This is a genomic window from Cupriavidus sp. GW823-FHT06D04 (assembly GCF_058795055.1).
The window spans coordinates 1-89,984 of sequence record NZ_JBXAHL010000035.1; the positions used below are offsets into that span (position 1 = coordinate 1).

Below are 89,984 nucleotides of genomic sequence, written 5' to 3' on the forward strand. Positions count from 1 at the left end.
CATTCACTCTGACTCTACCGCCCCCAGACTGGGTCAATCGAAATCAGGTGACACGACAACAATTCTGACGCCGGGGGACCACAGCACGCACCAATGCTAAAGGCCAATGAGGAAACCTACCTCGCACCGCTGGCTCAAGCCATTGAAAAGCAAAACATCAACCAATTTAATCACCGTTTCTCGGCGGCGGTGAACGGTTGTAACGCGTGTCATACCGCATTGGGCTATGGCTTCATTCTGTTTAAGGTACCAAAGCTGCCGAAGCAGGAGTTTCTTGACTTTTCCCTCAAGACCGACCCCAAGCGCTGACGTTCGCTCAGCGTCAGGGCGGTTTTCACCATGGAAAACCGCATAGCGCCCTCACGGGCTTCGCCGTACCGCCGGCCACGAATGGTGAACTGGTGCAGATGTTCGTCCGTCCAGCCCATGACCGCCTGGATGACAGGCGTGTGGTAGACGATAGTGCCCATCAAATTGTATTTTGGCCGCTCTCCCCGGTGAAAGACGCCTACCTGTTCTTCCAGAAGGTCGAGTAGCAGAGCGAAATTGATGTGCTCGGCATCCTATGCAGCAAGTTGGTTGGCTATGGCGCGATCCACGGAAGCGGGTTAAGTTTAGTTTGCGTTTGAACGCCATATCGAACTCAAGCGCCCTTAGCAATAGTCTTCAGTCCATAGACAGGGCTGATATAGATCAATGGATTGAATCACGGAACGCTCCTTCAATGTCTTGGCCGTGCGCGGTGGCGGCGCTGGCCGGCGGCCAGTCGCTGCATGAATGGGCCCGTCACGCTGGCCAAGGCACGCTCGCCAGTGATGATGCCAGGGTGCCAGCATGTCTTGGTACTGTTCCCTGACGTTCGTACCGAGCGTCCGGCCCAGGCGCCTTGGCGAATACGAAGCGCGGGCAACTCACAGCGGTTAATCGATTTTTCGTTCTACGGCTCTCTTCTACCGGATCGCGAGCTTTTTTCCGCCGCGGCATCGAGGAGAACGTTGATCGCCCACGTCGCGGGCGCCGTCACGGAGTGCAGCCATTTCCGTCAGCGGATGTCCCGGCAGGCTCGTGGACGCGGCGAAAATCCTCCTTAGCCTGCCTCCCCCACGTCCTCTTCGGAGGTCCTATCAAGTCGCCGGCGCGCGTGGGGGCCCGCGTGCGACCGGTCATTCCTGCGGGATGAGGAAACGCTCGGGACGTTTGCCCAACCACGCAGGCGCCCGCCCTCGTCCGGACCAGGTTTTCCCGGTCTTGGGATCCATATACTTCGGCGGCAGCGGCTCCTTTTCCGCGGGAGCGGAGGCGGTACCGGCGGGCGTGCCCCGACGGCGCCGCGGCGCGACATCTTCCGGCGACAGACCATACTGGGACATCAAGCCGCGAATCTGTTCGATGACGCTCGCGACCTCGGTGGCGCGTGCCTCTTCGATCTGTGCTTCCAAAGCTTATTTTTGCACAATCAGTTCTTTATACGTCGCCATCTCTTCGTCTCCAATTTTCAAGTCACGATTGACTTATACGCATTCTAAAGTCGGTCCACAAGGTGTTCTCTAGATACTGATATGACTTCCCGTGTCAATCGGGATTGGTCTTTGGTTTCTGGTTTGTGCGTTTGATCTGAATTTCCTGAGGGCGACGTAGCAGTAAGTCTCGACGGTGGCTCACACTGGATATTCGCGGGTTGGCTACCGCATTACAGAGGTCTACCTGGACGTCCCCCGTTTGCGAAGGTTTTCGTGCGCGCTGACTGACAGGATAGGTTGCAGCTCTACATTCGGCCTTATTGCAGCCTGACGCGCTGCGGGCCCCTATGAAATCCGCTGACTCGCACCTCATTCCGCCCACGAGCTAAAAGCTCTCTCTGTAATTCAGGTTTGGCGAGCCCCGGTCCGACCTGTGTTGTCATCGCATACGATTGCCACCGCAACCTTTCAACGTGTCGTCCTGTAAAGGGTTATTGCTAGCAATCGCCTTGCATGCCTGGTCGTCTTTCAGCCATGTCTGCAAGCGCCGTTCAATGTCGGCGATCTGCCGGTCGAGCTTATCGAGGTCATTCCACTGCTCGCGCAGTGACTCGATGAGCATGCCGGGTAGTCGCCCGGCGAGTTTCTCCAGAACACCGGGGATTGCCTTGTCGAGCGCCGCTCGGCTCTTGCCCATCACTTCACCATGGCCTGCAAGCCCAGTACGGCCGGGGAGAAGCGCCAGTTGACCACTGCCTCGCGCAGGGCCGCTTCGAGACGGCTGCATTGCGCGATCCGGTCCTCGATAGCACGTCGATTTTCGTCAAAGGCAAGTTGCTGCCACGCGCTATCGAACACAAAGGCGCTGATCCAGCGCCGGTGAGCTGTTCCCCAGTCGGCTCTGCCGCTGTAGCGGACCCCATGTGAAAGCAGAAAGGCCCTCAGCCGTTGGCGGGCGCGCTTCATATCGTCTTTGGCGTTGACCCAGGCGTGACAGATCCCGGAATGCTTCGTCCTCGACGCTGGGCACGTACACCGCCGACAGCTCCCCTGCACGCAACGAGCGCACCAGCTTGACCGCAGCGCGCCGATCGGTCTTGACGCGCTCTCCGGGCTTCTTCGGGATTAGCGACGGCGCGCACACCATGCATTCGAATCCCTTCCCTGCAAGCTGCCGGTAAAGGCCATATCCGCATGGGCCCGCATCGTCTACGAGGCGGGCCAGTTGGTCGCGCTCGAGCTTGCTTACCCGCTCTGCCAGATGGCACAAGTGCGGCTGTTCGTGCGCCGGACGACCACTATCGGTGGCGGCCAACCGGCTGCTGACGGAAATCGAGAAAAACTTCTCGGTGTTCCGGAATCGGCCGGCCAACGCCTCTAGCCCTTTGGATTCGCATGACCATCATCTATGATGTGATTCATGTAATCATCGTATTGCCATCTTGAGGCTCCCATGGAGCAAAAGACCGCTCGGCTTACGCTGCTCATCGATCCCAACAAGAAGGCTGCCTTCGAGCGCCTTTGCGCACAGCAGGATCTGACCGCCTCGCAGGTGATACGGCGTCTTATCCGCGACTACCTGGCCCGGCATGGCGTCCAGTACGTCCCCAGCGGCGTGGACACGGACAAAGCGGAAGCCATGGGCAAAGAGAGGCCACCGGTCGGCGCGCCGTCGCGGCGCGACGCGAAACTTCCCGCCAAGCGCCGTGCGATCCGTCGCGGAGCCTGATCCATGAGCAGCGTGCCCCCTCTTACCCAATGGCTCCATCTCGACTGGATGCTTGTTGTGGTTGGGGCCTGGCTGCTTGTCGGCGTGGCAGGGGTCCTGGTGCTGCATCGGTTTGCCCTGGTATCCCACGTGCTATTCCCCATCGGGGGACTGCTAGGGCTGGCGCTGTTCGGTCTGGCGCTCCACGCCGTATTCCGCGCGCCTGAGGCTGCCGTGCTGCCCATTGGCCTGCCCGCACTGCCGTTCCACCTCCGGCTCGACAGCCTGTCGGCCTACTTCCTGATGGTAATGGGAGGGGTGGCGACCGGCATCTCGACGTTTGCGGCTGGCTACTTCCGCAAGGGCGAAGGCACGCCACCAGGCCTCCTTTGTCTTGAGTACCACCTGTTCCTCGCCAGCATGACCGGGGTGATCCTGGCAGACGATGCCTACTCTTTCATGGTGATGTGGGAAACCATGGCGTTGTCTTCATTTTTCCTGATGACCGCCAACCACCGCATCGCCGAAGTCCGCGCCGCCGGCTATCTCTACATCACGATGGCACGCATCGGAGCGATCGCCATCCTGCTGTGCTTTGGCGTGCTCCAGGCCAACACCGGCGACTATACGTTTGCCAGCATGCGAGGCCAGGCGCTGACGCCGCTCTGGGCCTCGGTCGGTTTCCTGCTGGCGCTGTTCGGATTCGGCGCCAAGGCCGGCGTCCTACCTTTGCACGTCTGGCTGCCGGAGGCGCATCCGGCTGCGCCGTCACCGGTGTCGGCAATGATGAGCGGCGTCATGCTCAACACTGCCATCTACGGCCTGCTGCGTGTGTCCTTCGACCTGCTGCACGTGCGTCTGTGGTGGTGGGGCGGATTGCTGCTGGCCATTGGATTGGCCACCGCGCTGTTCGGCGTGGTCTTTGCCGCGGTACAAACCGACATGAAGCGGCTTCTGGCTTATTCGTCGATCGAGAATATGGGCCTACTCTTCGTTGCCATGGGCCTGACACTGCTGTTTTCAGCCTACGGCATGGCGCCAATGGCCGCCCTGGCCCTGACAGCCGCGCTCTACCATGTCGCCAGCCATGCCTTCTTCAAGAGCCTGCTCTTTCTGGGAACCGGTAGCGTGCTGCATGCCACCGAGGAGCGAAGCCTCGGCAAGCTAGGCGGATTGATTCGCTATATGCCATGGGTGGGCTGGCTGACGCTGCTGGGCGTGTTGGCTAGCGCCGGGCTGCCCCCGCTCGGCGGTTTCGTCTCAGAGTGGCTGCTGCTGCAGAGCTTCCTGTTCACGCCGGGTCTCCCGGAACCGATATTGACCATGCTGATCCCGGTGGTAGCCGCGCTGATCGCGCTGGTGGCGGCACTGGCCGGCTACACCATGGTCAAGTTCTTCGGGGTGATCTTCCTCGGCCAGCCCCGTGAGCCCAAGCTGGCCCACGCGCACGACGCCGGCCGCTGGGAGCGCGCGGGCATGCTGTGGCTGGGGCTGGGTTGTATCGCGCTTGGCCTGCTGCCGACCCAGTTCGTCCAGCTGATCGATCCGGTGACGCAGCAGCTGGTGGCGAGCGGACTCGGCGCCCGGACCGCGGCCAGCGGCTGGCTGCTGGCGCCGACCGGCCTGGCTCAGGCCAGCTATGGGCCGGTCATTTTCCTGCTAGGCATCCTCGCCAGTTTTGCGCTCGCCTACCTGCTGGTGCGCCGCTTTTACCACGGTCGGCTTCGCCGCAGCCCGCCCTGGGCTTGCGGCTTCCCATGGAGCACCGCGCGCATGCAGGACACTGCCGAGGGTTTCGGACAGCCGATCCGCCAGATCTTTGAACCGTTTTTCCTGATGCGCCGCGATCTGCCGACGCCATTCGATGAACAGCCGCACTACCGGGTCACAGTGGCGGATCATTTTTGGCGCTGGATGTATGTCCCCGTGATCGATCTGGCGTCGTATCTGGCCCGGCTGATCGGCCTGTTGCAACAGGGACGCATCTCGGCATACCTGCTGTACAGCTTCCTGACCCTGGCCGCCACGCTATTGGCTGTGATGCGATAAAGGTTACATGAACCTGACCGGAATCCTGTCACAGCTACTCGAGATTGTGATCTCGATCGCGCTGGCGCCACTACTGATCGGCTGGGTCAATCAGTGGCGGGCATGGCTGCAGAACAAGTCGGCACCCAGCCTCTGGCAACCGTATCGAATGCTGCACAAACTATTCAACAAGGAATCGGTGGTCGCAGATAATGCGTCGCCGCTGTTCCGCGCCACGCCCTATGTGGTGTTCGGCTGCATGGCGCTCGCTTGCTCGATCATCCCTACCGTTTCCACGGACCTGCCACTGGCACCGGCCGCCGACGCGATCGCCCTGGTCGGCCTGTTCGCGCTGGCGCGGGTCTTCATCTCGCTGGCGGCGATGGATGTCGGCACCGCGTTCGGAACGCTGGGCGCGCGGCGCGAGATGCTGATCGGCTTCCTGGCGGAACCGGCGCTGCTGATGGTGCTGTTCTCCGCCTCGCTGATCTCCAAGTCCACCTCGCTCACCACCATTGTCGAGACGATCGCTCACCGGGACCTGGCCATCTACCCGGGCCTGGCGTTTGCCGGCGTTGCGTTCACCATGGTATCTCTGGCCGAGAACGCCCGTATACCGGTCGACAATCCCGCCACTCACCTCGAGCTGACGATGATCCACGAGGCGCTAATCCTCGAATACTCGGGCCGACATCTGGGACTCCTTGAATGGGCGGCCAGCCTCAAGCTGTTCGCCTATTCCTGCATCGGCCTGGCACTGTTCTTTCCCTGGGGCATTGCCGAAGCGCATGCTCCCCTGGCCATACTGCTGGCGCTGCCCGCGCTGCTGCTCAAGCTCATCGTGGGTGGGGTCCTGCTGGCGGCGCTGGAGACGGCGAGCGCCAAGATGCGCATCTTCCGTGTGCCGGAGTTCCTGGCCACTGCCTTTCTGCTGGCTGTGATCGGCATGCTGGTCCACTTGCTGCTGGCTCACTGAGAACACGGCAATGACTGCGCTCCTCACCCAGTTCGTCAACCTCCTTGGCGCGGTGCTATTGATCCTCGCCTTCGCCATGATCTCGCAACGACGAATCCTGTCGCTGATTAACCTGTTCACGCTGCAGGGGGCGACCTTGGCGTTGGCCACCGCCGTCGTCGGCTACGTGACGGGCCAGCCGCACCTTTATCTGTCGGCCGGGCTGACCCTGATACTCAAGGTGTTGCTCATCCCCTATCTGCTGCACCGCGTTATCGATCGTCTCCAGATACGCTGGGACGTCGAGACGCTGATCAACATTCCCACTACCATGCTGATCGGCATCATAGTGGTTATCTTCGCCTTCAACCTCACCATGCCGATCTCGCGGCTGTCGCTGAAGCTCGCCAGCGGCACGCTGGGCATCGCGCTGGCCTGCGTGCTGTTGTCCTTCCTGATGATGATCACGCGCTCCAAGGCGGTGCCACAGGTCATCGGTTTCCTGGCGATAGAGAACGGTCTCTTCTTCGCCGCCACCGCCGCAACCTACGGCATGCCGATGGTGGTCGAGCTGGGCATCGCACTGGATGTGCTGATCGGCGTGCTGATCCTGGGTGTGTTCATGTTCCAGATCCGCGAGCAGTTCGACAGCTTGGACATCCGTAACCTTGAGAAGCTGAAGGAGGACTGAGTTGATTTCCTTGGCCATGCTGCTCGCAACCCCGTTCGCCGGAGGGCTGGTGCTGGCGCTGGTGGGACATCGCGAGCGTGCACGCGACATCAATGTCGCGTTCAGCCTGGGCACATTCCTCGCCGCCTGCATGCTTACGGCGCAAATCGTCGCCAATGGCCCGATGCTGGCGTGGGGCCGTGAGTTCTACATCGACCCGCTGAACGTTTTTCTGGTTGCGCTCACCGCGTTCGTGGGCCTGACCACCTCGATCTTCTCGCGGCCGTACATGCGGGTGGAGCACGATCACGGTAAGATGACGCCGCCGCGGCTGCGCCTGTACCACAGCATGTACCAGCTCTTCACCTTCACCATGCTGCTGGCGCTGACGACCAACAATATGGGCATCGTGTGGGTTGCGATGGAGGCCGCCACACTGACCACGGTGCTGCTGGTCAGCGTCTACCGCACCGCCGCTAGCCTGGAGGCGGCATGGAAGTACTTCATCCTGTGCGGGGTGGGGATTGCCCAGGCACTGTTCGGCACGGTGCTGCTGTACATGGCCGCCGAGCAGGTCATCGGCCCGGAGGGTGGCGCGCTGCTGTGGACCAACCTGGACGCGGTCAAGCGCCAGCTCGATCCCAACATCATCACGCTGGCGTTCGCCTTCCTGTTTATCGGCTATGGCACCAAGGTCGGCCTGGTCCCACTGCACAACTGGCTGCCCGATGCCCACGCCGAGGGGCCAACCCCGGTGTCCGCGGTGCTCTCCGGCCTGCTGCTCAATGTGGCGCTCTATGCCGTGCTGCGCTGCAAGGTGCTGACCGATGCGGCGCTGGGCAACCATCTGACCGGCCGCCTGATGATGGGGTTCGGCCTGCTATCGGTGGTCGCGGCCGTCTTCTTCCTGATCCGGCAGCGCGACATCAAGCGCATGTTCGCGTATTCGTCGATCGAGCACATGGGCTTGATGACCTTCGCCTTCGGCATGGGCGGGCCGGTCGCCAGCTACGCCGGCCTGCTGCACATGACGGTGCATTCGCTGGTCAAGTCCGCGATCTTCTTCGCTGTTGGCCACGCCGCGCAGAAAGCTGGCACGCAAATCATGGACGACATCCGCGGACTGATCCGTGTCAGTCCCACGGTCGGCTGGGGTCTGATGGTAGGGGTGCTCGCCATCCTGGGTATGCCGCCGTTCGGGGTCTTTGCTAGCGAGTTCCTGATCGTCACGACCGCCATGCGCGAGCAGCCTTGGGCCACGCCCTTCCTGCTGCTCGCACTCGGGTTGGCGTTCGCCGCGGTGTTCAGTCGGGTGCAACCGATGGTGTTCGGCGACACCACGCTAAAGCCGCTGGCGCATCCGCCAGCGCTGGTCCCGGTGTTCACGCACCTCGCCCTGGGGCTAATGTTGGGTCTTTATATCCCGCCCTATCTCAACACCTGGTACCGGCAGGCAGCCGCCATGCTGGGGAGCTGACCCGATGACACCGTCAGATCTCAGGCTCGATCTGCTGCGGCTGCCCGGGCCCCTGCCAGTCTGGCATGGCCAGGTCGGGCACGACGGCTGGTCCGCCACGGCCCGTGCGGTGGCGGACGCGGGCGGGCGCCTCGTCGCGCTGTGGGGCGTCGACCGGAGTGGCAGCGGCGGTGCGTTGACGGCATGCGTGACGTACGCCACGCCGCGGGGACTGATATGGCTCGAACTGCGGCTTGATGGTATCGCGCCCGCGGTGCCGGATCTGGCCGGCGTATTCCCATGCGCGGGCCGGATGCAGCGTGCCATGACCGACCTGGTGGGTATCGCCGTGCCGGGCAACCGCGATGCCCGGGCCTGGCTGGACCACGGCCTGTGGCCGCCGGGGGCGCGGCCGCTGCAAAGCGGCGCGTCTGCGGGAGCGGCCACGGCCGGCAAACTGCCTGCCGACTATCCTTTCGTGCGTGTGGAGGGTGACGGGGTGCACGAGATCGCCGTCGGCCCGGTGCATGCCGGCATCATCGAGCCCGGCCATTTCCGCTTTTCCGTGGTCGGCGAGAAGGTGCTGCGGCTGGAAGAACACCTGGGCTACACCCACAAGGGCATCGAGCGGCGTTTCGCCGATCTGGCGCCGCTTGAGGGTTTCCGGCTGGCCGGCCGGGTCTCGGGCGATTCCACCGTGGCTTATGCCTGGGCCTATTGCATGGCGCTGGAGTCCGCCTGGGGCTGCACGCCTCCACCGCGGGCGGACTGGCTGCGCGCCCTGATGCTCGAGCGTGAGCGGGTGGCCAATCATATGGGTGACCTGGGGGCGCTGGGCAACGACGCGGGGCTTGCCTTCGGCCAGGCGCAATTCTCGCGCTTGCGCGAAGACTGGCAGCGGCTGTCCGGAGAGGCTTTCGGTCACCGGCTGATGATGGACGCCGTGGTGCCGGGCGGCGTTGCGCGCGACCTGACGCCAGCGATGCTTGAGCGCCTGCGTCAGCAGTGCGACCACATTGAGCGGGAAGTACGCGTGCTGCGTGCGGTGTACGATGAGCACGCGGGCCTGCAGGACCGCTTTCTTGAGGCGGGCCGCGTCACGCCACAGCTTGCCGCCCGGCTTGGGCTGACCGGCCTCGCCGGACGCGCCAGTGGCCGCGCCGTGGACCTGCGCTGCGACCTCGCCTGGCTACCTTACGATAGCTTGACAGTGAAAATGGCCACCCACCGCGGTGGCGATGTCGCCGCCCGCGTGGCGGTGCGATTCGATGAGCTGTTGGAGTCGCTGCGCCTGATCCGCGCTATCTGTGCAGGCCTGCCGGACGGAGCCACGCGAATCGTGCTGCAAGCGCCCGCTCGCGCCGCCATCGGGGCAGGATGGGTGGAGGGCTGGCGTGGCGAAGTCTTCGTCGCGCTCGAACTTACCTATGACGGCCGCATCCTCCGTTGCCATTGCCACGACCCATCGTGGCAGAACTGGCCGGTGCTCGAGCACGCCATCATCGGCAACATCGTGCCGGACTTTCCGCTGATCAACAAATCCTTCAACCTCAGCTATTCGGGGCACGATCTCTGATGTGGCAAATCCTCAAGCAGATTGCCCGCACCGGCATTGTCACCGAGCCGGCGCCGCCCACCGCGGCGGGCGAGCCCGCCTCTATCCAGCGCATTCACCGGGAGCTGCTCGACATTCTCGGTCAGGCGCTGACGATCCGGCAGGTCGACGCAGGCTCGTGCAATGGCTGCGAGCTGGAGATCCACGCACTCGGCAATCCTTACTACAACATTGAAGGTCTCGGCATCAAGTTCGTCGCCAGCCCGCGCCATGCCGACATGCTCCTGGTGACCGGACCCGTCTCGCGTCACATGGAAGAGGCCCTGCGCCGCACCTACGCGGCAACCCCGGAGCCGAAACTGGTAGTGGCGGTGGGCGACTGTGGCTGCACCGGCGGTATCTTTGGGGAGAGCTATGCAAGCTGCGGTCGTGTCGCCAATGTCATCCCCGTAGACGTAACCGTGCCAGGCTGTCCACCGCCGCCATTAGAGATCCTGCGCGGGATTCTGAGCGCCATTCGGCAGCGGCAGACCAATCCCGCACGGCGCTAGCGATGTTGCTCGCCAGGGCGCCTTGTATGCGATGCCCTGCAATTTGCCAACTTAGGCCCAGACTCGCAATCGTCGACACCGCTTGGCCCCGAAAGCACCTAACGCGCGTCGCGCCATGTGAAGCAGACCCATGCGAACGCCTGGGCAACTAGCCCTTTCCTACTACGTATCACCCACGTTCCTTCGCCGCCAAACCAGGTGCGCCGATCTTCGGTTTGGTGGCGTAGTCCACCTCGTACTGCTGCAAATAGTCGCGGATCATCTGGCGAACAATCTGAGATGGCGTCTGGTCTTGGGCGGCACAGAGCGCCTCAAAAGCCTTCTTCTTCTCCGGATCGATCAATACGGTCAGGCGAGCGGTCTTGGATTCCATGCGTTCTGGAGTGTCATGTTATGATAATAGCATTATCATTATATACAATTGCAAGGCTCACCACGTATCCCGCCGACATGAACTGTCGTGATGCCGGAGCGTAAGCAAAACTGCATGCCAAGCACGCACTCGCGGCATCAGTAGGGATGAGCGTTTTGGCTCACTTTTTTTCGATGAGGGCACAGTGGTAGAAGTGACCATAGAGGTGGCCGCCAAGGATGGGCTTCAGGCACGGAATTCCGCGCGCTTGGCTTTCACGGCCAATCAGTTTGAGTGCGACATCCTGCTCACCAGCGGCCCCTGGGTCGCAAACGCCAAGAACGTGATGGAGGTCATGCGGCTGTCCGCTCCGGCGGGGACGTACATACGCATCCAGGCGGACGGCGTGGACGAGGCCGCCGCTGTCGTTACCATCGCGGCCTTGCTCAGGGGGGATGCACTCCCCAAGTCTCTCTAATGGAAACGGACAGATGCACGCCGACCGCTCCTCGTTCGAGGCCTATCTGAAATTCCTGGCCGAGGCGACCAGCGACGGTACGCCCCAGGTGTTGGAAACCAAGCACGCGCTGTCGCTGCATTTCGACGCACTGGCCACCCAAAGCTTCATGTCGCGCAAGGATCCCGACAAGCTCGTGCTGGGTTACACCAGGACGATGATGGGGTTCCTGCTGTTGCACCCGACTCCAACCAGAATCTCGATGATCGGCTTGGGTGGCGGTTCACTTGCCAAATACTGCTACCGGCATCTACCCAACACCAAGGTTGTGGCAATTGAGATCAATCCGGCGGTCATCGCCTTGCGCGAGCAGTTCCAGATCCCGCCGGACGACGAACGACTCGAGGTGGTTTGCGCGGATGGCGCCGAATATGTCGCGAACCAGAATGCGCGTCCGGACGTCATCCTGGTGGACGGCTTCCTGGCCGACGGCATGCCGGTACAGCTTGGCACCGCGGATTTTTATGCCGCCTGTCATGCACGCCTGGCCGACACCGGTGTGCTGGTCGCGAATTTTCTCGAAAGCGATCCCGATATCCCGCTCTATCTGGAGGAAGTCAGCGCCGTGTTCGGCAAATCAATGTCGATTTCCCTGTCCGAGGACAGTGCTAACTACACGCTGTTCGCCTGGAAAGGGGCACACAAGCTGCCCGCTCTAGAAGCACTGAAGGCGCGGGCGCGCATCCTGGAAACGGCGCATTCGCTGAACCTGACTGCAGCCGCTCACCGTCTGAAACGCGGCGAGCGCCTTGCATCGGATCGTGCCGCCTGGCCCAAGCTGGCAAGGCGGTCGGTCCGGTATTGACAAGCCTCTTCCTTGCGTGCAGGCCTTCTCACCAACGCAACCATGCCAATCCTGTACTTGCGTAAGCTGACCGGGAAGGAGCGCAGTCCCGACAGCAATCGGCAACTGGCCTGCTACCTGGCCTTTGTTGCCGGAGCAACCAACGCAGGCGGCTTCCTCGCCGTGCAGCAGTATACCTCGCACATGTCGGGGATCGTGTCCGCCATGGCTGACAACCTGGCGCTTGGCAGTTTCTGGCTGATGTTGGACGGCCTGGGGGCGCTGCTGTCGTTTCTGGCGGGCGCCGCCTGCTCAGCGGTGCTGATTAACTGGGGTCGGCGCGAGCACCTGCATAGCGAATACGCATTGCCACTCATGCTGGAAGCCGCGCTGTTGGTGTGTTTTGGCCTGCTTGGAAGCAATCTCGAGCACCACGAATGGCTGTTCGTGCCGGCAACGGTCATGGTGCTCTGTTTCATCATGGGCTTACAAAATGCCATGATCACCAAGCTGTCAAACGCCGAAATCCGCACCACGCACGTGACCGGAATGGTCACGGACATCGGCATAGAACTGGGCAAGCTGTTTTACTGGAACTTGTCCAGAGCCGACTTGAGCAAGCCACCGGTGCTCGCCAATCGGCACAAACTGCGGGTACTCATCACGCTCATCGCATTGTTCTTCGCCGGCGGGATCATTGGTGCCCTGGGGTTCAAGCACGTCGGGTTCAGCGCCACGCTCGTGCTGGCAACCCTGCTGCTCGCCCTCGCGGCAGTCCCTGTGCTCGACGATGTGCGTCTGCACTTGTGGCGCCGGGACCTTCTGCCTCATTTGGCCTCACGCTCCCGGCGTTGGGCTCGCGCAGTCAAGGAAGATGCGCACGCGGTGTGGCTGGCCGCGCAAGATCGCCGCACGCCATGGTATGCGAAAGCGCTAGCCTTGCTGGTCGCCGCCTATGCCTTGTCGCCCATTGACCTGATTCCGGATTTCATTCCAGTGCTCGGCTATCTGGATGACGTGGTGGTGGTGCCTCTCGGCTTGTTGCTAGCAATACGATGGATTCCGGTTGAAGTGATGCGCGAGCATCGCGCAGCGGCCGCTGCAGCCATCAGCCGCCCCGTCATCCACGTCGCGGCGCTGGTGATCGTAACGCTCTGGGCCATTGCTGCGGTGTCGGCATTGATCTGGCTCGTGCAACATCTTCCCGGGCGGGGAGGCAACTGAAAGGACGGCCCGAACTGGCACAGCCATCGGCCAGCCCCTCAGTGAAGTCGCGGTCTGGCTGACGCCGGGGGCAGAAATGATGCGCTTTGCGAACGCCTCAGGCGGAAGCGAGGCGCGTGAGCGCGCAATTAAATGAGCGAGAACCTACGTACAAGCCTGCTTGCGCTAATCGCCCTTGGCAAAGAGCGCGGTTTCCTGACGCGTGGTGAGCTGAGCGATCAGCTTCCGGATTGCGACGAAACATCAGGTGCCATCGACCGGACGCTGGCGATGGTGGCCGATCTCGGCATCGAGGTGGTCGACCGAGCGCCGGCGGAAGCTCCAGCTTGGCTGACTCAGGATGCGGCACCCTCCGCAAATGAGGAGGATGTCGCAGAGGAAGTCGCCGCGGCCATCACGCAGAGCGACGGTCGATTGACTCGCACGACGGATCCCACGCAGATGTACCTGCGAGAGATCGGCGCGATCCCTCTTCTGACGCGCGGGGAGGAGGTGGCCATCACCCGGCGCATCGAAGACGCATTGGCGGAAATGATGGCGGCGATGGTGGCTTGCCCAGTCGTGGTTTCCGAACTCCTGGCTATGGCCGACCGGGTTGCCTGCGATGAGATGGCATTTGATGATCTGGTCGATCACATTGTGGAGCCGCAAGCCGAGGCAGGCGGTAGCCTGCAATCAGAAGCGCAGGTGCAGACCGAAACGGAGCTGGAAGGTGACGATACAGGGCTCGACGATGGCGATCCGGTGCCGATGACGTCTTCTGATAGCGAATCACTGCGATGGCGGGGCATTGCCTTCGAAAGGTTTGCAGCAATCCGATGCCAGGCCAATGCGCTTGCCAGAGTCGCTTGCTGCCCAAAAGCAGAACCCACCCAGTATGTCAGGGTGCTGATCACCCTCCAATCTGAGCTTGCGGCATTCCGCTTTAGCCCGCCCGCCATTGCGGAGCTCACACAGATCCTTGAAGCGTTGATCGGGGAGGTTCGTCAAACGGAGTGCCACATCGCCGAGATTCTGATCGACAAATGTGGCATCGCGCGCGAAGTGTTTCTAGAAGGATTCAGGGATCAAGCCGCAAATCTAGACTGGATGAAAGCGCTCGCCGCCGAGAACCCTGCCATTCGCGCTCACCTGACAAGATGGGCGCCTGAAGTGCGAGCGCTTCAGCAACAGTTGCGTGCCCTGGAGGCCCGCGCCGGGATGCCGCTGGGGGATCTGCGGGAAACCGCCAAACGAGTCGCGAAGGCGAAGACGAAAGCCCTGCAAGCCCGGTCCGAGATGATCGGGGCCAACCTCCGACTGGTGGTCTCCATCGCCAAGAAATACCAGAACCGTGGCTTGCCGTTGCCGGATCTCATCCAAGAGGGAAATATTGGACTCATGCGCGCCGTAGACAAATTCGATTACCGGCGCGGCTACAAGTTCTCAACCTACGCCACCTGGTGGGTTCGGCAGGCGGTCATACGTGCCATCGCCGATAAGGCGCCCTCCATTCGTATACCGATGCATCTTGTGGAGGCCATGGGCAAGATCAACCGGCATTCACGCGAGATCTTCAGGGAAACTGGCGCCATGCCAACGCCGTCCATGTTGGCTGCCCGTTTGGCGATGAGCGAGAAACAGATCAAATCCATCCTGAATCTCGTCAAGCAGCCGATCTCGCTGGAGACGCCTTTGGGGGAAAGCGGGGATGCCCTACTAGGAGACACCTTGGCTGACGAGGACACGGTATCCCCAGTGGACGCGGCGACCCAGGTGGCACTCCATCAGGAAATGGAAACCGTTCTGGCAAGGCTAACCCCGCGCGAGGCAAAAATTTTGCGCATGCGCTTTGGCGTAGGGCTGCAGACAGACTACACGCTGGATGAAATCGGCGCGCAGTTCGGTCTGACCCGCGAGCGCATCCGCCAACTGGAATCCCAGGCATTGCGAAAGTTGCGAAAACCTGAGCTGACGACACGGCTCAATGGCTTCGTAGAGAGAAAGACATGAGCGACGAACAGTATCACCGTGCCGTGGACCTGATCCACTTGCTCTACGCAGCACTGGTCGGCCGGATGACGCCCGGCGGAGGCGAGGAAGCCCGTGAGCTGGCCGAGAGCGCTATGCAAGAGGCGTCGGAATTCCTCGGACTACCGTCGAAGGAACGGTAGTTGAACGAGATCGCGGCGCACAGTTGGGTTGAACGTAGCGCACGACCTTCCGCTACCTCGGCTCGCTACTGACCTACTGCTTGATACCTGCACCAATGAATAGTCAAAAGATCAGATTTCTTCGCTCACGAATTCCCAAGTTCGAGTGCACCCCTGGATGTCATGACTGTTGTGGCCCTGTGACAACCTCAACGGAGGAAATGTCGAGGCTTCCCGTCAAGAGCGATGCTGAGCACGAAACTGCGCTGGCAAACCTAAGTTGCCCTCATCTTGGTACCACGGGATGCAGCGTGTATTCGGAGCGCCCATTGATTTGCCGCTTGTTTGGAACGACCCCAAGGCTTGCCTGCCCGAACGGAAACCGGCCGGACAAAATGATCGATCCGGACATTGAACAACAGATTCAGCGCTTCTTTCTAGAGACACGTCACGTGCTGGTCTGACTGAGGCAAGAGGCCACAGCCGGTAGGCAACAACGGGGCGCAGGCAATTCGCTATCGTAACGCGCGCATTGCGCAACAGAGCCAACGGTGGCTGCCGGCAATGCCGGTGGTATCTGGGGCCTCGGGCCACAGACCAAGTAGGCGCTGAATGAGACCGGGCGACAATCTGGTCTGTCGCGCGGGGCGTTCGCCAATCGAATCCGAGGCGTTGTGCACGTCGCGCGAACCGGGCACTCGACGCCTCTCGATACCTATCGCGAGCGCATCATTTCTGAACGCGCTCCTTCAAAGAACGGCTTTGAGGACGTCCGCTGCCCGGTTCGCCTCTGCTTGCGAGTCAACGGCCACGTACGCGACGAATTGCGTACCGATCACCGCCGCTGAAAAGCCATGGAGGTTGATCCCTGCTTCGGCTAGGTCCTCGGTCATTGCAACGGCAAGCCCCGGCTGATTGCTGCCCTGGACTCGAACACAGTGCTGCTTCCGCGCGATATTGAACCCTGCCACGGCCGCCGCCACCATTTCCCGATCTCCCTGCAGCGGTGTGACAAACACGAGGCATTCGCCAGGCCTGTCTGGACTGCGCCGTGCAATGATGAATTGCAGGTCGGCCCCGACATCGCGCAGGGTCGTCAAGATCGCGGCCAGGCCGCCGGGCTTGTCCGGAATGCTCGCCACCCAGACTTCCACTTGTTCCACGAGCAGTTCCATTGTCGCTTCTCCTAGCCCTTCTCGTTCGGTGCAAGCGGCCGCTTCCCGTATCGGCTGGTCATCCAGCCGTGGCGCACCATCCATTGAATGGGTGCTCAGCGAGTAGCCGTCTTCTTGGAGCAAACGGCGGACGTGTCTCGATGCCATCGCTTTAAGCGGTAGACCAGCACGGGGATCTTGCTATGGGTCAGCACCTTCAGCGACGTCAGTGGCAAGATGCACCACATGATGATGCACCAGAACTGGATGCAGCCGCGCCAACCTTGAGGACTACCGCGGGCGATTACGCTTGCATTTCTGCAAAAGACCGGCCCAGTCGACGACGTCGGTCAGTCTCAAGGCTACTGATTCGAAGTCAGGACCAGCGAACATATGCGTTTGCCTGTCCCCTTCATGCAAATGATAGTGCTCCTCAGATGAAGAGAGTTGATGAAAGACAATACCTGCCTCAACTCGGACTGGTCCACGCCAATCGAGGCGTAGCTCTCATGCGCCACTCATCGGTAAGGTCGGTCACAAACCTGACTCAGAGGACGTTTAGCGGGATCTTTAAATAGCGAACGCCATTCGCATCGGGCGGCGGCAACTCCCCGGCTCGGATATTGACTTGCACCGACGGCAGAAGCAGCGTGGGCATCGCCAGCGTCGCATCGCGCGCCTGGCGCATGGCCACGAACTGTTCCTCGCTCACGCCGTCATGCACGTGGATATTGCCTTCGCGCTGAGCGCGCACCGTCGTTTCCCATGCAGGCCCGCGCCCCTCGGGCGGATAGTCGTGACACATGAAGAGCCGTGTATTACTCGGCAGGTCCAGCAGCTTGCGGATGGAGCGATACAACTCGTGCGCGTCGCCGCCCGGGAAATCGCAGCGAGCCGTGCCGACGTCCGGCATGAACAGCGTATCGCCCACAAAGACCGCATCACCAATCTGGTAAGCCATGTCGGCGGGTGTATGTCCTGGCACATGAATCGCCCTGCCGGTCAGGCCGCCGACGGCAAACGTCGCTCCGTCGTCGAACAGTTGGTCGAACTGCGACCCGTCGAGCCGGAACGTCGGTTCCAGATTGAAGAGTTTCTTGAACACCCCCTGTACACGGCGAATGTTCTGGCCTATTGCTATCTGGCCACCCAGGCGGCGCTTCAGGTATGGCGCGGCAGACATGTGGTCGGCGTGCGCATGCGTCTCGAGAATCCACTCGACACGCAGTTCGTGCGCGCGCACAAATGCAATGACCTTATCAGCACTTGCCGTAGATGTCCGCCCCGCCTTGGGGTCGTAGTCCAGCACTGAGTCGATGATGGCGCACTCGGAGCGCCCCTCCTGAAAGACCACGTACGTCACGGTCCAGGTCGCAGGGTCGAAGAACGGCTGGATAGTCGGGTGCACGCTCGCCTCCTTGGATGCAGTGCATTCTATTCACATACATTCTATTGTTTCATATAATATTAACAAGCAAAATGTAACCGACCTATGGACCAACCCCACTCCGCCATCGACCTCGCCAGCATGCAAGTTGCAGCGGCGCAGGCCTGCGCCCTGCTCAAGGTGCTTGCCAATCCGGATCGCCTGCTGCTGATGTGCCGCCTGTCCCAAGGCGAGCTGTCTGTCGGTGAGCTGGAGGAACAGCTCGGCATCCGGCAGCCGACGTTGTCTCAACAGCTCGGTGTGCTGCGCGAGAACAGCCTGGTGGCGACGCGCCGTGACGGCAAGAGCATCTTCTATTCGGTGGCGAGCCCCCAGGCGCTTGCCGTCATGGCGGTCCTTTATGAACAGTTCTGTGCCAACCAGGAGGCGACATGCTGATTGACCTCGCTAACTTCACGCCCGGCCTGTCACTGGTCGGCGGGCTCATCATCGGTGTGGCAGCCGCCGTGCTGCTGCTGTTCAACGGCCGCATTGCCGGCATCAGTGGCATCTTCGGCGGCCTGCTCAGCCTGCCTCGCAAGGACATGGCCTGGCGCCTGACCTTCCTCGCTGGCCTGGTTGGCGCTCCTGTGATTGCGAGCCTGCTCGGCAAGCCGGCCATTGCGGATATTCAGGCAAGCTGGGGCGAAATCCTGGCCGCCGGCTTCCTGGTCGGCCTTGGCACCCGCTACGCCAGCGGCTGCACCAGCGGCCATGGTGTGTGCGGCATCTCGCGCGGCTCCATCCGCTCGCTGGTCGCCACCCTCACCTTCATGGTGGCGGGATTCCTGACTGTTTTCGTGCAACGGCACCTGATTGGAGGGTGATATGACCGCCATGACTGCACTCCTCGCAGGCTTGCTATTTGGCATTGGCCTGATGGTCTCCGGTATGGCCAACCCGGCCAAGGTGCTGGGCTTTCTTGACCTTGCAGGAACCTGGGATCCGTCCCTCGCTTTTGTGATGGCCGGTGCCATTGCCATTGGCTCGCTCGCCTTCCTCATCGCCAAACACCGCAAGCGCTCCTTCCTGGGGCTGCCTGTGCAACTGCCGGCCAGCACGACCGTAACGCTGCGGCTGGTCCTGGGCAGCGCCGCCTTCGGCGTCGGCTGGGGTCTGGCCGGCTTCTGCCCTGGCCCCGCGCTGGTTGCCCTGGGCGCTGGCTATCCGAAGGCTATTGGCTTTGTGGCAGCAATGGTTGCTGGCATGCTCGTGTTCGAGGTCGCGGAGCGCGCCAAATCAAGCATGCAACGGGCGTAGGCACGCCAGCACTGGCAGCGAAGTGCCGTTGGATAGAGGTGTGGCAGAGGAACAAACAATCCGCCGCAGGGCTGGCGCCGACGGGCGAAGTGGCGCTTTGCACGGTTCCTCCTGACTTGCCGCCCTCATAGTCAAATTCTAGGTATTCCGCCCCGGATGTGTTCCTGGCCAACATGAGGGCATCAGCAAATGCTCTGCGCAGATTGCTCCGGCGCGCAGACCAGCACATCGATGGGACTGAACGCCCGGTACACCCATCGCTTCGTTGATCCCAATCAACTCAAATCCCTGACCGCCGCATACCTTGGACTAGGAACTGTCATGTCTTCTTAGGAGGATCTCCCATGTCCACCAACCATCGCCTCTCCACCCTTATCACTGCGGCCTTCGTGCTCGCTTGGGCGCCAGCAGCTTTCCCGGCGTCACCGGCTACCGGCACGGAGCATGAGCAGCACCATCCTGAAAAACAACAAAATATGCCTCCGGTCGTAGTCCCCGGAGTTTCCAGCGATGCAAGGCTGGACGCCCAGGTTGCCCACCTGCGTGCCATCAGAGAGCGGCTTGCGCGGGCCAAGACGCCGGAAGAGCGCCAGGCCCTCTTGGCTGAACGCCATCAGGTCATGCAAGATGCAATGGCCATCATGCAAAAGGACATGATGAAGATGGGCGGCCCTGCTCGTATGGCTCCTGGCAAAAGAGTCGCCAAGGGAAACGCCCCATCAAATCAAATGCAGATGTGCCAAGACATGGCGGGTAGTCACATGGCGTTCATGCAGGAAATGATGCAGACGATGGCCAACGACCAAGGCATGGGCCCGGGCATGGGCCCGGGCATGGGTCCGGGCATGGGTCCGGGCATGGGTCCGGGCATGGGTCCGGGCATGGGCCCGGGCATGGGTAGAACGATGGCGCCAGGCGGATGATTGGTCTAGCCGTAAGGTTTGGCCCTCGCGCGGACCGATCCCGTTGGACCGGCGACCTGCCAGCCCCTTGCCGTCCGGCCGTGCGCGCTTGCGACAGCAGTCCCGCTGCAGCAGCAGAACGGAGTGAGCGTCTGCGAAGCTTTCAGCGTAGCGTCGCCGGCGCCGAAGCGTGTGGATATGCCCGAAGTGAGGATCACATCATGGACAAGCCGGTCTTTGATTACGCGGCCCGTTGGCAGCGCGCGGCGGCTTTGATGGAGCAGCAGGACGTCGACGCGCTGCTGCTGATGAAACCTGCAAATCTTGCATATTTCACTGGCGACGGTCGACCTTGCGCGCTGGCGCTGCTGACTCGCACGCTGCATTGTGTTGTTGCCGTGCCGGCTTGTGATCTGGCCAGCATTCGTCGCACTTCCGTCGCAACCGAGCTTCGCTCTTTCCAGAGCGAAGTCGAGATGTTCCACGGCTTCCGCGATGTATTAAAGGAACTCGACCTTACACAAGCAACGATTGCCATCGAGAAGAACTTTTTCGACGCCGCCTTATATGAAGTCTTTGTTGCCCACATCCTACCGAAAGCCCATGTTGTATCCGCTACACCAATTGTTTCGCAACTCCGCATGTTGAAGGACGTGGCCGAAATGTCAAGCATAAAGGCTGCCGCTAAAGTAGCAGACTCGGGGATGGATACGGTTTCGCGTGCGCTGCGGCCGGGGATTCGGGAAATCGAGATCGCCGGTGAAGCAGAATTCGCCATGCGAAAGGCTGGCGCCGAGGGATGGGCATCGGTAACGTATGTCGCCTCCGGCTGGAGAGCGGCGATGGCTCACGGTCCTGCATCCCGGAAAACCATCGCACCCGGAGAAGTCGTTCAGGTCCACCTCGCTCCAATTGTGGACGGATACACTGCAGACTTATGCAGGACGTTTCTTGTCGAGCCGATAGCTACTGACGCGGCGAAGGCATTGAGAGCCTACGTTATGGCGCAGGAGCGTGGAATTGCCGCGGCAGTCCCCGGGGCGGATCTGATGGGCATTGACGGTGCGATGGCCGCCTCGCTCGAACACGAAGGTTATGGGGACAAGTTCCTACGCCCTGTGTTCCATGGTATCGGGATCGAACATGAAGAGGCTCCCATCCCGGGCGGTCATGCAGTTGTCCATGGCGAGCAAAAAGTCGATCATGTGATGGCGGGTATGGTACTCGGCGTCGGAAACTGCGGCATCTATCGCGAAGACTACGGTGTACGGGTCGAGGACACGATTTGGGTAAGCGAAGAAGGTCCGGTTCCCCTGACATGCTATCCGAAGCTCATTCACTGAAGGCTACGGAATGCTGCGTTCGATCACGCGCTGGCCGTCCGCCAGGTTGTTCGATGGATAGCGGATCAACTGGAGGCCCTCGGGCAGCGGATCAAGCAATTCGGCCTCCTCCGCATTCCTGTGACCGATTCGCACTTCGCGCCGTGCCGCGCGGCCATTCACGACCGAGAACACGCACCATGACGCCGTGTCGCACCGGAAGATCGAACTGACCGGGATTTTGAGCGCATTCTCTGCCCGCCATAGGCGGATCCTGGCGATCACCCGAAAGCCATCTCCCAGCTGCGCAGGCGGTTCGATCACGTCAATAATCACATTGGTCCGTTTTTCCTCGATGCCGAGGACCGATATCTTGGTGAAGGCATGCGGCTCGACCCGCCGCACGATACCGCGGACCTGCGAGTCGCCGCCCCAGCCGTCAATATGCACGGGCATCCCCGCTTGCACCTTCACCGCTTCGGTGGACAGCAGTTCCGCCACGATCTCCAGGTCGTGCGGATCGCCGAGCGTCAGCAACGGCGTGCCTGCGCTCACGATCCGTTCACTGCGTTCGGGCAGTTCCAGCACCGCCCCTGCGACAGGGGCCGTCACCGCGACCATGGACGAGGACCCGCCCTTGAGCTCGCGCAATGCCAGCATGCCGGCCTCGGCCACCCGGACCTCCTCCAGTGCTGCGCTGGCCCGTGCCTGCGCCGCTGCCAGTTCATTGCCCGCGGTAATGCCAAGATTGGCGGCCTGCTCGCCCGCTTGCGCCGACAGGAAGCGCTCGCGCACCAGGCGGTCGATCCGCTGCCGCTCGCGCTGGGCTTGCGCATAGTCCTCGGCAGCGTGTCGGACCCGTTCCAGCGCCTCCCGATGCATTGCCCGCGCGGCGGCCACCCTGGCCCGCACCTCCTCCTGCTCCCGCGCACTCAGCGGCAATGGCGCCAGTTCGGCGAGGACCTGTCCGGCCTCGACCAGGTCGCCTTCGCGCAGTCCAATGCGCATCAGCCTGCCGCTGACCGGCGCCGTCACGACAAAGCGCTCCTTGCTTCGGGTCTCGCCCTCCTCGCTGGTCGTGACCTCGAGCGGGCCGCGCACGGCCTGCACCGTGTCAACCACCAACGGCGCAGGCATCAGCAGGTAGGCGGATTCGGCGATCAGCCCGATGGCGACGAGGACGATGGCGGCCGTACCGCCCGACAGGCGCATGGCGTGCTACTCCCGCGTCTTCAGCACAGCGACCAAGTCAAGGTGCTGGAGGCGCCGCAAGGCAAGCAGGCCTGCCACGAGCGCGGCGCACGCTGCGGGCACCATGGCGAAGATGAGCGTGGTCCGCTCCAGCACAAGCGGAATCCGGAAGGCATCCCGATCGAACACCGGCACCAGCAGTGCGCAAAGGCCATAGCCTACGGCGATGCCGAACGGTAATGCCGCGGCCGTCAGCAGCGCCTGTTCGCCAATCAGGATGGTTGCGACTTCGCCCAGCGAGAAGCCCAGGACTCGCAGGCTCGCCAGCTCGTTGCCGCGCTCGGAGAGCGCTATGCGGATATTGTTGTAGACCACGCCGGCGACGATGACCGAGGCAAACCCCGCCAGGACCAGGCTCGAAATGACGAAGGTACGATCCAGCGTATTGCCGATGCTTTCCAGCACCGCACTGCGCACGATGACGGAGCTGATCGCCGGCAGGCGCTTCAGCCTCCTGTACAGCGGCTCCGCCATCCGCGTGTCGATGCGCAGATGGACGCCACTGATGGCGGGGCTTTCGCCGAGGTGCCGCGACAAAGCCTGGCGCTCCACATAGGCGCCAAGGCCTAGCAGGTCGTCAACGGTCGCTGTCACCGGCAGGGTGAAAACGTTGCGCCGGCCCTCCAGCAACGCCACCTCGACCCGGTCGCCGACTTGCAGGTGCAAGGCCGCTGCCAGCCTGGCGGAGATGACCACTCCATCCGCGCTGACCTGCTGGCGCCCCATGGTATGGCCGACCACCTCGTGCAGGTCCGAATCGGCGTCAAGGCCCGTGAGTTCCACCCGCTTCGCGCGGTGGCCGTGGCGTAGCCAGACCGGGGCAACCCGAAAGCTTTCAGCTCGCAGGATGCCGGGCAGCTGCACCACGTCGAAGACGGCGGCGGCGGGTTGTGGGTCGGTGAAGATCAGCGTCACGTCGTCGTGCTGTGCCCGGCCGAACTGCAATGCGAGAATCTGGTTCACCCCGTCCAGCCCGAACCTGCCGACCACCATCAACCCGACGGCCAGGGCGATCCCCATCATCGAAAGCGCGGCCTTGCCCGGCCGCCGGGCAAGGTTGCGGAGGATCAGGCGCAACGGGATCGGCATCGCGCGCAGCAGGCCGATGCGATCCAGCAGGCCCGCGCGGAAACCCTCGGGCAGCTCTGGTCGCATGGCTTCGGCGGGCGGCAACCTGGTCGCGCGCCACACCGAGGCGCCGGCCCCAACCGTCGCCGCCGCTGTGCTCGCCAGCACGGCCAGCACCAGCGCGCGCGGGCTGAGCTCGGCCTGCAGTTGCGGAAAGTGGAAGTACTGGCGATACAGAGCCACCATCAGCTGCGCCAAATAGAAGCCTCCCGGTATCCCGGCTGCGATGCCGACCCCGACGGTGACAAGTCCGAACCGCAGGTACTGAAGGGCGACAGTGCGATCTGCATAACCGAACGCCTTGAGCAAGCCGATCTCGGCGCGCTGGACGGTTACGAGTCGGCTCAGCAGCGCGTACAGGAGGAATGAGGACACCGCGAGAAACATCGCCGGCACGTACGTGGCGGTGATGCCGATCTCGGCGAGCTCGTCGGTCAGGAACCGATGGGACAGCTGGTCCTCCCTGCCGTAGGCCCCGAGGCTGCCGTAGCGCGCCAGCAGGCGGTCGAGCGGGCCGATGACCTGGCGCGCATCCGCGCCTACGTCGAGCGTTAGCGCCACATCGTTGAACGCGCCCTCCATGCCGAACGCTGATGCAATCGCATCCCGACCCATCCACAGCACGCCGAAGCGGCGGTTATCCGGGAACACCATGCCCGGGCCGACTTCATAGACATATTCGGGGGATATTCCGATGCCGACCACTTCCAACTGCCGTTCGCGCCCGTTAAGGATGGCTGCGACGCGGGAGCCCACCTCCAGACCGTTCGCGGCAGCAAATGCGGCGCTGGCCACGACCTCGCCCTCCCGGGCGGGGCTCGGATAGTTTCCGTACAACAGGAAGAGCGCGTTTGCCACTGGCACGCCGGTGGCCGGCAAGGAAACCAGCCGCAGGGTGGCGGGCTCGCTGAAGCCTGGCACATCGCCGGTCACGTCGCGCACGATCCGCGTCTCGACGCCCCTGACGCCTGACAGGGCACGAATCTGGTCGGCGACACCCCCCGGCGCACGCTTGACATTGGCGAACACATCAGCAAATCGGTGGCTGGCGTAGTAGCGCTCCTGCGCGATCGCCAGTGACTGCCAGGCGCCTTGCATCCCGACCAGGACGGCGATGCCGCAGGCAACCACCAGCGCGGCGGCGATCACCTGCCCGCGCAGCCGCCATAGGTCGCGCCCCAGCATTTTCGTTCGGACGCTTACCATGACAGCTCCGAGGGGCTGGCGCGCGTGGCATGGCGCTCGATGCCGGTGATGCTCCCGCTGCTGATATGAACAACGCGGTCGGCCATCGCCGAGATCGCTGCATTGTGCGTGATGACCACGGTAATAGCGCCCAGCTCGCGGTTCACCCGTTCCAGCACCTCAAGCACCAGCTTTCCCGTGCTGTAGTCGAGCGCGCCGGTTGGCTCGTCGCACAGCAGGATGTCCGGGCGCTTGGCCACAGCGCGCGCGATGGCCACGCGCTGTTGTTCGCCGCCGGAGAGTTGCGCCGGAAAGTGATCCTTGCGCTGCACCAAACCCACCATGCCGAGCGCACGCAGCGGCTCCAACGGGTGCAGGGCGATCTCTGTGACCAGGGCGACGTTTTCCAGCGCGGTGAGACTGGGGATCAGGTTATAGAACTGGAAGACAAAGCCAATGTGCTCACGCCGGTAGCGAGTCAGGCCCGTGTCATCTGCCTCGGTAAGGTCGTGATCGCGGTACACCACCGTCCCGGTACTGGGCCGGTCCAGGCCGCCGAGGATGTTCAGCAGCGTCGACTTCCCGCTCCCCGAGGCACCCAGCAGCACCACGAATTCGCCACCGAACAGGTCGAGGTCGATGCCAGCCAGCGCGCGGACCTGGATCTCGCCCATGTCGTAGGTCTTACCGACGTTCCGCAGCCGAAACAGCGGCTCGCGGCCGTTCGCGGTGCCGTTGCCACTGCCTGTCGGGATGACGGCGTTCATCCGCGCCTACGCTGGCGTGGCCTTCGGCTTGATCAGCACCACCGGGCACGGCGCATGCGCGATCACGCGGCTCGCAACCGAGCCCATGATGGCGTCCAGGAACGCCCCGCGTCCATGCGTGCCCATGATGATGGCCTCGGCGTCGACCGACTGCGCGTATGCCACGATGCGCTCGGGGGCGAACCCTACCAAGCCGTGCCAGGCCGTTTGCACCCCAGCTCCCTGCAGGATATCAATTACGGATTTCATGACCCTGGCGTTCTCGTCGGCATGCCAGGCCTCGATGTCTTGCTTGTTGATGTAGGACTTGACCTCGCCGGACACATCGGGCACACAGTGCACGACATGCACGCACACGTCCTCCCTGAACAGCTTCCGACTCGCCACGAATTGCGCAGCCGCATCGCTAAAGGCCGTTCCGTCGGTCGCCAGGACAATATTCTGCATCGCACCCTCCGCATTACATGCGAAAACGTCATGGGTATGAATCCCTATTCGGCCTCACGCTTTAACCATTCCGTTCGAGCGCGACCGCCGAGGATTTGCCGGATGCGAGTTTCGCCGGACAACAGGAAACCGGAGATCTCGCGCATATGGCATACCACCGCCTACCCGAAGTTGCCCTTCCATCGGTCGAAATGGACTGTACACCATACGCGGCGGGCGTAATGTAATATCCAGCGCATCAGGAAAGGCTCTCGGAGCCGGCGCAGCACTCTCGGCCGAACAGCACTAGTCCGCCGGCATGGCTGCTAGAACCGGCATCGGCCAACGCTTCAGTCATCAAAGTCCCACAGTTGATGCAGATCCAGTCGTAGCCGACTGTCGGCCTCCAGCGTATCAACCACGACCGCGCGCTCAGCCAGCATGGTGTCGGCCAACGCGCGCCGAATCATCAATAGCTCGCTCAAGCTGGTTTCACCCGCTTTGTAGGCGCGCCCCGTGCGCTCGGCAGCACTGCGCTGTAGTGCAAGCGCCTCGGACAGCGCCTTGGCGGCGGCCCGCTTGCCCTCCAGGCCACCGTATAGCACCTCGAACTCGGCACCGATCCGACGCTCCACCGCCACGCGGCGGCGGGCTGCCGCCTCCGCGTCGGCAGCGGCGGCCACTGCCACCGAACGCCGGTGCGCGGAGCCAAGCGGCATGCTGACGCTCACGCCCGCGATCCGCTCCGCACCGCCGCGCTCGATGGTAACGAACACGCCCACTGTCGGGTCAGGCTTGCGCTCCAGATCGCTGCGCCGGGCCTGCCGCTGCGCTTGTGTTTCCTCGGACAGGGCGAGGCGAAATTCATGGCTGTCCTCCACATAGCGATTGCGCAGCGTCCCGGTAGGGTCATCCGGCAAGGGCTGCAGGCGAGCGTCGGCAGGCAGGCCACCGGGTATCCCAAGGTTCGGAAAGCGCGCCCGCAACTCCGCTTGCGCTGCCGCTTCCGCCGCCCGCGCGCTGGCCAGTGCCGCCGCGGTACGGGCACGCTCGGCCAGCAGGAGTTCATGGTCCATGCGCGCCGCGTCGCCCAACTGGACGCGCCGTGCGGTGATGGTTGCCAGTTCGGCGGCAAGCCTGTCATTGCCCTGCGCCGCCAGCTGTACCTGCTGCGCGCGCAGCGCTCCGAACCACAGCGACAGAATCTGCCGCGAGACTTCGTGGCGCGCATCCATCACCGCAAGCTGGCCGGACTGCGCCGTCGCGTCCGCCAGCGCGCCATCGGCGTCGGCCTTGCCCCATAGCCGCAACGGCCGTTCCAGCGCCAATTGTCCTTCGGCATACCGCTCGGACGGCTCCCGCACCTGACGGCCCTGCCCGGTCGCGCGCACCACGGCCTCGGCGGTGCCGGCACGGATGCCGGCCGCGCGGGCCAGCACGGCGTCGCGACGAGCCTCGGCCATCTGTACATCCGGCGACTGGCTGACAGCGTCGCGCACGGCGGCTTCGCCGGGCAGGATGCCGGCCTCCTCCGTTATGGCAGCCTGCGCCCTCGCGGCGCCAGTCATTGCGGCGGTTGCAGATATAACGGCGATCGAGGACGCTACGGTCATGGCAGTAGCCGCGACAAGCGTGCGTATCGTGTTTTTCTTCACGCTATTCATTGCGTCTCCCCTTGTTCCATGCGGGCTCGACTTTCCTGGCGCGAACGCACCACACCGAATCGCTCGAACAGAAGCGGCAACAGCAGCAAGGTCAGTGCGGTCGAGCTAACCAGTCCTCCCGAGACAACGATGGCCAAGGGGCGCTGGATCTCCGAGCCCGGACCGCTTGCCAGCAGCAACGGGATCATGCCCAGCGCGGTGATGCAGGCGGTCATCAAGACTGGCCGCAAGCGATCCCGCACGCCCGTACGCACGGCCTCGGCCACCGGTCGCCCTTCCTCCAGCAAGGTATTGAAATGCGAGACCAGCACCACACCATTGAGCACCGCAATGCCCAGCAACGCGATAAAGCCGACCGAGGCCGGCACTGAGAGGTATTCACCTGCCAGCCGCAGCGCGGCGATACCTCCCACCAGGGCGAAGGGAATGTTCGCGATCACCAGCACCGCCTGGCGGACCGAGCGGAAGGTCAACATAAGCAGCAGGAAGATGGCACCCAGCGCCAGCGGCACCACCAACGCGAGACGCGCGGCCGCACGTTGCTGGTTTTCGAACTGCCCGCCCCAGACTATACGCAAGCCCTTGGTCAGGCTGGCAAGGCCCGCAACCGCAGCTTGCCCCTCCTGCACGAAGCCGGTCAGGTCGCGCCCTTCCACGCTGACCTGGATTACCGCGAATCGCTCGCCGTCCTCATGATTGATCCGTACAGGGCCCTCCACGCGCTGCACCTGCGCCAGCGAGGTCAATGGCCACACTTTGCCATCGGGTGCCGTCACTTGCAGGCTGGTGAAGGTTTCAGGCATCTGACGCAGGCTCTCGCCGCCCCGCAGGATCAGCGGGGTGCGCACCGTGCCCTCCGGCACGATACCGATCCGCTCGCCCTCCACTTGCGCGCGCAGCAACGCCTGCAGCGCATCGCCGGAAAGCCCGGCGCGGCCGACAGCGGCGCGGTCCAGCGCAAGCGTGAGATACTGCACGCCCTCGTTGCTGGGCGCTATCACTTCGGCGGCGCCGGGGACTTTGCGCACGCGTGCGGCGATGGCCTGCGCAGCGGTATCGATGGCACCGAGATCAGTGCCGAACACCTTGATCGCCACGTCACCGCGTGTGCCCGTCAACATTTCCGAGACACGCATCTCGATCGGCTGCGTGAAGCCGTACACCACGCCCGGGAAGCGCTCCATGACGCGGCGAATGGCAATGGCGATGTCCTCCTTGCTGCCGCGCCACTGGTCCTTGCCCTTGAGCACGAGGAAGGTGTCGGTTTCGTTCAGCCCCATCGGGTCGAGCCCGAGATCGTCCGAGCCGGAGCGTGCCACGATCGAGCGGATCTCCGGCACCTCTGCCATCAGCGCCTGCTGCACCCTCAGATCCAGGTCCACCGAGGTCCCCAGTGACACCGAGGGCGCCTTCTGCAACTGCACGATCAAGTCGCCTTCATCCATGGTGGGCATGAAGGTCTTGCCCACTGACAGATACAGCGCCACAGCCAAAACCAGAGCCACCCCCGCCGCGGCGAATACCGTGCGACGGTGTCCGGTGCTCCAGTCCTGCAGGCGTGCGAATCCGCTGGCGACCTTGCGCATCACATAAGGCGCCTCGTCGGCATGGGCGCGTAGCAGCAGCGATGCCAGCGCTGGCACCACGGTGAACGCGATCAGCACCGAAGACGCCAGTGCCAGCACGATGGTCAGTGCCACCGGCACGAAGAGCTTGCCCTCCAGGCCCTCTAACGACAATAGCGGCAGGAACACGATAGCGATGATCGAGACCCCGGCCAACATCGGCACAGCCACGCCGGCCACAGCATGGCGGATCACCGCGCCGCGCAGCGACGGATCGCTCTTGTGCCCGTACGAGCGCGCCAGTGCAGACTCAATGCCCTCCACCACTACCACCGACGCGTCCACCAGCATCCCCAGCGCAATCGCCAAGCCGCCGAGGCTCATCAGGTTGGCAGTCAGGCCCACGTAGCGCATCAGCAGAAAGGTGGCCAGCATCGACAGCGGTAATGTGGCTGCCACCACCAGCGCCGCGCGCACGCCGCCGAGGAACAGGTACAGCGTCACAACCACCAGCAGGCTGGCTTCGATCAGCGCGTGCACCACCGTGCTGGCGGCACGCGTAACCAGCTCGCCGCGGTTGTAGAACACATGGGTGGACATGCCCTGGGGCAATTGCGGGCGGAGCGCGTCCAGCCGGACCTGCACGGCGGTGACTAGCTGGCGGGCATCGGCGCCACGCAGGCCCAATACCAGGCCTTGCACCGCCTCACCGCGACCGTCCTTGCTGACCGCGCCGTTGCGCGTGGCTACGCCGAGCCTGACAGTGGCCACATCACCCACGGTTACTACAGGCATGCCGCTGCCTGAAATGGGTGAAGCAGAGGACGAAGCAACTGCAATCCGCCTCAAGTCTTCCACGCCGCGCACACCGCCTTCCACGCGCACCACCCAGTTCTCGTCGCCCTGCACCACCCTCCCGGCACCGTCATTGCGGTTGTTCGTGTCGAGTGCCTGGCGTAATTGCTCCAGCGTAACCGCTCTGGCACGTAGCCGTGCGGGGTCGGGAATCACCTCAAAGCTGCGCACCTCGCCGCCCAGTGCGTTGACATCCGCCACGCCGGGCACCGTGCGCAGCGCCGGGCGGATCACCCAGTCGAGCACCCGTCGGCGTTCTGCAAGGGAGAATGCATCGCCCTCGACCGTGAACATGAACATCTCGCCCAGCGGCGTGGTGATGGGTGCCATCCCGCCGACGGCGTTGGCCGGCAGGTCGCGCAGCAGGCCGGCGAGCCGCTCGGACACCTGCTGGCGGGCCCAGTAGGTATCCACGCCCTCCTCGAAATCGACCGTCACGTCGCTGATGCCGTACTTGGACACAGAGCGCACGATGGTCTTGCGGGGGATGCCGAGCAGCTCTTGCTCGATCGGCGTGGACACGCGTTGCTCGACTTCCTCCGGCGTCATGCCGGGAATCTTCAAGATGACCTTGACCTGAGTTGGTGAGATATCCGGAAACGCATCGATTGGCAGCTTCGTGTAAGCCCACGCCCCGGCCGCCGCCAGCACGCAGGCAGCGATCAGCACCAGCGCCCGCTGGCGCAGGGAGAATTCAACTAGGCCGGCCAGCATCACTGAGCCCCCGCCAACATGCCCTTGAGCGCGCCCACGCCGGCAACCGCCACGCGTGTGCCTGCCGGCAGCGCGCCACGGACGGTCGCCGCGGCCTCGTTCACGGCCTCGATCACCACTGCCTGGTAGCGTACGCCCGTCTTGGTTGCCACGAACACACCGGGCATGCCGCGCCAGTATGTCAGTGCGGTGGGGGGTACCCCCACGCGGCCTGCGCCAGTGGCGTCTGGCGTTCCGCGCAAGTGCACGATTGCATTGACGCTTTCGCCAGCCTGCAAGCTGCCGCGCTTGTCCAGCACGGCGCGCACGCGCACGGCTGCGGTGCCGTCGCTAACCGGCACTACGCCGGCCACCTGGCCGGTGGCGCCGCGCTGGCGCACTTCAACGCGCTCGCCGCCAGTCGGGGCTGGCATGTCGCGGCCAACAAGCAAGTCCAACTCCAGCGCGGTCGGATCGACAACGTGAAACAACGGCGCCGCCCCGTCCACGCGCGTGCCGGGCATGGCATTCACCTCTGCGATCAGGCCCGCCCGGCCTGCGACCAATTGGGGCTCGCCTGAGCCACCGGAGAATACGATGCCCGTAGCAGCCATTTCGGCCTCGCGTGCGCGCACCGTGGCGGCCGCCTCCGTGGCGCGCGCTTGTGTGGCCTGCCAGCGGCTGCCTGAAATAATACCGTCGTCATGCAAGCTGCGGTCCCGCGCCAGCGCCTGCCGTGCCAGGTTTGCTTGCGAGCGCGCCTCGGTCAGCGCACGTCCGGCTTCGAACAGTTGCGGGCTGGCAAAGGTGGCCAGCGGCTGGCCGGCGCGCACCGGCTGGCCGATTGCCACCAGCACGCGCGAGACCATTCCGGGGTACGGCGCGGCCACCACGTACTGCGCATCGGGCTTGAGCACCACGCGTCCGCTGGCGCCGATTTCGAGCTGGGCTGCTGCGATCACCGGGCTGAATCGCACACCGAGCGACTGGATCTGGGCGGCGGACAGGACCAAGGCTTGCGCGCACGCGAGGCTATGGGCAAACAGTGTCGATGCGACAAGCGTGCCAACGACAAGACTTTTAGGATGAAACATTCCTGACTCCAGTGCAGGATGAAAACATTCGACGCGCCTTGACCCAGAGCGCGAGCGCGTACTGCCAGAATGGCTAGCGGGAGATCAGGAAGTAACTGCGTTGCTCCTCACGGCGACATACATTTCCACTCTAAGTGACCATGTATTTTTTTCGATTTGCATTCCGTCTCCCGCGCTAGTTGCGCCAACAAGAGGCCAGCACCTTCGCACTAACGCCTTGAACATTCCCAACTGCTATCGTTGAAGCTACATCGGACGCCGGACCCGCCCTTGATGCAAATCAACCCCATGACATGTGCTTGCAGACGCCCACCCCTACGATTTGGCCCCGGACACCGGGTGCGTCCTGTTCATTCCATGCTGGTCACAACGCATAAAGACCAGAGAAGCACTCTCAACCGGTTTGGCGACCGCCCTGGCCACTGACGTGAACTGCGAGTCCGCCCAATGCCGCCGACCGATTGACCTCAATTTCCAACTGGTGAACTGCCGCAATGCGTCGTACGATCGACCAGCCGAGCCCGCTGCCGCTCTCGCCGCTACCAGGAACCCGAAAGAACCGCTCCCCAAGTCTGCGGGAGTCGGTCTCAGCGAGACCGGGTCCGCTGTCTTCAACAAGCAACTCAACTCGCCCGGCGTGCTGCAGCACGCTCACCCTCACCCGCGCAAAGGGCGGACTATATCTCAGCGCGTTGTCGACCAGATTACGAGCCAGGGCGACCAACAGCGCCTCGTTGCCGGGAAGGCTGCAGGGTTCGGTGGCTTCGAACTCTAGACTCTGATTCTTGCCAATCGCCCTCGGTGCCAGTTCGGCCACCACCTGCTGAACCAGTGTCCGCAGGTCGACTTCTGCCAAGGTGGGGGTTGCGTTGGCTTCCAGCCTCGACAAGGTAAGCAACTGCTCCACCAGTCGTGTAGCGCGGTCGCAACCGTCCAACGTGCGCCGAAGCGCGTCTCTTCGCAAAGCATCGTCGGTCTCGCCCAACGCTACCTGCGCTTGCACGCGGATTGCCGCAATCGGTGTACGCAGTTCATGCGCAGCGTCTGCGGTGAAGCGACGTTCCGACTCCAACAGCTTACCAATGCGCTCGAACAGGCCGTTCAGCGCATTCACCATGGGCACCATTTCGGAGGTGATGCCTTCAACCCTTACCGGGTGCAGCGCTTGCGCAGGGCGTTCCGCAAGTGCACGCCCGAGTCGCCGCATCGGTTTGACGCCCTGGTACACCGCCCACCAGACCGCCAGCGCCAGCAATGGCAGCGCCAGGGCCATCGGCCACAACGTACTGTGCAGCACAGCCCAGAGAATTGAAGCCCGCGAACTCGCTTGCTCGCCCACGTAGACCTGTACGTCCCGCTCTCCCCCATGCGTAGCGAAAACGCGCCACGTGAGGCCTGCAATCTGCACCGTCGCAAATCCCGTCTTGAAGCCCTTGTCTCGTTCGACCAGCGCCACCGCCGGCGCGTTAGCAGATCGAAGCGCGAGACGCCCTTCGTGAAAAACCTGAAATGCGACTTTGGGAGCGTATCGGTGGAGGCTGGGCGCGTCGATGCCCTCGCCGTCCCTATCTATCTCATGCATCTCATGCGTTTGCTGCACCACCAGTAACGCAGCGGCCTGAGCCAGGTGGCTATCAAGCAATTCGTCGAGTTCGTGCCGAGCGTCGAACCAGGTCATCGCCGCAGTGGCCAGCCATACAGTTACCACCACGGCGAGGACCAGCGTGACCAGCCGGCCTTGCAGCGAAGCAGGTGGCCCATTATTCATTTTTTGGAATCGCGTGGAAGGATGTAGCCAACGCCGCGCACCGTATGGATCAAAGCAGCCCCAAGCTTTCGCCGCAGATTGTGAATGTGCACTTCGATTGCATTACTTTCCACTTCTCGCCCCCAGCTATACAAATGCTGCTCGAGTTGCTCACGTGAAAGTACCTGGTCGGCATGTAGCATCAGCACATGCAGGAGATCGAACTCGCGAGCGGACAGCGCGACAGACTCGCCCTCTAGCTGCACGGTTCTGGCGGCCGGATCGAGAACGACGTCTCTTATGCGCAGGCGCTCCTGTGGCTGTCCGTGTGCGCGGCGTATCAGCGCGCGCAACCGCGCGGCTAGTTCATGCAGATCCACCGGCTTGATGACATAGTCGTCAGCACCAATATTGAGCCCCCGGATACGATCCGGCACTGCGTCGCGCGCGGTCAGCACGAGGACAGGCACGGCGCTGCCGGCCCGCCGGACCTCAATCAGGACATCCATGCCATCTTTGAGCGGCAGACCGAGATCGAGCACTGCAGCCGCGTAGGGATGAGCGCGCAACTCGCGCTCTGCGGCTTCGCCGTCGCGCACCCAGTCCACATGAAAGCCGAGCTGCCGCAGCCCGGCTCTTAGGCCTTCTCCTATCAGCGGGTCGTCTTCGGCAAGCAGGATGCGCATGGTTAATAGTCTCTCATGGGATAGCGCTTAATCGTTATCGTGATCGCCGCCCCTCGCCGGGACCGCGGAGCGCTCGGAGAAGGAGAAGCCAGCGCCGGGCTGAACGCCGTTCCACTGCAGCCACCAGAACGTCAGCACCGTCAGGAGCATCAGGACGGCGACGCTGCGCCAGGCCCTGCGAACGCCGTCATCCGGCCTACCGGGCTTGCGCCCCGTCACCATGGCACCCACCTGGTTTTCGCGATGCAACCAACTGGCAATCAACACGCCGGCGACGTGAACGCCGACAATCCCCAGCATGAAATTGGCTGCCGCTTCGTGAATGTCTTCGACCCAGTGGCCGACCATTTATAGGTTAACCAGCCCGAAGCGGTGACGACGAGCCCTAGCCCCAGCAGCGCTATGATGGCAAGCGCACCGGCCGGGTTATGGCCCGCATAGTGCTCGGGCGCCCCGCACAGCAGTCCTCGGAGATAGGCCTTCACCTGCCTGGGGCCGCGGACGAAGTTTGCGAAGCGGGCATGCCGGGAGCCAAAGAGCCCCCACAGAAGGCGAAAGACCACCAAGCCTGCCATGGTGTAGCCCAGCGTTACATGCACTACCCGCCAGCGCTCACTCTCAGCGGTAAGGTAAGCCCCGGCAAAACTGAGCACCATGAGCCAGTGGAAAACGCGGACTGGAGCGTCCCAGACGAGGATCCTGCGGATTCCCTGCCCAGCTGTGTCGGGATTAACGGCGGATGCGGACGTAGTGCTCATTGAAGTCTCCTTGATCAGCGCGCGCGAGGCATGCGGTACAGTTGGCCGCAGTCTTCACCACCGGGCGAAGCCGGATCGATGAAGGGATCTCATCGTGCTTTCGGATAAACCAGCCAGTATGGGTGATAGGGTCTTCTGGTGGCATTTCGCGAGCGGCCCTGTAGATGCCAGCGTTTTCAGTGAGCCATCCCGCAAGCCCCTTTACTGTTGCAGCCTCAAGCAAGGCATCCGTGCCATAGCGGTGCGGTAGGCTATTCATCAAACGCAGCCAGGAACGAGATGGCAGCATCCCGGGTGGGTAGGGCACGTGGCAGGCCGCGCACTCCTGCTGATGGCAGCACTAAGCAATCCCATCGCAGCGGCGATGGATCGAAGAAAGGCTATGGATCTTGGCGCTAGCATCATGGCAACTCCTTGATTGCCATGATGCCGCCGAATTCTTAGGGCTTTCTTAAGCCACGCCCCTCAACAACCGCTGCGCGTTGCCCCGTCAAGGCCGCCCCCACCTAGACCCTAGACTTGACGTTGATCAAAGCGACGAGGTAGGCCACCGTCTAGCCTTCCCGATTTGGCGACCCCCACGCCCGCGCGACAGACAGAAGCAATGAGGCACAGACACTCATGCTCACAACATCGATTTGCCTTGGGCGAGAATCTTGTCGAAAATCTGCTTCTCTCTTCCCGCAGTGCTTGAATGGTGAGCGCGGCGTCCATGGTTCGCTGCATGCCGATCCAGATCATCTTAGCGCCAGGCTCGCCATCGCTCTTGCGCCCAAGGAATCCATCCAAGGAAGCGACCAGCCGAATCATCTGATTGAGTGTGACCGGTGTCTTCGGGCGTGCCTTCTTGGCAAGCACGTATGCTCCCCGAATTTCATCCCAAGCCGACGCAGTTCCCCGTCGAAAACGCTGAACCAGTCGGAGAAGACGTCCGGCCGGCACCGAAATCAAAGCTTACCCCCTGGGTACGGCCTCCGAAGCAGGCCGCAGCAGCTCCGTGAGCACGACTCGTTCCACGCATTCCGGGACGCATCGGTCGTCTTCTGTTCCCCAAAAGCCAAGCACGGCAGCCCTCTTCCCGGATTCGGTTCTCCAGCCGGTGAAGTCGCTGTCGGTCGTCGCGCTCGAAGTTGTTCAGGCGCATGGGGGAAGTTCGAAGGCAGTGGCAGCCGGCTCTTGGCGTCGACTGTCTTAAATAGCCGACACCACTGCGTGTTTCCCGCGGTTTCCGGTCATCGGTTGCTGGCGGGAAACGGGCTTCGCTCCTAAGCTCGAACAGGCTGCCCGGCAGCATGTTGCAAGGTCAGGCATGCAAAGAATGAAGTTGTGGCTGGACCACCCAAAGCAATAAAGAGAAAGAGAGGAGAACACCATGTCACTGAAAAGGATGGCCCTGGCGACTCTGCTGGGATGGCCGATGGCAACCCTTGCGCAGTCAAGCGTCACGCTGTACGGCGTGATCGACGCCAACGTGGAATATGTCAACCACGCGGGCGTCGTGCCGACGGCCGCCAACGGATTCAACCCGGGACCGGGCAACGATGCCTACCGACTGACTTCCGGCGGACTTTCCGGCTCGCGCTGGGGCCTGCGCGGCAACGAGGACCTGGGCAGCGGCATCAAAGCTATCGTCGTGCTGGAAAGCGGCTTCGGCCTCGATACCGGCCTGTCGCAGCAAAGCGGCCGCCTGTTCGGCCGCCAGGCTTTCGTGGGCGTCCAGAGCGACCGCTTCGGGCAGGTCAGCCTCGGTCGGCAGTACACCTCGATGTTCGAGGCCCTGGCCAACTTCTCTCCAACCGCCTATGCCACGCAGTATGAGCCGGTCGTCATGCAGTCCGGCCCCAACTACCGCGAGGACAACACCATCAAGTACACCGGGAAGTTCGGGGGGCTGACGGCACTCGCGCACTGGTCCTTCGGCGCCGGGGTGGCCCTGCCCGCCTCGGTAGGGTTCCCCATCCCGATCGGCGGCAATGGCGAAGTCCCGGGGCAGTTCCGGCGAGACACCGCCTATGGCGGGGCACTGGCTTACACGTTCGGCCCGTTCGCCGCGACGGCCGGCTATGACCAGTGGAATCCCACAATCGGCACCGGCACCGGCATCATCAAGAAGGCCGTGGTAGGCGCCAGCTATGCGTTCGGCCCCGCCAAGATCATGGGAGGCTACCGCTGGGGCCAGAACAAGAACGCGGCCGATGTCCTGATCCAGCGCGATGACTTCTACTGGATCGGGGCCAACTACCAGGTCACGCCGGCACTCGCGCTCACGCTCGAGTACAACTACGACGACCTCAAGAACCTTTACGGCAACACGAGTGTAGCCAACCCGTGGCAGATCTCCTTCGTGGCCGACTACTCACTGTCCAAGCGCACCGATGTCTACCTGACCACGGCCTATGCTAAGAACGCCGGGTTGATGCTCGAGTCGCTCGCGACCTTCTATGCCAACAGCCTGTCGCTAGGTAACAGCTATGTCCTCGGCAACGGGCAGAGCAACATGTTCGGCGTCGCCTTAGGCGTCCGGCACAGGTTCTGAATGCGCGGGGAGGCCGGCAAGGCATCATCGAATGGAGGGGACTTCCCCGTCCCGAGGTCGCGGCGCAAGCCGCCAGCTGGTTCGGAAGTGCCATGATGGCATGTCGAAGTCGCATCACAACCAACGAAGGGGAAATTCCCTTCCATCCGACTAGTACAAAGCCTTGATACTTTCAACTCCGATCTTTCGTTGCACAGATCAAGGCCGTCAGCGACAAAAAACGGGCAGCACTGGGAGCCGGCAAGCCCCAAAACTAGCGCACGAAAAGGTTATCGTCGCAACTCTGCGTTGTCATTCTCTCGCCGGCACATGCATTGCGCAATGGATGATTGGGGGAACATAGCCATGGAAACAGCTCAAACCGCAGGTCGGCTCAGCGCAGGCGAAGGCAGGTGTCAACGCTTTGCGACCGGCGCGGCCGGGTATCTAATCACCTTTTTCCTCGCGGCGGCAGCTGGATCGGCGCAGGCTGCACCACCCGATCTGCCTGGTCCGACCGATAGCGATAGCTGGCAATTTGCCATTGCGCCATACCTTTGGCTGCCCAACGTCAGTGGAGACTTTCGCTTTTCCGGATCGTCATCGACCGGCGGCGGCAATCTCGACATCGGCACGGGGCCGGACAGCTATCTCCAGAACCTACAGTTCCTGCTGATGCTGCAGGCTGAGGCCAGAAAGGGCAACTGGTCGATCTTCGGGGATGCGATCTACCTCGACTTCAATCGCCAGGACACCACACTCAAATCGGTGACGGCGGGCAATGGCGCCCGCATCATCGTGCCCCGCGACGTAGCGACCGATGTGGGCAGCAGCATGACTGGGGGGATGCTCCAGCTTGCCGCAGGCTACAAGGCGTTACGCGCGCCATGGGGCAATATTGAGCCGTTCGGAGGCCTGCGCTATCTGAACCTGAGTGCGAGCGCGCATTGGACGCTATCCGCAACGTTCACGCAGCAGGGCGCGACGCTGGCGCAGCAAGGCAGTGTCTCGCAAACGGAAAACCTCGTGGACGCGATCTTCGGTGTGCGCGGTCGCTTCAACCTGAGCAGCAATGGCAGGTGGTACGTGCCGTATTACGTCGACGTCGGGATCGGGTCTTCCAGCTACACGCTGCAAGCGTCCGCCGGGGCGGCGTATGCGGCAAAGTGGGGCGATATCCACTTATCCTACCGCTACCTGACCTATGAAGTGAAGGGAGGCGAGCTGATACAACGGCTCACCTTTAAGGGTCCCATGCTCGGAGCGGTGTTTCGGTTTTGATCCGTTCTTGCCCCCATCGTCACGCCCAGGCTGCGAATGACATAGGCCGCCCGCTTCGCCTCGGCGACATCGGCGACATCGGCAACATCGACATCCTGATCAAAAATGCCGGGGTAACCGGATCGCGCTCTATCCCGATCCGCTGCTGTCACAGGTCCAGATGGCCTCCACCTACCCGCTGGAAGTCGCCCTCGCCGCGCGCTGGAGCAAGGCCCATCCGAACCTCAAGGGTGACGACGCAGTCAAGGCGGTACAGAACAAGTCCTGGGACGTCAGCGTAAAGTCGCTAGTGGCGTTTCCGCAGATCCTTGCGCCAACGGGCGACAAGCTGGACTGGACCCAGAAACTGGGGGATGCATTCCTGGCCCAGCAGAAGGAGGTGTTCAATGCCGTGCAACGCCTGCGTGTGCGCGCCCAGCAAGCCAGTCACCTCAAGTCGGGGCCGCAGCAGACCGTGACCGTGGAAACAGCAACCTCCGGCGAAGCCGCGCAGCAGACCATCGTGCGCATCGAGCCGGCGGATCCCCAGGTGATCTCTGTGCCGGTGTATGACCCGGCGATCGTCTACGGCGGCTGGGGCTATGCGGGCTACCCGTACTACTACTGGCCGCCCTACGCGCCCTACTACCCCGGCGATGCCTTCGTCGGAGGCATCGCATGGGGCATCGGCGTGGGCGGGGCCATTGCCTACGCCAGCAAGTTCGAGGGAGGCCGCTGGCAGCACGGCGCGCGGCACCGCCAGGGTGTTGCCTATCGCGACAATGCAACACGGGAGAGATACGGCAGGAGCATGGCCGATGCGGCGGGCCGCAACAACTTTCGCGGGCGCGATGCTACGGGGGCCGGGACCCTGGCTTCCAGGGCGTGGGCAGTGGCGGCAGCGCCGTGCAGCGTGACGTCAATTGCGGAAGCGCGAGCCTGCGTTCAGGCTCCGGCCGCGCTGGCGGCTTCGGCGGTGGCTTTGGCTGCGGACGAGGTGGCGGTGGAAGACGTTAGGGAACCATGCCCGTTTGGAGTGGTGTCGGTCGCGTTCCTCTGGTCGGCGGGTGGGCGGCCCGGCCCTGTTTGCATTCAAGGGACAGGCTTCTATGCCGGTGATTACGAGAACGCGCAGGACGCGGACATCATCGTGATCACCGCTGGCGTCGGTGTGAAGCCGGGGCAGACTCTGCAATGATGCCATCCACTGCGGGATCGCCAGTGCAATCGCGTGAATTCCAAGCGATCGTCCACGACTGGGCCCCGCCCTGATCACGACGGTCGTGCTGATCACCCTGCTGCTGCCTGTGCCAGAGGGCAACCAGATTAGCGGACTGTCGAAGGCGGTCAGCGCATCGGCGAGCGCCCCCTTGGACGAGATCGAGGTCACCTGCGACAACGAGCCATCTTTCTGACAACAATCGTTGCGAACGAGAGGACCACGATGGCCATCATCGCCATAACCCCGATCGGCATGACCTTCAGGATGACGTGGTGGCCATCCTGATCTCCCGCGGCGTGAAGAAGACGATGGGAACCTGGTGGCGCGTCGGTCTTTTGATGTGCGTGGTGGACCTGCTGATCCTCGCCGTGATCGGGAGTGTTTGGTGGAAGGTACTTGGCTTCTGGTGAACATGCAGCCGAACGACGCCCGATGAACCGCTCGTGATCATGCCATTCGACGCTCTGGCCCGACCATGCGTGGCGCCCGCTATGTCACCGACCCGGATAAGCCGCCGGACGCGTGGCACAGATTTTTGCTGGATCAGATCAAATGAAGGACAATGCAGCAAGACGCCTGCACCTATCTGCACCTATCTGCACCTAGCGTTTTCGCTCACTGTCTTGCAGCGCAAGGGTCACCACGCGTAGCGTGGCATCGTCTGGACATGCTAAGTCGGAAAATCCAAAACGTTTGGCCAGTCGCCGCATGCCGGTGTTCGACGATAAGACATATCCTTCCATGCATCGAAAGCCGCGGCTCCGAGCGATGTCGATCAGAGTGCCCAGCAGTCGGCGGGCCAAGCCAAGCCTATGCCAGTCATCGTCTACCGTTACCGCAAACTCGCAGGTATCGCTGCCCGGTGCTGCGGCGTAACGCGCACCACCCACAATAGACGACACCTTGTTTTCCGTGGCAATTGCCACCAGTGCGAACTCGCGCTCAACCGAGGGATGCGTCGCTTGTTCGAGCATCGCCTCCGGCAGCTGCTGCATGGCAGCCATGAATCTCGCGTAACGCGCATCTGCCGAAAGCTTGTTGAACGCCGCCAACAGGCCGGCCTTGTCATCTCCGGTAATCTCCCGCACTAGCACTTCTCGTTCATTGCACAGGGATACGTTGAACGGCACAAAGTTTGTCGCTTCAGACTTGTCTTGCATGGCAACGTTGTTGTAAGGAAAGAAAGTGAGTTCGTTGAATCGATGGCGGCCGCCTAAGGCAGGCGTCACAGGCATCGAGCGCAGCCTTTTTGCCTCCCGCCAAGTCAACGGGGTACTTGCTGGCGTCATGCCATGATATTGACGCCGCCATCCACATACAGCGTTTCGCCCGATAGCCGCCTGGCGTAGGTCGTAGCCAGGAAGGCGCAGGTGTACCCGACATCCATGATGTCGACCAACTCGCCAAGTGGAGCGCGTTCCACGGCGTCAGCGAGCATCAGATCGAAGCCCTTTAGTCCGGATGCAGCGCGCGTCTGCAGTGGCCCTGGCGAGATCGCATGCACGCGGATGCCGCGCGGGCCCAACTCGTACGCGAGGTAGCGTGACACGGCTTCCAGGGCGGCCTTCACCGGACCCATGACGTTGTAGTTCGGCACCACCTTGTTGGCGCCGTGGTAGCTCATGGTGAACATGGTGCCACCATCGCTCATCAGGGGCGCCGCCAGCCGCGCCATGCGTACGAAGGAGTGGCAGGACACATCCATGGCCTTGGCAAAGCCTTCGGCCGAACAATTGAGCAGGCCTCCCTGCAAAGCGTCTTTCGGCGCCCAGGCGATCGAATGCACCAGAATGTCGAGTCTTCCCCACTGCTCGCTGATTCGCCCAAACAACGCGTCCATTTCCGCTGGGTTCGTGACATCCAGGGGCAGAAAGATGGAAGCGTCAAGCTCCTGCGCCACCGGCTCGACAAACTGGCGCGCCTTTTCGCTGGCATAGGTAATCGCGACCTCTGCTCCCAGTTCGCGGAAGGCTTTGGCGCACCCATAAGCAATGGAGTGTTCGTTCGCGATCCCGCAGATGAGTGCGCGGGCGTTGTTGAGGATCGGTTGTTGCGGCGCTGCAGTCATGGCACTCTCTCCCGGATTCATTTTTGCCAGTGAGCCGTCAAGACCAAGCCGCTGCCTTGATGGGCTATAACGGCGGTCATCGTGTAGGCATTGCAAGGGCGTCCCTGGTATGTCTGGCAATCATCAGTTCCTCGTTGGTCGGGATGACCCAAACAGGAATACGGCTCGAGGCCAAGCTGATACGCGGTCCGTCGCTGGCATTGGCGGCGGGATCCACGCTCACGCCAAGCCATGCCGCCAGCTCGCATACACGCTCGCGGATCGGCGCGGCATGCTCGCCGACGCCTGCAGTGAAGACCAGCGCATCCAGCCCCTGCGCGGCGGCAGCCAGCGAGCCAAGCTCGCGGGCGACGCGGTAGGTGTACAACTCGATAGCAAAGCGGGCTTGCGGATCGTCGCTCGCAAGCAGCGCGCGCATATCGCTCGACACGCCAGAGACGCCGAGCAGGCCCGACTTGCGGTAGATCAGGTCCTCGATGGCCCGAGCATCCATTCCGAGTTCGCTCATCAAGTACAGAATCACGCCCGGATCGAGGCTGCCGCAGCGCGTTCCCATCGGCAGGCCATCCACCGCGGTAAAGCCCATGGTGCTGGCGACGCTGCGCCCCGCCACCAGCGCGCACATGCTGCTGCCGTTACCGAGGTGGGCCACGACCGTGCGTCCTGCTGCTGCGCCGGCATCGACGCTCGGAAGGACCCCCGCGATGTACTCGTACGACAGCCCGTGGAACCCGTAGCGCCTGACGCCTCGCGCCGTAATCGCCGCGGGCAATGCGAATGCCTGTGCCACTTCGAGCTGCGCCCGGTGGAAGGCGGTATCGAAGCAGGCGACCTGCGGCAACTCAGGGCGCCGTTCGGCAAGGATGCGGATCGGTTTGATGTTGTGGGGCTGGTGCAGAGGCGCGAGCGGGCAAAGCGTGTCCAGTTCTGCCAGCAGTGCCTCCGTCACCCTTGCCGGCTGGGTGAAGCGTACTCCCCCGTGCACAACCCGGTGCCCCACTGCGCTCAGCGTATGCCCTTCCCCATGGCCGCGCAGGAAGTCCGCCAGGAAGGCGATGGCCCCCTCGTGGCCGAGATCGGTGCCGGCGTCCCACCGCTTGGTCTCGATCTCGGCCCCCGATGCATCAGTCGCGCGGAATGCCGGCGCCGTGTAGAGCCCGTCGATGCTGCCGCGCAAGACAAGTCTTAGTGCATCGTCATGGGTGTCGTACGCACAGTACTTGATGCTCGACGAACCCGCATTCAGGACCAGAATCAGTGCGGCCATGGCATCACCCCGCAACCTGGCCGGACTCGCGGCGTGCCCTGGCCACCAGCACGGCCACCGCGCACGACGCCAGCCGGGTCGTGACGGAGTCGGCGCGGCTGGTCAGGATGATCGGCACCCGCGCGCCCAGCACGATGCCCGCGGCGTCGGCGCCGGCCAGGAAGGTCAGGCTCTTGGCGAGCATATTGCCGGCCTCCAGGTCCGGCACCAGCAAGACATTGGCACGCCCCGCCACGGGCGAGTCGATCTTCTTGATCCGCGCCGCATCCAGGTTGATCGCATTGTCCAGGGCAAGCGGCCCGTCGACCACCGCGCCGGTGATCTGGTGGCGGTCGACCATCTTGCACAGCGCGGCGGCATCGATCGTCGATGGCACCTTCGGGTTGACCGTCTCCATCGCCGACAGGATCGCCACGCGCACCTCCTCGACCCGTAATGCGTGGGCCAGGTCGATCGCGTTCTGCAGGATGTCAGCCTTCTCGGCCAGCGTCGGGGCAATATTGACGGCGGCGTCGGTGATGATCAGGGCGTCCTCGTGCCCTGGCACGTCCATCACGAAGCAGTGACTGACGCGCCGGGCGGTGCGCAAGCCGCTGTCGCCCTTGACCACGGCTCCCATCAGCTCGTCGGTATGCAAGCTGCCCTTCATCAGGGCCTCGGCCTTGCCTTCGCGCACAAGCTGCACGGCGGCCGCCGCTGCCGCATGGCTATGATCGGCATCGACGATCGGGTATTCGCGGATGTCGAGACCGGCTGCGCGCGCAGCGTCCTCGATGCGCGAGCGTGGCCCGACCAGGATTGGCGCGATCAGGCCCAGCCGTGCGGCCTCCACCGCGCCTTCGAGCGAGGACTGATCGCACGGATGCACCACCGCGGTAGGCGTGGGCGGCATCGTCTTGCAGTAATCGATCAGACGTTGGTATTTCTCATGCTTGGCGTTCACGGCTCGCTCCTGCATCAGGGTCATTGGTATCGGTCGCCGGCGATGCAGGCGACCCACGGCGCGCTAGGACGCGCGCTTGAGTGGGACGGCCGTGCCGCCCACGCGTCCCGGCTTGGCGCTAAGTAGCGTGCGGATCTGCTCAAGCATTGCCGCCTGCTCGGGCGTGGGCGTGGCGCCAAGCAGGCGCTCATCGGTACGCAGCTTCTCCGCCAACGCCTGCAGCCGCTGCCGGTCGGCCTGATGCCTGAGCAGTACCGGCAGGGTCTGAAGCGCCTGCTCGGGCGCGTACCGCGCGATCAGTTCCTGCTGACCGCGGATCCTGCGCCAGGCGTCGGGCGCCAGCTCCGGCAGCAGATCCGCATATTCCGTCACCAGTTCCTTGCGCAACTCTAGCCTGGACAGCGGCAGTGGTTCGCCCTTTCGGCTCAGCAGGCAGGCGAGCCGGGCGATGGCCTCGGCGTATCCGCCACGCCCAACTGCGGCCAGCGCCGTCTTGACTTCCGGCAGGTCCTGCGGGGCGGTAGCGGCCGATGTGCCCGCGCGGGCGGGAGGCTCGCTCCCTGACAGGAACGGGAACAGGTTGGCGTACACGTTGAAGAATGTGTACTCAGTCATGGCATCGCGCACGGCCCGGTAGGCGTCCAATCCCGCGCTGAGCATTTCCGCCCCCGCCTGTTCCTGCTGCCGCAGCGGATGGTCCGGTTCCAGCGCTTGCCGGTTGGCTTTGATCGCCTCGGCGGCGGGCTTCAACCATGCCATCCACGGATTCAGGTCCGAGAACAACCAGTTCTGCATGCGCAGCGGATGGAATTCGCGCAGCACCCGCGCTGTCATCTCATTGGACACCGCTTGGACGTAAGGCTGCGCAAAAAGCTCGTAGGCGCGCTGCGTGAAGTCCGACAGGTTGGCGACCGTCTCGAACGGCTTCTCGTCGACGCGATCAAAGCGGTTAAGCCTGCTGGCGATCTCCTCGAGCGAGTGCTCCTCAAACTCGACCTCATAGTCCACGCCAGCGCTGCCCTTGCGCTCATGGATGACCATGCCGTAGAGCCCCGGCGGCAGCAATTCGATGCTCTTGAGCACCGAGACGATCTGCGCGTGCTCCTTCTTCGCGACCGTGCCGGAGACGAAGATGCCGAGATGGCCGACGCTGCGGTGCAACATGCCGACGATCACCTGGCCGCGAGCCTTGATCTCCTCGGTACTGCCATAGATATCCACCACCCAATTGAATGCCTGCTGTGGCGGGGTAATATTGTCGCCCATCGAGGCAAACAGCACGATAGGCGAGCGGATCTCGCGTAGATCGAACGCCTTGCCGCCGGCGTTCTTGACGTCACCGTCCCAGAGCTTGTTGCCGACGAACAGGTTGCGCGTGATCCATTCGATCTCCTCGCGGTTCATCAGGTAGTAGCCGCCCCACCAGCGCTCGAATTCCAGAAAGCGCGGCGGTTCGGTATCGGCCTTCTTGTACAGGTTGTAATACTTGTCCCAGAGACTGTTGGCCGGATTCAGGTTCTCGAAATTCTGCACCAGCCAAGCGCCATCGAACTTGCCGTTGCCGAGGTCCGCCGTGTACGAGGCCAACCAGGTCCCACCCAGCAGTCCGCCGGAATAGCGCATCGGGTTGTCGCCTTCGCCCTCGCTCCAGGCACCACTCCAGTACGACATCGGTGCGCCATTGATCACGATCGGCCCGGCGTCGTCCGGGTCCGAGGCCCCAAGCATCATCGCGGCCCACCCCCCCTGGCAATTGCCGACGATCGCTGGTTTGGCGCTGTGCGGATGCAGCGCGCGCACTTTTCTGATGAACTGTTGCTCGGCCTCGCACACGTCCAGCAGGGTCTGCCCCGGCTCGGGGTCGCGGAAGAAGATGACGAAATACACCGGATGGCCGGCACGCATCGCCACGCCCACCTGCGAGTCGTCCTTGAAACCGCCGATGCCGGGGCCATGGCCAGCGCGGGGATCGATGATGACATAAGGGCGGCGGCTATCGTCGATCGTCACGCCATCGGGCGGTGTAATTTTCAACAGGGCATAGTTGACGGGCCGTTGGAACTGGCGCCCGTCTAAAACGGTCTCGTAGCCAAAATGCAGGACCGGCTTGAGCCCCTGCATGGCATTTTCGACAAAGTTGTTGCCCCGTTGCCTAAGCGTGTCCCAGAACAGAATGGCACGCTGCATGCCGTCGATGGCATATGCATAGCCGCTCATCGGATCCATGCCGGCCATCGGCGTGGGCGGGCCGGCGCTCGGATCCCCAACGGCCTGCTGGACGCGTCCACGATAGGCCTCCTGCGCAATCTTCAGGCGCCTTTGCAGCACCATGCCGGTCTTCAGGCCAACTTCACGCGCGTGAACCAGTTGCTTTGCTGCATCCATGTCGATCTCCGCTGGAAATTCTGTGACAGAAGAGCCAAGGGGGGCCGGGGGCAGTTCGCCGTGGCGAAATACCGAATTGGCTGCGCCCCCGACTGCGGACGCCAGGATGGGAGCCCGCATGGTCGACGGGCTTGGCTCGTCCTGGCTCCGGTGCTGCTACTTGCCCGCGGCCGGCTGCACCGACACCGCAACGGCCTCGGTATAGACTGCTTCGACCCGATCGCCCTTCTTGATGCCCTTAAGACGGTCTGGATCCCCCACCACGAGGTCCACCGTGCGCCCTTTCGGCCCCTTCAGGGTCACGGTCTTGGCGCTGGTATTGACCGCTACAACGTCCGCCGTGACGGTCACTTCCCGGCCGACTGTGCCACCTGGCTTTGCTCCCGGCGCAGCACGGTCCGAGGTCTCGCGCTCGTGCATTGCGAGCGGCCCCTTATCCTTCTTGAGGCTCATGGTCAGGGCTTCTTTGTACTCTATCGTGACGGTATCGCCGACCTTGAGCTGTTCGAAATTCCTCGCCTCCGGTCCCACGACTAGGTCCGTGGTCTTGCCGTCGGCGGATTTGAGCGAAACCGTTCGCGTCGGCGCATCGATCTTGACGATCTTGGCGGTGAGCTTTGCCGTGCCGGTCGCTGTCGCCTGTCCGGGTGACTGCGTGATATCCACGCGGGTTTCGGTTTGCCCCCACGCAGAAGCGCTAGCCGCTACCAACACCGCAGCGGCCAGCAATGACATGCGTTTCATGGTGTATCCCCTGATCAGACTTGCGTTGCACTCATTCAGAGTGTCCTATGCGCCCCTCGCTTCAGTTGAAGCGCTCTCTCATTACGAGGGCCGTGATCTTGTGACTTTTCCAAAACATATCGTGAATACGCCCCCGTAGCTTGTCCAGGGTGTCATTGTCGAGGGTATCGAAGGTCAGCCGCACGGCAGGCCTGGTGCCGTCGCCTTCCATGTGTTCGATGCTGGTGTATTCCGGGAATCCGTACTTCACCAGGAAGGCGCCGATTTCCTCATCAGTGGTTTTGGCGTCGAGGTTTCCAAGCAAGAGAATAGACATGACTCACCTTCGGTTTAGGCCAAATATCGGAAAATGCCGTCGACATCATCGCTCGACGGCAGGCAGGCAAGCAGCGTGCGTGTCACGGCGTCACCTCGGTCCAGCCCGGCCCCGGGTCGAATGACCGGATCGCCACAGCCTTGGCTGCGCTATCCGGTCCAAGATCACGCTCAAAGACTCGCCCATCGTGGCTGACCATGAAGCTCTTGATGCCGGTGTCGCCGTAGCGAACCGGCCACGCGATCACCGCAAATCCACCGAAGAGCTTGCCATTCACGAGATAGTCATACTTGCCACCCGGAGCATGGCTTCCCTGCGAGGTAAGCAGCTTGTAGCGATAACCGTAGTAGCCTCCCTGGCCCCTGCTACGCATGCCGGCCTCAAGGAACGCTGGTCCCAGCGGGCTTTGCGCCTCGCCGGGCTTGGTTGGCCAGTACAGGCCGTCGTGCTTGCCGGGCGAGCTGACGAGCTTCGCCGCGTACACCGACATACCCTGCGTCTTCTGGGCCATCTGCGCGTACTCATTCTGCGCATCGCAAACGGCCAGCAAGGTCTGCATCACCGCCAGCTCGTTGCTGCCGATGCGGCGCAACTGCATTTCGGCAACGCCGGCGCGGGTATCGAAATGCCATCCCTTGGCCGTTTTCACCAGTGGAATCGGCAAGGTCCAGCCGTCATTGCCGGCCGCAATCCGAGCGCGGTTGCCCCCTTCGGGGCGAATGGCATGCGATTGGCTCCAGGCCTCAAGGAAGCGGTAGCGAATCTCTGCGCCAACCGGAGGGATCAGTTCGTGATAATTGGCACCAAGCAGGGACTTCATCGCATCGTCGTCGCTGGTGGCAACCGCCTCGCCAAATGCGTTCATAGCAGCCTCGGGCGAGCTGAAGTTTTTCTGCGCATGAGCTGGGGCGATCCCCAAGGTCAATAGCGCCAGCACCATGGCGATGGCGCTGCCCCAGGCGCAAGACCGGGACCGAGGAAGTCGTTGTATCGAGTCCATGATCGCATCCCCCAAGATTAGCGCCTACCGCCGCCACGCCCACCACCACCGCCTCCGCCACGGCCGCCGCCTCCGCCTGCGAATCCGCCGCCGCCGTGACCACCGCCGCCTCCTCTGGCCGCACCGCTTTGGCGGTGTCCAGAAGACTGCATGCTGGATCGGCCCCGGTCAAAGTCACGTTGGGCCGCGGCGCCACCCCCGCCTACGCCCTGGAACGCGTTCTCCCGACCGCCGCCCGCGCCGCCGCCACGCCCGCTCCCGGCACGATTCGACACGCCGCTGCGGTCTCCGGCACCACTGCGGTCGCCGCGCCCTCCGCGATCGGCCACAGACGCCCGGTCCGCCCCCCCACGCCCTCCGCGATCGGCCGCAGACCTCCGATCCGCCCCCCCACGCCCTCCGCGATCGGCCGCAGACGCCCGGTCCGAGCTGCCCCGACCGCCATCGCGACCACGGTAATCATTGCGCCTGTCGGAACCGGCCGAACTCCTGCCACCAAACTTCTCACGCGAAGCGTTATCCCGGTACGCCACGCCTTTCCGATGCGAGGCATCGTGCTGCCATCGTCCACCCCCCTGCACCTTGGTGCGGTCAAAGTTCCGGTCGATATTGGCAGCCTTGTTGACGTTGATGTTCACGTCGCCGCCACCCCAGTTGCAGTTGCCGAAGATGGCCCCGGCAGCGGCCAGGCCGACGCCCCATGCAAAGCCAGTGGCCAGCGCTGCGCCCGGATAGTAGGCAGGATATGGTGGCCAGTAGTAAGGTGGATAGGCGGGAGAGCTCCAGGCGCCGTAGACAACGGTCGGATTGTAGGCCGGCACGTAAATGACCTCCGGGTTCGCGGGCTCAATCCGCACAACAGTCTGGCTGGGCTGCCCCTGGACCGGAGCCGGAGGCGACTCCACGATCACGTTCTGTTGCTCGTTCGACTTGAGGTTCCCCGATTGCTGCGCTCGCGACCGCAGCCGCTGCACCGCCGCCAGCACATCCTTCTCCTGGGCGAGGAAGGCATCGCCCAGCTTTTGCGTCCAGTCGAGCTTGTCGTTCATCGGCTCAAGCGCCTGGGGAAACGCCACTAGCGACTTCACGCTGACATCCCAGGGCTGGCTCTCGACCGCCTTCAGGGCGGCATCGCCTTTCACTTTCGGATTGGCCTTGACCCAGCGTGCAGCCTGCACGATCTCGAGCGGATACGTGGAGGCCATCAGGACCTGGGACAGCACCGAATCGGGGTAGAGCGCGATGGGCGCGACCAGTGCCTCGAGTTCTTCAGGCTTGAAGGGAGCCGGCTGGTCCGACGCAGCTTGCGCATACGCGTTAAAGGCGATCAGCGTCAGACTGGCGAACAGCCATGCTCCGACATGACGGAACATATGTATAAGCCAACGGTTCATCCCCCATCCTCCCAGCGGCCGTTTGCCGGTTACCCCCGCGGACCTGCAGACCCCATTGGCACAATCGTTCATGAACACGGCAATTACCGGCTAACGAACCGGTGAACGCTGGCGCCTGGATGAAGTAAGCCTGATAAGTTGGTGGCTGATGCTTCCCAGGCGGATCCCGGTACCAGGGCTCGACAAGTTCCTGTTTCCTACGAAGCCTGGACCACAGTTCCAAAGGGAAGCCGGCCGCAAACATTGTGTACCGTACGCACTTTGCGCCCAATCTAGCCGCAACCGTCACGCAAGCTGACATGAAATTTTTTAGAAGGAGAAATAAGAAAAATATGCGTGATCCATCGTCGACTGGGGTTGCCCCGTTTCATCGGACACCCATTACGCGGTAGGAATGCCCATTACTGAGCACCCCCCGCACAGATCCCGGCATGCCCAATTCGGGCACCGGGCTCCTACCTCGGGTGTTTGACGGCGAAACCCTGATCGGGCCATGGATGGCGGATTCGCGGTTGCGGGAGCCAAGCATCTGCGAGCCGGTTCATTCGCTCCCATGTCATTGCGTCCTTTTGGCTGCGTCGCCGGAGCGTGCGCCGCCAAATGTCAGTGACGTGATAGCGGAATGCGCCAAGCACTCGCGAGTTTGTGGGTACAGCGTGATATGTGAAGTAGTCCGCATGGCCGGACCGCGCTTCCGCCCGCCTCGCCCCGGTGGCCGCGGCGATGACCTGGGCACCTGGCTTGGGGGTCACGGCAGTAGCCGGCCGGTACAAGCCGTAGGTCAGTACGCCGTTCTCCGCCACTTCGAACCGAGAGGCGGGCGACATGAGTCGGCGCATAAGGTAGCCCAAAGCGAACTAGCGAACGCGGTGACCATGGGTCGCGCAGAGCTGCGAGGCGCGCTGCGGTACTATGAAGCGTTGCCCTTGGGTAAAGGCTAAGGGCCAAATGTTCGCAGCTGGATTGCGTCACATTGAGTCGTTTAACCGCGGTCGCCGAATATCTCCGAGCCCGAACAACTCGCACGCGACAACCTATGGGAGTAGAGCCATGGTCGCAGTCAAACACGAGGATCTTTCTATGGCCTTCGACTTCGTTAGCTACGCGGCGCCGATGGAGCACAACGCGTATGTCTCGCTCGATACTGGCAGAGTCTATTGGACCTCTGAGTCCAATGACGCGTTCGACGAGGATATTCCTGACGACCTTGAAACTTCCGACCGATACCTTGCGATACCACATAAGAACGATCTCGATCTTGGAAGAACTCTCGCCTTACGCTTTGTCGCACAAGAGCTGCCTGCGTGTTACGACCAGGTCGAAGGATTTTTCCAACGGCAAGGGGCTTACTCGCGCTTCAAGGATTTGCTGCGGCGAGAGGGCGTTCTCGAGGTCTGGTATACGTTTGAAGCCGACTCTGTCGAAAGAGCGCTGAGACAATGGTGTGCCGAGAACGGTCTTGAGATTCTTGAAGCGTGACGGGCCGGTTAATCAGGCCAAAAAACGTTTGGCCGCACAGGTTCTCCTTCGGTAATTCAGGCGCCGCCGTGCCAAAGCAATCACCTACCTAGCGCATAGTCCGATCGGAACACTCCGGTCGCAAATCGTCGACTATCGGCCAGTTGCGACCATTCGGCAGACGACCTACCAATGGCCGCCTGTGACGAAAAGCGTCTTTCATGACATCTTGAGGTGGCCTGGAGCAGTGATCGTGAATTTCACAGACAGTTGCCGCCGGATTCAGCCACTCACGTTTCCAGCGAGGCGAAAAGACATCGAGGGGATTCAGAGCGAGGCACTCGAAGCAGAATGAAAGGCCGCGTCGGTCGGACACCCACGCTGCTGGTGTTTGGATCGCCACTAGTCTGTCGACGTTAACGTGAGTCAGAGCTGCGAGACGGGCAAGCACCAGTTCATCAACCAGTGGAAACAGCAGCCATCCACAGCGGGGCAAGTAGGGGAATGCCCCAGGCTGCTACGATCCATTGACCGGCTTCTGGCGGTCGACGTCTATGCGCCGCTACTGTGCGAAGAATCGCCGCCACGGTGCTGGGAGTTGCACCATGACCCAGCCGAACCCATCTCCTTATACATACATGGACGCCCCCCGAGATTGCCATGGCTTCAAGATCGATGGCTCGAAGGTGGAGATTGCAGCCATACATCCGGCCTCATATGCGGGAGTTGGCCGCCGGCCGCCATGCCGAAGTCTTCCCTGTCGCCCACTGCGTCAGCGACGGCAAATGGGTCACTTTCTACAAGGACGGGGAAGAAATCTGGGCGTGCAATGCCGTGTATGCCGCTGCGCATTTCGACTCTTCTAACGAGTCGAACGCTTGCGCGTCGACGGCCGACTGAGGTGCCGGCGGCGCTCGCACCCTGCCCTTCTCTCCCAATCAAACATACCACCCCAAAATTTCGGTGAACGGGCGTTATGTTAGAAATTCAGCGGTAATGCGCCCTTCTGTTCCTTCTTTCCCGTCCCCATTTCTGATGAGTCTTCACCCGCGGCCCACCGCTACAACCTTCCACTTCGCCATTACTCTTTTGCGCTGAGGGAACGGGCGTCTAGATAGCGCTCTGCACCCGCCCCCCATCTGAGTGGTGTCGATTGAAGATAAAGCGGGATGCGTTGGTCTATAACGTTACCCTCCGAAACTGGCAAGGCCAACTCGACACATTCGAGGAAAACGTATCAATTATGTCAATTGCTTTGATGGGCGTTGTTGCATAAATCCGGGGTGGGTTGGGCTGACGTTTACGCGCAACGGCTGGAAAGCTGCCTCTGTTAACTTCTGACGAAGCGGCGTAGTGTCTTGGATTTTTTCCGGGACGATGCGCAAGGACAACCGACAGCAAACCGAGCCCAAGAGGGTCTACCGCGTCAAGAACTGGGCGCAGTACAAGGGGCTGATAGCCCGAGGAGACGTGACGATGTGGTCGAAGAGAGCTTGCTCGTGCCACCGGCTAAAGCCCAGTCGCCCAAACCTGGCCACCCGTTTGTCTATACGGATGCGCTGATTCAGGGTCTGCTCGGTCTCAAGCAGGTGTTCCACCTGCCGCTGCGCGCGCTGCAAGGCTTCGCGCAGAGCTTGCGCACCCTGGCCTTCCCAACGTTGCCAGTGCCGAACTACACGACATTGAGCCGCCGCGCGCAGAATCTGAACGTCGTGCTGCCCGCCTCGCGTACCGGCGAGGCGCTGCATCTGGTGATCGACAGCACTGGGCTGAAGCTTTACGGCGAAGGCGAGGGGAAGGTTCGCAAGCACGGTTGGTCCAAGCGCCGGACTTGGCGCAAGGTCCATCTCGCCATGGACGCGAACACCGGCCAAATCTGTGCTGCACTGATGACCCACCAGGACGTTGGCGATGGCGAAGTGTTGGCCGACCTGCTCCACCAGATCCCGGCTGATACACCGATCGATACCATCGGAGGCGACGGCGCTTCCGACAGCAAGCCGTGCCACGCGGAGATTGCCGCGCGAGGTGCACAGCCCTCGACCCCACCACGCTATGGCGCGAAGCCTTGGTCCGAAAGTACGCCGGGCGCAGCCTGGCGTAACGAGGCCATCGATGTCATCGAGAAGAGCAGTCGAGGCGAATGGAAAGCCGCCAGCGGCTATCACCGGCGCTCGCTGGCCGAGACCCTGATGTACCGCCTCAAGACGCTGACGGGACACAGTCTGTGGGCACGCGAAATCGGGTCGCAGGCCGCCGAAGTGGCCATCCGTGCGGGCGTGCTCAACCGCATGGTCGCGCTCGCTCGCCCGCAATCCGTCCGTATCGCCTGAGTTCAGCCTCACCGAGGAGCCCCTGTTTTTAATCTCGATTTATGCAACAACGTCGATCAAAGGGAAAGCGTGGATTCGAAGCCTGTTGGGTTCGCCGAATGTCGCACGTGAAAGTCAGAATACGATCGTTGCTGTAGCCAATACGGTGGCAGTGCTGTCCAGCCGGTTCTCGCTGGTGACCGTTGGTACCCAGCGCACGCTGAAAGAAAGCGGCGCCTTGCCGCCAAGCTTGGTGTCGTACGTGACAATCGGCCCGATCGTGAAGTCGTGGCCGCGGAAGCCATTGAGGCGGTCGGCCGTGGGCCCGGTGTCGTTGCCCAGTTGCTGAACCGTGCCCATGACGATCCCTGCCCCCCAGGCGCCAAACTTCTTCAGCCCCATGACGTCAAGCGTGAACAGCGGCGCGCATTCTGGTAATCAGTGGCGCTGTTGCGCGTGTAGAATTGGAACGCCGCCACGGCGTTAAACTCCAGCCCGTATTGCGGCATCGAGTGCGTGAATGCGACCTGCGGCACGAAAGTCCAGGTGTTCAGGCTCGGATTGGCCAGGGCGTTCTTGTCGTATTGCCCAGTGGGGGCCCAGACATTGAAGCTCAAGGCCATGTGGCTGGTCTGCGAGAAGTGGAAGCCGGCGATGATCGGGCTGAAATAGATATCGTAAAGATTCGACGCCCGATCCGAGGTGCCACGCGAGAAACTGGCACCGCCGGCAGTGACGCCCGCGTTGGCGTGCACCGAAGTCCAGACATAGGGCAGCGTGAAGCTCGAGGCAAAATTCCAGGCGCCGGGGCCCGTATCCCACACCTTCATGAGTGTAGCCAGCGTAAACGCGATCTTCGCGTCAATGCCCAACGTGGTACGGCCACCGATCGGCACCTGGCGACCGCCGCTGATCGATCCGTCCATATAGAGCTGCTGGAGATTGGCAATCCATACCGGCTGGTCCGGGATTACGGCGACATTGGAAAACACGCTGGTGCCCGCCACTGGTCGGCCCAAAGCGCCCTCTGTGGCATTTCCGGCCAGCGGCGCCATCAGGCCGCCTGCGGCAACGACGGCCAGGATGGTGGTACTTGCTCGCCTCATGGTGTGTCTCCTTGTAAAGGGAGGCGCCACGCTTACAGTCGGTGCGAACGCCGCATTGTGAGGAATCACCAATCTCTCCCTCCCGAAACAGCACCGAGGCGTTCCTCAGATCTGGAATGCCCCCTTCGTCCCGGAATCTTCCACTGCAACAATTGACACGCTCTGCTTAATTGACAGGCTGAGCCTGCGGAAAACTCCATGCGCCACGGAGAATCTCCGCGTGCGGCCGATACAGGCGCACGGTGTAGTTCCACCCGGGCACGATCGGCAGGCAGTTGGACACCTGTCCGTTACACCCGCCGAACTGGATTGGAATCGACCCGTCACCGTTCTTCTTCGCTGTGATGTTGTTGACGGTGTAGGCATTGGCCGGGTTCTTCTGGAAGTAACCTTCGGCGTTGTAAACGCTGACCGACCAGAATCCATCCACGGGCACATCTTTGACGTTCGCCCGGTACACGGTCTTGCCATCGTTCTTTTCCGGTGTGATGTTCAGGTAGATGGCGTCCTTGTCCGGGTTGCCGCCCCAGCCAGCCGCCGTGCCCATTAGATGGCGCACAAGATCGACCTCGCCCTTCTTGCCGAACGACTTCTTGAAGTCCGGTGTCGTCGCCGACAGCGTCAGCAGCGCGTCGCGCACCTTCTTCTGGCTGGCCTGGTCCCAGTTGGGCAACTCCAGCTTGCCCGTCGCCTTCTGGCTGACCTTGATGGCGTCTTGCAGCGCATGGACCCGCTTCAGGTCATCCGGATCGTTCGGATCCACCAGCGTGCGGATGGCCGCCACCACGTAGCGCGTACCGACGTTCTCGCGCGTCAGCGTATGCGTGCCGGCACCGTAGAACACATTGGGCACGTAGTGGTCCTCGCTGATGACCTGCAGGACATGAAGCGCTTGCCCGGATCCGGCATGGCAATTGTCACGGGGCCGGCATTGAGATCGAACACGCCGGAGGAATACAGCGTGTCACGGTTCAGGCGGATCACGGTCTGCTCATCGATCGAAGCGGGCTCGCGCCGGTGCTGCAGCTTGCCCACGCCGCCCTGCTTTGCCACCCCGGCGATATACATGTCGGACTCCGCCCGCACGAAGTTGTCTACCGTGACCGGCACGGGTCCACCTGCCGCCTGGGCAGCGGAGGCCTGGCCATGGATAGTGCCGACGCCAGCGAGTGCGAAGCCCATCAAGGCGTTGGCAATCATTGCATTTTTCATAGTTCCTCTCTCGTATCGGATTTTCAAAGTCACGCTGGCGCCCTGCTGCCTGTGCCGGATTCTTACTCGGCCGCCACCATGGACGGCTGGCGCCATTGGCCAGACAGCATCTCCTGTTTCGGCAGGTACACGCGCAAGATGGCATAGAATTGCCCGTCAGGCGCCGGCAGCCAGTTGCTCGCCTTATCCTTGCCGGGGCTGTCCTTCTGCACATACAGGGTCAGCCCGCCATCGCGATCGCGTTTGAGCTGGCCGAGCATCGAAGAGTTGATCAGATAACGGTTCAGAGGGTTAGCCACCAGCAGTTTGCTCTTGCCGTCGTACATCGTCAGCGACCAGAACGCATTGGCCGGCGGCAGCTTGTCCTTGTCGAAATGCAGCGTATAACGCGTGGCGGCAGCATTTAGCGGATTGCCTGCGGCGTCCAGAAAGTAGCCGGGATAAATCGCCTCTTCCGCCGAGTTACCGAATATCCCCAGTGCCGCCGCTGCATAGCGGTACATGTAGTTGTTCTTCAGGTGCTCGCGTGTGCCAAACAAGTCACCGCTGGTGAGCTTCCTTGTGTCCAGTTGCGTCTTCTTGAATTCCACGAAATGGGACTTGCCATCAGCCATGCCGGCTGCCAGGGTCTTCTGTATCTCCGGCGATAGCGAGCGCTCGTCGAACGGCAAGCCGCGGCCCACGCCGATCTTTGCGAATCGCGCCATCACAGCTTGCTCGCTCGGCATCGTCGGCGCGAACTGCAGCATGAAGTTCAGGTAGCGGAAGAAGGCCAGCGAATCCGTCGCGTCCGCAGCAGGCTTCGGCCAGCCGATGGGGGCGGCTGCCGCCGGTGCCGGCTTGCCGAGGAACGCACTCAGTGTCCTCACCTTGTAGCCCTTCTGGATGGCACGCACCCGGCGCAGATCCTTGGCATTGAAGAGTTGCGTGCGATATATAGCGTAGGCAATGCTGGACTCGCTACGGATCACGGCTTTCACGCTGGCCGGCTTCTCACCGTTCCAGTCAGGCCAGATAACCATGCTTCTGGGCCTTCCCGCCCAATCTGCATTGTCGCGGGCTTGCCGTCAGTGGTATGGCGTTGCCCCTTCGACATTGCGCAAGCAGAAACGCGCCCCAGTTTGATGGGTGATTCGCTGCGCAGGTCGGCTATCGCAGGATGGGGGCATGCAAGGATAGCCGACTCATGATTTCTACGGCCATGTGTGCAGGATGGCAGTAGAGTGAGTCGATAGAACATGCCTTTGGTCATCCTCTACGACGTCCAGTGGATGTCGCGCGAACTCAAGGAACTGCAGGAACATGGACATCCCGTCTATGCCGACGCGCTCAAGGCCCTGTCGCCTCACCGGCGGGAGCGCATCAACCGGCTCGGGGACTACCTGCTGGACCTGCCCAGGCGTGCGCCGCCGCTCGACCCAACGATCGATTTTCTATTCAGAGATGTGGCGGATTTTCTGCTTTTCCCCGGCCAACCCTCTATCAGAGTGCGTCGGCCGACTAGATTGCGCAGACACCATCTGCGAGGTTTCCTCGCCAGCTGTAGCCGACGCGCTTCGTCGAGTGGTTTCGGCCCGCCAGAGACGCTCGGGGCCGGTATGGCCCACATATACGAGTTTCAGTATAAAATTGGCATGTTGCTGTTTTATACTGAAACTCATGGATCCGTGGATCGAGTTGGATGAGGATGCGCTGCGACAGTATATCGACGCCAAGGCGGTGTTCGAAGCGTGGGAATCAGCGCGTGCCAAGGCCGCAGAGGTTCGCGGCGGGATGCTCTGGCGAACCACGAAAGGCCGGGAGTACCTGATTCGGACCGGCGTGGACAACAAGCAGAAGAGCCTCGGGGTGCGTTCGGAAACGACCGAGGACATGTACTCGCGGTTCAACGCGCGCAAGGAAGCCGCCGAGGCCCGGCTCAAGACGCTCGCAGACGAGCTCGACCGGCACCGGCGGCTGAACCGAGCGATCCGCGTTGGCCGGGCTCCGGACATCCTCGTGGCCATCCTTCAGGTGATGACACGGCTCAATATCGCCGAGCATTTCATCGTCATCGGGACGCACGCACTCTATGCGTATGAAGCCGCGGCCGGGGTTCGCCTGCAGGAACGCGCCCTCGCAACTCGCGACGTCGATCTTCTTTGGGATACGCGCAAACGCCTTCAGTTTGCTTCCCGAATGAAGAACCTGGATCTCTCCATGCTGGACGTTCTACGCAAGGTAGATAGCACGTTCGAGATTCGGGATGATCAACTTTTCACGGCAGTGAACGCAAAGGGCTTCGAGGTGGACATCCTGCGTCGCGAGGCCGCCGATCTTGACCCTCATCCGCTCCAGCTGACCGACGACGAAGACGACCTCTGGGCAGTCCAGGCGCGACGCGCAAATGTTCTGTTGGGGGCGCCTTCATTCTCTGCGCCCATCGTTTCCGTGACCGGAAGGATGGCGCGGATGACGACAATCAGTCCAGCCGCGTTCGTCGACTTCAAGCGCTGGATGGCGTCGACTGCAGATCGCGATCCTCTCAAGATTTCTCGCGACAAACTGCAGGCATCGATCGTGGAAGCGCTGGCCAACCGCTTCCGGCTTGGTGTTTAGCGAGCCGCGCGTGGCCTGATGGGTTTGAACGGGCTGCACCGGCCACCGCGATTCTCATGGAGAGTGATCTACGGCTGCAGCCATCCGGATTGGTGCCCGTTTATGGCGACGCGGTCGCCCGCCGGCGTGCATGACGCGCTGGTCATCTTCGAGCCGGGTTGGCCAAAGCACAGGCCACTGACACGACTCAACAGCTAGGCCAATAGCGAATCAGCGGCCGCCACCTCCGCGGAGGGTACGCATACTGTTGCAGCCTACCCTTCAAGCTGGACTTGCAGTTCCCTCGCTGCATTCTTGTCCATCTCGGCCGCATGGGCCGCCGCCTGTTCGAGCAACGATGCATGTGTCTTGGGCACGACGAGCATCGTCAAACCCAGTCCTTCCATCACGCGCAGCGCGTGCTCCAGATTGACGCCCTTGCCGTTCTCCAGCTTGGACAACATGCCGACGGAAACCCCGCAATAATTGGCAGCCTGGTCAATGGGCATGCCTACCCCTGCCCGCGTTGCCCGTATCCGGTCACCAAGCTGGTCAATGCTTCGGATTGTCGCGCGTGATGGCGGGGTTGGATCAGGAAGCGGCCTCGGCATAGATGTGGAATAACTTTCACGAAAGTGAAATTATACAGAGATGACACCTCATGTCGATGGCCCCTCCCTTTGAAAGCCGTCATTGCTTGTTGTGGGTGTTCTTATTTCACTGCGAAACAACGTACCTGTGGTGTCAAAGATCATCATTCGTGCGACCCGCGCTCATCATTCATGCGACTGTCACTGCCGAGGGGCATCCATCATGCGTCCGTGGTGCGCAACAACGTGCCGGTGGGGCGTTGCAGCACCGGGTGGATTGGAGCCTGCTCCTGCAAGCCGACTCCGGGAGGCCTTCGCCCGACATAGCATGTCCTGGTTGGCCATTGTCCGCGTGCCCGAGCAATGGCACTGCGGCTCGCTTTGCATGATGCTCTCAGCTTGCCCGCCTGCTGTCCGCGCGTTAATGGCGAGGTGCTCGCTGCAAAGGCAAAGCGGGTGAATAAATAGGGGAACAAAATCTTCTTTCGAAAACAGAAATCAAGCACCATGCGGGTTTCAGGACTTAATCCATTAGACGCCAGCGCAGGCCGGCTGCTCGCAGCCGGCCTTTTTTCGCTGACGGCCCCGTACCCGGTTCGCGCTGCGAGCGCGAACCAAAGGCATCACGGTTTTGTCGCCGTAACGCTTGTCACGTCGTTGCTACTGGCCTGATAGGTAAGCGTGCCGGTGATATTGGTCACGGTAAAGGTTACGCTGTTCTTTCGCTTGGCGATCGTTCCGCTCGTGACCATGCACTGTCCGTCGGCACCCGTGGTGCAGGCCGAACTCCCGCTGTAGCCGCCGCTCCAGGTTCCGCTCACGGTTGCGTTTGGCACCAGGTTGTGACTGGCATCGTGCACCGTGACCGTGACGGTGGTGGTCCATCCCGTCTTGTTTGCGGTGCTGCTGGCGCTCAGGCCGCCCACATGCGCGACAGGCAGGCTCGCGATGCCGGTTCGAGGGCCGGTCGACAGGTCCAGGGCGAAGCTGCCGCCCTTGCCCAGGTTCACGCTGTCCTCGGACGGGGACACCTGGATGGTGTACGTCCCGGCCACGGTGGGCAGTGCGTGCATTGTTTCCTGACGGCCGATTCCACCGCATTCGACTCCGGCCATGCACAGGCTCTCGGACAGCACGACGCCATTGGGGTCCAGCAGCCTGGCGTCGAGATCGGGCTCCCACTGCGCAGCGAGGCAGCTGCCCAACAGCGGCAGGATGCATTTCGCCTGGCCGTTGATGGTGACCGTGGCACCGATGGGAACACCGAGGTCGGCCTGGGCGATGGAGAACGTATAGCTCCACAGACCATGACTCGCCACGCTGGCGGTGACCCTGCGATACGTCGGAAAGACGGTCGGCTGGTAGCTGCCCCCCTTGGCGCTGGCCACCAGCGCGTAGCCGTCGAGGAGCCCGGCGCCGATATCATTGTCCTTGCCGGCCGGGCCACGGTCCTGCGCCGTGGCTTCGAGCTTCTGCCGCAGGTCCGCTGGCGACAGGAGCGGATTCGCCTGTAGAGCCAGGGCGACGGTGCCGGAGACGAACGGCGTGGCCATGGAGGTGCCACTGTAGGTGACATAGGCGCTGACCGTGCCGGCCTTTGCAGCCGTGATGGTCAGTCCGGGTGCGCAGATGTCCGGCTTGACACGGTTGTCCAGCGTCGGTCCCCTGCTCGAAAACGGCGTCACGTAGATGCCGTCCGAATGGTTGGGCGCGCCGGCGGGAGCGGACCACTCCGCGCATGCCGCCACGGTGATGGCTTGCGCCGCGGCCCCGGGCGAGCCGACCGTGCCTGGCTCGTCGCCCGAATTGCCGGCCGCCACCACCACGACGGCACCGCTGCTCACCGCTGCATCGGCGGCCTGGCTCAGGGCGTCCTGTCCGTCTGACGGCGCGCCGGAGCCCAGGCTCATGGAAATGATCCTCACGCCCTGGGACATGCACCAGTCGATGCCGGCGATGACCTGGCTCTCGAGTCCAGAGCCGGACTGGTCGAGCACCTTGGCCGCGTAGATCGCTGCGCCGGGCGCCACGCCCTTGTAGGTGGCGGCGCCCGAGCTGCCCGTGCCGTCGCCAAAGGCGATCGACGCGACGTGGGTGCCGTGGCCGTGGTCGTCATATGCGCTACCCCGTCCATTGATGGCATCAAAGAACGGGATCGGTCGCGCATCCAGCTGCTCGTGGTTCGGATCGACGCCCGTGTCGACGATGCAACCCTTGATGCCGGCGCCGTCCACCCCGAAGCTGGCGCGTGCCGCGTCGGTGCCGAAGTCGGCGCGGGCGGCGTTGAGCTTGGTCGAAACGGTGAAGTCCTCCTCGATCCGCCGCACGCCAGGCTGCTGCGCCAGCGCCCTCACCTGGGCGGTCGTCATGGTGGCGGAGAAACCGCGGATGATCCTGAATTCGCTATGCAGAGTGAAAGCACCGACCGCCTGCCGCGCCGTGGCCGCAGTGCCCGGACCGCTGAACGTGACGACGACCCGGACGAGGTCACCGGGTCGTGCCGCCGCGATCTGCGCCTGCAGGTCATCGGAGATCCGGTCGTCGTCACGGTCGACGAGGCGGACCGAACGCGCTGCCTCCGTGCCGGGTGCCGACCGGTTTGAGTCGGGTAGCGGCGCGGCCGGAATGGACAAGGCGACAGCCGCCAGACAACCCAGTACAGCGCAATGGCGCATTTGGGGTTCTCCCCTTCTTGTTTGAGGCAATTCGGGCAGCGTGGATGCCGACGGCGAAAGTCAACATCCCCACCCAGCGTTTACAACGCGAAACTCGTTGCGGCTTGCGGAAGGGTCGCGCCGATATTTCAACCCGATATTCCAGTCACCGGCCACGCCTCACCACCTGACCTTGCCCCGGGGCTTATTAAGAAGTTATCCCATGTTCTCGAAGTCTAGGTTGCGAAGTGGCAAATTTCAGGCGGACTGTGTGCGAAATGGCACTTTTTCCTTCGATCCGGCGTGTGTCAAAGTAGTTGTCGCGTCCGCCGCTATGCTGCTTTCCGGTACGTGGGCTCCGCGGTTCGCTCCGGGTTCAGGTAGACCACCACCTGCGCCAAGTCCCAATCCCGGATTCCCGCCGACCAACGCTGTGGATGGCGCGCACGTGCCGCCTGGTACAACGCCGTACGTTGCGCCAGCAGGCGCGGCGCTTGTCCGCGGTGTCGCTGGATCGGCGTGACGTACTTCAGGCCGCTGTGGCGGTGCTCTTCGTTGTATCAGCACACGAACCGATGCACCCAGTCGCGCGCTTGCTGCAGGGATCGAACGGCCGATCAGGCCACAGCGGACAGTACTTGGCCGTACGGAACAGCGCTTCGGCGTAGGCGTTGTCATTGCTCACGCGTGGGTGGCTGTATGAGGGCTCCACGCCCAAGTACTCCATAGCCGCTCGCATCGTCGCTCCCTTCATGACGCTGCCATTGTCCGAGTGCAACACCAGCGGCCGGCCAGCGGTCTGCTCACGCAGGCAACCCAGCGCCAGCAGTTGGCTGGCATGCTCGACCGATCGGCCTCGTCGTACCGGACTTCGATTTCTCTTCGAATCTCGAGCGCTAACTCGACCGCGGCGGGCGTCATCATGGCGGTGACCAATCCACCGACCGCTTCGTCGATGGGTCCGCCCGCAATCGACTGGCAGCACGGTTCACCACGCGTTCCTTGCGCGCGATCGCAGACACACCACGCCTCCTGTCGCTCGCGCCGCGTTGCATACCGGAGACGGAAGTTTCTACCGCAAAGCCCGCAGACCGCGCGCCCCTGCAACAGGGCCGCGCGCTCTCCCGGCGGTGACGCTCGCGCTTTCGAAGCACATGCTTCCCGTCAGCGGTTCGCCGATAGTGCCGTCGGCCGTAGACGTAGGTGCCCGCATAGCGCGGATTGTTCAGCGTGCGGAGGGCGGTCGACGCAGTGAGCGGCTGGAAAGTGATCAGTTTCTCGTTGCGTATGCGGGGTGGAAACCGAAGGCCTTCATTCCGGAATACTTTCACTGTCCGGCTCGCAGAGCCTACCCGTGAGAACGTCTCGAAGAAATAGGCAATTACGTACCTGCCTGGCATCGTTGAGCATGACCTTCGCGGCCTCGCGTTCGGCGTGTCCGTCCGCGTTGGTCACCATGGCGCTCACCACCAGGCCATGGCGGTTGTCGCTCAGAGTATGACCCATATAGCGCAGCTCGCTGGCGGTCTTGCCCTTGCGGTACAGCTTGGCATCGCGATCGGTCTTGGACGCGTGCGTCTCGCTGCTGCGTTTGCGACCCCTGAAGTCGCCGCTATCGTCATCGCTGCCATCCTTGCGCACGAAGCTCTTGTGGCCTGCCCACGCCTGAATCAGATTGCCGTCCACGCTGAAGTGCTCGCCAGACAGCCAGTCCCTATTCTGCGCGATTGCCAGCACCTCGTTGAAGAACTCGATCACGGCATCGTGCTTGATCAGCCGTTCGCGGTTCTTGGTGAAGACCGTAGGCACCCAAACTCTGTCGTCCATCGCAGCCCGACGATTTGAGGCAGAGGACGTACGGTGCGCCTGCCGGCTGCTCAAGCGGCCAGTCTCCCCAAGCCGGATCTCGGATACGATCGTCGACGAAGCCTGCAGCTGGAGCGCAGATCTCATCGTGATGGGCACGCACGGCCGGCGCGGCCATCGCAGGCCCCAGGATAAAGGAGGTTTCATGAGTGGGATGCGTGCCGCTGCGATGACTGCATTGGCTTTCACATCCAGGCTCTGGTCAAACTGGGGACCACGCGTGCCGAATCGGAGGGAGTGCTCAGAACGGCCGTGTATATGGGGGCGGACCATCGATGATGTACGCCACGCACGCGCTCGCGGCCTTTGAGGAGTTTTCGTCCTGAAGCAAATGTCGACCACATCCGTCGACCGACGAACATAGACACTGTGGCAGTTGAGAACTTCGGCGATACTGTCTGACCTATGGCGGCCGCCGCAATCTAAGTTCTTGGGGAACGTTGGCGGTGCCACCATGGCGTTGCTATCGCCAGAAAGCGACATGCGTCGCCTGATGGCCCCGCCCCAACTGAGATGGGACTCGCAGTGAAGAAGCACGCCTCTGCCCTTGTACTGGCTGTTATCGCAGGTATGCCGCTCACCGCACAACCTGCTGATAACAAACGCCAGGCGGAAGTGGCCAGGCTGGGCGTAGAAGTGATGCCGTTCAGTCTCAAAGCCACGACCCACATTTTCACCAAGACAGTGGACGGCGGTACTCAGCGCGTCGTAGCAAGGGATGCATCGGATGCCGCGCAGGTTCGGTTGGTACGAGAACACCTACAGCTCATCCAGAAGCAGTTCAAGGCAGGCGATTTCTCAGGCCCTTCGCACATACACGGCGATGAGATGCAGGGCATTGCCCAACTCAAGGCAGCGAAGCCAGGCCAAATCTCCATTACATACATGGACATCGCAAGGGGCGGCGAGCTATCTTTTCGTACGACTGAGCCCAGCCTTGTGTCTGCCCTTCATGCTTGGTTCGATGCGCAACTCTCCGACCACGGCGCAGACGCGATAGAAGGCCACGCGCACCATCATAGCGGCCATTCCCACGACTGACGGGGCCAGAATACCTTCACCGTCGCTGGGCGAATTGCGCGGCGAAAATCAGGCAGATAGTCACACTACTGAACACTGCTCCACCATAGAACGTAAAGGCGGCTCCGAACCTGTCCCACAACCAACCAGCGAGCGTGCTAGCTACCAGGAGTGCCAGGCCACTTGCAAGGTTGAAGACCCCAAACGCCGTACCCCTGAGGTCTGCCGGCGCAGCATTCGCCACCATAGTCGCCAGAAGCCCCTGTGTCATTCCCATATGCAGGCCCCAGAGCATAACTCCGCAGAGCGCGACCGACCAGTGCGTGCCAATCGCAAGTACGACATCGGCTGCAATCAGCACAACCAGCCCCCACGCCAGAAGCTTCACATGGCTGTATTCATCTGCCAGTTTCCCAAATGGATAGGCCGAGACGGCATACACCACGTTCATCGCGACCAGGACCAGCGGAGTCAAAAAAAGGCGAAGGCCCGCTTGCTGAGCCCGCAACACCAAGAATGCTTCGCTGAACCGTGCCAACGTGAATACCGCACCGACGGCAACCACACTCCAGTAGGCAAAACTCAACCGCGCGAGATTCTTCCGTCGCATGGGGTTCACCCGCTTTGCGGATTCGTGCAACTCTGGCTCTTGCACCCCGAACATGAGCAACACGACCGACAGAATACCCGGGAAGACCGCAACCCAAAAGACGGCCCGGAAATCGTCCGCCCAGAGGTACATCAGGCCAATTGCAATCAGGGGCCCCAAGAACGCGCCTACTGTATCCAGTGACTGCCGAAGTCCAAAGGCGGCACCACGAAGATGACGTGGTGCAATATCGGCAACCAGCGCATCACGCGGTGCACCACGAATGCCTTTGCCAATGCGGTCGGCAACGCGCGCTCCAAATACAGTGCCGACGCCGGTGGCCGTTGCAAAGAGCGGTTTCGACAATGCTGCCAGCGCATAGCCAACTACGGCCAGGCCCTTACGCTTCCCCAAATAATCACTCAGGATGCCGGAAAAGACTTTCACAATCAGGGCGGTTGCCTCCGCCACACCTTCTATCAATCCGACCGCCAGTGCGCTGGCTCCCAGCGTGGTGACCATGAAGACGGGCAGCAGGCTATGGATGATTTCCGAAGACACATCCATCAACAGACTCACGAAGCCCAGCATCCAAATGCTGGTGGGAAGCTTGCGCAGCGCACTGGTGAGAGCAGCCATTGCCGCGGTTTCTGTTCATTGTTGATGCCCGTTGACGCTCGGCATCAGTTCTTCATTAGGCCTTCGGTGGGCGCTCAATACCCAGGCAGCCGTCCAGGCCCTAGAGCAAGTGGCTTCCAGACCAATATCACATCGACGGTCCATTGCCCCATCCCGATGGCGACCGAAGTCCTTCACCTCTGAAATAGTAGATGCCGTAAGCGCTCGACACCAACGCAGCTGCGGGCCGGCGGCAAAAAATGACCGCGTCAATCGACTGCGGCATTGCTTGTGCGACAGGAGAGCTACGAAGTCAGCTGACGCCACACAGGAGCTTCCGAGAGACGGCTGCGGCCCGTGAGCTTCGTCTGCCAGATTGCGACGTGGCCGGCATCTGCAAAGTGCGTGGCGAGCAATATATTCAGCACGGCGACTGGCTCTGGGCAGGTGATTCTCCCCCTTGGAGGCGTAATGCAGCCTCAAGCCCTTTCGGCGGGTGCTGATTTTTTCCGACCGGTCAACCTTGCGAAGACGAGAAATGCGAGGGGAGCCAGTACGAGGCCATAGCTGAGCCAGATGCCGTACACACCCTCTGGTCCGAAAGGCTCGGTCACTTCATGCCAATATTCGTTGTCAACTAACGGTAGCGCACCAGCTTCCGAAAACTCGTGAACTGCGTAAATGGCCAACTGAATGCAAAACAGCACCATGAAGATGGCCGTAACCTGGAAGAACAGCGACAAATTGACCCTCCGCCCGTACTTGGTCCATGTCCATGCCAGTGCGCCGGCGCAAGTCACGCCGAGCGCGCCGCCCAAGGCCAGGTGACCAGTTGCCGCACCGGCGGAAAGGGAGGCAATCATGGTCGCGGCCTCGATGCCTTCGCGCCCGACCATCAGCAGCATGAAGGCAAACACGGCCAGCCACGGCCCAACCGTCTTCTCATCGGGGACACTGGAGAGCCGGTTGCGAATCTCGCCGGCTATCGCCTTGCCATGCTTGAGCATGTGCCAGGTGCAGGAGACCACCAGGATACCGGCCAGCAGGGCCAGCCAAGCTTCGGCGACGGGACTCATCCCACCCATGCGGAACAGCACTAGACCGAGCACCGCAGAGAGTAGTAAGGCGGCGAAAATGCCCGCCTTCGCCGCACTGACCAAATGCTGGCGCCCTGCCTTATGAAGGAACGCGAGCGTAATGGCGGCAATGAGAAATGCCTCCACGCCCTCACGAAACGTCACCATGAGCATTGAGAACATCACATCCCCGCACGTCAAATTATGCAAATACGAATGATAACTATTCTAGGACGCGTTTGCGAAATATGTCGAAAGGCGTGTGCGACATTGGGTAACAGATGGAATTGTCTGCAAGGCGTTGATGGAAGACGAAGCCCAAAGCCTCCCCCCGCCGCAATAGCCAAGGTGACCGCACACATAACGGGGGCGACACGGGATTCAGCGCTCGGGAACGCTTACCGTCCGCCGATTCTCAGCACAAGCGTCGCGGGGCCCTCCTTGCCGCGCGCCAGTTCAGATTGCGCCATTATCTTCTCCTTGCTGGCCACCATGGTCGGTAGGAAAAGTTCAGGAAATTATGCAAACCATTGCTACTCAACTCGCGCGATCCCGCCCGAACACGGCGGTGTCGGCCGTCTAGATGGCGCTTCGCCTACTCTGCCGGTGTGAGCACCAAGTCATGGCGATTAATTGCATTGTCGCTGGATCCTAGAGCCTCGGACGCGGCCTGCGAATGCCCCGACTCATGAGTAATTGCGTTTTGACTGGCATTCAGGAGGCCTCAGCTTCGCTCCCCCTTCTGTATGCCTCTGTCCATCCTGACCTGGAAGCGGTGGCCCATCTCTTCGGCGATCGCCGGGAGCGCCGCAATCACGATGGCGCGCCGTCGAGCTGATGCCCGCCATGCTTGGAGACGACCAAGGCATCAGTGCCCAAGTCGGCCCCAAGGCGTGCGCCATCGAGGACGTCTTTCGGGGTCAGCTTGCTGCCCCAGAGCGGCCCCTCCCTCGATAGTTCGCACTGACCTTGCCTTGATCCATATCAACCACAGCGCTCGGCAAGAGACGATGCTTGAGATGGAACACACATGCTTCCATGTTCTCGCCCAACTACGATCCGTTGACCGGCCATCTGGCGGTCGACGTCTTTGCGCCGCTACTGTGCGAAGAATCGCCGCCGCGGTGCCGGGAGTTGCACCATGACCCAGCCTGACCCACCCATAAAACTCGTCCCTTGCGAAGTCTGCATGAAGGAAGTACCGAAGTCCGAGGCGATCGTCCCCGAGGCATGCGACTACGTCGCCTACTTCTGTGGTTTGGAATGCTATGCGCAGTGGCGCCGTCAGTTACCAGAGACAGTCGCGCAGGGGGAGACTGCACCGCCTCCCGTCGATCCGCCGGCGTGAGAAGGCTCAAGGCGACTTCCGGACGCTGACGTGAGCCCCATACTAGACCATGCGGCATAGTGGTGCCGGTTTGGCGATGCTGGCCCGATGAAGTCGGCGGCACCTGGGGATCGAAACGCACGCATCCCACCTATTCCCACGCGAACTCTTTTCCCCTGGGCATTGGAACCATAGATACATGCCAGCACTGCAATTCACACGAGGATCCCGCGAGCCCAGATCCGTGAAGGTACCCCGCCAGATCCAAGACCTATGACCTCGACCGCGAATTCGCTGCGCGTGCAACGTAAAGTTTGGCTCTGTGTGAGCTAGGTGTTGCGGGAGCAAGCGTAGGCTCCCACGGAGGACAGGCGAATGAGAACTTCTTAGGTCCTACGTTGTTAGGAGCCGTTTTGCGAGTATTGCTTTAAGGTCTCGCCTGGTGTCGCTTATGATGTGTATGTAAATGGTGTCGTTTGCAATCTGGTAGATGATTCTGTTCATGCCGCTGATGACTTGATAGTATTTCGTTGGTTGGAAATCTATCAACTCGGGTGGGTTGCTACCCTTCAGTGGGAAATCTTCTACCTGCTTGATTGATTGTTGAATCTTGCTTCTGGTCTCAAGCCAAGTCTTGTTGCCAAATTTATTAATGATGTACCGTCGCAAGTCTTGCAAGTCGGACTTGGCAGGCCCGAGAATTACAGACTTCATTCGATCCCTTCCTCCCTGTCCATGCGCTCCAGTTCGGCAAACACTTCGTCCGTCGGGGTGAAGTTGCCCGTCTCGATGTCATTCTGACCCATCGCCAGAATCTTCAGAAGGGCAACCGTCTGTTGCATGTCCTCATAGGATTGGGCATCCTGCACGACTACCTTTGCCTCGCCGTTCTGTGTGATCAGCATGGGCTCGCCGCTCTCGGTGATGTCCCGGACGATTTCTGCTGCGTGGCTTTTCAGATAGCTTATGGGCTTGACCTGACTCGGTTTCATATCCGCTCCTAGGCTTGAGACTACCGGTCCAAATATAGACCTGAATTCAGTCTGCGTCCAGCACAAGGAATTTCCTGCGCTATGCAGTGGCGCATAGGGCAGGCAATCGATGCATGTCCTCGGTGAGGAGCCGACTCTACCAGTGGGCGCCAGACCCAGCCCAGACAGCCGCGTAAAGTTTTCCGCCCCGTATAGGTCAGGCAGCCATCGCTGTGGGCCAATAGTCCGCTCATTAGACGCTCGACGTTACCTAAACTGCATTGGCCGCCCGGCTTGGGCGGGGAAGGAGTGCGTTTTTAATCACGCATAGATATGTGGAACGTTCTTCGACCAGTACAGTCATCCCGAGAACAGACATGACGCATGTCCATGTCGATGATCTGCCGGCTGTAACGCAGCGTTGAATGACCGCTGTACTTCAGGAGTTGACGCCGGAGCCGTACTGGGGCGAACGACGGCAGCGGGTCGCAAGGCGTCATCTCGGGCGTGGGCAGTATTGGAGGGCACTCCGCTGAATCGTCGTTCGATGCGAGGAGAGGGTGGTGTCGCATCGCCTGTTCCAGGTCGAGCCGATTTACCAACCGCTTCCGCTTGATGTTCAGGGGCACCTTGGCGGGCCGCGGCGGCTCGCCGTGCAACGTCCGGGGGGGGCCGCGAAACGTCGGTTGTCGCGCAACGCCTGCACCTCGGCCGCAATGGCCAGTGTCCGGCCCAGCCGCTTGTTGTCGACAATCGCGCCTTGGTCCACCTCGGCAAAGCGGTCGTAGGTGGTGTAGGGGAGGGAGGCGCCAGTCGCCCACAATTCGACATGGCCATCGGGATACTCAGCCACCTCGATGTCTTCCAGCAGGTACAGCACCTTGGCGTACCCTAACGTGAGGCTCTGTGACACCTTGCGCCACTCCAGCCACTTGAGATCCGTGCCAGATCATCGAACGCGGGCCAGCCAAACAGTAAAGTGCTTGAATGTCGAGGTTTTGCTCAAATGTCGTACGGCCGGCCATTTTCAGATGTCGGCGCGGTCGTGCAGTTTGTGGCGAAGCTGCGTCTTTGCCGGGGGCCGGCAGGGCGGTGGCTGGCCGGAAGCGGTCGAGCGCCATTCAGGGTGCGCGCACGATACCTGCCGATCGATGCCTTCCTTGAAGGATTCGAGATCTCCGAGCAGACCGAGATCTGAGGCCGTCGGCGGCGGCGCCCCGGCATCGCGCTGAGGTGACCGCCTCGAGGGCGGCTATGTGGCGCACGGTCGAACTCGCAGGCCCGGCCATGAGCAGTCGTCTGACAGCTTGGTGAATACAGTCGAACTCGCCAGGGCGTTCACCCAGAAGGTCAGCCGAATTACGCGCCCACCTGCTTGGCGAGCTCTTGAAAGTGCGCCCCGAGCGCATCGACGAGGGCGGAAACGAGCGCCGTCTTGAGCCGTCCTTTCATGCTCACCGCGAAGAATTCGACCGGCACCACTGGCTCTACGAGTGTGTGCACCGTCACGTCGTAGCGTGCGCACGCAGGCACCACGAATCCGGGTAGGGCGGCCATTCCGTGGCCCGCCTCTACCATCGAGATCATGGCCTGGATGTTCTGGAGTGCGGCGGTCCGTCGCGGGGTGATTTCGAGGGCGCGAAGCTGCGTGTCCACGAGCTTCTGGATCGGGTTGTTATTCGGGAGCACGATGAGCTCCTGGTCGTCCAGGGACGACCACTTCACCTTGCGCCCCGTTTCGAATCCGCGCCCGCGTGTCCTGGAATCCTTCGCCTTGGCCCTGACCAGCACCATGTCGAAACGGGCGAGCAACTGCCGGTCGATGCCCGTGGCCGGCCGGAAGAAAGCACCAAGACCGACGTCAAGTTCTCCCGCTTCGATCCCCAACAGGATCTCGCGTCGGTCGAGGTCGCTGATCGAGACGCGGACTGCGGGGTGCGTCTCATGGAACGCCTGCAACCACAGGGGAATCACGCTCGATGCAATCAGCGGCGTCGCCGCAAGGGAGATTCGTTGCTCCGCTTCCGCAGAAAGTCGCCCGACGTTGGATGTAGCGGCTTCCCAGTCCGCCATCATGCGGCGCGCGGTCGGCAGCAGTGATTCGCCTGCAGGCGTGAGTCGCACGCTCCGCGTCGTGCGATCGAACAGCCTTGCGCCGACCTGCGCCTCGAGGTCCTTGAGCATGAGGCTTAGGCCTGCCTGCGTCACGAAGATTTCCTCCGCCGCGCGCGTGAAGCTTCCTAGCCGGGCGATGGCCAGAAACGCCTGCAGTTGCCGAGTGCTGACGTTCATTTCGTTTACTAATGAATTGATTTGATAGTTTAACTTCCAAAATCTTTGTGCGTGCGATGAAATTGACCTCCATCAACGCAGCGATCCCGCAAAAGGAGCATCCAACATGACGCCGCCCCTCCAAAGAATCCTCATTGCCGGTGCCGGCATTGGTGGTCTGTGCTGCGCACTCGCGCTGATCCAGCGCGGCTTCCGCGTCACCGTCCTGGAGCAGGCGCCGCAGCTCGGCGAAGTCGGGGCCGGATTCCAAGTCAGCGCCAACGGCGTCCGTTGCCTGGCCGACCTGGGCTTGGCATCGGAGCTGAAGGACATCGCCACCGAGGCGGGCGGCAAGCAGGTGCGCCTGTGGAGTACCGGCCAGACATGGAAGCTGTTCGATCTCGGTGCCGAGTCGGTGCGCAAGTACGGCTTCCCCTACTACATGATCTACCGGCCGGACCTGCATGGTCTGATGGAATGTCACGTGAGACGGTTGCAACCGGACGCGATCCGGCTGGGCGCGAAGGTGGTCGGCGTCGAACAGAACGACGTCGGTGTCGAGGTGGAGCTCGAAGGCGGCGAGCGGATTCACGGTGACATCCTCATCGGCGCCGATGGCGTGCACTCGCGTGTGCGCCGCGCCCTGTTCGGAGCGGGCGACGCGCAGTTCACCGGCTGTGTCGCCTGGCGCGGTCTCATTCCGCGCGAGAAGATTCCGCGCCATCTTCAGGCTAACGTTGGTACCAACTGGATCGGTCCCGGTGCGCACGTCATCCACTACCCGCTTCGCAATGGCGAACTCATGAACTTCGTGGGCATCGTCGAGCGCACGGACTGGCAGGTCGAGTCCTGGACGGAACGCGGCAGCATCGAGGAATGCCTGAAGGACTTCGAGCGCTGGCACAACGACGTGCAGGCGTTGATCCAGGGGATCCAGCAGCCGTACAAGTGGGCGCTTCTCAGCCGGCAGCCCATGGACCGATGGACCGTCGGCCGTTCCACTCTCCTGGGCGACGCCTGCCATCCCACGCTGCCCTTCCTTGCACAAGGCGCGGTGATGGCTCTGGAGGACGGCATCGTGCTTGCACGCTGCCTGGCGGCGAACGCCGAACACCCGGAAGCGGCCCTGGCCCGGTACGAGGCCCTGCGGCTGGAACGCACCTCGCGCATCGTGCTGGGCTCGGCGGCGAACGCGGCGCGCTTCCACAACCCGCTGCTGGCGGACCCGGTGGAGGCCAGCCGCTACGTGGACGCCGAGTGGAGCGAGCAGCATGTGCGCGAGCGCTACGAATGGCTTTTCAGCTACGACGCCACCGCGGTCGACGTGTCCGTCGGTTACCCCACTGCGACGCAGACCTAAGAACCCAGTCAGGACCTCAAGATGAAACAGACCCAACCCTTGCACGACCTCCTGCACGACCTGGTGCACGCCTTCCAGATCCTGGCCATGGATGGACAAGGCAGTGGCGTCTCCGGACACCTCACAGCGCGCTTGCCCGGTGCGCGTACGTTCTGGAGCATTCCGTACGGATACGGATTCGAGGAGGCGACGGCGGATGCATTGATCGAGTCCGACTTCGACCTGCGCACCGTGACCGGGACGTTGCCATGCAACCCGACTCTCAATATCCACACCGAGATCTACAATGCGCGTCCTGAGGTGTGCTGCATTCTGCACACGCATTCGGAAGCTTCCCTGGCCCTGGGCGTGATCGGCAGCAACCTCGAGCCGGTGACGCAGAGCGGCGCGCTGTTCTACGAGGACATCGTGCTGTTCGACGAGTTCGAGGGCATTGTCCTCGACAAGAAGGAGGGCGCCAGCATCGCATCCCGGCTGGGCCCGAACCGGGCGATCCTGCTGCGCAACCACGGGTCCGTGGTCGTGGGCAATTCGATTGCCGACGCCACGATCGCCGCGACCGTCCTCGAATTCGCCGCGCGGGTGCAACTGAAAGCCATGTCCGCAGGCACGCCCAAGTTGTTGCCGACCGCCGAAGCGCGGCAGACCAAGTCCTTCCTGCAGCGCCCCGACGTCGTCGATCTGCGGTGGCAACTGCTGGTGCGACAGGCGCGCAGGCACAACCCGAACTTCTCGTACGAGCGAACCGTTTGAAGAGCATGCAATCCCCTTCGTCCCCCAAAGTCCTGATGCTGCTGACGTCGGACTTCGTCAAGAGCCGCTACGAAGCACTCCGCTCCCGCGCCCCGGGCCTGCACGTGATCACCGACATCGAAGGCGCCTCTGATCCCGACGTCACTGCGCTGTTCGCCTTTAAGCTGCCTGCCGGCATCGCACCGCGCCTTCCCAACCTGCGCCTGGCAGCCTCGGTGGGCGCCGGTGCGGACGGCATCCTCTCGGCCCCGGACCTGCCGCCCCATGTGAAGGTCACGCGCGCCGTCGAACCGGGCCTCGGGTTCAGCATGGCGCAGTTCGTGAGCCTGCAGATCCTGCGGCACTTCCGCTCGCTGCCGGCGATGGAGCGACAGCACGCGGCGGGTGAATGGAAGCGGATTGCCGTCCCCGACGCCAGCCAGCTCACCGTTGGCATCATGGGGCTCGGTTCCATCGGCTCCGTCGTCGCCGACGCACTTTTGGCCCTCGGATTCAGGGTCATCGCGTGGACGCGCACGTCGGCGCGAAAAGCGCGCGTTCCCGTCTTCGTCGGCGAGAGCCAGAAGGACGACTTCCTCGCGCAATCTAACTACCTCGTCTGCCTACTGCCTTTCACGGCGGAGACGAAGGGCACCCTGGACCACGCCAGCCTGCGCAAGTTGCCCAAGGACAGCTTCGTGGTGAACGTGGCGCGCGGCGGCATCGTCGTGGAGGACGACCTGCTAGCCCTCGTCGACGAGGGACATCTCGCCGGCGCGGCGCTCGACGTGTTCGCGTCGGAGCCGCTGCCCGCCAGCAGCCCCTTCTGGCACCACGAGCGGATCCTGGTCACGCCCCACGTCGCCGCGCAGCCGACGGTCGGCCCCGTCGTGGAGCAGTTCCTGGAGAACCTGCAGCGCCTCGCGCAGGGCCAGCCTTTGCTCAACCAGGTCGACAGAAGCGTCGGTTACTAGCCGGCGCTCATCCCACACCCAATTCAGGAGACAAAGAAGTGAAGATCATCGAAAAGCTGCTTGCCTGCGGCGCACTCGCCGTCGCAGCCACCGTCGTGCCCACAGCGGGCATGTCCGCGGATGCTTACCCCTCCAAGCCAATCAAGCTGGTCCTGCCGTTCGCGGCCGGGGGCCAGTCCGATGTCGTCGCCCGTATCGCTGCGGAGCGCCTTACGTCCGCCCTGGGCCAACCGCTGGTTGTCGAGAACGTCGGAGGCGCCGGCGGCATGATCGCGGCCTCCAAGGTGGCGCGATCGCCCGCGGACGGCTACACCCTCTTTCTCCCGAATGCCAGCACGTTGACCATCGCGCCCCACCTGCAACCGGGCTCCGGCGTCACGCCCTCGTCGTTCGCGCCGATCGCCACCGTGAGCCAGTTTCCGCTGGTGCTGGTCGTGAACAGCAACTCTCCCTACAAGTCGCTGGCGGATGTGATCGCAGCGGCCAAGAGCAAGCCTGGCAAGCTGAGCTTCGCCTCGCCGGGCGTCGGCACGACGCCGCATCTTGCCGGTGAAACCTTCAGCCAGGAAGCAGGCATCACGATCACCACCGTGCCCTACAAGGGCGGCGCGCCCGCGCTCAACGACCTGCTCGCCGGCCAGGTCGATCTCTACTTCGAGGCACCTGCGACGATCGTTCCGCAGATCCAGGCGGGCAAGCTGCGCGCACTGGCTGTCACGGGCAAAAAGCGCATGGCGGCGCTTCCCAACGTGCTCACGGTTGCGGAGCAAGGCTTCCCCAAGCTCACCCTGGAGAGTTGGGCTGCATTCGTCGCCCCGAAGGGGACGCCCCCAGCCATCATCGAGCGTCTGCGCACTGAAATCGAGAAGGTGGTGAAGAGCCAGGACTTCACGCGCAAGCTGGAGGAGCGGGGATTCGAGCCGCTCTCCACGAGCCCGGCAGAACTCGCACGCATGATCAACGAGGAGAGCGTGCGCTGGGGGCAGATCATCAAGGAACGTCGCATCACGGTGAATTGATCGCTGCCTTTGCAAGGCGAGCGCGCATGGCCCATGGATGACATCAAATATCAAAGCGGCTCCGGCAACGAGTACGCGAGCGAGGCCGCGCCCGGAGCGCAACGAGATGCCTCTGCCTTACTCACCGTGCGATCGTTCGTGCTTCACTGCCGTGCATGCGAGCGTGGTTCGAGCCCGTCGGTCGCTCGACCTGCGGCCCTCGCACACTCAAGGGCAACGCTGAACAAGCCTCTGAATTGACGCTTGGCCGGTTGATGAAAGGGTATTTCGCTGTGGAAGCGACTGTTATTCGCGTCTTCCTGCCCTTGCGGGCTATAAAAGCGGGCGATTTGCCCGCTTTTGGCCCATTACGGGCGCACCTGTGCCATCAGCCGCGTTCGGCACAGGTACACATTAGCCAGCGCCAGCGCGACGAAGGCGCGATTGGCGTTCTTCGCCAGGCCGCGATAGCGCACCTTCGTGAAGCCCCACAACCGCTTCACAATACCGAATACGTGCTCAACCCGTGCCCGGATTTTCGACTTGTTGCGATTCTTCCTGCGCGCCACTTCGTCGACCTGGTCGGCACGACGCGTGCGCTTGTTGGTAAAGTCGCGAGCCTTTGGCGCCTTGCTGTTAATCAGCTCCTTCTGGCTCGCATAGGCGCTGTCGCCATAGACCCGTTGCTCCCGACCATGCAGCAGTTGTGGCAGCGGATGCTTGTCATGCACGTTGGCCGCTGTGACGACGGCGCTATGGGCCAGGCCGCTCTGGCTATCTACGCCAATGTGTGGATCCGCAGCATGCGCTCAAGGCCGATCGGCGGACGGCCGTTGCCGCGTTTCGGGTAGTACGGCTCGACCACCGCGCACAGATCGACCCAAGGCACGATCGTATTCATCGTTTCGAGAAACTCTTCACGCCTCGTGCGTTTGCGGCGTGCCTCGAATCCCGCGCCCTGATCGGCCGCCACTGCCAGCGTCATCTGCTTCATCGCCTGGTTCTGCCTTTCCCGTCGAATGTCCCGTCTATAACGCTTAGCGTCCGTCAGCGGTGGACTTATTCAGCTTTGCCCAAGCAAATCTATGCAGCCGGAGGCAGCTATCGGCCAACAACGGTCAACCGAAAGTCAGCCAGAAGATGTCCGGGTTCGTTCCGATTCCCGCCATTCAGTGGCCCCGCACGTGAATACGGCACGTGACCCAAAAAAAACGTCCATTCCGTAGGCGGCTTGCTCAAGAGCCCCCGGATATCTCACTTTCCAGCCGTCGCATCCGCGCCTGTATCGTCGCCGCAAGTTCCATCAGTGGCTCTGCCAAAGCAGCCTCGACAGCCCCGGCATCCTCTTGGGTCGATACACTCACATTTAAGGCATGGACTTCATAGCCGCCGATGTGTAATGGCGTCGCCATCGCAATGACCTGAGGCTGCCATGAAGCAACACAGTAGCCCTTTTCTCGCACCGAAAGGACTGCGACCTCGATTTCCCGACGCAAGCTCCGCCAGCCGCGGCCCTGGTGTTTTTCAGCGAGAGCCAACAACATCGCGCTGAACGCGTCAGGTGCAAGCGTCGCAAGGTAGGCACGGCCCAGCGACGTCAATGCCATCGGGATACGCTGCCCGCTCACCACCGTTCGTAACGACTGTCGCCGGTTGTAGCGAAACGACTCGAGATAGACCATCTCATCCCCGTCGGGCGCCGCCAGGCCGACGTTAATCTTGTGGCGCATTGCGACCTCAACCATCATTGGCGCCGCGACTTTGAGGACCTGCGAGCTGTCTCGCATGGCGTGTGCCATGCTGAGCACCGGCACAGCAAGGCGATATGCTCGAAACTGCGGAATGTATTCGAGCATACCTGTCTCAATCAACGACTGCGTCAGCCGGCTGACGGTCGACCGGGACAAACCGGTGCGCTCCGCAATCTCACTGTTGCCTAGCATTGAGGAACCGGCGCGGAAGGCGCGCAGTACGGCAATGCCACGTTCGAGCGAGCGATTCGGCGTTGCCTTGCCCTGACCTGGTTTTATCCGTTCAATGCTGAGAATGCTGTTTGACATAAAAGCTTCCAAGGCTCGTCAGACCGTCCGGACGGTAGCTGGCATGACTCCTGGGAATGCTACTCGATGCGGATCTCCTTGTCCTTCACCACCTGCTTCCACCGGCCGGCCTCTTGCTCGGCGACCGCGCGTAGGTCCTGAGGTGAGCCGATTACTCCCACCACGCCTTCGCGCGCCAGCCGGTCACGAAATGCACCGGAGGCTAACGCTTGCACGATAGCCCGATGCAGCGCAGTGACGACATCGGGCGGCGTCCCCTTTGGCGAGAAGACACCGTACCAAACCTCGGCACTGTAGCCTTTGACAGCAGCCTCCGCCACCGCAGGAACATCGGGAAAAATTGGGGAACGCGTGGACGAAGTTACTGCGCGTGCTCGCACTCGACCGTCGCGGATTAATGTTGCAGCGCTAGCCATCGTCGCGAACGCAACATCAATATGGCCGGCCAACAGATCGGAAAATGGGGCGCAGAGCCACATATAGCACGTGCACAAGCCGGATGCCTGCCATGGATTGGAAATAGTCGGCTGCCAAGTGGACGGACGTGCCGTTGCCCGCAGCTTCCCCGGATTCGCTTTGGCTTCACGCAACAAGTCCGCTGCCGATCGGATCTTCTGTCGTTGCGCACCAGCACCCCGTTCGGCGCGCGGCCGAGAGCGCGACAGGTTCGAAGGCCTGGATGCCACCGCACGGGAGCTTGATGCCGATGCTGGCAACGATGGAAAACGCACTGGTGGTGAGCAACAGCGTATGGCCATCCGACGGACTCTTACTCACCACGTCGCTGCCCATGATCGAACCGGCTCCCGGCTTGTTCTCAACGATAAAAGGCTTGCCGAGGCTACGCGAAAGTTCATCGCCCAGCGAGCGTGCTATCACATCAGTGCCACCGCCGGCCAGAAACGGAACAATCACGCGAACCGGTCGCGCTGGATACGATTCCGCACGCGCTCCTATGGACAAAACAGACAATGCGGCAACTAGTACGACGTGTAGCAAGCTGCCTAATGGGTTGATCCTTTGCATGATACTGGTGTAGTCGAGAAAAATGCCGGGCCCTTCACGCAAAGAGTTCGCAGATACTTTCGGATTCTACATGCCAAATACGCCCTGCCAGCCGACGTGCGGCTTCAACGCCCACAATCGGGGACGCCAGTTCCATCAGCTTGCCGTCGAGATCCGCGTCCGACAACGGATCCTCGGGATCGCCCTTCCGATTTTGCTGAAGGTAGTCGGCTTTGGCGCCGTCCAAGGTTTCGATCTCCACCCTGGCTGCGCGCTTGCCAGGAAACCATTCATCGATTTCCGGATCGACCACGATTGTCATGCAATCCATTAGCCGGCGCGTCTCATCGTCCCGCAGCCGCTCCGGTGTGTAGGCCGGCAGGCGTACGCTGCCATGTACCAGTGCGGTAGCGACGATGTACTTGAGGCTGAACTTGGCCTCGTTCTCCGTCTGGGGATCGAGGTAACAGGCGATCTCCAATGCAGGACGGTAGGTAGCAACGTGAATGTGCCGGATCTGCGAGGTGTCAATGCCAAGCTTCGCTTTCAGGGCGAGTGCGCCGTCAATTGCCGCAAAGGTGTGGCCACAGCCGATATGGTTCTTGAAGGTTAGTCGGCAGATATGGAAATCCGTGCCCAGTGTCGCGGCCAACGCGCCCCATTCCGGGCCGTCAGACATGGCACGGCCAAGTCCCGTCTCGCCGTCAAGCACATCCAGCGAACCCGTGATACCGGCAACGGCAGCACGGGCAGCCAGCACGCCTCCCTCTGCCGCGCGGCCCACGTGCAGAGGCTTGGACATCGAGTCCATGCGGAATGCCTGCTGCAGTCCGGCGGCGAAGGTTGCCGCGGTTGCCAGCGCGTGCGCAAGCTGCTCCTCGGTCGCGCCATAGATAAACGCGGCCGCTGCCGCCGCGCCGAAGGTACCAACGGTAGCGGTGCTATGCCAGTAGCGATAATGCGCGCGGCCCAGTACGACGCCAATGCGGGTCGACACTTCATAGCCAACCACGATACCCTTCAGCAGCAGCTCACCGGCGGCGCCTACGTCCTGCGCGGCAGCGATCGCGGCGGCAATGGTCGGAGCACCGGGGTGATACATCGCGTCGCGAAAGCTGTCGTCGATTTCGGCAGCGTGAGCGGCGGCGCCATTGAGCAACGCCGCAACGCGCGCCGTGACATGTTGCCCCCCAGGCAGCGTGGCGTTGCCCCGGCCGAACTCCTCTTCCAGCGCACCTCGAAGTCGCTGTACCGCCTCCGCGTCAAGGCCCGGGAACAGTGCTGCATGCCAGTCGATCAGCGCGCGCTTCGCATGGTGAAGTACCTCGACGGGTAGCGGTCCAGCTTTTACGGTGCTGAAGAATGGCCCAAAAGCCTCTGTTGCGTACATGGATTCTCCTTTCTGCCGGCCCTGGCCGGCTTATGTCAATGTCTGAGCGCGCTGCCGCAGCCACGCGTTCAGCATCGTGTTGACTTGTTGGTGGGCCTCGTATTGCACCCAATGCCCGGCGTGCGGAACTAAGTGGACGCTGACTGGGTGAGTTCCTGCTGGCGCCCCTTCGCGAGCGTTACGGGCGACTTCAGCGAGCGATTCAGGTGACATGGTCACGTCCTTCTCGCCCCAGATCATCAGTATTGGTCCGGCAAAGCGGGCAAGGGCGTCCTGCAACCCACCGGCACGCGAAATCGGCTTGCTGCGGAAGCGCGTCGCACGGCAAGCCTCGGTATGGATAGTCACGGCTTCGCCATCAATCTCCGCTGGTTCGGCAATCATGAATGCCGCCAAGTTGTGGCGCATTGCATTGGCCAGTGCCGCAGGGCTTTCACAACGGCGCCAGTCGACGAGCGCCTGTGTCATGCGTCGTGGCCCGCCATGGCCAGCCGGCCCGATCAGCGCCAGACGATCGACGGTCACCTGAACCAGGCCCGCATGGGTTGCTAGGTGCGCCGCCACCAGCGCCCCAAACGAGAAGCCCACCAGGTCGACGCAATCTAGCTGCAACTGAGCCAGCGAGCGGGCCAGGACATCGACGAAGCCAGACAAATCCGAGCATGGTGCGGGCGCAGCCTCGCCAAAACCCGGCATGTCGGGCACCAGTAGCCGGCGTGTCCGGGAAAGCGGTTCGATATTGCGCGCCCAATGCTGCCAGTTTCCGTGACCGCCGTGGAGCATGACGGTAGTCGGTCCGGCCCCAAAGCTTCGCCAGACGACCTCGCAGCCGTCCACAGAAGTCACCAGCGCACTCTCCCGCTCACCGCGCATGCCGTTGCCTCTTTAGCGATTGCCGCCGTCGGTCAGTATCGCCACGCCGTCGGCGGCCACAACGCCCTGCCCTTCCGGTAGCACGAACACAGGATTGATCTCGGCCTCAATCAGCCTGTCGCCAAGCGTTGCGACCATCCGCGAGAAGGCGACAATGGCGTCGGCCAGCGCATCCACGTCCGCCTTGGGCCTGCCGCGGTAGCCCTGCAGCAGGGGAGCCGTCTTCAGCCGCTGGATCATTTCCAGTGCCGCCTGGCGCGTCAGACCGTGGCCGGTAGGCAACAGCCGCAGCGTGGTATCACTGAACAGTTCCGCGGTAACCCCACCCATGCCAAGGAGGATGGCGGTACCAAGCGCATCCCGGTGCATGCCGAGAATCACCTCCACTCCGCCCTTGACCATCTCCTGCACCAGGTAACGCTGAGGCACGATTCCCGTGGCGGACTGTACGTCCGAAGCCATCTTTGCGAGCCGTCCTGCCACTTCCGCGGGCGAAACATTGACGGCCACGCCGCCGACATCGCTCTTGTGCGTGATCTCGGCCGATAACACCTTTAGCACGACATTGCCGCAGAAGCCCTCCGCGGCCGCCCGCGCCTGATCGCCGTTGGTCACGACAACCTCCTTCGTAACCGGCATATCAAAGCCGGCGAACAGCGTCTTTGCCGCGGCTTCGTCAAGCGGGCCGGTACCGAAGGTGTGCAGATCCGGCAGCGGCAGCGAGGAAGTCCCCACTTCTTCGTCCGCCCCAATTTCGCTCGCGCGGAGCATCGCATCGAATGCTACCGTGCATGCCTCTGGCGCTGAGAATGCCGGCACGCCACGCCGACTGAGCAGCGATGCGACTTCCGGCGCATGCGGGCTGACATATGCAATCACCGGTTTGTCGCTGTCTGGCAGACAGTCACGGATTGCATTGGCCATCAGGTCCGGCATTGCCAGGCTTGACGAACCCACGATCACCGATACCGCGTCATAGCTCGGGCTTTCCAGCAGGATCCAGATTGCGGCACGCAGCAGGTCGGGCTGCAGCCCAGCCAGGGTCACATCGATCGGGTTGCGGTCGAGCGCTGCATGGTCCCCCTTCTGCAATGCCCGCAGCTTCGCCGCGGTCTCTTCGTCCGGTGCCGGCGTCTCGAAGCCGGCCACACCCAGGCTGTCAGAGACCAGCGTCCCCGCGCCGCCGGTCGAGGTCAGGATGGCGATGCGCTTGCCGCGCAGCTTGCGGCCCGTAGCCAGTGCCGCAGGCATGTCGAGCAAGTCGGAGAAGGTTTGCGCGCGGATCACGCCGACTTGCTCGAACAGAGCGTCGTACATACGGTCGGCGCCGGCCAGTGCACCTGTGTGGGAGACCGCGGCGCGTGCCCCGCTTTCGGAGCGGCCAATTTTGAACGCCACCACCGGCTTGCCGGCGCGCGCCGCCTTCAGCGCGGCGCGGCGGAACGTGTCAGGGTTGCGCACGCTCTCGACATAGAGCGCGATCACGCGGGTGGCCTCGTCGTCGGCCAGATAGTCGATAAAATCGGCCAGGTCCAGGTCGACTTCATTGCTGGTGGAAATCAGCTTGCTCAGGCCGATACCCCGCGCCGCGGCGCGTGACAGTAGGGCGCCGAGGATACCGCCGCTCTGCGATACCACGCCAATGCTGCCAGACGGGAACTGGTCCATCTCCAGCGCGCCGCTGGCCGACAACGGAATATTGTCGGTCAGGTTGACCAGCCCGATGGTGTTCGGCCCCAGCAGGCGCATGCTGCCGGCTGCTTCAATCAGCTCGGCCTGGCGCCGAGCGCCCTCCGCGCCGGTCTCGGTATAGCCGCTGGCCAGCACGATGGCAGCTCCTGCACCGCGAGCAGCCAGGTCGCGCACCGCCAGGTGGGCACGCTCGGCGCCCAGCAGCACGATGCCGACATCCGGCACTTCCGGCAGCGAGGCGATGTCGGGATAGCAACGCAGGCCGTCGATCGATTCGACCTTGGGGTTGACCGGGTAGATCGCCCCGCTGAAGCCGTGCTTGCGCAAGTAGGACACCGGACGGCCGGCGGTTTTAGTGGGATCAGCGGAAGCCCCGATCACGGCGACACTGCGCGGCGTGACAAGTCGTTGGATGGCGTTCATGGTGTCAGACCTTGCTGGCGGCTTTATTAAGGAAAGCCAGCACGGACTCACGATGCTCGGTGCTGGTGTAACAGATCCCCTGCGCCTGACTGCCTTGCGCAAATACCTGGTCGGCGGGAAGTTCGAAGGACTGATTCATGATGCTCTTGCCCAGCGCGATGGCGGTGGCCGAGCCCTGGCTCAGCTCTGCCGCCCACGCCAGCGCATCGCCGATCAGCGTGTCGGGCTTGCTCAGGCGGTCGGCAATGCCCAACGCCTTGGCTTCCTCCGCCTCGACTTTTCGACCCGTGAAGAGCAGCTCCTTGGCAGTCGACAAGCCTACGCGGCGCGGCAGGAAATACATGCCGCCGCCATCCGGGATCAGCCCGCGGTTGATATACGACCATGAGAACGACGCCGATTCGGAGGCCACGACGAAATCGCAGCATAGCGCCGTATCGGCACCCAGGCCCGCCGCGGCGCCATTGACCGCCGCAATCGTGGGCTTCGGCATGGTATGCAGCAACTTTACAGTGTGGTGCACCCGCTGTTGGCGGCTCCACCCGTTAAAGCCAACTTCACCCTGCGGCGCTTCCATACGGCGCTGCATCCCGGCCACGTCGCCGCCCGCGCAGAAACCCTTGCCGTTGCCGGTGAGCACCAGTGCGCGGATTGCCTTGTCAGCCGCGACGCGCTCCAGTGCATCGATGAATTCCGTACGCATGTCATCACTCATGGCATTGCGCTTGTCCGGGCGGTTGAAGGCGAGCAGCGCGATGCCCGATTCGATCTTCAGTTCGATCAGGGAATAGTTGTCCATAGCTTGATTCGGTTCTGTGTCTGCGATGCGTTCTGTAGTCATGGCCGCGCTCAGTCGGCGGTGATGTTTGCTTCCTTGATAATCTCGCTCCAGCGCTGGCTCTCGGCCTTGACGTAGCGGCCAAATTCGTCCGGCGTGCCGCCACTCACGGCGAGGCCCTCTTGCTCGGCGCGCTTGCGAAATGCTTTGGTATGCACGGCTTTCTTCGCTGCCGCGTTCAGGCGCGTGATCACCGCCGGCGGCGTACCCGCCGGCACAAACAGGCCATACCAGCTATCGGCCACGTAGTTGGGCACGCCGCTTTCGGCGATCGTCGGCACCTTGCTCAGCGCCAGCGCCTGTGAACGCTGCGCGGTAGTGACCGCCACCGCGCGCAGCTTGCCGCTCTCCAAGTGCGGCGCGACCGCAGCCGCCGTGGCGAACATCGCGTCGACCTGTCCGCCGAGCAGATCCGTAATAGCCGGACCAGCGCCACGGTACGGAATGTGGTTGATCTCGACCTTCGCCATCTTCTTGAACAGTTCGCCTGCCAGGTGCGCGGAGGTACCCGCGCCCTGCGATGCATAGTTCAGCTTGCCCGGCTTGGCCTTTGCGGCGACGATCAGGTCCTGCACGGTCTTGATCGGGCTGTCCGGCTTGACTACCAGAACATTGGGTGAGCGCCCCACGAGTATGACCGGCGAAAAGGCCTTGTCGGTATCGAACGGCAGCTTCTTGTGCAGGCTCGGATTAACGGCGTGGGCCATGGTCGCCATGACGAGCGTGTAGCCATCGGGCGCGCTTTTGGCCACCGCATCGGTCCCGATGATGGTGCTACCGCCAGGCTTGTTGTCGACGATGACGGGCTGGCCCAGATCCTCGCCCATGGTGATGCCCATTGCCCGCGCCACCAAGTCGGTGCCGCCACCGGGGGCAAATGGCACCACTAGGCGAATCGGCTTGTCGGGGAAAGCTGCCAGCACAGGGAGCGGCGCGGCGGTGACCATCATGAAGGGAATGGCAGCCTTGGCAAGCTGGCGGACGAATCCGGTACGGATCGAATGCATGGAGTGTCTCCTGGAAGGATCTGAAACGCTGCCGGCTTATTCACCAACCTACGCCGCGTGCGTTTTATTTCTTGGAGATAGCTTAGGCCTTGTCACGTTGACATTCACCCCCACAATTCCACTGTATGGAATTTGCATGTATCAACAAACCGCGTGAACGAAAAAAAAGCCCGGCAGAGCGCACAAGCTTTGCCGGGCCGACGCCGTCTCCGGACCGGTCCCAGAATGCCAGCCCGCAGATTGAGGACTCTAACCAGACGCCGGAGGGAATCCGGCGAACACCTTACTCGGGCTTGACGTTCCGCTCCGCAATCAAACCTGGACCACTTTCCCCCGTCCGCGCGGATCCGATCGGAGAACTCCGCCGCAGTGGACGGCGCCGGCGCCAATCCCATCTTCGCGAGATTGGCCCGTCCTTGTTTTCTAGTGTTCTTCGGACGGCGCCATTCAACTCCTGCACAATCTTGTGAGGTCTGCCAGCGGGGAACATCAGACCGTACCAGTTTTCGGCATACACGCCCTTGATGCTGCTTTCGTCCAGCGTTGGGACGTCCGGCAGGTAAGGTAGCCGCTTGGCGGTGGTCACTGCGACAGGCTTCAGTTTTTTGCCCTCGATGAACGGTACAAGCCCTGACGCATCGCCAAAGAATGCATCGACCTGCCCGCTGATCGTATCGGTGATGGCCGGCGCCGCGCCCTTGTACGCCACATGCAAGAACTCCGCCGAGGTCGAGGCCTTGAACAGTTGGATCTCCACGTGCTGCATACTGCCAATCCCTGACGATGCCAGCGACACCGAACGGCCCGTACGGCTCTGGGCCACGAGATCCTTGGCAGAGTTCACCTTGGACTGCGGGGGCACCGCCGGGACCTGAGGCGTCGTGACCACCATGGATACCGGCACCAGGTTCCCTCCGGACGGTAGGACAGGTTTTTATACAGCGAAGGATTGATAACAATCGCTCCAGCGCTGGTCAGGAAGAACACCGAGCCATCTGCCGGGCCCTCTGTCACGACACTGACTGCGATGGCGCCGCAATTGATGGCGCAGTTTAAAGAACCGCGCCACAATTGCGGCATTCTTTAAGCGAACTGCGCCACGTCCGACATGTTCCCTGCCCACGCCCTGCTAGAAGTATCCGGAAAGCCTCCGCGGGACTAATGCTTACCGAGTTGCTGGCACAGCATCCCGACGTTGCACGGCGGACAGCACAACGCTGGAGGAGCCAATGGATCGATGATCGACAGATCATGGCGATCGGCGAAGGTCGCGCCCGTCGTTATTTCGCTGCGAAAGCGACCGAGTTTGCCGCTGCCTCCCCGGAGGAAGACCGCTTCCCGGGTTACATTCCGCTTTCCGCCGATAGCCGCGACATCGTGGCGTATATCGATCAGCCTCCGGAGGCGCGCAAGCCTGTGGGGTACCAACGCGACTTCCTTGACGCCTATCAGCCCAATGTCACACGGTACCTGTCGGAATCGCTTCGGCGTCAGTTACGCGATATGGGCAAGACGGCGCAGGCTGATGCGCCCGCTGGAACCTACAGCAGGGCCATCCTGAACAACCGGCTACTGATGGACTGGCATCGAGTCATTTTGAGGGCAACACCTATTCCCGCCTCGACACCCGGGAGCTGATCGAGCACGGGAAGGCGGCGCAAGGCAAGGCGGCCATCGAAACACAGATGATTCTCAACCAAAAGACTGCCATCGAACTGCTGGTGGAGAACATCGGTACGGTAGGTCTCGACCGCTATACCTTGATGAGCCCTGTCAGCACCACAGCAAACTGAGGAAGCACTAGATGCCCTGCTCGGGAAAGTGAATCAGATTGCCGATCCCTTCGAACAGTCATTCTTCGCGCTGGTGCACCTACCATATCTGCAACCATTCGCGGGCGTGAACAAACGAACTTCGCGCCTGGTGGCCAATCTGCCGCTGTTCCGCGAAAACCTTTGTCCGCTCACATTCCTGGATGTACCGGAGCAAGCTTATAGTCGCGCCATTCTCGGCACGTATGAAATGACCCGCGTCGAATTGCTGCGCGATCTCTACGTTTGGGCTTACGAGCGCTCAACGCAAGAGTACCTCCCATCAAGCAGGACCTGGCGGAACCCGATCCTCTACGCTTTGCCTGGCGTGATGTGATCAAACAAACGATCCGTGACGTCGTGCTGCAACCCGATCAGGATGCGCTATCCGTGATTCGGCAGGCCGTCATGGCAAGAGTGCAAGAGGCTGATCGTGACAACGTGGAAGCGCTGATCGTAGAAGAACTCCCAACTGATTGCTCGCCGCGCAGCGAGAATTACTGGCCTGGGAAGTCCACGCTCAACGAGGGAAAGGACATGGTGAGCGGCACACGAGTTGCTGGTAGGCCGCGGTAAAGCCACCCGAGGTAATCACGCGGATCTCGTCTGCCCAGGCTGGAGCAGCCAGCCAGAGCATGAGAACCATCAAGGTATGCCTGGCGGCAAAGATTGTCAGCTTCATGTCGAAGCCAATTATTCACAACTACGGACCGCGCTGACACTCAGTCTTCTTTCATATTGGCTGCGCGCGCGATCGGGCCGAGGCGAGCCTTTTCGCCAGCCAGGAACGTGGTGAAGTCTGCCCGCGTCCCGCCCATCGGCTGGATACCTTGCGGGATCAGCCTGGCCCGCAGTTCAGGTGACTTGATGGCGGCATCGATAGCCTTGTTCATCTTGTCGAGGATCGCATCAGGGGTACCACGCGGTGCGAATACGCCGGACCAGTGACCGATGAATACGCTGGGATAGCCGAGTTCTGCGGTGGTGGGCACATCCGGCATCGCGGCAATGCGGGTATTCCAGGTGGAAGCGATCGGTCGCAGCTTACCGCCCTTGACCTGCGGAAGAACCACAACACTGGCTTCGGAGGTGGCGTCTACTTGTTTGCCGACAACGGCGACCATACCTTCGGAGCCACTCTTGTAGGGAATGATCTCAAGTTTTGCGCCGGTCGCCAGCTTCAGCATTTCCGCGACGAAGTGCGGCGTGCTTCCGGTGCCCGCCGTAGCGAAATTCAGGCTCCTGCCGCCCTTGCCGCTGGCAACCAGACCCTTGAGGTCCTTGATCGGAGAGTCGGCGGGCACCACGATGACCGACGGACTGACGGCCAGCATGGCGACGGGCACCAGGTCTTGCTCCTTGTACGGCAGGTGGGCCTTGATCATGCCGTTGGTGATCACGCCGGCTGCCGGTGCCAGGAAGGTATAGCCGTCCGGCGCGGACTTGGCCACATAGTCGGCACCCAGTACCGAACCGGCGCCAGGCTTGTTCTCTACGATGATGGGCTGGCCCAGTTGCTTGGACGCCGCATCGGCCACGGCGCGCGCAACCAAGTCGTTGGCGCCGCCAGGACCAAACGGTACAACGAACTTTACAGGCTTTGCGGGCCAGGTTTCAGCCCAGGCGGTCAAGGTGCATGCAGTCAGGGTAAGGGTGAGCGCGAGATGGCGAACGGCGATTTTCAACGTAAGTCTCCGAGATCAATCTGTTTATGTGCGCCTTGCGGCACGTCACCACGTCCCGTTCAGGCATTACAAGAATATTGGGAGACGACTAATCTGTGAATTGCAATTTTCCGATGATCTGATGCATGTCACGCATTAATTTCGTCCTGGAAAATCTGCAAGCGTTTGTCGCTATCGTCGAAAAAGGAAGGTTCCATATGGCCGCCGAAGCACTTCACATTTCGCAGCCGGGGCTCAGCCGGCGGATCGAGAAACTGGAAAAGTCGCTTCGCTTGCTGGACCGCACGACAACGACGCGCGGAAATGACAAACATCGGTAGGCAATTCCTGGAGGAAGCACGCGCAGCTCTGAAATGCGGTATTCCGGCTCGGTGACGAGGCCACGCTTCAACGCGGGCTGGTGACAGTGGCTGCCATACCGCCTGCTGCGCTGCATTTTCTGCCCCAGGCTGCTTCCTTCGGGCGATCACGCCGATGCTAGCGGAGGCGACCACGTCACCGCTGCACTCCCGCAGCGCCATGGTGTACGAAATCACTACCGAGCAAGTCTTGCTGGAAAAGAATGCAGACGAGATCGCGCCGCTCGCCTCGCCTGACGCGCACACGGTAGGGTCGGTATCACACAAAGGCGGCCTGCGGCGCGCCAGCGCCACAGTCCCCGCTACCAAGACGCACGGGTCCGCCGCGCGGCAACCTTTGAAGCGTGTGCGCGCCCACTCACGGCGCAGCAGCGGCAGTGAGAAGCAGATCAAAGCCCCACCGCGACAGCGAAGTCAGCCGCAGATTGGCGCAAATCCCGGGAATCGGGCCCATCACAGCGAATGCACTGGTGGCTTCGATCGGCGATGCAAGTTGCTTTAGCTGTGGTCGGAAATTGGCAGCATGGATAGGGCTGGTACCGCTCCAACATCCCAGCGGCGGAAAATCAACGTTGCTCGGCATCAGTAAGCATGGTGATTCCTATCTGAGGACGTTGCTAATTCACGGCGCACGAGCGGTATGCCGTTATGCTGTCACCAAGCCCCCCGATGGTCGGCCAAACTCCTCCACCTGTGGTCACCTCAAACTCCCCCACCTGAAGGGGCGCTGCAAGTGATGTG

At 62.3% G+C, this 89,984-nt stretch carries 79 protein-coding genes and 18 pseudogenes; 40 read left to right on the forward strand and 57 right to left on the reverse strand.

The annotated features are described in order from the left end of the window. Nucleotides 1–93 precede the first annotated feature (93 nt). On the forward strand, nt 94–309 hold the full coding sequence (locus tag AC1Q7H_RS30705; RefSeq protein ID WP_013959495.1) for a hypothetical protein: 216 nt from the start codon (nt 94–96) through the stop codon (nt 307–309). Here the strand turns inward: AC1Q7H_RS30705 and AC1Q7H_RS30710 are convergent. From AC1Q7H_RS30710 to AC1Q7H_RS30725, 4 genes and pseudogenes are all read right to left on the reverse strand, one after another. Continuing rightward, nucleotides 225–470 carry an IS1096 element passenger TnpR family protein gene (locus AC1Q7H_RS30710; RefSeq protein WP_492382101.1) on the reverse strand — a complete coding sequence of 82 codons (246 nt, stop codon included), beginning with the start codon at nt 468–470 and terminating at the stop codon, nt 225–227. The genes AC1Q7H_RS30705 and AC1Q7H_RS30710 overlap by 85 nt on opposite strands. Before the next feature lie 693 nt (nt 471–1,163). Next, the gene (locus tag AC1Q7H_RS30715; RefSeq protein WP_228772592.1) at nt 1,164–1,439 is read right to left on the reverse strand and encodes an H-NS histone family protein; all 276 of its coding nucleotides are present in this window, start codon (nt 1,437–1,439) and stop codon (nt 1,164–1,166) included. A gap of 520 nt (nt 1,440–1,959) precedes the next feature. After that, a pseudogene (locus tag AC1Q7H_RS30720) lies at nt 1,960–2,169 on the reverse strand (IS110 family transposase); the annotation flags it as partial. Next, a pseudogene (locus tag AC1Q7H_RS30725) lies at nt 2,166–2,676 on the reverse strand (transposase); the annotation flags it as partial. The pseudogenes AC1Q7H_RS30720 and AC1Q7H_RS30725, both read right to left, overlap by 4 nt. Nucleotides 2,677–2,913: 237 nt before the next feature. Here AC1Q7H_RS30725 and AC1Q7H_RS30730 point away from each other — a divergent pair. The 7 genes from AC1Q7H_RS30730 to AC1Q7H_RS30760 are packed head-to-tail and all read left to right on the forward strand — an operon-like array spanning nt 2,914 to nt 10,383. Continuing rightward, nucleotides 2,914–3,189 (forward strand): ribbon-helix-helix protein, CopG family, encoded by a 276-nt coding sequence (locus AC1Q7H_RS30730; protein WP_013959501.1) that lies wholly within the window; start codon nt 2,914–2,916, stop codon nt 3,187–3,189. Between the two features lie 3 nt (nt 3,190–3,192). Next, a complete protein-coding gene (gene hyfB / locus AC1Q7H_RS30735; RefSeq protein WP_153955582.1) occupies nt 3,193–5,217 on the forward strand; it encodes a hydrogenase 4 subunit B in 2,025 nt (674 codons plus the stop codon). Nucleotides 5,218–5,224: 7 nt separating this feature from the next. Next, entirely contained in the window at nt 5,225–6,172 is a 948-nt protein-coding gene (locus AC1Q7H_RS30740; RefSeq protein ID WP_153955583.1) for a respiratory chain complex I subunit 1 family protein, read from the forward strand. A gap of 10 nt (nt 6,173–6,182) precedes the next feature. Beyond that, nucleotides 6,183–6,842, forward strand: a complete 660-nt coding sequence (locus tag AC1Q7H_RS30745) for a formate hydrogenlyase (protein ID WP_153955584.1) — start codon at nt 6,183–6,185, stop codon at nt 6,840–6,842. Between the two features lie 16 nt (nt 6,843–6,858). Further along, complete coding sequence (locus AC1Q7H_RS30750) at nt 6,859–8,298, forward strand: hydrogenase 4 subunit F (protein WP_035825909.1); 1,440 nt, start codon at nt 6,859–6,861, stop codon at nt 8,296–8,298. Between the two features lie 4 nt (nt 8,299–8,302). Further along, a complete protein-coding gene (locus AC1Q7H_RS30755; protein ID WP_492382102.1) occupies nt 8,303–9,853 on the forward strand; it encodes a hydrogenase large subunit in 1,551 nt (516 codons plus the stop codon). Beyond that, the gene (locus AC1Q7H_RS30760; RefSeq protein WP_013959507.1) at nt 9,853–10,383 is read left to right on the forward strand and encodes an NADH-quinone oxidoreductase subunit B family protein; all 531 of its coding nucleotides are present in this window, start codon (nt 9,853–9,855) and stop codon (nt 10,381–10,383) included. Before AC1Q7H_RS30755 ends, AC1Q7H_RS30760 begins: the two co-directional genes overlap by 1 nt. Nucleotides 10,384–10,552: 169 nt before the next feature. On the opposite strand, the gene AC1Q7H_RS30765 is transcribed toward AC1Q7H_RS30760, so the two are convergent. Further along, complete coding sequence (locus AC1Q7H_RS30765; protein ID WP_013959508.1) at nt 10,553–10,756, reverse strand: ribbon-helix-helix protein, CopG family; 204 nt, start codon at nt 10,754–10,756, stop codon at nt 10,553–10,555. A gap of 184 nt (nt 10,757–10,940) precedes the next feature. Between AC1Q7H_RS30765 and AC1Q7H_RS30770 the strand changes: the two genes are divergently transcribed. From AC1Q7H_RS30770 to AC1Q7H_RS30795, 6 genes are all read left to right on the forward strand, one after another. Next, on the forward strand, nt 10,941–11,213 hold the full coding sequence (locus tag AC1Q7H_RS30770; RefSeq protein ID WP_013959509.1) for an HPr family phosphocarrier protein: 273 nt from the start codon (nt 10,941–10,943) through the stop codon (nt 11,211–11,213). Between the two features lie 13 nt (nt 11,214–11,226). Then, a complete protein-coding gene (locus AC1Q7H_RS30775; protein WP_041229096.1) occupies nt 11,227–12,057 on the forward strand; it encodes a fused MFS/spermidine synthase in 831 nt (276 codons plus the stop codon). A gap of 42 nt (nt 12,058–12,099) precedes the next feature. Further along, nucleotides 12,100–13,260 (forward strand): DUF1275 domain-containing transporter, encoded by a 1,161-nt coding sequence (locus tag AC1Q7H_RS30780; protein WP_035825899.1) that lies wholly within the window; start codon nt 12,100–12,102, stop codon nt 13,258–13,260. A gap of 132 nt (nt 13,261–13,392) precedes the next feature. Continuing rightward, nucleotides 13,393–15,252 (forward strand): RNA polymerase sigma factor RpoD, encoded by a 1,860-nt coding sequence (rpoD, locus tag AC1Q7H_RS30785; protein WP_153955586.1) that lies wholly within the window; start codon nt 13,393–13,395, stop codon nt 15,250–15,252. Further along, nucleotides 15,249–15,413 carry a hypothetical protein gene (locus tag AC1Q7H_RS30790; protein WP_013959513.1) on the forward strand — a complete coding sequence of 55 codons (165 nt, stop codon included), beginning with the start codon at nt 15,249–15,251 and terminating at the stop codon, nt 15,411–15,413. The genes rpoD and AC1Q7H_RS30790 overlap by 4 nt, the downstream gene beginning before the upstream one ends. Nucleotides 15,414–15,508: 95 nt before the next feature. After that, nucleotides 15,509–15,856, forward strand: coding sequence for a YkgJ family cysteine cluster protein (locus AC1Q7H_RS30795; RefSeq protein ID WP_084187518.1), 348 nt, complete (start codon nt 15,509–15,511; stop codon nt 15,854–15,856). A 285-nt stretch (nt 15,857–16,141) separates the two neighbouring features. Here the strand turns inward: AC1Q7H_RS30795 and AC1Q7H_RS30800 are convergent, their stop codons facing one another. Further along, nucleotides 16,142–16,567: an ACT domain-containing protein gene (locus AC1Q7H_RS30800; RefSeq protein ID WP_153955587.1), complete on the reverse strand. Its 426-nt coding sequence runs from the start codon at nt 16,565–16,567 to the stop codon at nt 16,142–16,144. A 526-nt stretch (nt 16,568–17,093) separates the two neighbouring features. Then, complete coding sequence (locus tag AC1Q7H_RS30805; RefSeq protein ID WP_211982861.1) at nt 17,094–17,954, reverse strand: MBL fold metallo-hydrolase; 861 nt, start codon at nt 17,952–17,954, stop codon at nt 17,094–17,096. An 84-nt stretch (nt 17,955–18,038) separates the two neighbouring features. On the opposite strand from AC1Q7H_RS30805, the gene AC1Q7H_RS30810 reads away from it, so the two are divergent. The 5 genes from AC1Q7H_RS30810 (at nt 18,039) to AC1Q7H_RS30830 (ending at nt 21,477) form a co-directional block, all read left to right on the forward strand. Next, a complete protein-coding gene (locus tag AC1Q7H_RS30810; RefSeq protein ID WP_013959517.1) occupies nt 18,039–18,371 on the forward strand; it encodes an ArsR/SmtB family transcription factor in 333 nt (110 codons plus the stop codon). Beyond that, nucleotides 18,365–18,799 carry a YeeE/YedE family protein gene (locus AC1Q7H_RS30815; protein ID WP_035825887.1) on the forward strand — a complete coding sequence of 145 codons (435 nt, stop codon included), beginning with the start codon at nt 18,365–18,367 and terminating at the stop codon, nt 18,797–18,799. Before AC1Q7H_RS30810 ends, AC1Q7H_RS30815 begins: the two co-directional genes overlap by 7 nt. A 1-nt stretch (nt 18,800) precedes the next feature. Further along, nucleotides 18,801–19,232, forward strand: coding sequence for a DUF6691 family protein (locus AC1Q7H_RS30820; RefSeq protein ID WP_041229097.1), 432 nt, complete (start codon nt 18,801–18,803; stop codon nt 19,230–19,232). 344 nt (nt 19,233–19,576) lie between these two features. Then, complete coding sequence (locus tag AC1Q7H_RS30825; RefSeq protein ID WP_492382103.1) at nt 19,577–20,155, forward strand: hypothetical protein; 579 nt, start codon at nt 19,577–19,579, stop codon at nt 20,153–20,155. Nucleotides 20,156–20,355: 200 nt separating this feature from the next. Continuing rightward, nucleotides 20,356–21,477 carry a M24 family metallopeptidase gene (locus tag AC1Q7H_RS30830; RefSeq protein WP_492382104.1) on the forward strand — a complete coding sequence of 374 codons (1,122 nt, stop codon included), beginning with the start codon at nt 20,356–20,358 and terminating at the stop codon, nt 21,475–21,477. 3 nt (nt 21,478–21,480) lie between these two features. Here the strand turns inward: AC1Q7H_RS30830 and AC1Q7H_RS30835 are convergent, their stop codons facing one another. From AC1Q7H_RS30835 to AC1Q7H_RS30850, 4 genes are read right to left on the reverse strand one after another with little or no spacing between them, the layout of a single operon-like run. Continuing rightward, nucleotides 21,481–22,668 (reverse strand): efflux RND transporter periplasmic adaptor subunit, encoded by a 1,188-nt coding sequence (locus AC1Q7H_RS30835; protein ID WP_153955589.1) that lies wholly within the window; start codon nt 22,666–22,668, stop codon nt 21,481–21,483. Between the two features lie 6 nt (nt 22,669–22,674). Beyond that, entirely contained in the window at nt 22,675–25,020 is a 2,346-nt protein-coding gene (locus AC1Q7H_RS30840) for an ABC transporter permease (RefSeq protein ID WP_492382105.1), read from the reverse strand. 14 nt (nt 25,021–25,034) lie between these two features. Further along, entirely contained in the window at nt 25,035–25,787 is a 753-nt protein-coding gene (locus tag AC1Q7H_RS30845) for an ABC transporter ATP-binding protein (RefSeq protein WP_153955591.1), read from the reverse strand. A gap of 6 nt (nt 25,788–25,793) precedes the next feature. Further along, nucleotides 25,794–26,234 carry a universal stress protein gene (locus tag AC1Q7H_RS30850; protein ID WP_492382106.1) on the reverse strand — a complete coding sequence of 147 codons (441 nt, stop codon included), beginning with the start codon at nt 26,232–26,234 and terminating at the stop codon, nt 25,794–25,796. 71 nt (nt 26,235–26,305) lie between these two features. Between AC1Q7H_RS30850 and AC1Q7H_RS30855 the strand changes: the two are divergent. Further along, nucleotides 26,306–26,365, forward strand: a pseudogene (locus AC1Q7H_RS30855) (PEP/pyruvate-binding domain-containing protein); the annotation flags it as partial. 198 nt (nt 26,366–26,563) lie between these two features. Here the strand turns inward: AC1Q7H_RS30855 and AC1Q7H_RS30860 are convergent. The 9 genes and pseudogenes from AC1Q7H_RS30860 to AC1Q7H_RS30900 all read right to left on the reverse strand — a co-directional run. Beyond that, nucleotides 26,564–27,826: a TolC family protein gene (locus AC1Q7H_RS30860; protein ID WP_153955616.1), complete on the reverse strand. Its 1,263-nt coding sequence runs from the start codon at nt 27,824–27,826 to the stop codon at nt 26,564–26,566. Nucleotides 27,827–27,873: 47 nt separating this feature from the next. Further along, the gene (locus AC1Q7H_RS30865) at nt 27,874–31,011 is read right to left on the reverse strand and encodes an efflux RND transporter permease subunit (protein ID WP_492382107.1); all 3,138 of its coding nucleotides are present in this window, start codon (nt 31,009–31,011) and stop codon (nt 27,874–27,876) included. Further along, on the reverse strand, nt 31,011–32,084 hold the full coding sequence (locus AC1Q7H_RS30870; protein WP_153955594.1) for an efflux RND transporter periplasmic adaptor subunit: 1,074 nt from the start codon (nt 32,082–32,084) through the stop codon (nt 31,011–31,013). Before AC1Q7H_RS30870 ends, AC1Q7H_RS30865 begins: the two co-directional genes overlap by 1 nt. 394 nt (nt 32,085–32,478) lie before the next feature. After that, nucleotides 32,479–33,852, reverse strand: coding sequence for an ATP-binding protein (locus tag AC1Q7H_RS30875; RefSeq protein WP_153955595.1), 1,374 nt, complete (start codon nt 33,850–33,852; stop codon nt 32,479–32,481). Further along, complete coding sequence (locus AC1Q7H_RS30880) at nt 33,849–34,517, reverse strand: winged helix-turn-helix domain-containing protein (protein WP_153955596.1); 669 nt, start codon at nt 34,515–34,517, stop codon at nt 33,849–33,851. Before AC1Q7H_RS30880 ends, AC1Q7H_RS30875 begins: the two co-directional genes overlap by 4 nt. Nucleotides 34,518–34,544: 27 nt before the next feature. After that, on the reverse strand, nt 34,545–34,865 hold the full coding sequence (locus tag AC1Q7H_RS30885; RefSeq protein ID WP_492382121.1) for a hypothetical protein: 321 nt from the start codon (nt 34,863–34,865) through the stop codon (nt 34,545–34,547). Next, the gene (locus tag AC1Q7H_RS30890) at nt 34,778–35,275 is read right to left on the reverse strand and encodes a cytochrome b/b6 domain-containing protein (RefSeq protein ID WP_492382108.1); all 498 of its coding nucleotides are present in this window, start codon (nt 35,273–35,275) and stop codon (nt 34,778–34,780) included. Before AC1Q7H_RS30890 ends, AC1Q7H_RS30885 begins: the two co-directional genes overlap by 88 nt. Then, a pseudogene (locus AC1Q7H_RS30895) lies at nt 35,247–35,594 on the reverse strand (diheme cytochrome c); the annotation flags it as partial. The gene AC1Q7H_RS30890 and the pseudogene AC1Q7H_RS30895, both read right to left, overlap by 29 nt. 356 nt (nt 35,595–35,950) lie before the next feature. Beyond that, nucleotides 35,951–36,229 (reverse strand): annotated as a pseudogene (locus AC1Q7H_RS30900) (IS4 family transposase); the annotation flags it as partial. Between the two features lie 418 nt (nt 36,230–36,647). On the opposite strand from AC1Q7H_RS30900, the gene AC1Q7H_RS30905 reads away from it, so the two are divergent. The 3 genes and pseudogenes from AC1Q7H_RS30905 to AC1Q7H_RS30915 form a co-directional block, all read left to right on the forward strand. Beyond that, the gene (locus AC1Q7H_RS30905) at nt 36,648–37,811 is read left to right on the forward strand and encodes a porin (RefSeq protein WP_153955599.1); all 1,164 of its coding nucleotides are present in this window, start codon (nt 36,648–36,650) and stop codon (nt 37,809–37,811) included. A gap of 345 nt (nt 37,812–38,156) precedes the next feature. Next, complete coding sequence (locus tag AC1Q7H_RS30910) at nt 38,157–39,071, forward strand: hypothetical protein (RefSeq protein ID WP_211982843.1); 915 nt, start codon at nt 38,157–38,159, stop codon at nt 39,069–39,071. 121 nt (nt 39,072–39,192) lie between these two features. Then, nucleotides 39,193–39,921: pseudogene (locus AC1Q7H_RS30915) on the forward strand (DUF3300 domain-containing protein); the annotation flags it as partial. Between the two features lie 348 nt (nt 39,922–40,269). Here the strand turns inward: AC1Q7H_RS30915 and AC1Q7H_RS30920 are convergent. Continuing rightward, nucleotides 40,270–40,541, reverse strand: a pseudogene (locus AC1Q7H_RS30920) (hypothetical protein); the annotation flags it as partial. A 3-nt stretch (nt 40,542–40,544) separates the two neighbouring features. Here AC1Q7H_RS30920 and AC1Q7H_RS30925 point away from each other — a divergent pair. After that, nucleotides 40,545–40,682 carry an anion permease gene (locus AC1Q7H_RS30925; RefSeq protein WP_153955601.1) on the forward strand — a complete coding sequence of 46 codons (138 nt, stop codon included), beginning with the start codon at nt 40,545–40,547 and terminating at the stop codon, nt 40,680–40,682. Nucleotides 40,683–40,874: 192 nt separating this feature from the next. Here AC1Q7H_RS30925 and AC1Q7H_RS30930 read toward each other — a convergent pair whose 3' ends face one another. From AC1Q7H_RS30930 to AC1Q7H_RS30970, 9 genes are all read right to left on the reverse strand, one after another. Then, entirely contained in the window at nt 40,875–41,432 is a 558-nt protein-coding gene (locus AC1Q7H_RS30930) for a GNAT family N-acetyltransferase (protein ID WP_492382120.1), read from the reverse strand. 125 nt (nt 41,433–41,557) lie between these two features. After that, nucleotides 41,558–42,340 carry an enoyl-ACP reductase FabI gene (fabI, locus tag AC1Q7H_RS30935; RefSeq protein ID WP_035815612.1) on the reverse strand — a complete coding sequence of 261 codons (783 nt, stop codon included), beginning with the start codon at nt 42,338–42,340 and terminating at the stop codon, nt 41,558–41,560. 76 nt (nt 42,341–42,416) lie between these two features. Then, nucleotides 42,417–43,607 carry an acetate/propionate family kinase gene (locus AC1Q7H_RS30940; protein ID WP_013959530.1) on the reverse strand — a complete coding sequence of 397 codons (1,191 nt, stop codon included), beginning with the start codon at nt 43,605–43,607 and terminating at the stop codon, nt 42,417–42,419. A gap of 4 nt (nt 43,608–43,611) precedes the next feature. After that, nucleotides 43,612–44,574: a phosphate acetyltransferase gene (locus AC1Q7H_RS30945; RefSeq protein WP_193351107.1), complete on the reverse strand. Its 963-nt coding sequence runs from the start codon at nt 44,572–44,574 to the stop codon at nt 43,612–43,614. A gap of 39 nt (nt 44,575–44,613) precedes the next feature. Further along, nucleotides 44,614–46,935 carry a DUF3141 domain-containing protein gene (locus tag AC1Q7H_RS30950; protein WP_153955602.1) on the reverse strand — a complete coding sequence of 774 codons (2,322 nt, stop codon included), beginning with the start codon at nt 46,933–46,935 and terminating at the stop codon, nt 44,614–44,616. Nucleotides 46,936–47,091: 156 nt separating this feature from the next. Continuing rightward, nucleotides 47,092–47,679 (reverse strand): DUF1344 domain-containing protein, encoded by a 588-nt coding sequence (locus tag AC1Q7H_RS30955; RefSeq protein ID WP_013959533.1) that lies wholly within the window; start codon nt 47,677–47,679, stop codon nt 47,092–47,094. Between the two features lie 61 nt (nt 47,680–47,740). Beyond that, complete coding sequence (locus AC1Q7H_RS30960; RefSeq protein ID WP_153955604.1) at nt 47,741–47,995, reverse strand: RNA-binding protein; 255 nt, start codon at nt 47,993–47,995, stop codon at nt 47,741–47,743. An 82-nt stretch (nt 47,996–48,077) separates the two neighbouring features. Next, nucleotides 48,078–48,995, reverse strand: coding sequence for a DUF2950 domain-containing protein (locus AC1Q7H_RS30965; RefSeq protein WP_153955605.1), 918 nt, complete (start codon nt 48,993–48,995; stop codon nt 48,078–48,080). Nucleotides 48,996–49,012: 17 nt separating this feature from the next. Then, complete coding sequence (locus tag AC1Q7H_RS30970) at nt 49,013–50,389, reverse strand: DUF3300 domain-containing protein (protein WP_153955606.1); 1,377 nt, start codon at nt 50,387–50,389, stop codon at nt 49,013–49,015. Between the two features lie 1,050 nt (nt 50,390–51,439). Here AC1Q7H_RS30970 and AC1Q7H_RS30975 point away from each other — a divergent pair. Both AC1Q7H_RS30975 and AC1Q7H_RS30980 read left to right on the forward strand, forming a co-directional pair. Next, the gene (locus AC1Q7H_RS30975; RefSeq protein WP_153955607.1) at nt 51,440–51,868 is read left to right on the forward strand and encodes a hypothetical protein; all 429 of its coding nucleotides are present in this window, start codon (nt 51,440–51,442) and stop codon (nt 51,866–51,868) included. A 1,356-nt stretch (nt 51,869–53,224) separates the two neighbouring features. Next, nucleotides 53,225–54,180: pseudogene (locus AC1Q7H_RS30980) on the forward strand (IS5 family transposase). 114 nt (nt 54,181–54,294) lie between these two features. On the opposite strand, the pseudogene AC1Q7H_RS30985 reads toward AC1Q7H_RS30980, so the two are convergent. The 3 genes and pseudogenes from AC1Q7H_RS30985 to AC1Q7H_RS30995 all read right to left on the reverse strand — a co-directional run bounded on the left by AC1Q7H_RS30985 (nt 54,295) and on the right by AC1Q7H_RS30995 (nt 57,457). Then, nucleotides 54,295–55,265, reverse strand: a pseudogene (locus tag AC1Q7H_RS30985) (SphA family protein). A 166-nt stretch (nt 55,266–55,431) separates the two neighbouring features. Next, a pseudogene (locus AC1Q7H_RS30990) lies at nt 55,432–56,465 on the reverse strand (DUF1254 domain-containing protein). Nucleotides 56,466–56,539: 74 nt separating this feature from the next. Then, the gene (locus AC1Q7H_RS30995) at nt 56,540–57,457 is read right to left on the reverse strand and encodes a DUF1254 domain-containing protein (RefSeq protein WP_492382109.1); all 918 of its coding nucleotides are present in this window, start codon (nt 57,455–57,457) and stop codon (nt 56,540–56,542) included. Between the two features lie 264 nt (nt 57,458–57,721). Between AC1Q7H_RS30995 and AC1Q7H_RS31000 the strand changes: the two are divergent. Continuing rightward, a pseudogene (locus AC1Q7H_RS31000) lies at nt 57,722–57,928 on the forward strand (Tn3 family transposase); the annotation flags it as partial. A gap of 208 nt (nt 57,929–58,136) precedes the next feature. Beyond that, nucleotides 58,137–59,075, forward strand: coding sequence for a GSU2403 family nucleotidyltransferase fold protein (locus AC1Q7H_RS31005; RefSeq protein ID WP_153955610.1), 939 nt, complete (start codon nt 58,137–58,139; stop codon nt 59,073–59,075). A gap of 254 nt (nt 59,076–59,329) precedes the next feature. Here AC1Q7H_RS31005 and AC1Q7H_RS31010 read toward each other — a convergent pair whose 3' ends face one another. From AC1Q7H_RS31010 to AC1Q7H_RS31030, 5 genes and pseudogenes are all read right to left on the reverse strand, one after another. Beyond that, nucleotides 59,330–59,665 (reverse strand): helix-turn-helix domain-containing protein, encoded by a 336-nt coding sequence (locus AC1Q7H_RS31010; RefSeq protein WP_153955611.1) that lies wholly within the window; start codon nt 59,663–59,665, stop codon nt 59,330–59,332. Nucleotides 59,666–60,267: 602 nt separating this feature from the next. Then, entirely contained in the window at nt 60,268–62,319 is a 2,052-nt protein-coding gene (locus AC1Q7H_RS31015) for a S8 family serine peptidase (RefSeq protein WP_153955612.1), read from the reverse strand. A gap of 729 nt (nt 62,320–63,048) precedes the next feature. Continuing rightward, complete coding sequence (locus AC1Q7H_RS31020) at nt 63,049–63,405, reverse strand: hypothetical protein (RefSeq protein WP_228772597.1); 357 nt, start codon at nt 63,403–63,405, stop codon at nt 63,049–63,051. 89 nt (nt 63,406–63,494) lie between these two features. Then, nucleotides 63,495–63,698, reverse strand: a pseudogene (locus AC1Q7H_RS31025) (hypothetical protein); the annotation flags it as partial. Beyond that, nucleotides 63,685–64,128, reverse strand: a pseudogene (locus AC1Q7H_RS31030) (transposase); the annotation flags it as partial. The pseudogenes AC1Q7H_RS31025 and AC1Q7H_RS31030, both read right to left, overlap by 14 nt. Between AC1Q7H_RS31030 and AC1Q7H_RS31035 the strand changes: the two are divergent. From AC1Q7H_RS31035 to AC1Q7H_RS31045, 3 genes and pseudogenes are all read left to right on the forward strand, one after another. Continuing rightward, nucleotides 64,091–64,249 (forward strand): annotated as a pseudogene (locus AC1Q7H_RS31035) (universal stress protein); the annotation flags it as partial. The pseudogenes AC1Q7H_RS31030 and AC1Q7H_RS31035 sit on opposite strands and share 38 nt — an antisense overlap. Before the next feature lie 71 nt (nt 64,250–64,320). Beyond that, nucleotides 64,321–64,490 (forward strand): annotated as a pseudogene (locus tag AC1Q7H_RS31040) (carboxymuconolactone decarboxylase family protein); the annotation flags it as partial. Nucleotides 64,491–64,677: 187 nt separating this feature from the next. Further along, nucleotides 64,678–65,205, forward strand: a complete 528-nt coding sequence (locus tag AC1Q7H_RS31045; protein WP_153955614.1) for an aspartate carbamoyltransferase — start codon at nt 64,678–64,680, stop codon at nt 65,203–65,205. 16 nt (nt 65,206–65,221) lie between these two features. Here AC1Q7H_RS31045 and AC1Q7H_RS31050 read toward each other — a convergent pair whose 3' ends face one another. From AC1Q7H_RS31050 to AC1Q7H_RS31060, 3 genes are all read right to left on the reverse strand, one after another. After that, nucleotides 65,222–66,412, reverse strand: a complete 1,191-nt coding sequence (locus AC1Q7H_RS31050) for an MFS transporter (protein WP_492382110.1) — start codon at nt 66,410–66,412, stop codon at nt 65,222–65,224. A gap of 458 nt (nt 66,413–66,870) precedes the next feature. Beyond that, complete coding sequence (locus tag AC1Q7H_RS31055; protein ID WP_211982830.1) at nt 66,871–67,650, reverse strand: FTR1 family iron permease; 780 nt, start codon at nt 67,648–67,650, stop codon at nt 66,871–66,873. A 630-nt stretch (nt 67,651–68,280) separates the two neighbouring features. Then, nucleotides 68,281–68,391: an alpha-hydroxy-acid oxidizing protein gene (locus AC1Q7H_RS31060; protein WP_420872249.1), complete on the reverse strand. Its 111-nt coding sequence runs from the start codon at nt 68,389–68,391 to the stop codon at nt 68,281–68,283. Nucleotides 68,392–68,608: 217 nt separating this feature from the next. Between AC1Q7H_RS31060 and AC1Q7H_RS31065 the strand changes: the two genes are divergently transcribed. After that, on the forward strand, nt 68,609–68,815 hold the full coding sequence (locus AC1Q7H_RS31065; protein ID WP_492382111.1) for a DUF3330 domain-containing protein: 207 nt from the start codon (nt 68,609–68,611) through the stop codon (nt 68,813–68,815). Nucleotides 68,816–69,187: 372 nt separating this feature from the next. Here AC1Q7H_RS31065 and AC1Q7H_RS31070 read toward each other — a convergent pair whose 3' ends face one another. From AC1Q7H_RS31070 to AC1Q7H_RS31085, 4 genes are all read right to left on the reverse strand, one after another. Then, nucleotides 69,188–69,508, reverse strand: a complete 321-nt coding sequence (locus AC1Q7H_RS31070; protein ID WP_492382112.1) for a type II toxin-antitoxin system RelE/ParE family toxin — start codon at nt 69,506–69,508, stop codon at nt 69,188–69,190. Next, nucleotides 69,505–69,786, reverse strand: a complete 282-nt coding sequence (locus AC1Q7H_RS31075) for a type II toxin-antitoxin system Phd/YefM family antitoxin (RefSeq protein WP_013958564.1) — start codon at nt 69,784–69,786, stop codon at nt 69,505–69,507. Before AC1Q7H_RS31075 ends, AC1Q7H_RS31070 begins: the two co-directional genes overlap by 4 nt. Nucleotides 69,787–70,384: 598 nt before the next feature. After that, nucleotides 70,385–70,678 (reverse strand): hypothetical protein, encoded by a 294-nt coding sequence (locus AC1Q7H_RS31080; RefSeq protein WP_492382113.1) that lies wholly within the window; start codon nt 70,676–70,678, stop codon nt 70,385–70,387. A 446-nt stretch (nt 70,679–71,124) separates the two neighbouring features. Next, on the reverse strand, nt 71,125–72,057 hold the full coding sequence (locus AC1Q7H_RS31085) for a LysR family transcriptional regulator (RefSeq protein ID WP_492382114.1): 933 nt from the start codon (nt 72,055–72,057) through the stop codon (nt 71,125–71,127). Between the two features lie 106 nt (nt 72,058–72,163). On the opposite strand from AC1Q7H_RS31085, the gene AC1Q7H_RS31090 reads away from it, so the two are divergent. Genes AC1Q7H_RS31090 through AC1Q7H_RS31105 form a run of 4 tightly spaced genes read left to right on the forward strand, consistent with a single transcriptional unit; the run spans nt 72,164 to nt 76,121 of the window. Beyond that, nucleotides 72,164–73,396 carry an FAD-dependent monooxygenase gene (locus tag AC1Q7H_RS31090; RefSeq protein WP_153956224.1) on the forward strand — a complete coding sequence of 411 codons (1,233 nt, stop codon included), beginning with the start codon at nt 72,164–72,166 and terminating at the stop codon, nt 73,394–73,396. Between the two features lie 21 nt (nt 73,397–73,417). Then, nucleotides 73,418–74,149, forward strand: a complete 732-nt coding sequence (locus AC1Q7H_RS31095) for a class II aldolase/adducin family protein (RefSeq protein WP_153956225.1) — start codon at nt 73,418–73,420, stop codon at nt 74,147–74,149. Nucleotides 74,150–74,184: 35 nt separating this feature from the next. After that, nucleotides 74,185–75,102 (forward strand): 2-hydroxyacid dehydrogenase, encoded by a 918-nt coding sequence (locus AC1Q7H_RS31100; RefSeq protein ID WP_492382115.1) that lies wholly within the window; start codon nt 74,185–74,187, stop codon nt 75,100–75,102. A gap of 38 nt (nt 75,103–75,140) precedes the next feature. Beyond that, on the forward strand, nt 75,141–76,121 hold the full coding sequence (locus tag AC1Q7H_RS31105; protein WP_153956227.1) for a Bug family tripartite tricarboxylate transporter substrate binding protein: 981 nt from the start codon (nt 75,141–75,143) through the stop codon (nt 76,119–76,121). A 347-nt stretch (nt 76,122–76,468) separates the two neighbouring features. Here the strand turns inward: AC1Q7H_RS31105 and AC1Q7H_RS31110 are convergent. The 10 genes and pseudogenes from AC1Q7H_RS31110 to AC1Q7H_RS31155 all read right to left on the reverse strand — a co-directional run bounded on the left by AC1Q7H_RS31110 (nt 76,469) and on the right by AC1Q7H_RS31155 (nt 86,280). Further along, a pseudogene (locus AC1Q7H_RS31110) lies at nt 76,469–77,094 on the reverse strand (transposase). Nucleotides 77,095–77,335: 241 nt separating this feature from the next. After that, entirely contained in the window at nt 77,336–78,160 is an 825-nt protein-coding gene (locus tag AC1Q7H_RS31115; protein WP_153956228.1) for an IclR family transcriptional regulator, read from the reverse strand. A 59-nt stretch (nt 78,161–78,219) separates the two neighbouring features. Then, the gene (locus AC1Q7H_RS31120) at nt 78,220–78,750 is read right to left on the reverse strand and encodes a tripartite tricarboxylate transporter substrate-binding protein (RefSeq protein ID WP_492382116.1); all 531 of its coding nucleotides are present in this window, start codon (nt 78,748–78,750) and stop codon (nt 78,220–78,222) included. After that, the gene (locus tag AC1Q7H_RS31125) at nt 78,743–79,186 is read right to left on the reverse strand and encodes a Bug family tripartite tricarboxylate transporter substrate binding protein (protein WP_492382117.1); all 444 of its coding nucleotides are present in this window, start codon (nt 79,184–79,186) and stop codon (nt 78,743–78,745) included. The genes AC1Q7H_RS31120 and AC1Q7H_RS31125 overlap by 8 nt, the downstream gene beginning before the upstream one ends. A gap of 34 nt (nt 79,187–79,220) precedes the next feature. Continuing rightward, on the reverse strand, nt 79,221–80,555 hold the full coding sequence (locus tag AC1Q7H_RS31130; RefSeq protein ID WP_153956230.1) for an MmgE/PrpD family protein: 1,335 nt from the start codon (nt 80,553–80,555) through the stop codon (nt 79,221–79,223). Between the two features lie 30 nt (nt 80,556–80,585). Then, nucleotides 80,586–81,401, reverse strand: coding sequence for an alpha/beta fold hydrolase (locus tag AC1Q7H_RS31135; protein ID WP_249221399.1), 816 nt, complete (start codon nt 81,399–81,401; stop codon nt 80,586–80,588). A 39-nt stretch (nt 81,402–81,440) separates the two neighbouring features. Continuing rightward, a complete protein-coding gene (locus AC1Q7H_RS31140) occupies nt 81,441–83,543 on the reverse strand; it encodes an acetate--CoA ligase family protein (protein WP_211982814.1) in 2,103 nt (700 codons plus the stop codon). A gap of 4 nt (nt 83,544–83,547) precedes the next feature. Beyond that, nucleotides 83,548–84,342, reverse strand: coding sequence for an enoyl-CoA hydratase/isomerase family protein (locus tag AC1Q7H_RS31145; RefSeq protein ID WP_153956232.1), 795 nt, complete (start codon nt 84,340–84,342; stop codon nt 83,548–83,550). A gap of 50 nt (nt 84,343–84,392) precedes the next feature. Next, entirely contained in the window at nt 84,393–85,331 is a 939-nt protein-coding gene (locus tag AC1Q7H_RS31150) for a tripartite tricarboxylate transporter substrate binding protein (RefSeq protein WP_492382118.1), read from the reverse strand. A 340-nt stretch (nt 85,332–85,671) separates the two neighbouring features. Beyond that, nucleotides 85,672–86,280, reverse strand: a complete 609-nt coding sequence (locus tag AC1Q7H_RS31155; protein ID WP_153956234.1) for a tripartite tricarboxylate transporter substrate binding protein — start codon at nt 86,278–86,280, stop codon at nt 85,672–85,674. A gap of 359 nt (nt 86,281–86,639) precedes the next feature. Between AC1Q7H_RS31155 and AC1Q7H_RS31160 the strand changes: the two genes are divergently transcribed. Then, nucleotides 86,640–87,026, forward strand: a complete 387-nt coding sequence (locus AC1Q7H_RS31160; protein ID WP_228772689.1) for a hypothetical protein — start codon at nt 86,640–86,642, stop codon at nt 87,024–87,026. Between the two features lie 183 nt (nt 87,027–87,209). Further along, nucleotides 87,210–87,536: a hypothetical protein gene (locus AC1Q7H_RS31165; RefSeq protein ID WP_492382119.1), complete on the forward strand. Its 327-nt coding sequence runs from the start codon at nt 87,210–87,212 to the stop codon at nt 87,534–87,536. Nucleotides 87,537–87,749: 213 nt separating this feature from the next. Here AC1Q7H_RS31165 and AC1Q7H_RS31170 read toward each other — a convergent pair. Both AC1Q7H_RS31170 and AC1Q7H_RS31175 read right to left on the reverse strand, forming a co-directional pair. After that, nucleotides 87,750–87,881: pseudogene (locus AC1Q7H_RS31170) on the reverse strand (substrate-binding domain-containing protein); the annotation flags it as partial. A 40-nt stretch (nt 87,882–87,921) separates the two neighbouring features. Then, on the reverse strand, nt 87,922–88,884 hold the full coding sequence (locus tag AC1Q7H_RS31175; protein ID WP_013959582.1) for a tripartite tricarboxylate transporter substrate binding protein: 963 nt from the start codon (nt 88,882–88,884) through the stop codon (nt 87,922–87,924). A gap of 125 nt (nt 88,885–89,009) precedes the next feature. Here AC1Q7H_RS31175 and AC1Q7H_RS31180 point away from each other — a divergent pair, with 125 nt between their 5' ends. Continuing rightward, nucleotides 89,010–89,204: a helix-turn-helix domain-containing protein gene (locus tag AC1Q7H_RS31180; RefSeq protein ID WP_228772690.1), complete on the forward strand. Its 195-nt coding sequence runs from the start codon at nt 89,010–89,012 to the stop codon at nt 89,202–89,204. Nucleotides 89,205–89,641: 437 nt separating this feature from the next. Next, nucleotides 89,642–89,905, forward strand: a pseudogene (locus AC1Q7H_RS31185) (transposase); the annotation flags it as partial. Between the last annotated feature and the right edge of the window lie 79 nt (nt 89,906–89,984).

What these genes read in the sequence shown, in the direction of transcription:
- AC1Q7H_RS30705 (WP_013959495.1), top strand. Translation starts at nt 94, where the DNA reads ATGCTAAAGGCCAATGAGGAAACCTACCTCGCACCGCTGGCTCAAGCC.
- AC1Q7H_RS30710 (WP_492382101.1), bottom strand. Translation starts at nt 470, where the DNA reads ATGGGCACTATCGTCTACCACACGCCTGTCATCCAGGCGGTCATGGGC.
- AC1Q7H_RS30730 (WP_013959501.1), top strand. Translation starts at nt 2,914, where the DNA reads ATGGAGCAAAAGACCGCTCGGCTTACGCTGCTCATCGATCCCAACAAG.
- hyfB (WP_153955582.1), top strand. Translation starts at nt 3,193, where the DNA reads ATGAGCAGCGTGCCCCCTCTTACCCAATGGCTCCATCTCGACTGGATG.
- AC1Q7H_RS30740 (WP_153955583.1), top strand. Translation starts at nt 5,225, where the DNA reads ATGAACCTGACCGGAATCCTGTCACAGCTACTCGAGATTGTGATCTCG.
- AC1Q7H_RS30745 (WP_153955584.1), top strand. Translation starts at nt 6,183, where the DNA reads ATGACTGCGCTCCTCACCCAGTTCGTCAACCTCCTTGGCGCGGTGCTA.
- AC1Q7H_RS30750 (WP_035825909.1), top strand. Translation starts at nt 6,859, where the DNA reads ATGCTGCTCGCAACCCCGTTCGCCGGAGGGCTGGTGCTGGCGCTGGTG.
- AC1Q7H_RS30755 (WP_492382102.1), top strand. Translation starts at nt 8,303, where the DNA reads ATGACACCGTCAGATCTCAGGCTCGATCTGCTGCGGCTGCCCGGGCCC.
- AC1Q7H_RS30760 (WP_013959507.1), top strand. Translation starts at nt 9,853, where the DNA reads ATGTGGCAAATCCTCAAGCAGATTGCCCGCACCGGCATTGTCACCGAG.
- AC1Q7H_RS30765 (WP_013959508.1), bottom strand. Translation starts at nt 10,756, where the DNA reads ATGGAATCCAAGACCGCTCGCCTGACCGTATTGATCGATCCGGAGAAG.
- AC1Q7H_RS30775 (WP_041229096.1), top strand. Translation starts at nt 11,227, where the DNA reads ATGCACGCCGACCGCTCCTCGTTCGAGGCCTATCTGAAATTCCTGGCC.
- AC1Q7H_RS30780 (WP_035825899.1), top strand. Translation starts at nt 12,100, where the DNA reads ATGCCAATCCTGTACTTGCGTAAGCTGACCGGGAAGGAGCGCAGTCCC.
- rpoD (WP_153955586.1), top strand. Translation starts at nt 13,393, where the DNA reads ATGAGCGAGAACCTACGTACAAGCCTGCTTGCGCTAATCGCCCTTGGC.
- AC1Q7H_RS30790 (WP_013959513.1), top strand. Translation starts at nt 15,249, where the DNA reads ATGAGCGACGAACAGTATCACCGTGCCGTGGACCTGATCCACTTGCTC.
- AC1Q7H_RS30795 (WP_084187518.1), top strand. Translation starts at nt 15,509, where the DNA reads ATGAATAGTCAAAAGATCAGATTTCTTCGCTCACGAATTCCCAAGTTC.
- AC1Q7H_RS30800 (WP_153955587.1), bottom strand. Translation starts at nt 16,567, where the DNA reads ATGGAACTGCTCGTGGAACAAGTGGAAGTCTGGGTGGCGAGCATTCCG.
- AC1Q7H_RS30810 (WP_013959517.1), top strand. Translation starts at nt 18,039, where the DNA reads ATGGACCAACCCCACTCCGCCATCGACCTCGCCAGCATGCAAGTTGCA.
- AC1Q7H_RS30815 (WP_035825887.1), top strand. Translation starts at nt 18,365, where the DNA reads ATGCTGATTGACCTCGCTAACTTCACGCCCGGCCTGTCACTGGTCGGC.
- AC1Q7H_RS30820 (WP_041229097.1), top strand. Translation starts at nt 18,801, where the DNA reads ATGACCGCCATGACTGCACTCCTCGCAGGCTTGCTATTTGGCATTGGC.
- AC1Q7H_RS30825 (WP_492382103.1), top strand. Translation starts at nt 19,577, where the DNA reads ATGTCCACCAACCATCGCCTCTCCACCCTTATCACTGCGGCCTTCGTG.
- AC1Q7H_RS30830 (WP_492382104.1), top strand. Translation starts at nt 20,356, where the DNA reads ATGGACAAGCCGGTCTTTGATTACGCGGCCCGTTGGCAGCGCGCGGCG.
- AC1Q7H_RS30835 (WP_153955589.1), bottom strand. Translation starts at nt 22,668, where the DNA reads ATGCGCCTGTCGGGCGGTACGGCCGCCATCGTCCTCGTCGCCATCGGG.
- AC1Q7H_RS30840 (WP_492382105.1), bottom strand. Translation starts at nt 25,020, where the DNA reads ATGCTGGGGCGCGACCTATGGCGGCTGCGCGGGCAGGTGATCGCCGCC.
- AC1Q7H_RS30845 (WP_153955591.1), bottom strand. Translation starts at nt 25,787, where the DNA reads ATGAACGCCGTCATCCCGACAGGCAGTGGCAACGGCACCGCGAACGGC.
- AC1Q7H_RS30850 (WP_492382106.1), bottom strand. Translation starts at nt 26,234, where the DNA reads ATGCAGAATATTGTCCTGGCGACCGACGGAACGGCCTTTAGCGATGCG.
- AC1Q7H_RS30860 (WP_153955616.1), bottom strand. Translation starts at nt 27,826, where the DNA reads ATGACCGTAGCGTCCTCGATCGCCGTTATATCTGCAACCGCCGCAATG.
- AC1Q7H_RS30865 (WP_492382107.1), bottom strand. Translation starts at nt 31,011, where the DNA reads ATGCTGGCCGGCCTAGTTGAATTCTCCCTGCGCCAGCGGGCGCTGGTG.
- AC1Q7H_RS30870 (WP_153955594.1), bottom strand. Translation starts at nt 32,084, where the DNA reads ATGTTTCATCCTAAAAGTCTTGTCGTTGGCACGCTTGTCGCATCGACA.
- AC1Q7H_RS30875 (WP_153955595.1), bottom strand. Translation starts at nt 33,852, where the DNA reads ATGAATAATGGGCCACCTGCTTCGCTGCAAGGCCGGCTGGTCACGCTG.
- AC1Q7H_RS30880 (WP_153955596.1), bottom strand. Translation starts at nt 34,517, where the DNA reads ATGCGCATCCTGCTTGCCGAAGACGACCCGCTGATAGGAGAAGGCCTA.
- AC1Q7H_RS30885 (WP_492382121.1), bottom strand. Translation starts at nt 34,865, where the DNA reads ATGGTCGGCCACTGGGTCGAAGACATTCACGAAGCGGCAGCCAATTTC.
- AC1Q7H_RS30890 (WP_492382108.1), bottom strand. Translation starts at nt 35,275, where the DNA reads ATGAGCACTACGTCCGCATCCGCCGTTAATCCCGACACAGCTGGGCAG.
- AC1Q7H_RS30905 (WP_153955599.1), top strand. Translation starts at nt 36,648, where the DNA reads ATGTCACTGAAAAGGATGGCCCTGGCGACTCTGCTGGGATGGCCGATG.
- AC1Q7H_RS30910 (WP_211982843.1), top strand. Translation starts at nt 38,157, where the DNA reads ATGGAAACAGCTCAAACCGCAGGTCGGCTCAGCGCAGGCGAAGGCAGG.
- AC1Q7H_RS30930 (WP_492382120.1), bottom strand. Translation starts at nt 41,432, where the DNA reads ATGCAAGACAAGTCTGAAGCGACAAACTTTGTGCCGTTCAACGTATCC.
- fabI (WP_035815612.1), bottom strand. Translation starts at nt 42,340, where the DNA reads ATGACTGCAGCGCCGCAACAACCGATCCTCAACAACGCCCGCGCACTC.
- AC1Q7H_RS30940 (WP_013959530.1), bottom strand. Translation starts at nt 43,607, where the DNA reads ATGGCCGCACTGATTCTGGTCCTGAATGCGGGTTCGTCGAGCATCAAG.
- AC1Q7H_RS30945 (WP_193351107.1), bottom strand. Translation starts at nt 44,574, where the DNA reads ATGACCCTGATGCAGGAGCGAGCCGTGAACGCCAAGCATGAGAAATAC.
- AC1Q7H_RS30950 (WP_153955602.1), bottom strand. Translation starts at nt 46,935, where the DNA reads ATGGATGCAGCAAAGCAACTGGTTCACGCGCGTGAAGTTGGCCTGAAG.
- AC1Q7H_RS30955 (WP_013959533.1), bottom strand. Translation starts at nt 47,679, where the DNA reads ATGAAACGCATGTCATTGCTGGCCGCTGCGGTGTTGGTAGCGGCTAGC.
- AC1Q7H_RS30960 (WP_153955604.1), bottom strand. Translation starts at nt 47,995, where the DNA reads ATGTCTATTCTCTTGCTTGGAAACCTCGACGCCAAAACCACTGATGAG.
- AC1Q7H_RS30965 (WP_153955605.1), bottom strand. Translation starts at nt 48,995, where the DNA reads ATGGACTCGATACAACGACTTCCTCGGTCCCGGTCTTGCGCCTGGGGC.
- AC1Q7H_RS30970 (WP_153955606.1), bottom strand. Translation starts at nt 50,389, where the DNA reads ATGAACCGTTGGCTTATACATATGTTCCGTCATGTCGGAGCATGGCTG.
- AC1Q7H_RS30975 (WP_153955607.1), top strand. Translation starts at nt 51,440, where the DNA reads ATGGTCGCAGTCAAACACGAGGATCTTTCTATGGCCTTCGACTTCGTT.
- AC1Q7H_RS31005 (WP_153955610.1), top strand. Translation starts at nt 58,137, where the DNA reads ATGGATCCGTGGATCGAGTTGGATGAGGATGCGCTGCGACAGTATATC.
- AC1Q7H_RS31010 (WP_153955611.1), bottom strand. Translation starts at nt 59,665, where the DNA reads ATGCCGAGGCCGCTTCCTGATCCAACCCCGCCATCACGCGCGACAATC.
- AC1Q7H_RS31015 (WP_153955612.1), bottom strand. Translation starts at nt 62,319, where the DNA reads ATGCGCCATTGCGCTGTACTGGGTTGTCTGGCGGCTGTCGCCTTGTCC.
- AC1Q7H_RS31045 (WP_153955614.1), top strand. Translation starts at nt 64,678, where the DNA reads ATGGGACTCGCAGTGAAGAAGCACGCCTCTGCCCTTGTACTGGCTGTT.
- AC1Q7H_RS31050 (WP_492382110.1), bottom strand. Translation starts at nt 66,412, where the DNA reads ATGGCTGCTCTCACCAGTGCGCTGCGCAAGCTTCCCACCAGCATTTGG.
- AC1Q7H_RS31055 (WP_211982830.1), bottom strand. Translation starts at nt 67,650, where the DNA reads ATGTTCTCAATGCTCATGGTGACGTTTCGTGAGGGCGTGGAGGCATTT.
- AC1Q7H_RS31065 (WP_492382111.1), top strand. Translation starts at nt 68,609, where the DNA reads ATGACCCAGCCTGACCCACCCATAAAACTCGTCCCTTGCGAAGTCTGC.
- AC1Q7H_RS31070 (WP_492382112.1), bottom strand. Translation starts at nt 69,508, where the DNA reads ATGAAGTCTGTAATTCTCGGGCCTGCCAAGTCCGACTTGCAAGACTTG.
- AC1Q7H_RS31075 (WP_013958564.1), bottom strand. Translation starts at nt 69,786, where the DNA reads ATGAAACCGAGTCAGGTCAAGCCCATAAGCTATCTGAAAAGCCACGCA.
- AC1Q7H_RS31085 (WP_492382114.1), bottom strand. Translation starts at nt 72,057, where the DNA reads ATGAACGTCAGCACTCGGCAACTGCAGGCGTTTCTGGCCATCGCCCGG.
- AC1Q7H_RS31090 (WP_153956224.1), top strand. Translation starts at nt 72,164, where the DNA reads ATGACGCCGCCCCTCCAAAGAATCCTCATTGCCGGTGCCGGCATTGGT.
- AC1Q7H_RS31095 (WP_153956225.1), top strand. Translation starts at nt 73,418, where the DNA reads ATGAAACAGACCCAACCCTTGCACGACCTCCTGCACGACCTGGTGCAC.
- AC1Q7H_RS31100 (WP_492382115.1), top strand. Translation starts at nt 74,185, where the DNA reads ATGCTGCTGACGTCGGACTTCGTCAAGAGCCGCTACGAAGCACTCCGC.
- AC1Q7H_RS31115 (WP_153956228.1), bottom strand. Translation starts at nt 78,160, where the DNA reads ATGTCAAACAGCATTCTCAGCATTGAACGGATAAAACCAGGTCAGGGC.
- AC1Q7H_RS31125 (WP_492382117.1), bottom strand. Translation starts at nt 79,186, where the DNA reads ATGCAAAGGATCAACCCATTAGGCAGCTTGCTACACGTCGTACTAGTT.
- AC1Q7H_RS31130 (WP_153956230.1), bottom strand. Translation starts at nt 80,555, where the DNA reads ATGTACGCAACAGAGGCTTTTGGGCCATTCTTCAGCACCGTAAAAGCT.
- AC1Q7H_RS31140 (WP_211982814.1), bottom strand. Translation starts at nt 83,543, where the DNA reads ATGAACGCCATCCAACGACTTGTCACGCCGCGCAGTGTCGCCGTGATC.
- AC1Q7H_RS31145 (WP_153956232.1), bottom strand. Translation starts at nt 84,342, where the DNA reads ATGGACAACTATTCCCTGATCGAACTGAAGATCGAATCGGGCATCGCG.
- AC1Q7H_RS31150 (WP_492382118.1), bottom strand. Translation starts at nt 85,331, where the DNA reads ATGATGGTCACCGCCGCGCCGCTCCCTGTGCTGGCAGCTTTCCCCGAC.
- AC1Q7H_RS31155 (WP_153956234.1), bottom strand. Translation starts at nt 86,280, where the DNA reads ATGGTGGTCACGACGCCTCAGGTCCCGGCGGTGCCCCCGCAGTCCAAG.
- AC1Q7H_RS31160 (WP_228772689.1), top strand. Translation starts at nt 86,640, where the DNA reads ATGGCGATCGGCGAAGGTCGCGCCCGTCGTTATTTCGCTGCGAAAGCG.
- AC1Q7H_RS31180 (WP_228772690.1), top strand. Translation starts at nt 89,010, where the DNA reads ATGTCACGCATTAATTTCGTCCTGGAAAATCTGCAAGCGTTTGTCGCT.